The organism is Lysinibacillus sp. FSL K6-1151 (assembly GCF_038630755.1).
In the GTDB taxonomy this organism is placed as follows: Bacteria; Bacillota; Bacilli; order Bacillales_A; family Planococcaceae; genus Lysinibacillus; species Lysinibacillus fusiformis_D.
Genome location: NZ_CP152040.1, coordinates 235,343 through 350,685 on the forward strand (window position 1 = coordinate 235,343; position 115,343 = coordinate 350,685).

The 115,343-nt window shown below is 38.1% G+C and carries 94 protein-coding genes, 18 tRNA genes, 3 rRNA genes, 4 riboswitches and 1 other annotated feature (2 of these 120 running past the window's edge); of the genes, 86 read left to right on the plus strand and 29 right to left on the minus strand.

All coding sequences use genetic code 11. The features are described from left to right. Positions 1 to 530: the final stretch of an AraC family transcriptional regulator gene (locus tag MHI04_RS01100; protein ID WP_271912098.1), read on the plus strand. 1,381 nt of this gene lie to the left of the window's left edge; the window shows 530 of its 1,911 coding nt (coding positions 1,382–1,911); the start codon falls outside the window, past its left edge; its stop codon occupies positions 528 to 530. Positions 531 to 673: 143 nt separating this feature from the next. Next, positions 674 to 2,596, plus strand: a complete 1,923-nt coding sequence (locus tag MHI04_RS01105) for an AraC family transcriptional regulator (protein WP_271912099.1) — start codon at positions 674 to 676, stop codon at positions 2,594 to 2,596. Positions 2,597 to 2,702: 106 nt separating this feature from the next. Here the strand turns inward: MHI04_RS01105 and MHI04_RS01110 are convergent, their stop codons facing one another. Together MHI04_RS01110 and MHI04_RS01115 are read right to left on the minus strand one after the other, a co-directional pair. Continuing rightward, positions 2,703 to 4,001, minus strand: a complete 1,299-nt coding sequence (locus MHI04_RS01110) for a hypothetical protein (protein WP_089934009.1) — start codon at positions 3,999 to 4,001, stop codon at positions 2,703 to 2,705. 758 nt (positions 4,002 to 4,759) lie between these two features. Next, positions 4,760 to 7,729, minus strand: a complete 2,970-nt coding sequence (locus tag MHI04_RS01115; protein ID WP_170829880.1) for an ATP-binding protein — start codon at positions 7,727 to 7,729, stop codon at positions 4,760 to 4,762. Positions 7,730 to 7,940: 211 nt separating this feature from the next. Between MHI04_RS01115 and MHI04_RS01120 the strand changes: the two genes are divergently transcribed. The 4 genes from MHI04_RS01120 (at position 7,941) to thiC (ending at position 14,573) form a co-directional block, all read left to right on the plus strand. Then, on the plus strand, positions 7,941 to 9,101 hold the full coding sequence (locus MHI04_RS01120) for a response regulator (protein WP_058845294.1): 1,161 nt from the start codon (positions 7,941 to 7,943) through the stop codon (positions 9,099 to 9,101). 211 nt (positions 9,102 to 9,312) lie between these two features. Beyond that, entirely contained in the window at positions 9,313 to 11,415 is a 2,103-nt protein-coding gene (locus tag MHI04_RS01125; protein ID WP_089934016.1) for a methyl-accepting chemotaxis protein, read from the plus strand. A gap of 111 nt (positions 11,416 to 11,526) precedes the next feature. Then, a complete protein-coding gene (locus MHI04_RS01130; RefSeq protein ID WP_089934019.1) occupies positions 11,527 to 12,456 on the plus strand; it encodes an AEC family transporter in 930 nt (309 codons plus the stop codon). A 78-nt stretch (positions 12,457 to 12,534) separates the two neighbouring features. After that, positions 12,535 to 12,649: riboswitch (TPP riboswitch) on the plus strand. 145 nt (positions 12,650 to 12,794) lie between these two features. Next, positions 12,795 to 14,573 (plus strand): phosphomethylpyrimidine synthase ThiC, encoded by a 1,779-nt coding sequence (thiC, locus tag MHI04_RS01135; RefSeq protein WP_036125643.1) that lies wholly within the window; start codon positions 12,795 to 12,797, stop codon positions 14,571 to 14,573. A 660-nt stretch (positions 14,574 to 15,233) separates the two neighbouring features. Here thiC and MHI04_RS01140 read toward each other — a convergent pair. Beyond that, positions 15,234 to 16,739 (minus strand): catalase, encoded by a 1,506-nt coding sequence (locus MHI04_RS01140; RefSeq protein WP_036125644.1) that lies wholly within the window; start codon positions 16,737 to 16,739, stop codon positions 15,234 to 15,236. Between the two features lie 310 nt (positions 16,740 to 17,049). Next, on the minus strand, positions 17,050 to 18,504 hold the full coding sequence (locus MHI04_RS01145) for a helix-turn-helix domain-containing protein (RefSeq protein ID WP_101967044.1): 1,455 nt from the start codon (positions 18,502 to 18,504) through the stop codon (positions 17,050 to 17,052). 281 nt (positions 18,505 to 18,785) lie between these two features. Between MHI04_RS01145 and hutH the strand changes: the two genes are divergently transcribed. The 31 genes from hutH (at position 18,786) to MHI04_RS01300 (ending at position 38,003) form a co-directional block, all read left to right on the plus strand. After that, positions 18,786 to 20,300: a histidine ammonia-lyase gene (hutH, locus tag MHI04_RS01150; protein WP_036125650.1), complete on the plus strand. Its 1,515-nt coding sequence runs from the start codon at positions 18,786 to 18,788 to the stop codon at positions 20,298 to 20,300. Between the two features lie 161 nt (positions 20,301 to 20,461). After that, complete coding sequence (gene hutU / locus MHI04_RS01155; RefSeq protein ID WP_058844643.1) at positions 20,462 to 22,132, plus strand: urocanate hydratase; 1,671 nt, start codon at positions 20,462 to 20,464, stop codon at positions 22,130 to 22,132. After that, positions 22,129 to 23,403, plus strand: a complete 1,275-nt coding sequence (gene hutI, locus MHI04_RS01160) for an imidazolonepropionase (protein ID WP_342535284.1) — start codon at positions 22,129 to 22,131, stop codon at positions 23,401 to 23,403. Before hutU ends, hutI begins: the two co-directional genes overlap by 4 nt. A 153-nt stretch (positions 23,404 to 23,556) precedes the next feature. Beyond that, on the plus strand, positions 23,557 to 24,357 hold the full coding sequence (locus MHI04_RS01165; protein ID WP_058844641.1) for an NUDIX domain-containing protein: 801 nt from the start codon (positions 23,557 to 23,559) through the stop codon (positions 24,355 to 24,357). Positions 24,358 to 24,436: 79 nt separating this feature from the next. Continuing rightward, entirely contained in the window at positions 24,437 to 24,991 is a 555-nt protein-coding gene (locus MHI04_RS01170; RefSeq protein WP_101967045.1) for a cysteine hydrolase family protein, read from the plus strand. Between the two features lie 19 nt (positions 24,992 to 25,010). Next, a complete protein-coding gene (locus MHI04_RS01175) occupies positions 25,011 to 26,471 on the plus strand; it encodes a nicotinate phosphoribosyltransferase (protein ID WP_036125128.1) in 1,461 nt (486 codons plus the stop codon). Between the two features lie 5 nt (positions 26,472 to 26,476). Further along, positions 26,477 to 27,091 (plus strand): nicotinate-nucleotide adenylyltransferase, encoded by a 615-nt coding sequence (gene nadD / locus MHI04_RS01180; protein ID WP_101967047.1) that lies wholly within the window; start codon positions 26,477 to 26,479, stop codon positions 27,089 to 27,091. Between the two features lie 164 nt (positions 27,092 to 27,255). Continuing rightward, positions 27,256 to 29,109 (plus strand): SLC13 family permease, encoded by a 1,854-nt coding sequence (locus tag MHI04_RS01185; protein WP_058844639.1) that lies wholly within the window; start codon positions 27,256 to 27,258, stop codon positions 29,107 to 29,109. A 408-nt stretch (positions 29,110 to 29,517) separates the two neighbouring features. Beyond that, positions 29,518 to 31,069: ribosomal RNA gene (locus tag MHI04_RS01190) — 16S ribosomal RNA — on the plus strand. A 308-nt stretch (positions 31,070 to 31,377) separates the two neighbouring features. Further along, positions 31,378 to 34,305, plus strand: a 23S ribosomal RNA gene (locus MHI04_RS01195). Between the two features lie 66 nt (positions 34,306 to 34,371). After that, positions 34,372 to 34,487 (plus strand): 5S ribosomal RNA (gene rrf, locus MHI04_RS01200). Together the 16S, 23S and 5S rRNA genes with 18 tRNA genes alongside form the textbook arrangement of a ribosomal RNA operon. Before the next feature lie 11 nt (positions 34,488 to 34,498). After that, positions 34,499 to 34,574: transfer RNA gene (locus MHI04_RS01205), tRNA-Val, on the plus strand. A 26-nt stretch (positions 34,575 to 34,600) separates the two neighbouring features. Next, a tRNA-Met gene (locus tag MHI04_RS01210) sits at positions 34,601 to 34,675 on the plus strand. Between the two features lie 3 nt (positions 34,676 to 34,678). Next, positions 34,679 to 34,754 (plus strand) — tRNA-Asp (locus MHI04_RS01215). A 9-nt stretch (positions 34,755 to 34,763) separates the two neighbouring features. Then, positions 34,764 to 34,839 (plus strand) — tRNA-Thr (locus MHI04_RS01220). Positions 34,840 to 34,846: 7 nt separating this feature from the next. Then, a tRNA-Tyr gene (locus tag MHI04_RS01225) sits at positions 34,847 to 34,930 on the plus strand. A 4-nt stretch (positions 34,931 to 34,934) separates the two neighbouring features. Continuing rightward, positions 34,935 to 35,008: transfer RNA gene (locus MHI04_RS01230), tRNA-Trp, on the plus strand. 47 nt (positions 35,009 to 35,055) lie between these two features. Continuing rightward, positions 35,056 to 35,131: transfer RNA gene (locus MHI04_RS01235), tRNA-His, on the plus strand. 9 nt (positions 35,132 to 35,140) lie between these two features. Further along, positions 35,141 to 35,215, plus strand: a tRNA-Gln gene (locus tag MHI04_RS01240). A gap of 14 nt (positions 35,216 to 35,229) precedes the next feature. After that, positions 35,230 to 35,302: transfer RNA gene (locus MHI04_RS01245), tRNA-Lys, on the plus strand. A 19-nt stretch (positions 35,303 to 35,321) separates the two neighbouring features. Then, positions 35,322 to 35,398, plus strand: a tRNA-Arg gene (locus MHI04_RS01250). A gap of 15 nt (positions 35,399 to 35,413) precedes the next feature. Next, positions 35,414 to 35,490 (plus strand) — tRNA-Pro (locus tag MHI04_RS01255). Between the two features lie 15 nt (positions 35,491 to 35,505). Beyond that, positions 35,506 to 35,581, plus strand: a tRNA-Ala gene (locus MHI04_RS01260). A 13-nt stretch (positions 35,582 to 35,594) separates the two neighbouring features. After that, a tRNA-Ser gene (locus MHI04_RS01265) sits at positions 35,595 to 35,687 on the plus strand. Positions 35,688 to 35,691: 4 nt separating this feature from the next. Beyond that, positions 35,692 to 35,767, plus strand: a tRNA-Phe gene (locus MHI04_RS01270). Between the two features lie 6 nt (positions 35,768 to 35,773). Further along, positions 35,774 to 35,847, plus strand: a tRNA-Gly gene (locus tag MHI04_RS01275). A 4-nt stretch (positions 35,848 to 35,851) separates the two neighbouring features. Then, a tRNA-Ile gene (locus MHI04_RS01280) sits at positions 35,852 to 35,925 on the plus strand. Positions 35,926 to 35,932: 7 nt separating this feature from the next. After that, positions 35,933 to 36,009: transfer RNA gene (locus tag MHI04_RS01285), tRNA-Asn, on the plus strand. Position 36,010: 1 nt separating this feature from the next. Beyond that, positions 36,011 to 36,082: transfer RNA gene (locus MHI04_RS01290), tRNA-Glu, on the plus strand. Positions 36,083 to 36,400: 318 nt separating this feature from the next. Continuing rightward, on the plus strand, positions 36,401 to 37,447 hold the full coding sequence (locus MHI04_RS01295) for a nitric oxide synthase oxygenase (RefSeq protein ID WP_089934917.1): 1,047 nt from the start codon (positions 36,401 to 36,403) through the stop codon (positions 37,445 to 37,447). 25 nt (positions 37,448 to 37,472) lie between these two features. Then, positions 37,473 to 38,003, plus strand: a complete 531-nt coding sequence (locus MHI04_RS01300; protein ID WP_271912108.1) for a hypothetical protein — start codon at positions 37,473 to 37,475, stop codon at positions 38,001 to 38,003. A 66-nt stretch (positions 38,004 to 38,069) separates the two neighbouring features. On the opposite strand, the gene MHI04_RS01305 is transcribed toward MHI04_RS01300, so the two are convergent. Then, the gene (locus tag MHI04_RS01305) at positions 38,070 to 39,278 is read right to left on the minus strand and encodes an MFS transporter (protein ID WP_058845206.1); all 1,209 of its coding nucleotides are present in this window, start codon (positions 39,276 to 39,278) and stop codon (positions 38,070 to 38,072) included. Between the two features lie 176 nt (positions 39,279 to 39,454). Continuing rightward, positions 39,455 to 39,631, plus strand: a riboswitch (Lysine riboswitch). An 82-nt stretch (positions 39,632 to 39,713) separates the two neighbouring features. Between MHI04_RS01305 and MHI04_RS01310 the strand changes: the two genes are divergently transcribed. Beyond that, positions 39,714 to 41,177: an amino acid permease gene (locus tag MHI04_RS01310; RefSeq protein WP_036122023.1), complete on the plus strand. Its 1,464-nt coding sequence runs from the start codon at positions 39,714 to 39,716 to the stop codon at positions 41,175 to 41,177. Between the two features lie 243 nt (positions 41,178 to 41,420). On the opposite strand, the gene MHI04_RS01315 is transcribed toward MHI04_RS01310, so the two are convergent. Continuing rightward, the gene (locus tag MHI04_RS01315) at positions 41,421 to 42,686 is read right to left on the minus strand and encodes an Nramp family divalent metal transporter (RefSeq protein WP_036122019.1); all 1,266 of its coding nucleotides are present in this window, start codon (positions 42,684 to 42,686) and stop codon (positions 41,421 to 41,423) included. 208 nt (positions 42,687 to 42,894) lie between these two features. Between MHI04_RS01315 and MHI04_RS01320 the strand changes: the two genes are divergently transcribed. From MHI04_RS01320 to MHI04_RS01360, 9 genes are all read left to right on the plus strand, one after another. After that, positions 42,895 to 43,590 (plus strand): response regulator transcription factor, encoded by a 696-nt coding sequence (locus MHI04_RS01320; protein WP_271912110.1) that lies wholly within the window; start codon positions 42,895 to 42,897, stop codon positions 43,588 to 43,590. Beyond that, entirely contained in the window at positions 43,580 to 44,875 is a 1,296-nt protein-coding gene (locus MHI04_RS01325; protein ID WP_036122012.1) for a HAMP domain-containing sensor histidine kinase, read from the plus strand. The genes MHI04_RS01320 and MHI04_RS01325 overlap by 11 nt, the downstream gene beginning before the upstream one ends. After that, on the plus strand, positions 44,872 to 45,543 hold the full coding sequence (locus tag MHI04_RS01330) for a PepSY domain-containing protein (RefSeq protein WP_036122010.1): 672 nt from the start codon (positions 44,872 to 44,874) through the stop codon (positions 45,541 to 45,543). Before MHI04_RS01325 ends, MHI04_RS01330 begins: the two co-directional genes overlap by 4 nt. Positions 45,544 to 45,634: 91 nt before the next feature. Further along, a complete protein-coding gene (locus MHI04_RS01335; protein ID WP_249646142.1) occupies positions 45,635 to 46,159 on the plus strand; it encodes a PepSY domain-containing protein in 525 nt (174 codons plus the stop codon). A 192-nt stretch (positions 46,160 to 46,351) separates the two neighbouring features. Further along, a riboswitch (cyclic di-AMP (ydaO/yuaA leader) is annotated at positions 46,352 to 46,502 on the plus strand. A 118-nt stretch (positions 46,503 to 46,620) separates the two neighbouring features. After that, on the plus strand, positions 46,621 to 48,444 hold the full coding sequence (locus MHI04_RS01340) for an APC family permease (protein WP_058845211.1): 1,824 nt from the start codon (positions 46,621 to 46,623) through the stop codon (positions 48,442 to 48,444). 164 nt (positions 48,445 to 48,608) lie between these two features. Then, positions 48,609 to 48,710: riboswitch (purine riboswitch) on the plus strand. A gap of 134 nt (positions 48,711 to 48,844) precedes the next feature. Next, entirely contained in the window at positions 48,845 to 49,429 is a 585-nt protein-coding gene (locus MHI04_RS01345; protein WP_101966985.1) for a xanthine phosphoribosyltransferase, read from the plus strand. Next, positions 49,429 to 50,727: a nucleobase:cation symporter-2 family protein gene (locus MHI04_RS01350; protein WP_036121997.1), complete on the plus strand. Its 1,299-nt coding sequence runs from the start codon at positions 49,429 to 49,431 to the stop codon at positions 50,725 to 50,727. Before MHI04_RS01345 ends, MHI04_RS01350 begins: the two co-directional genes overlap by 1 nt. A 157-nt stretch (positions 50,728 to 50,884) precedes the next feature. After that, on the plus strand, positions 50,885 to 51,235 hold the full coding sequence (locus tag MHI04_RS01355) for a VOC family protein (RefSeq protein WP_342535285.1): 351 nt from the start codon (positions 50,885 to 50,887) through the stop codon (positions 51,233 to 51,235). 256 nt (positions 51,236 to 51,491) lie between these two features. Then, positions 51,492 to 52,013, plus strand: coding sequence for a DUF2179 domain-containing protein (locus MHI04_RS01360; protein ID WP_004227692.1), 522 nt, complete (start codon positions 51,492 to 51,494; stop codon positions 52,011 to 52,013). A 49-nt stretch (positions 52,014 to 52,062) separates the two neighbouring features. Here the strand turns inward: MHI04_RS01360 and MHI04_RS01365 are convergent, their stop codons facing one another. Then, positions 52,063 to 53,352, minus strand: a complete 1,290-nt coding sequence (locus MHI04_RS01365) for a DUF2252 family protein (protein WP_342535286.1) — start codon at positions 53,350 to 53,352, stop codon at positions 52,063 to 52,065. Positions 53,353 to 53,533: 181 nt separating this feature from the next. Between MHI04_RS01365 and MHI04_RS01370 the strand changes: the two genes are divergently transcribed. Continuing rightward, the gene (locus MHI04_RS01370; protein ID WP_340812426.1) at positions 53,534 to 54,118 is read left to right on the plus strand and encodes a YitT family protein; all 585 of its coding nucleotides are present in this window, start codon (positions 53,534 to 53,536) and stop codon (positions 54,116 to 54,118) included. A 25-nt stretch (positions 54,119 to 54,143) separates the two neighbouring features. Here the strand turns inward: MHI04_RS01370 and MHI04_RS01375 are convergent, their stop codons facing one another. The 4 genes from MHI04_RS01375 to MHI04_RS01390 all read right to left on the minus strand — a co-directional run bounded on the left by MHI04_RS01375 (position 54,144) and on the right by MHI04_RS01390 (position 58,058). Then, the gene (locus MHI04_RS01375; protein WP_036121988.1) at positions 54,144 to 55,040 is read right to left on the minus strand and encodes a DMT family transporter; all 897 of its coding nucleotides are present in this window, start codon (positions 55,038 to 55,040) and stop codon (positions 54,144 to 54,146) included. A 103-nt stretch (positions 55,041 to 55,143) separates the two neighbouring features. Beyond that, on the minus strand, positions 55,144 to 56,304 hold the full coding sequence (locus MHI04_RS01380; RefSeq protein WP_089934934.1) for a PucR family transcriptional regulator ligand-binding domain-containing protein: 1,161 nt from the start codon (positions 56,302 to 56,304) through the stop codon (positions 55,144 to 55,146). 160 nt (positions 56,305 to 56,464) lie between these two features. Beyond that, on the minus strand, positions 56,465 to 57,883 hold the full coding sequence (locus MHI04_RS01385) for an amidase (protein WP_036121982.1): 1,419 nt from the start codon (positions 57,881 to 57,883) through the stop codon (positions 56,465 to 56,467). After that, complete coding sequence (locus MHI04_RS01390) at positions 57,873 to 58,058, minus strand: hypothetical protein (RefSeq protein WP_342535287.1); 186 nt, start codon at positions 58,056 to 58,058, stop codon at positions 57,873 to 57,875. The genes MHI04_RS01385 and MHI04_RS01390 overlap by 11 nt, the downstream gene beginning before the upstream one ends. A gap of 297 nt (positions 58,059 to 58,355) precedes the next feature. On the opposite strand from MHI04_RS01390, the gene MHI04_RS01395 reads away from it, so the two are divergent. From MHI04_RS01395 to MHI04_RS01405, 3 genes are all read left to right on the plus strand, one after another. Next, positions 58,356 to 59,237 (plus strand): EAL domain-containing protein, encoded by an 882-nt coding sequence (locus MHI04_RS01395; protein WP_342535288.1) that lies wholly within the window; start codon positions 58,356 to 58,358, stop codon positions 59,235 to 59,237. Then, a complete protein-coding gene (locus MHI04_RS01400) occupies positions 59,215 to 60,165 on the plus strand; it encodes a GGDEF domain-containing protein (protein ID WP_058845218.1) in 951 nt (316 codons plus the stop codon). Before MHI04_RS01395 ends, MHI04_RS01400 begins: the two co-directional genes overlap by 23 nt. An 876-nt stretch (positions 60,166 to 61,041) precedes the next feature. After that, positions 61,042 to 62,436 carry an L-cystine transporter gene (locus tag MHI04_RS01405; protein ID WP_036118167.1) on the plus strand — a complete coding sequence of 465 codons (1,395 nt, stop codon included), beginning with the start codon at positions 61,042 to 61,044 and terminating at the stop codon, positions 62,434 to 62,436. Positions 62,437 to 62,483: 47 nt separating this feature from the next. Here the strand turns inward: MHI04_RS01405 and MHI04_RS01410 are convergent, their stop codons facing one another. The 3 genes from MHI04_RS01410 to MHI04_RS01420 form a co-directional block, all read right to left on the minus strand. After that, positions 62,484 to 62,798: a hypothetical protein gene (locus tag MHI04_RS01410; protein WP_036118164.1), complete on the minus strand. Its 315-nt coding sequence runs from the start codon at positions 62,796 to 62,798 to the stop codon at positions 62,484 to 62,486. Between the two features lie 111 nt (positions 62,799 to 62,909). Continuing rightward, entirely contained in the window at positions 62,910 to 63,464 is a 555-nt protein-coding gene (locus MHI04_RS01415; RefSeq protein WP_036118162.1) for a DUF1273 domain-containing protein, read from the minus strand. A gap of 216 nt (positions 63,465 to 63,680) precedes the next feature. After that, positions 63,681 to 64,820: a DUF418 domain-containing protein gene (locus MHI04_RS01420; protein ID WP_058844864.1), complete on the minus strand. Its 1,140-nt coding sequence runs from the start codon at positions 64,818 to 64,820 to the stop codon at positions 63,681 to 63,683. 103 nt (positions 64,821 to 64,923) lie between these two features. Here MHI04_RS01420 and MHI04_RS01425 point away from each other — a divergent pair, with 103 nt between their 5' ends. Both MHI04_RS01425 and MHI04_RS01430 read left to right on the plus strand, forming a co-directional pair. After that, positions 64,924 to 65,625, plus strand: a complete 702-nt coding sequence (locus tag MHI04_RS01425; RefSeq protein ID WP_101966981.1) for a response regulator transcription factor — start codon at positions 64,924 to 64,926, stop codon at positions 65,623 to 65,625. Continuing rightward, a complete protein-coding gene (locus MHI04_RS01430; RefSeq protein ID WP_089934951.1) occupies positions 65,622 to 67,265 on the plus strand; it encodes a HAMP domain-containing sensor histidine kinase in 1,644 nt (547 codons plus the stop codon). Before MHI04_RS01425 ends, MHI04_RS01430 begins: the two co-directional genes overlap by 4 nt. 100 nt (positions 67,266 to 67,365) lie before the next feature. Here MHI04_RS01430 and MHI04_RS01435 read toward each other — a convergent pair whose 3' ends face one another. Next, positions 67,366 to 68,277, minus strand: coding sequence for a TetR/AcrR family transcriptional regulator (locus MHI04_RS01435; RefSeq protein ID WP_036118149.1), 912 nt, complete (start codon positions 68,275 to 68,277; stop codon positions 67,366 to 67,368). 157 nt (positions 68,278 to 68,434) lie between these two features. Between MHI04_RS01435 and MHI04_RS01440 the strand changes: the two genes are divergently transcribed. From MHI04_RS01440 to MHI04_RS01475, 8 genes are all read left to right on the plus strand, one after another. Continuing rightward, positions 68,435 to 69,949 carry a DHA2 family efflux MFS transporter permease subunit gene (locus MHI04_RS01440; protein ID WP_036118147.1) on the plus strand — a complete coding sequence of 505 codons (1,515 nt, stop codon included), beginning with the start codon at positions 68,435 to 68,437 and terminating at the stop codon, positions 69,947 to 69,949. A 164-nt stretch (positions 69,950 to 70,113) separates the two neighbouring features. Continuing rightward, positions 70,114 to 71,133: a serine hydrolase domain-containing protein gene (locus MHI04_RS01445; protein ID WP_340812434.1), complete on the plus strand. Its 1,020-nt coding sequence runs from the start codon at positions 70,114 to 70,116 to the stop codon at positions 71,131 to 71,133. A 17-nt stretch (positions 71,134 to 71,150) separates the two neighbouring features. Then, complete coding sequence (locus MHI04_RS01450) at positions 71,151 to 72,443, plus strand: extracellular solute-binding protein (RefSeq protein ID WP_036118179.1); 1,293 nt, start codon at positions 71,151 to 71,153, stop codon at positions 72,441 to 72,443. Positions 72,444 to 72,529: 86 nt separating this feature from the next. Further along, positions 72,530 to 73,474, plus strand: coding sequence for a sugar ABC transporter permease (locus MHI04_RS01455; RefSeq protein ID WP_058844868.1), 945 nt, complete (start codon positions 72,530 to 72,532; stop codon positions 73,472 to 73,474). Between the two features lie 12 nt (positions 73,475 to 73,486). After that, positions 73,487 to 74,314 (plus strand): carbohydrate ABC transporter permease, encoded by an 828-nt coding sequence (locus MHI04_RS01460; RefSeq protein ID WP_101966979.1) that lies wholly within the window; start codon positions 73,487 to 73,489, stop codon positions 74,312 to 74,314. Then, the gene (locus MHI04_RS01465; RefSeq protein WP_058844869.1) at positions 74,301 to 75,314 is read left to right on the plus strand and encodes a BadF/BadG/BcrA/BcrD ATPase family protein; all 1,014 of its coding nucleotides are present in this window, start codon (positions 74,301 to 74,303) and stop codon (positions 75,312 to 75,314) included. The genes MHI04_RS01460 and MHI04_RS01465 overlap by 14 nt, the downstream gene beginning before the upstream one ends. A 5-nt stretch (positions 75,315 to 75,319) precedes the next feature. Further along, on the plus strand, positions 75,320 to 76,213 hold the full coding sequence (murQ, locus tag MHI04_RS01470) for an N-acetylmuramic acid 6-phosphate etherase (protein WP_036118138.1): 894 nt from the start codon (positions 75,320 to 75,322) through the stop codon (positions 76,211 to 76,213). 62 nt (positions 76,214 to 76,275) lie between these two features. Then, positions 76,276 to 77,157 (plus strand): MurR/RpiR family transcriptional regulator, encoded by an 882-nt coding sequence (locus MHI04_RS01475; protein ID WP_058844875.1) that lies wholly within the window; start codon positions 76,276 to 76,278, stop codon positions 77,155 to 77,157. Positions 77,158 to 77,233: 76 nt separating this feature from the next. Here MHI04_RS01475 and ugpC read toward each other — a convergent pair whose 3' ends face one another. The 3 genes from ugpC to MHI04_RS01490 all read right to left on the minus strand — a co-directional run bounded on the left by ugpC (position 77,234) and on the right by MHI04_RS01490 (position 81,609). Beyond that, positions 77,234 to 78,316 carry a sn-glycerol-3-phosphate ABC transporter ATP-binding protein UgpC gene (gene ugpC / locus MHI04_RS01480; RefSeq protein ID WP_089934958.1) on the minus strand — a complete coding sequence of 361 codons (1,083 nt, stop codon included), beginning with the start codon at positions 78,314 to 78,316 and terminating at the stop codon, positions 77,234 to 77,236. A 103-nt stretch (positions 78,317 to 78,419) separates the two neighbouring features. Continuing rightward, positions 78,420 to 79,280, minus strand: a complete 861-nt coding sequence (locus MHI04_RS01485) for a helix-turn-helix domain-containing protein (protein ID WP_089934960.1) — start codon at positions 79,278 to 79,280, stop codon at positions 78,420 to 78,422. A 142-nt stretch (positions 79,281 to 79,422) separates the two neighbouring features. Then, positions 79,423 to 81,609: an MMPL family transporter gene (locus MHI04_RS01490; protein WP_036118128.1), complete on the minus strand. Its 2,187-nt coding sequence runs from the start codon at positions 81,607 to 81,609 to the stop codon at positions 79,423 to 79,425. A gap of 125 nt (positions 81,610 to 81,734) precedes the next feature. On the opposite strand from MHI04_RS01490, the gene MHI04_RS01495 reads away from it, so the two are divergent. The 6 genes from MHI04_RS01495 to MHI04_RS01520 all read left to right on the plus strand — a co-directional run bounded on the left by MHI04_RS01495 (position 81,735) and on the right by MHI04_RS01520 (position 86,624). Further along, positions 81,735 to 82,355: a TetR/AcrR family transcriptional regulator gene (locus MHI04_RS01495; RefSeq protein WP_089934964.1), complete on the plus strand. Its 621-nt coding sequence runs from the start codon at positions 81,735 to 81,737 to the stop codon at positions 82,353 to 82,355. A 680-nt stretch (positions 82,356 to 83,035) separates the two neighbouring features. Next, the gene (locus MHI04_RS01500; RefSeq protein WP_342535289.1) at positions 83,036 to 83,818 is read left to right on the plus strand and encodes a methyltransferase domain-containing protein; all 783 of its coding nucleotides are present in this window, start codon (positions 83,036 to 83,038) and stop codon (positions 83,816 to 83,818) included. 3 nt (positions 83,819 to 83,821) lie between these two features. After that, the gene (locus MHI04_RS01505) at positions 83,822 to 84,508 is read left to right on the plus strand and encodes an ATP-binding cassette domain-containing protein (RefSeq protein ID WP_036118022.1); all 687 of its coding nucleotides are present in this window, start codon (positions 83,822 to 83,824) and stop codon (positions 84,506 to 84,508) included. Between the two features lie 19 nt (positions 84,509 to 84,527). Continuing rightward, positions 84,528 to 85,580 (plus strand): ABC transporter substrate-binding protein, encoded by a 1,053-nt coding sequence (locus MHI04_RS01510; protein ID WP_051891572.1) that lies wholly within the window; start codon positions 84,528 to 84,530, stop codon positions 85,578 to 85,580. Beyond that, complete coding sequence (locus MHI04_RS01515) at positions 85,555 to 86,325, plus strand: ABC transporter permease subunit (protein WP_036118019.1); 771 nt, start codon at positions 85,555 to 85,557, stop codon at positions 86,323 to 86,325. The genes MHI04_RS01510 and MHI04_RS01515 overlap by 26 nt, the downstream gene beginning before the upstream one ends. A 2-nt stretch (positions 86,326 to 86,327) precedes the next feature. Further along, entirely contained in the window at positions 86,328 to 86,624 is a 297-nt protein-coding gene (locus MHI04_RS01520; protein ID WP_036118016.1) for a cupin domain-containing protein, read from the plus strand. A gap of 64 nt (positions 86,625 to 86,688) precedes the next feature. Here the strand turns inward: MHI04_RS01520 and MHI04_RS01525 are convergent, their stop codons facing one another. Next, positions 86,689 to 87,468, minus strand: coding sequence for a class I SAM-dependent methyltransferase (locus MHI04_RS01525; RefSeq protein ID WP_340809704.1), 780 nt, complete (start codon positions 87,466 to 87,468; stop codon positions 86,689 to 86,691). A 101-nt stretch (positions 87,469 to 87,569) separates the two neighbouring features. Here MHI04_RS01525 and MHI04_RS01530 point away from each other — a divergent pair, with 101 nt between their 5' ends. The 4 genes from MHI04_RS01530 to MHI04_RS01545 all read left to right on the plus strand — a co-directional run bounded on the left by MHI04_RS01530 (position 87,570) and on the right by MHI04_RS01545 (position 91,305). Next, positions 87,570 to 88,238, plus strand: a complete 669-nt coding sequence (locus tag MHI04_RS01530; RefSeq protein WP_089933112.1) for a Crp/Fnr family transcriptional regulator — start codon at positions 87,570 to 87,572, stop codon at positions 88,236 to 88,238. A gap of 321 nt (positions 88,239 to 88,559) precedes the next feature. After that, on the plus strand, positions 88,560 to 88,988 hold the full coding sequence (locus MHI04_RS01535; RefSeq protein WP_036118008.1) for a DUF1641 domain-containing protein: 429 nt from the start codon (positions 88,560 to 88,562) through the stop codon (positions 88,986 to 88,988). 45 nt (positions 88,989 to 89,033) lie between these two features. Next, a complete protein-coding gene (locus tag MHI04_RS01540) occupies positions 89,034 to 90,218 on the plus strand; it encodes an NAD(P)/FAD-dependent oxidoreductase (protein WP_058843991.1) in 1,185 nt (394 codons plus the stop codon). A gap of 133 nt (positions 90,219 to 90,351) precedes the next feature. After that, positions 90,352 to 91,305: a methyl-accepting chemotaxis protein gene (locus tag MHI04_RS01545; RefSeq protein WP_036118002.1), complete on the plus strand. Its 954-nt coding sequence runs from the start codon at positions 90,352 to 90,354 to the stop codon at positions 91,303 to 91,305. A 55-nt stretch (positions 91,306 to 91,360) separates the two neighbouring features. On the opposite strand, the gene MHI04_RS01550 is transcribed toward MHI04_RS01545, so the two are convergent. Continuing rightward, entirely contained in the window at positions 91,361 to 93,022 is a 1,662-nt protein-coding gene (locus MHI04_RS01550) for a M20/M25/M40 family metallo-hydrolase (RefSeq protein ID WP_089933109.1), read from the minus strand. Between the two features lie 240 nt (positions 93,023 to 93,262). Here MHI04_RS01550 and MHI04_RS01555 point away from each other — a divergent pair, with 240 nt between their 5' ends. Then, the gene (locus MHI04_RS01555) at positions 93,263 to 93,976 is read left to right on the plus strand and encodes an IclR family transcriptional regulator (RefSeq protein WP_058843989.1); all 714 of its coding nucleotides are present in this window, start codon (positions 93,263 to 93,265) and stop codon (positions 93,974 to 93,976) included. A gap of 39 nt (positions 93,977 to 94,015) precedes the next feature. On the opposite strand, the gene MHI04_RS01560 is transcribed toward MHI04_RS01555, so the two are convergent. Beyond that, positions 94,016 to 95,248 carry an MFS transporter gene (locus MHI04_RS01560; protein ID WP_101966970.1) on the minus strand — a complete coding sequence of 411 codons (1,233 nt, stop codon included), beginning with the start codon at positions 95,246 to 95,248 and terminating at the stop codon, positions 94,016 to 94,018. A 66-nt stretch (positions 95,249 to 95,314) separates the two neighbouring features. After that, positions 95,315 to 95,579: a binding site (T-box leader), on the minus strand. 317 nt (positions 95,580 to 95,896) lie between these two features. Here MHI04_RS01560 and MHI04_RS01565 point away from each other — a divergent pair. After that, positions 95,897 to 96,865 carry a zinc-binding dehydrogenase gene (locus MHI04_RS01565; protein WP_101966969.1) on the plus strand — a complete coding sequence of 323 codons (969 nt, stop codon included), beginning with the start codon at positions 95,897 to 95,899 and terminating at the stop codon, positions 96,863 to 96,865. Positions 96,866 to 96,914: 49 nt separating this feature from the next. Here the strand turns inward: MHI04_RS01565 and MHI04_RS01570 are convergent, their stop codons facing one another. Both MHI04_RS01570 and MHI04_RS01575 read right to left on the minus strand, forming a co-directional pair. Next, on the minus strand, positions 96,915 to 97,721 hold the full coding sequence (locus tag MHI04_RS01570) for an EcsC family protein (protein WP_036117986.1): 807 nt from the start codon (positions 97,719 to 97,721) through the stop codon (positions 96,915 to 96,917). Between the two features lie 144 nt (positions 97,722 to 97,865). Next, a complete protein-coding gene (locus MHI04_RS01575; RefSeq protein WP_101966968.1) occupies positions 97,866 to 99,230 on the minus strand; it encodes a PLP-dependent aminotransferase family protein in 1,365 nt (454 codons plus the stop codon). A gap of 96 nt (positions 99,231 to 99,326) precedes the next feature. Between MHI04_RS01575 and MHI04_RS01580 the strand changes: the two genes are divergently transcribed. Next, positions 99,327 to 99,917, plus strand: a complete 591-nt coding sequence (locus MHI04_RS01580; protein ID WP_036117982.1) for a GNAT family protein — start codon at positions 99,327 to 99,329, stop codon at positions 99,915 to 99,917. 107 nt (positions 99,918 to 100,024) lie between these two features. Next, entirely contained in the window at positions 100,025 to 101,176 is a 1,152-nt protein-coding gene (locus MHI04_RS01585; protein ID WP_089933104.1) for an ATP-grasp domain-containing protein, read from the plus strand. Between the two features lie 16 nt (positions 101,177 to 101,192). Here the strand turns inward: MHI04_RS01585 and MHI04_RS01590 are convergent, their stop codons facing one another. The 4 genes from MHI04_RS01590 to MHI04_RS01605 all read right to left on the minus strand — a co-directional run bounded on the left by MHI04_RS01590 (position 101,193) and on the right by MHI04_RS01605 (position 104,438). Beyond that, positions 101,193 to 101,900, minus strand: coding sequence for an ABC transporter permease (locus MHI04_RS01590; protein ID WP_036117973.1), 708 nt, complete (start codon positions 101,898 to 101,900; stop codon positions 101,193 to 101,195). Beyond that, positions 101,897 to 102,745, minus strand: coding sequence for an ABC transporter ATP-binding protein (locus MHI04_RS01595; protein WP_036117970.1), 849 nt, complete (start codon positions 102,743 to 102,745; stop codon positions 101,897 to 101,899). Before MHI04_RS01595 ends, MHI04_RS01590 begins: the two co-directional genes overlap by 4 nt. 146 nt (positions 102,746 to 102,891) lie before the next feature. After that, the gene (locus MHI04_RS01600; RefSeq protein WP_036117963.1) at positions 102,892 to 103,848 is read right to left on the minus strand and encodes a LytTR family transcriptional regulator DNA-binding domain-containing protein; all 957 of its coding nucleotides are present in this window, start codon (positions 103,846 to 103,848) and stop codon (positions 102,892 to 102,894) included. A gap of 2 nt (positions 103,849 to 103,850) precedes the next feature. After that, positions 103,851 to 104,438 (minus strand): dienelactone hydrolase family protein, encoded by a 588-nt coding sequence (locus MHI04_RS01605; RefSeq protein WP_340812446.1) that lies wholly within the window; start codon positions 104,436 to 104,438, stop codon positions 103,851 to 103,853. A 243-nt stretch (positions 104,439 to 104,681) separates the two neighbouring features. Between MHI04_RS01605 and MHI04_RS01610 the strand changes: the two genes are divergently transcribed. From MHI04_RS01610 to MHI04_RS01630, 5 genes are all read left to right on the plus strand, one after another. Further along, the gene (locus MHI04_RS01610; protein WP_058843979.1) at positions 104,682 to 105,683 is read left to right on the plus strand and encodes an iron-siderophore ABC transporter substrate-binding protein; all 1,002 of its coding nucleotides are present in this window, start codon (positions 104,682 to 104,684) and stop codon (positions 105,681 to 105,683) included. A 251-nt stretch (positions 105,684 to 105,934) separates the two neighbouring features. Next, positions 105,935 to 106,984, plus strand: coding sequence for an NAD(P)/FAD-dependent oxidoreductase (locus MHI04_RS01615; RefSeq protein WP_036117955.1), 1,050 nt, complete (start codon positions 105,935 to 105,937; stop codon positions 106,982 to 106,984). An 80-nt stretch (positions 106,985 to 107,064) separates the two neighbouring features. Next, entirely contained in the window at positions 107,065 to 107,877 is an 813-nt protein-coding gene (locus MHI04_RS01620) for an AraC family transcriptional regulator (RefSeq protein WP_036117951.1), read from the plus strand. Positions 107,878 to 107,981: 104 nt separating this feature from the next. Then, on the plus strand, positions 107,982 to 109,496 hold the full coding sequence (locus MHI04_RS01625; protein WP_330493646.1) for an SNF2-related protein: 1,515 nt from the start codon (positions 107,982 to 107,984) through the stop codon (positions 109,494 to 109,496). Between the two features lie 17 nt (positions 109,497 to 109,513). Continuing rightward, positions 109,514 to 110,293: a YqhG family protein gene (locus MHI04_RS01630; protein ID WP_141905196.1), complete on the plus strand. Its 780-nt coding sequence runs from the start codon at positions 109,514 to 109,516 to the stop codon at positions 110,291 to 110,293. Between the two features lie 40 nt (positions 110,294 to 110,333). Here MHI04_RS01630 and MHI04_RS01635 read toward each other — a convergent pair whose 3' ends face one another. Both MHI04_RS01635 and MHI04_RS01640 read right to left on the minus strand, forming a co-directional pair. Then, positions 110,334 to 110,654: a metalloregulator ArsR/SmtB family transcription factor gene (locus tag MHI04_RS01635; RefSeq protein ID WP_036117943.1), complete on the minus strand. Its 321-nt coding sequence runs from the start codon at positions 110,652 to 110,654 to the stop codon at positions 110,334 to 110,336. Beyond that, positions 110,654 to 111,076, minus strand: a complete 423-nt coding sequence (locus tag MHI04_RS01640; RefSeq protein WP_342535290.1) for an SRPBCC domain-containing protein — start codon at positions 111,074 to 111,076, stop codon at positions 110,654 to 110,656. Before MHI04_RS01640 ends, MHI04_RS01635 begins: the two co-directional genes overlap by 1 nt. Before the next feature lie 228 nt (positions 111,077 to 111,304). Here MHI04_RS01640 and MHI04_RS01645 point away from each other — a divergent pair, with 228 nt between their 5' ends. The 6 genes from MHI04_RS01645 to ytxJ all read left to right on the plus strand — a co-directional run. Further along, the gene (locus MHI04_RS01645) at positions 111,305 to 111,943 is read left to right on the plus strand and encodes a LysE family translocator (RefSeq protein ID WP_340812448.1); all 639 of its coding nucleotides are present in this window, start codon (positions 111,305 to 111,307) and stop codon (positions 111,941 to 111,943) included. Positions 111,944 to 112,341: 398 nt separating this feature from the next. After that, positions 112,342 to 113,250 (plus strand): LysR family transcriptional regulator, encoded by a 909-nt coding sequence (locus tag MHI04_RS01650; protein ID WP_058843973.1) that lies wholly within the window; start codon positions 112,342 to 112,344, stop codon positions 113,248 to 113,250. A gap of 83 nt (positions 113,251 to 113,333) precedes the next feature. Beyond that, on the plus strand, positions 113,334 to 114,041 hold the full coding sequence (locus MHI04_RS01655; RefSeq protein WP_058843972.1) for a CoA transferase subunit A: 708 nt from the start codon (positions 113,334 to 113,336) through the stop codon (positions 114,039 to 114,041). Then, positions 114,041 to 114,676, plus strand: a complete 636-nt coding sequence (locus MHI04_RS01660) for a 3-oxoacid CoA-transferase subunit B (RefSeq protein ID WP_036117929.1) — start codon at positions 114,041 to 114,043, stop codon at positions 114,674 to 114,676. Before MHI04_RS01655 ends, MHI04_RS01660 begins: the two co-directional genes overlap by 1 nt. Before the next feature lie 72 nt (positions 114,677 to 114,748). Next, positions 114,749 to 115,162, plus strand: coding sequence for a VOC family protein (locus MHI04_RS01665; protein ID WP_058843970.1), 414 nt, complete (start codon positions 114,749 to 114,751; stop codon positions 115,160 to 115,162). Between the two features lie 100 nt (positions 115,163 to 115,262). Beyond that, positions 115,263 to 115,343, plus strand: partial view of a bacillithiol system redox-active protein YtxJ gene (gene ytxJ / locus MHI04_RS01670; RefSeq protein ID WP_036117923.1) — the start only. 258 nt of this gene lie beyond the right edge of the window; only the first 81 of its 339 coding nucleotides appear in the window; its start codon is at positions 115,263 to 115,265; its stop codon lies off the right edge, out of view.

Consider the following 115,343-nt stretch of genomic DNA (forward strand, 5'->3'; position numbering starts at 1 on the left):
CCTTTAATTTAGAAATGGATGCAACATTGGAGGAGTTTAGTAAAATTTTAGATAAAGAAGAAGAAGTGAAGGCTTGGTTAGATGACTATAGTCAAAGGGTAGCAAAAGCGAGACAAACGGTTCAAGATATCATTGGTAAGGATCAAACCGTGACGATTTTTGCTGGTGGAGCAAAAAATAACATAACATTATATGGTAATGGTTATACAGGGCGATCATTTTATGATGGGCTTGGGCTAACTCCACCCGCAAAAGTAGTAGAGGAAATTGATCCTGAAAAGCCGTGGCTGGAATTATCACCTGAATTACTTCCAGATTATGCGGGTGATTATATTTTTGTGGCTGTTGATAAAGCGACAGAAACATATGATTATAAAAACGAACCAGTTTGGAAAACGCTAGATGCTGTGCAAGATGATCAAATTTTTGAAATTGATGGCTGGAGTTTCTGGTTTTCAGATCCTATTTCAATCCTAGGACAAATTGAAGAAGTGACAGAAATGCTAGTACAGCATGCAAAAGCAAAATAAATGGGATTCCATAAAATCACTCAAGCATTGGATGTTTGAGTGATTTTTCTATGTTTCATGCATGATTGTAGAAAAATGTATTGAGAACGATTATCAATTATAATAAACTGGGAGATAGTGATAATTGGAAGGAATGATGTAGGATGCTGCCAAAAGAGGAGTTTTTTTTTCTTTGGAATCATGCAACGATTAAAGTACTCGATATACGATATGAACTATTTAAACCTGAAGAGATTGGGAAATTATATAAATTGCCTGCTAATATGTTTCTTTTTGCCACAGGTGGAGGTGCAGAAATCCAGATCGATTTAACAAACTATACACTAGAGGGCTTTCATCTTATTCACGGTGGAAAAGGCTCCACTTTGCAAATCGTGGCAACAGACAAAGGGTTTGAATACTACATGGTATTTTATCGAGCTTCCATTCCTTTAACCCTTAATAAAATGATAGCAAGAGCCATGCAAAGCAATAATCCTTTCAACTATCAATACAGTCTTATACCTAACTCACCTATTACTATGTTTAAAAAAATACATTATATGTATATAGAATGGGGAAATGCTAATAATCTCAGCAAATTTACCATTAAATCGCTATTCTATCAATTATTAAATGAGATTTTCAAGCAGTTAGAACAAGACAGTATCGACATTCAAAAGCTGAATGTCTCTAGTCAAATTAAAGCCTATCTAGAAGAAAATTATGCACAGCCATTGACTTTAGAATCAATTGCGAAGGCATTACGCTATAGTCCATCCCATTTATCCATTCAATTCAAGCAACAAATAGGTTGTAGTCCGATTGAGTATTTAATTCAGCTCCGTATTGAAAAAGCTTCTATTTTGCTTGAGCAGACAAATGCTAGCTTGCGCGATATCGCAATGGGTGTCGGCTATAACGATGTTTATTATTTTAGTAGACTATTCAAAAAGAGAGTAGGCGTTTCCCCCACAAAATTTCGTCAAAGGGAACAGTTGAATCGTCTAGTAAAAGATAGTCCTTCAATGTCTGAAAGATACTCTATTGTCGATTGGAGCTTCCAAGATTATATTGAGAATGGTTATCAATATAATGAAAGGAAGTATGAACCAATGAATAAAAGAGGATTATCAGCTATTGCAACACTCTTTCTATGTCTGACACTTTTATTAAATGCTTGCAGTAGTGGAGCAACAACAAATACTGGAAGCGGGGAAAAACAGGCCTCTACGGCACAAGCAGTCAGCGAATCACAAACAAAAATTGTATCCACTATGAAAGGAGATGTAGAAATACCTGTAAATCCTGAGCGAGTAGTGGTGATGTATTATACAGGTGATGTACTAGCTTTTGATGTGACACCAGTGGGCTCCTCTAAAATACAAGAGGGAGCAGCATTTGAGGAAGAATTAAAAACAGTTGAAAGTTTAGGTGAGTGGTTCGAACCAAATGTGGAGGCAGTAATCCAATTAAAACCTGACGTCATCATTATCCCAAGTAAGGATGAGCTGTATGAGCAAATGCAAAAAATTGCACCTACTGTCATGATCGATTTCTCTACATCACTGGATGACCGTTTAACGAAGATTGGTGAAGTATTAGGGAAAGAGAAAGAAGCAAAAGAGCTTTTAGCTAATTTCTATACAAAAGTAGAGAACAGTCAAGAGAAGTTGAAAGAGGCAGGTATTTTAGATAAAACAGTTAGTATTATGGAAGGCGGCAAAGGACAAATGTCCGTAGTGACAAGCTATACCTATGGACGTGGTTCCCAAGCTATTTATGAGTATTTAGGTTTGAAAGCACCTGATATTATTCAAAAGAAAATTGATGACAAAAACAACACGGATGAGGCAATCAATGTTTCTTTAGAAGTACTAACAGATTATGCAGGTGATTTTGTGTTCCGTTCATCCTACGAAGGAATGGTGGATTTAACAGATCACCCAGTTTGGTCTAATATCCCAGCCGTTAAAGAAGGAAGGCTGATTGAAATGGATTTTGGTTTTTGTTACTATAACGACATTTATTCATTAACAAAGCAGCTAGATTTCATCGTGGACAACCTAGTAGCTACGACAAAATAGTATAAACATTAGAGAGTGCCCCATAAATATCGTTTATGGGGCTTTTGTCTACAGTCTGGAACAACTAACTTGAATTTAGTTGTTTCTTCTTTCAGAAGCGTCATGCTTATTTTCTTATAATTTGGAATGTGCCAGACGTAGTTGCTTGAACAATATGGCGATTTCCATCAACATAGAAGTTAGTATGCAACTTCTCACCTAAATCGTTCCTTTGAATAATGGAAGCATTTTTAGGCAAATTGTTAATAATTAATTCGATGTTTTCCTCGAATTCTATAGGTTTATTATTGAGTGTCATCTTGAATGTAATGTTATTTAATTTTCTTTTAAGCTGAATTTCTATGACACCAGTAGTATCCTTATCCACTAAAGTTGAGAGAGAAGGAATAATTAATGTCATATTAGATTTGGTAGTTAAGATAAATCTTTCTGTGTGAACTCCTGGGTCAGTGACATTTATTTTTGCACTATAATCATTTCTATTTCTAGACATAGCCGTTGTTTTACCAGGCAATGCGGCAATATTGGAAAAATTAGGTTTTGTATTTTCAACTGATTGTGTTGGAAGTTTATATTTACCATTCACAAAATCAATTAAAATAGACACATTTGGAACTATTTGTTGCTGCACGGGTGTTAGCGCCTCAAACGCAGTTTTAACCTTTTGTACATCCTTAATTGTAGATGTTTTAGGTGATAGAGCAGCAATGGCATTTTCTACATCTTTGGCAGCAGCTTTATCCTTTACGACAAGTCGTTCAGCCTCTAATAATAGTTGCTCTGTACCATACGGTAAATAAGCATTTGTAAATTTTCGTAATGCATTATATTCAGCACGTGCTGCCTCAACTTCTTGATGGAAGCTTAAGCGTGAAGAATTTAATAATTGTATTTTCGTTACTACTTTGTCAATTGTCGTATTTGGACTTATATATGATGATAGTATTCTCTGTGTTTCAGCATTAACAAATGTTTTCTGTGCAGCGTTTAAAGAATTGAACCACTCCCTTGTAGCCAAAACATTTTCATAATAATTTACTGCGGTAGGTTCTACAGAAGCTAGTTTTTCTTCAATTTGTGAAGCGAGTTTACGATATAAAATTCTAGTATGTTGATGATTGGAAAGTACGTCATAATTAGTAACATACTGTTTTTCTGTTTCAGTCAAGTTGTTATAAGCTTTGAGAGCCGATTCCAATCTTGTTTGGAATGAGGAATATCGATCATCAATGATTGATATGAGCTGAATAACATTCCAGACATTAGAATTGTAGTAGTAGTTATTATTGTATGTGTAGGCTATTTTTGATGGCTCTGTAACTTCAGCTGCTGATGCTGGTGCACTGTAAAGAAGTGAAGGGATAGCAACTAAAGACAGCAAAGCCAATCTTTTTTTGTTTTTCATACTAAGAGAAGCCTCCTATTTTATTTTTCATGGTAGATGCAGTGGGAATCTATCCAAGATTTGGTGTTAAATCAATTTTATCATAGCCTAGGATCTTTTTATGCATTTTTTAGATGATTAGGTAGATTGGTTATAAAATTTATGTGAGCATCATATAACTTCAGTACCTATAGAGGAAGTTATATTTGTAAAGATAATAGAAATTTAATGGGAAAAACAGGAGATGTTGAGTAGAGAGCATGGTGAGTCAATTGGTTACAATTGATCCCGAAGGTTAAAAATGCATCACTAGGTACTGTTCAAAAGAAGAAAATGAACAATTCATCAAAGTATTATGTTGTAACAGGTACATAAGAAAATCGACAAATCGCTGAAAATATTCATGATGTGATGAAGTATTAATTTGGGTGGTATGTAGACATTGAACAGATTAACAGTAGATAGAGAGCCAAGAAGGGAACGGTTACAAGCAAACTAAGCAGAAAAGAAAATTAAGCAGCTGAACAGTCAAAAGTTACGAATGTGATACATGAAAAATACAAGGATGTTCAGGATTTGTTCAGTACCATGTAGTAAGCTATTTTATGTAATCTTGTCAATGTCTTAAACTGTAAGCAAACCAAGAAAGACTAGGCTTCTTTTGTAAGCCTAGTCTTTTTTGTTCGTGCAATGGATAGGATTTCTGGAAGAGATGAATAGAGCTCATAAAGTGACGGATTCAGCTTCCAAACTGGCGGTTAGAACGACATCATTCGCCTTTAAGTTTTTGGAATGGAGAAGGCGATGGTTGTGCCTTGATCAATGACACTGTTTATCGTTAATTCCACGCCAAATAATTGCTTTAGACGTTGTTCCGTATTGACAAGACCTACGCTTGTTTTCTTTTCAGGTATCCTATGTTCAAAGCCAACACCGTTATCAGAAATGGCTATTGTAAAAAGCTTCTCCATCTCTTTGATGCAGATGGTCACAGTACCCCCCTCTCGACGAGGTAAAATACCATGCTGGATAGCATTTTCGACCAAGGTTTGTAACGACAGTGGAGGAACAAACAGACTCATCTGATTAGGAATATTCCACACAACTCGTATCCTGTCACCAAAGCGAATTTGTTCAATTGCAATATAGGCGCGTACAAGCTTTAATTCATAGTCGATAGGCACGACTAAATCGACATTTTGGAAATCGAAACTCATTTGTAGGTAATCACTAAAGGCCAGTAGTAATTCCTCCATTTTTTCATCATCTACTCCATTTAAAGAAATAATAGAATTCAGTGTATTGAAGAAAAAGTGAGGTTGAATTTGTGCTTGGAGCCATGCAGCTTCAATGCGAAGACGTTCCTCACTAGATTGCTTCATCTGAATGAGTGCTTGAACACGTGATTTAAGCTCCATGTATTCCATTGGTTTCCTAATGTAGTCATTTGCTCCACTTAAAAAGGCGAGTCGAATATCTTCACTTTGCTGTCGAGCTGTTAAAAATAATATGGGCAGCTCTGAAATTGAGAATTTTTCACGAATGTACTTTGCCAATTCATAGCCAGACATATGCGGCATCATAATGTCGGAAATAACTAAATCAAAGCTACTCTCTTGTAGTTTTCTAAGAGCTTCGGTCCCACTTAAAGCTGTTTCAATTTCAAAGGGTTCAGTCGAAAATGCATTCACGAGAACTTGTAAGTTTACAGCATCATCATCCACGACAAGAATTCTTGCCTGACTGGTCACCAAAGTAGTTTCTTCAGTGGAAGCGGCAAAGCTTTCTTTCATTTGCGATAAATCATTTAACAATGACGTAAATTTTAATAATGTTGTATCCATTTCAGTAGTGGAGTCACTGTATTCCACTGTTTGTGTCTTTGCTATGGGTAAGGAGAACGTAAAGGATGAGCCTTCCCCAAGAGTGGAAGTCAACGATATTGTCCCACCGTGCAAAGATATAAGCTCTTGGCAAATACTTAAGCCTAATCCGAGGCCCCCACTTACCGACGTCATTGTTGAATCAACTTGCTCATAAGGGTCGAATATTCTTTCTTGCATATCCTTTTCAATGCCAATCCCTGTATCTGTAACGGAAATATATAATTTTTTACCAACCACTTCGGCATCAATCGTAATGGAGCCCTGCTCTGTAAATTTAATGGCATTATGAATTAGGTTGGAAAAAATTTGAATTAATCGTGTCTCATCTGCTAACACAAAAGGTGAATTAGTAGGTATCCGTATGATAAGCTCAATTGGTTTTCCTTTCAGCATAAAACGAAACATATTGCTAACCCCACTTGCGAGATTATAAGCATTCAAAGGTTTGGGCTGCAGTCGAAGCGTTTTTTCTTTTAGCTTTACTAGATCTAATAAATCATCTAGCATATGGGTCATGTGATTGCCGATTCTTACCAATAGTTTTAAATCACTTTGATCTTCTTTAGTTTCCTGTTTTGCTAACAAAGTTTGGGCGATGCTCATCATGCCGTGCAAAGGGTTTCGCAGCTCATGAGAGGTATTTGCTAGAAAATCATCCTTTGTACTTATTTCTTTTTGTAATTTCACAGAAAGCTTTTCAGTTTGTAAGGTTGATTGAAAATAGCGTGTAAACCAAAATGCGGATAATGCCGTTATACCAATTAATAAATCAAAAGGATAATGACTATAAGGTAGAGTAGCATTTTGTCTTATAGAGAAAAATAATGAATTAGTGACTACTGCTGTCCCTGTTAATAATAAAAATATTACGCCTTTTTGACCTTTTATCACGATAGACAATGTGAAAATCGTTATAATAATAGGCGAGACGATGAAAAGTATTATGAATATCATTTTTGTTTTAAAAATGTATTCTATCGGGGTTACTACAATAAATAATAAATAGGTAGCACATAGCAAAGGAACAATCGTTAATATTTTAGGCTTAGCGTATTCCTTCATCAATTCACGTAGGAACAAAACGAAAAACATCATATTGTTAATATAAGAAAAATAAAATAATTTGTTTGCCCAAATCCAATTGATAGGTATGTAGCTAAATAAAATTTTATTGCTAGAAACGAGTACGGTTACACAGGTTGAAACAATAATCAAGGCAAAATAAAGAAGAGATTTATCCCGAATACCGATAATCCAAAGTAGAATCGTAAATAATAGATAAAAAATAAAGACTAAGCAAACCGCCATTTGAGTTGTAATGGAAAAGGTTTTTGATTGTTCCATAGAGTGCAAATCGCCAAAAATAATTTCTTTTTGAAACCCGCCTTGTACATATGGGTTTGTTTGAACACCTTGGATAATAATTTCGCTTTCATTAGTATTAAGCGTAAAATAATGGGTTACAGGTCTGCCAATAGGAGCCGTTTGAGTATAATCCGCTGTAAGATTCCCTAGTCCACCAATGAATTGACCATCTATGTAAAGCTCATAGGGAGCTAAACCTTCAGGAATCGTAATGCCATACATCTGAGGTGCAGTGTGTTCTTTGAGAATTTTTAAACGATAAGAACCATAATGAACCTCATCATTATGTTGAAAATACTGATCCCAAGATTCTGGTTGATTTGTATAAACTTTATGTTGTTCCACTGATTGGGTATTTTCTGAAGCAAGAAGGATATTAGGGTAGAATTCCCATTCCTTTTGTAGCTTAATTATAAAATTATGGCTTGTATCAATATTTCTTAAATTAACAGTCCCTTGGATAGCATCGATCCCTGTTGAAATATTTGTGAAATTCATCCAAGTGAAGCGTATCAAAGTTAGAAAACAAAAGAATAACCCGGCAATTAGAAAAATAGTAAAATTTTTGGAAAGTATTTTCTTTTTCATCATAAATAATAGATTTCGACAAATAGAGTTATTTCTCCTTCAAAAGTAATGGTTATTCTATCAATTCTTTTAATAATTATACGATAATAAGTAAAGGAATAGTTTTTTAGGAGGGGTCAATGTGAGAATCGTGCTAGTAGATGATGAAATTTTACCATTAACGAGACTAAAAACCTTACTTGAAAAAAGTAATGTCCCGGAAATTGAAATAGTAGGAGAATACACCGATTCTCTAAAAGCAATTGAAGAGATCCAAACGCTACAGCCAAATGCTGTATTTTTAGATATCGTGATGCCTGATTTGGATGGTTTAGCATTAGGGGAAAAAATTCAAGAGTTATTGCCCGATGTAGAAATCGTTTTTACAACAGGGTTTGATCAATACGCAATAGATGCATTTAATCTACATGCTATTGATTACTTATTAAAGCCTGTACAAAATGTTCGTTTAGAAAAGACCTTAGAACGTCTAGAACACATAAATAATAAACATAAAAAAGTTCCGCCTAAACATACAATTATTAAGCTTTTTGGCGGTCTTAATGTTGTTACACCAGATGGTCATACACAGCTCATGAAATGGCGTACATCTAAAGCCAAAGAGCTATTTGCCTTCATGCTAAATCACCGTGATGAAATGATTTATCGTGATACGATTTTAGAATTATTTTGGCCGGAGTCTGATATCGATAAAGCATCTAAACAGCTTTATACAGCTATCTATACAATCCGTCAAACATTAAAAAATTATGGAATGGATGGTGTGCAAATTTCAAGTCCTTTGCTGAATTCTGGCTATAAGCTCTTAGTTGAAAATGTTGTAGTGGATGTAGAACAGTGGCTGTCCTGTTTAAAATCATTACCCCCATTGCAAGAGACATCAGTTGATGAACATGAAAAAGTATTCCAAATGTATGCAGGAGATTATTTAGGAGATTGCGATTATCTATGGGCGGAAAGTGAGCGAGAGCGCTTAAGGAGATTGTGGTTACACCATGCTCATCAGCTAAGCGAGTTTTACATAAAAAATGAGAACTACATGGCTGCAGTAAAGGTACAGGAAAAAGTCCAGGCACTTTTTTCTGATGCAGAGGAAAACTACTTCACTTTAATGAAGCTATACGATCTTCTAAATAATACAGCTGCTGTTGAGGAGCAATACTGGTTATTAAAAAAAATGCTTCAGGAGCATTTGGCAGTGGAACCAAGCGAGGAAATTGAGAGTTGGTATGAAAGCTGGAAACAAGCAAATGCTATGCCTCATGCTCAAACCTTTAGTTAAACTACATGATTTTGTTATGAGAGGCTCTGTCATAGACAGAGCTTTTTGTTTTTAATAGTTCATAAGACCCTTATTAAAAAATGTATATTGGTTGTAGATTTGTCCATATTTCTCTCTATAACTCTGTAAAATTCTACTTTATTCGCTAAATATTTTATTGTGATACAACCTTTCATCCTTTATCATTATTATAAAAGTGGGGGTGTTAGTTATGAAAAAATCTAAAGGTATTGCATTAAAACTATCTTCCCTAATTATAGGATTATTTCTAGTCTTATTTTTATCCTATACAGTGACAACGGGAATTATTATAAAAAATCAAAGTGTGGAAGACTCAGAATATGCAACTGTGCAGGCTGCTGAATCTTCGGCTGCTATTATGAGTGAGCGTTTCAAGAAAGCAAATACGGCATTGCAAACAACAAAGCAAATCATTGAAAGCATGCAGAAGAATAATGCTTTATCTTCCAAGGGTGTCTTAGACATTATGGAAAATAATCTAGCTAACAATGATGATTTACTTGGTGTTGGAGCAATCTTTGAGCAGGGTTCTATTATGTTAGATGCAAATGCAGAGGCTACTTTAGTCGATTCCAAAAAACGTTTTGGACCATACCTAAGCAAAGATGATAATAAGATCAGCACCACTTTAATTGAAGGGGTCGATGATAAAAGTGTTTCTGAATGGTACTGGGTGCCAAAAGAAGACGGACGCGCAGTTTTAACGGAGCCGTATGATTACAATGTAAATGGAAAGAACGTATTAATGACAACCATTTCAGTGCCGTTAGTCAATGCTTCTGGATCGTTTTTTGGTGTATTGACGGCGGATGTATCGATAGATTTTTTAAATGGATTAACAGAATCTGTTGCACCAGAGGGTGGTTATGCGGGCATTATTACGAATAAGGGTGTACTGACAGCCAACAGTTTTGGTGAAGAGCTAGATGGGCGCAATATGCAAGAGGACCCAGCTTGGACAAGTATTAGTAAGACCATGGAAAATGATGAGCTTACAAGTATGTACGTTGATTCTAACCAGTTTAAGGAAAAGGCATTTAATGTATTTGCCCCAATGATTTTAGAGGATATTGACGAGACGTGGACTGTTCAAATTGTATTGCCTGAATCAAAAATTCTAGAGACATACAACCACGTCTTTGTATTTACAATTATTTCTTCTATTATTATGGTTGTTTTGATGACAGTTGCAAGTGTGCTATTCATTTACAAACAGTTAAAGCCACTCCAATTTTTGCGTGCATCCATTGAAACAGCTGCAGAAGGGGATTTAACACAAAGAGTAGAGGAGAAATATATTAAGTCTGATGAGATTGGTGCAGTTGCACTGGCTTATAATAATATGCTGGATAAAACCAATAGTGCAATACAAACAGTGCTAAATTCTACGACATTATTGAACCAATCTTCTAATCAAGTGCATGAGGTCTTTAATGAAATAGTAGCTTCAAGTCAAGAGGTTTCAGTAGCAATCAATGAAATTGCACAAGGTGCATCGAAGCAATCAGAGGATACTGAAGAAACCAATTATCGAATGATGGATCTATCTGATCAGATTGATGCCATTACGTCACTATCCAATGAGATGGATGAGCTATCTCATAAAACAAGTGCAACGACAGAAAAGGGATTGCATGAGGTTAATAGTTTACGTGAACATAATATAGAAACAAATGAGATGAATGGGCGTATTCAACAGCAAATGGAATCATTAGCTTCTAACATTGCCAATATTAATCAAATCATCGCTTCTATTCAAAGCATTACAGAGCAAACGAATCTGTTAGCTTTAAATGCAAGTATTGAGGCAGCTCGTGCTGGCGAACATGGAAAAGGGTTTGCGGTAGTAGCAGAGGAAGTAAGAAAGCTAGCAGAGCAATCTAAAAATGAAACAGAAATTATTAAGAGTACGGTAGAAAGTATTCTCGAAAATTCCCAACAGACAGTAGCTGTTATTGCTTCGAATGCAGATTTAATGCATTCTCAAAATGAGTCCGTACAAAGCACACAAATGGCCTTTAAAGATAGCAGTGACTTGTCACGTTCAATTGCAGCTTCCATTAGTGAACTAATGAGTAAGTTATCTAGTATGTTAGAGCATAAAAATCAAGCAATTATGGCTATTCAAAGTATATCTGCTATTTCAGAGGAAACAGCTGCCTCTGCTGAACAAGTAAGTGCTTCTGCAATGGATCAACAAGCAGAGTTACAAAAAGTAGCAGAGTCTATTCAAAATATGAATGATATATCAAATGAACTGCAAGAAGTCGTAAATCGATTTAAGCTAGCGTAAAGAAAAAGGCTGCCTAAAATATATAGGCAGTCTTTCTTAATGGTGAAGGGAAGAGACATTGACCTGTTAGCCATTCAGCACTACTATAATGAAGGGAAGGGGGTCATCAATATGATGTATCTCGGAATGATTTTCTTTCAAATTGTTGCACCTATTTTAGTGTTGCTTGTACTTGGCGCTATACTACAAAAGAAATTTCGTTTTAACTTAAAAGCATTGTCTCAGCTTATTACATATTGCTTTATGCCAGCCGCTGTTTTTGTGAATTTATATGAAACACGTGTAGAGCTGTCTGTTCTGGGAGAAGTCGGGTTATTTATTGTGCTTTTTATTGGGAGTCAAATGATACTCAGTCATTTTTTAGCGAAAGGGCTTGGTTTGGCCAAAACGGAGGCAGCCGTCTTTAAAAATAGTGTTGTGCTCATTAACTCTGGAAATTATGGTATTCCAGTGGCCCAAATGATTTTTGTAACACAACCTATTGGTGTAGCCATTCAGGTCATGCTCGTTATATTTCAAAATATGACAACTTATACATATGGTTTGTACAATTTAATTTCCTCTACGAAATCGGGTATGACAATCATCAAAGATTTCTTTAAAATGCCCATTATTCATGCGCTAATTATTGGTGTCGCTATGAACTATTTTAATATTGGTATACCGCAGTTTATCAAAATACCTGTAGAGCATGTCGCAGATGGATTTATTGCTGTAGCCTTAATTACATTAGGCGCACAATTATCACAGCTTGAAATCAAATCTATGTTTAATAAAACTGTTTTTGTTAGCTGTTTTACAAGATTAGTTATCGGACCAGCTGTAGCATTGGTCATTATTTATGTATTGGGGTTAGATGGAGTTGTCGCACAATCTCTGTTTATAGCCAGTGCCTTCCCAACATCTCGCAATAGCTCTAGTCTAGCATTAGAATACGATGTGGAATCAGCTACAGCTGCGCAAACTGTTTTATTTTCAACCATTGTGAGCTGTCTAACAGTAACGATCGTGATTTATTTTGCGGAAGTATTATTTACTTAGTTGGATGAAAATTTTAAAATATTGAATGGAAAACTTCCATCTCTTAGAAATATCTGCTACACTAGCATCAAACTAAATAGTATTAACTAGGGGAGTCTGATGAGTCAGGCTGAGAGGGAGACGCTTAGAAGTTTCTTGACCCTTTGGACCTGATCTGGCTCATACCAGCGTGGGAAAGTTAAGAAGCTATTGCATCGTATGTCGTGTGCAATTACTAGACCTTTACATTCATGGCCGGATCCAAAAAAATATTTTGGATTCGGCCTTTCTTTATTTGTTGGAGTGAGCTAGATTTTCGGTCCTTTTATCAAATTACATTTAAGGGAGAGAAGTAGCTCATGTCAGTAGTTAGTGAAAAGAACATTACGATTATGTCTAGCTTTGAAGGAAGCAAAAAAGTGTATGTGGAAGGATCACGTCCAGATATTTTAGTACCTATGCGTGAAATCGCATTAAGCCCAACGACTGGTAGCTTTGGGGATGAAAAAAATGCCCCTATTCGAGTATATGATACGAGTGGTCCATACACAGATCCGAATTATCACGTTGATATTACAAAGGGTCTGCCTGCTTTGCGACGTGCATGGATAGAAGAAAGAGGAGATGTTGAGGAATATGAGGGGCGTACGATTAAACCTGAGGATAACGGTTTTCGTCGTGTTGATGATCCGCGCATTCAAGAAAATGTTTTCCCTGAATTGGAGCGGAAGCCTTTACGTGCAAAAAGGGGTAAAAATGTAACACAGCTTCACTATGCACGAAATGGAATGATAACGCCGGAAATGGAGTTTGTGGCGATACGTGAAAACATGGATCCTGAATTTGTTCGTTCAGAAATTGCAGCAGGTCGGGCTATTATGCCTTCTAATATTAATCACCCTGAGGCAGAGCCGATGATTATTGGTCGTAACTTCCATGTGAAAATCAATGCAAACATTGGAAATTCCGCGGTGTCGTCGTCAATAGCAGAAGAAGTTGAGAAAATGACATGGGCTACACGCTGGGGTGCCGATAATATTATGGATCTCTCGACTGGTAAACATATTCATACAACGAGAGAATGGATTATTCGAAATGCTGCAGTGCCAGTGGGAACGGTGCCCATTTATCAGGCTTTAGAAAAAGTAAATGGCATAGCCGAGGATTTAACGTGGGAAGTTTATCGTGATACGCTCATTGAGCAAGCAGAGCAGGGGGTTGATTATTTCACGATACATGCGGGTGTTCTTTTACGCTATGTACCTCTTACAGCAAATCGTGTAACAGGCATTGTGTCACGTGGTGGTTCAATTATGGCACAGTGGTGTTTATTTCATCATCAAGAGAATTTCCTTTATACACATTTTGAGGAAATCTGTGAAATTATGAAGACATATGATGTTGCTTTTTCTTTAGGAGATGGCTTACGCCCAGGTTCCATTGCAGATGCCAATGATGAGGCCCAATTTGCAGAGCTTGAAACGCTGGGTGAATTAACACAAATCGCTTGGAAGCATGATGTTCAGGTGATGGTAGAGGGGCCAGGTCATGTACCGATGCATTTGATAAAGGAGAATATGGACAAGCAATTAGAAGTTTGTAAGGAAGCGCCTTTCTATACATTGGGCCCATTAACAACAGATATTGCGCCAGGATATGACCATATTACCTCAGCTATTGGTGCAGCGATGATTGGCTGGTTTGGTACAGCGATGCTCTGCTATGTGACACCGAAGGAGCATCTTGGCTTACCTAATCGTGAGGATGTTCGAGTAGGAGTTATTACTTATAAGATTGCTGCCCATGCAGCTGATTTAGCGAAAGGACACCCAGGTGCACAACAACGGGATGATGCATTGTCAAAAGCACGCTTTGAATTCCGCTGGCGTGATCAATTCAATCTATCATTAGATCCAGAACGTGCGGTTGAATATCATGACGAAACGCTTCCAGCAGAGGGGGCGAAAACAGCGCACTTTTGCTCAATGTGTGGCCCTAAATTCTGTAGTATGAGAATCTCACAGGATATTCGTAATTATGCTAAAGAAAAAGATTTAAATACGACTGAAGCTATTCATCAAGGTATGCAGGAAAAGGCAGAGGAGTTTAAAAAAGCGGGGAGTCAGATTTATCAATAATGAAGGAAGGCTTATATCAAAGTATAGACATAAGCCTTTCATGTTGTTGAAAAAAGATGATGTCAACGGCAGAAAAAGCAAATTTGCAAGGTGAGAGGTTGATTTCCGTTCCGCCAGCGCCCTTTCCAGGGGGCGTCCGATGAGCCACTTCACTCACTTACGCTCGCTCCACTCCAATCAACCATTCTGCAAAGTGTCTTTACTTTTTTTCATAGTAGTATAGCGATCAAATAGCCCATTATCTGTATTCTTAGAGGGGATAGGCTCTTATTTTCAATATGGAGAAGTGATGAATGACAATCATCCTCCATAAAATAAGTAGCAAAAACCTTCACTTTATTTGAAAACCTTTGCTAAAAAGGTACCATTTTTGTGGGTTGGAGTGGAAGACTACTTGACTCCCGTGGGAGAGCGAGACAGGCGAGCCCCTGCACGGAGCGGTAGCGGAGGAAGCGGCTCGGCGCTCGCCCACAGGAAAGCAAGTAGCCTGCAACGGAAATCCATTTCTCCCTTTCAATTGACTGTTTTGTTTTTCAACACTAAGGAAGGCTTATGTCAAAGTATAGACATAAGCCTTTTCTAATCATAAAAAAGCTCCATGTGAATGACAGATTCACATGGAGTAAAAGTTGAATTTGGATATCAATAATAAGTGGACTATTAAACGTTAGTTGGTTGTTTTACATATGGGTTTGTAAGGTCCATACCTTCTAACGAAAGACCCATCGCTTTTGCGACACCCTCACCATATGCTGGGTCAGCTAAATAGCAGTGAAGGATGTGACGGCGTTTGATGAATTCTTCAACAGAAGCCATATCATTCGCTGTATTTTCAAATAGACGTTGTTGCTCTTCTGTAGTCATTAAACGGAACAGTTTACCTGGTTGCTCAAAGTAATTGTTATCATCTTCACGGAAGTCGTGAATACCTGCATGACCATCAATGCGTAATTCAGGCTCTTTATGGTCTAGGTTATGCTCCCATTCACCATAGCTATTTGGTTCATAGCCTAATGTAGAACCGAGGTTGCCGTCAAAGCGCATTGCACCATCACGATGGAAGGTACGGAATGGACATTTCGGTGCGTTAACTGGCAGCATATAGTGGTTTACACCTAGGCGATAGCGTTGTGCATCTGCGTATGCAAAGATACGACCTTGTAACATTTTATCTGGTGAGAAGCTAATACCAGGAATAATGTTAGATGGTGCGAATGCAGCTTGTTCAACTTCTGCAAAGTAGTTATCCGGATTTTTATTTAACTCGAACTCACCGACAGGAATTAATGGGAAGTCTTTTTTATACCATACTTTTGTTAAGTCAAATGGGTTGTATGGAAGCTCACGAGCTTGCTCCTCTGTCATAACCTGAATATACATTTTCCATTTAGGGAAATCGCCTTTTTCAATAGCTTCATATAGATCACGTTGTGAAGATTCACGATCTTGACCGATAACTTCAGTAGCTTCAGCACCTGTTAAGTTTTTAATACCTTGCTCTGTACGGAAATGGAATTTAACCCATACACGCTCATTTTCAGCATTGATAAAGCTATACGTATGAGAACCAAATCCATGCATATTGCGGTAACCAGCTGGAATACCACGGTCAGACATTACAATTGTCACTTGGTGAAGCGCTTCAGGTAATAGAGTCCAGAAATCCCAGTTGGAGTTAGCGTTTTTCATATTTGTACGTGGATCACGTTTAACGACATGGTTTAAATCTGTAAAGTGTAATGGGTCGCGGAAGAAGAATACAGGTGTATTGTTCCCTACTAGATCCCAGTTTCCTTCTTCTGTATAGAATTTAAGGGCAAAGCCACGAATATCGCGCTCAGCATCTGCAGCACCACGCTCACCAGCAACTGTTGAGAAACGTGCGAACATTTCTGTTTTCTTGCCAATCTCTGAGAAAATTTTCGCTTTTGTATATTGAGTAATATCATGCGTTACAGTAAAAGTACCAAATGCACCTGAGCCTTTAGCGTGCATACGACGTTCAGGAATTACTTCACGGTTAAAATTTGCTAATTTTTCAACTAACCATACATCTTGAAGTAAAAGAGGACCACGTGGACCTGCTGACATAGAGTCATGGTTACTTACTACTGGAGCGCCACCTGCTGTTGTAAAACGACGGCTACGATCATTTGCGTTTGTCATATTAGTTTACCTCCTGAAAAAAATATAAGTCAAACTCTTCATCTATAACTATAACAAATATAAAATAGAATTGCTAGTACATTATAATTATTATCGTTAAAGAATTTTTATATTTAAAGATAAACTATAAATATATGCGAAGGAAAGGCGTTTTATACATAGTTTTCACCAGAAATTTCACTTTTCTAATCTCGTTTTTAAAAAATATTAGGTATGAAAATGACATGAATTTTAAGATAATGACTACATTGTAAAAACCTTTATTGAAAATAAAATGGACTAATTGAAAATTATTTCAATCAATTATCTTTTAGTTTTTTCGATATCGATTAGGCGTTATGCCGATTTGTTGTTTAAATATTTTAATGAAATAATTAGGATCATCAAAACCGTTTAAATGGGCAATTTCACTAATGGAAAAATCCGTTTCTAGCAGCATGTTAGTAGCATGATGAATTCTTATTTGCTGTAAATAGCGTTTAAATGGTAAGCCTTGCTTCTTTGAGAAAATGGTACTTAAATAATTTGGGCTGATTCCGAGCTTATGGGCGACGAAGGGCAGGGACAAGGAGCTATCATTAAATTGTTGATCAATTATTTCTAAAGCTAGTTCAACATAATCGGCTCGTTTCTCCATTCGAGCTTCCCGCGCTAATTCAATTAATGTTTGTGTGAAAGAAATAATGCCATTGAGAATTGTATAAAATATAGGATGTTCAATGATTAAGTGAAATAGCTGACGATAGCTTTGCTCGATAACTGCTTTTTCGTGTAATTTATATTTCAACATAAAGCGTCGAATTTGTGCTAGAACACTTGTTAAATGAATACGTAGATCATCTTGCTCATAATATATTCCCTCATTAGATAGCTGGTATAAAAATGTTTTAACGGCTTCAAGGTTTCCGTCTTCCAAACTACTGATTAACAATTGTTGCTCTTCTGGTGTTAATAAGGGATCAAAGGGCTGTGTTTCAATTTGTTTGCTTGCATAAAAAATATGACCAAAGCCTTCGTAAAAGCTTTGATGTAGTGCGCGCTTTGTTAATGTATACATGTTTTTGATGGTTGTCGGTGGCCCATCATAAATGCCAATATTTAAAGAACTATTACTAATTAACCGCCATTCCATCATAAGTGCACGGACATCCTTTTCTACCATCTTTATGTCACTTGTTTGAAAAAGGCATACAATTGTATTGGACAGAGGGTAGGTTTTCATATGGAAGTGGATAGGTGTTTGTTGTAGCCAATTGTAAAGCTTATTAAAAGTTTCGATATGTTCTGGCTCCATCATTGTGAAATGTATGGTCGTCTCAATTGAACTAGATTTGTTATCTAAAAATAATTGATAATAAAAGGAATCATTTGTAGTCTCCTGTGCATATTCCGTGACCTGTGGTGTGCGAAGAGAAATGGTTGTGAGCTTTTGTTTTAATAATTCTAAATCAATGGGTTTTACAAAGAGATGGGCCACTTGTAAATCTATTGCCTTCAATGCATTTTTAAATAAAGGTTCTGTCGTCATTGCAAGAATGGCACCAGATAGCTTTTGTAAATCCCGATAAAGAGCCGTTAAGCGATTATTAGGAAATAGATCGATATTTAACAGAATGGCGTCCGGTTCAAATAATCGAATTCTTTGGGGCACCTCTGAAATACTTGTGCACATTTCAATGAAGACGTCTCCAGGGAAATAGGTATGTAAAAACCACTTTATGCCTGCCAAGTCGGTAGGATCACGATCAATTAATAATAGCTTCATTACATCAACTCCTATAAAATATTCCAGTTTCATATAAAAATACGATTATATTATTAAAAATAACATAGGAATCTGAAAAAAATCTTCTTTTCTCTTTTAAAATTCTCTATATTCTGAAAAAAGTAGTGAGTACAATGTAAATAGAGTAATAAATCATCAGCAGAAACCACTTGTACAATGAAAACGCTTAAATGGAATTTAATGCTGAAGTTTTTAATATTACGACCAATAAATGAGGAGTTTTTATTTACATAGTTAGATAGGGAATAGGAGGATGTCATGTGAAATCGATCATCGAGCTTGATGGCAATACATTAACAAGACAACAAATTGAGGAAATCGTTAAGGGGCAAGCAACAGTTGCACTTTCTGTCGATAGTTTACAACGTATTCGTTTAAGTAGAGAGCGTATCGAGAAACGTTTAGCTGAAGGACAAACGATTTATGGAGTGAATACAGGCTTTGGGCAACTCAGCAATATAAAAATTGAGCAAGAGGATATTGAGCTATTGCAGCTGAATTTATTAAGATCTGATGCAACGGGTGTTGGTGAACCGTTCCCTACTGATGTTGTACGTGCAATGATGGTGTTACGTGCCAATGCTTTAGCTAGAGGATTTTCTGGCATTCGTGAGGAAACCGTACAGCTGTTATTGGAGTTTATTAATAAAGGGGTGCATCCGATTGTTCCGTCACAAGGTTCGGTGGGAGCAAGCGGCGATTTAGCGCCATTATCGCATTTGGCATTAGTGCTAGTGGGAGAAGGTAAGGCGGAGTTTAACGGAGAAGTTATGAGTGGAAGCGAGGCGCTACAACGAGCGGAGTTAACACCAGTTCGACTTCAAGCTAAAGAGGGGCTGGCACTTGTTAATGGTACGCAAGCTATGACAGGAATTGGTGTATTAACAGTCAATGAAGCTGAACGAATTGGACTTGCGGCGGATATGGCGGCAAGCTTGACGCTAGAAGCTTTAAAGGGCATTACGTCAGCATTTGATCCAGCGCTATTAGCAGTAAGGCCACATCCAGAATTAGAACTGGTGGGGGGACGTATTCGTAAGTGGCTTGATGGTAGTAAACGTGTCACAAAGCAAGGCGAAATTCGCATGCAGGATGCTTACTCGCTACGCTGTATTCCGCAAGTACACGGTGCTTCTTGGCAGTCCTTTTTCTACGCGGAGAATCGTGTTCAAACTGAAATGAACGCGACTACAGATAATCCGATTGTTTTAGAAAGTGGTGAGGTACTATCGGGTGGTCATTTCCATGGTCAGCCAATTGCCTTGGCAATGGACTTTTTGAAGATTGGTGTAAGTGAATGGGCTAATATTTCAGAACGTCGTACAGAACGTATGGTAAATCCACATCTTAACGAAGGATTGCCGCCGTTCTTGGCAACAAACCCTGGGATTGAATGTGGACTAATGATTGCACAATATACAGCAGCTTCTATTGTCTCAGAAAATAAAGTATTAGCTCATCCTTCTAGTGTGGATTCTATTCCTACATCAGGTAACCAAGAGGACCATGTAAGTATGGGAACAACATCGGCCCGTCAAGTACGTCAGATTGTTCACAATGCGGCTCGCGTTATCGCAATAGAATTAATTTGTGCTTCTCAGGCAATCCATTTAGATAAGGCGGAAGAGCAATTATCTCCAACAACACGTAAATTCTTAGAGAAAGTGCGTGAATTCTGTCCACCTTTATTAGCGGATCAACCAATTGGTGACGAAATTGAAGCATTGGCGAAATACTTACTAGCAAGTAATGATCTAGTAAATGAGTATGTGTAAATAGGGTTGAATGAAATAGCAAAGGCTGAGGCAAGACTCGTTAATCCGAGTCACCTCTGCTTTGGATATAATTATATGCTTTTGAGTCTGAATATTCAGTCTTTATTTTAGTGTCTACACTTTCAAACTAATAGTATTTTTATGAAAAGGAGCGTGTTTTTATGGTATTCAAAACAGATATTCGTGCACCACGTGGAAGTGAACTAACATGTAAGGGATGGACACAGGAAGCGGCAATGCGTATGTTAATGAACAATCTAGACCCAGAGGTGGCTGAGAACCCAGATGAGCTGATTGTGTACGGTGGTATTGGAAAGGCTGCTCGTAACTGGGAAAGCTATGAACAAATTATTGCTTCTTTAAAAGAATTAGAGAATGATGAAACACTGCTGATTCAATCAGGGAAGCCAGTAGCTGTATTCCGTACGCATGAGCATTCTCCCCGTGTATTAATTGCCAATTCAAACCTAGTACCTGCATGGGCAAATTGGGATCATTTCTATGAATTAGAGGACAGAGATTTAATGATGTATGGGCAAATGACTGCGGGTAGCTGGATTTATATTGGTGCTCAAGGCATTTTACAGGGAACTTATTTATCATTCGTAGAAGCAGGGAAGAAGGTATTTGGCACTGCGGATTTACGTGGTAAATTCATCCTAACAGGTGGTATGGGCGGTATGAGTGGTGCACAGCCGTTAGCTGGGAAAATGGCAGGCGCTGTAATCTTAGTCGTTGAAGTGGATCGTGCCCGCATTGAACGTAAAATAAAAGAAGGATACTGTGATTACATCGTGGAGACTGTGGATGAAGCCATTGCATTAGTCGATAAATTACGTAATCAGAAAGAGCCAGCTTCTATTGGTCTTGTAGGGAATTGTGCAGATGTCAATCGTGAGCTGTTAAATCGAGGGATTATTCCGGATTTTGTGACGGATCAAACATCTGCACATGACCCGATTAATGGCTATGTACCAAATGGCATGACATTTGAAGAAGCATTAGCACTTCGGAAATCGGACGTTAAAACGTATGAGCACAAAGCGAAAGAAACAATGGCAGAGCATGTTCGTACAATGCTAGCGTTTCAAGATGCAGGTGCAGAAGTATTTGATTATGGAAATAATATTCGTGCCTATGCCAAAGAGATGGGTGTAACGAATGCCTTCGATTTCCCGGGCTTTGTACCAGCCTATATTCGTCCACTATTCTGTGAAGGAAAGGGACCATTCCGTTGGGCGGCTCTTTCAGGAAACCCTGAGGATATTTATAAAACAGATGCACTTGCGAAAGAGATGTTCGCTGAAGACGAAGGTCTAGTCAATTGGATTGATATGGCGCAAAAAATGGTTAAATGGCAGGGGTTACCAGCTCGTATTTGCTGGTTAGGCTATGGTGATCGTCATCGCTTTGCATTAAAGGTAAACGAAATGGTTGCGAATGGTGAATTGTCAGCACCGATTGTCTTTGGGCGTGATCATTTAGATTCAGGTTCAGTCGCATCACCAAATCGTGAAACAGAAGGGATGATGGATGGTTCGGATGCAGTATCGGATTGGCCAATTTTAAATGCGCTTGTAAATACTGCTAGTGGTGCGAGCTGGGTGAGTGTGCATCATGGCGGTGGTGTAGGAATGGGATATTCACAGCATGCAGGTCAAGTACTAGTTGCGGATGGATCGGCGCTTGCTGCTGAAAAAATCGCACGAGTATTGATTTCGGACCCTGGCATGGGTGTTGCCCGTCATGCTGATGCAGGCTATGAGATTGCGATTAATACGGCAAAAAACAAAGGTGTCCATATACCAATGTTAAAGGGTGATGTGAAGTGACCATTCTAATTAGAAATGCCAATGAAGTAATTACTTTGAGAAGTAATGCACAAGGACCGCGTACGAAAGAACAAATGCAGGAAATTGCGGTAGTAGAAAATGGCTGTGTACTAATTGAAGAAGATCGTATTGTAGCTGTTGGAGCTTTTGAACAACTGGAAGTAGATTTCCCTGATTTAGTAAGGAAAGCAGACATTATTGATGCTACTGGTAAGATTGTGATGCCAGGTTTAGTGGATTGTCATACCCATTTAGTGCATGGTGGAACACGTGAACAAGAATTTAATATGAGACTTAATGGTTCTACCTATATGGAAATTATGAACGCAGGTGGCGGTATTCATGCTACAACAAAGCGTACACGAGAAACCAGCTTTGAAGAATTATATGAAAAGACGATGCAGCATTTAGATGTATTTTTAAAGCATGGTGTGACAACTGTTGAAGCAAAATCAGGTTATGGATTGGATTGGGATACGGAAAAGAAGCAGCTAGAGGTAGCGAAACAATTACAAGCTACACATGACGTTGATATTGTTAGTACGTTTATGGGTGCGCATGCAGTACCACGCGACTATAAGGAACGTGAGGATGAATTTGTTGATGTTGTAATCCATGACATGTTGCCCAAGGTGGCAGAGCTAAAACTGGCAGAATTTAATGATGTATTTTGTGAAAAGGGTGTCTTTACACCAGAGCAATCTCAGCGCATTTTAGAGGCTGGCAAAGCTCTTGGCTTAACACCGAAAATACATGCTGATGAAATCGAGCCTTATCAAGGAGCGGAGCTTGCTGCCGAGGTGGGAGCTATTTCGGCAGAGCATTTGCTGGTTGCTTCTGATAAAGGAATTCTAAAAATGGCTGAAGCGGGCACAATTGCTGTATTACTGCCAGGAACTGCATTCTTTTTACGTGCACCATATGCAAGAGGACGTCTAATGATTGATGAAGGGGTGCCTGTAGCAATATCAACAGATTTTAACCCGGGATCATCACCGACAATGAGTTTACCATTTATTATGAATTTAGCCTGTATGCATATGGGCATGACATTGGAGGAAGTGTTAACTGCGACAACGATTAATGCAGCTTATGCATTAAATCGAGGCAAACAAATAGGTTCCTTGGAAGCGAATAAAAAAGCGGATGTACTTATTTTAGATGTTGCCAACTATAAGCAGTTACAATATTTCTATGGTATGAACCATACACATACAGTTATCAAAAATGGGCAAGTTGTTGTACAAAACGGCATTCTGTTGAATAATTGATAAAAAATGGGCATAAATAAGGCTGAGGAAGCTTTATTTATGCTTTTTTAAAATTGAGTTGCAATTACCTTGAAGGAAGATTATAATACAATTAAATAGTAATTATTGAATTACAAATTACTTAACCTTGTAATCAATTAAAGGGGTTATACAATGACAAAATTCCGTACTGAGGAAGAAGTGCTTGAGCATTATGATTCTTCAAAATATCAAACACCTGATGGATATACCGCAGATATTGCCATTTTTACAATTACGTCAGAGAAAACAGAAGAAAAGGCGCCGCCCAACATGACGCTTAAGATTATGCTAATTAAGCGTGCGGCTAAGGATGCTGATGGAAATCCGAATATTGAAGGAGGGAAATGGGCACTCCCAGGAGGATTTGTAGATGCCGATCAAAAAGAAACAGCCTATATCGCAGCTAAACGAGAATTAAAAGAAGAAACCAATGTTGAAGGTTTGCATGTTCAACACTTTGGTGTTTATGATCAAATCGATCGAGATCCTCGTGGTTGGATGATCTCAAATGCATTTTACGCAATTGTTCCTGAGACATATATTGAACAACGTCAAGCAAATGATGATGCGGCTGAGGTAGAACTGTTTGATATAGAAAGTGTATTTACACTTCAACTAGCCTTCGATCATAGAAAAATTATTACAGATGCGTTGAATTTTATTAAAAGAGATATGATTCAAACAACCGTTGCTAAAAATTTTTTACCACAAGCATTCACTTTGTCAGAATTACAGCGAGTACTTTTAACAGTTGGGGAAGATCCTCGAATTTCTAATGATTCGGTGTTCTTTACAAAAGCACCCAAATTACCTTTTATCGAAAAAATATTAGATGAGGAAGGCAAACCGAAGAAAACCAAACGAAATTCATTCAGACCTTCGCAACTATATAGATTTAATAATTTTGAAATGGTGGAGTCCATTTATCATTAGGAAAGATCCGTCTTTCCTGATTGTTTTAAATGTAGTAATTTGTAATTTAGCTATTACTAATTAAAAACGGAGTGATGAGATGATGAAAAAGCGAGCATTAATTAATATTGATTATACAGTTGATTTTGTTGCATCTGATGGAGCCTTAACTTGTGGAGAGCCTGGCCAGCTGCTTGAGCAAGCAAATGTAGGCTTAACGAAGGAATTTATATTGAATGGTGAGTTTACGGTGTTTGCCATCGATGTTCATGAACGAGGAGATGTTTATCATCCAGAAACAAAGCTATTTCCACCACATAATATTCGAAATACAAAAGGCAGAGATTTATTTGGCGCTTTAAAACCGTTGTACGAAGCACATAAAGAGCAGGATCATGTCTATTACATTGATAAAACGCGCTACTCAGCTTTTGCAGGGACAGATTTAGAGCTGAAACTACGTGAAAGAGGCATTACTGAGCTTCACTTAATCGGCGTTTGTACAGATATCTGTGTTCTTCATACAGCTGTCGATGCTTATAATAAAGGGTTCGAAGTCGTCATTCATAAGAATGCTGTCGCCTCCTTTAATCAAACAGGCCATGAGTGGGCGTTAGGACATTTCGAGCATACACTTGGCGCCACTGTGATTTGACATGAATGGAGGGAAAAACATGAAATATGCTGACGATAGTTTTATGTTACACACAGATCTATATCAAATTAATATGGTTCAAACTTACTGGCAAGATGGGGCTCATCAACGCAAAGCTGTTTTTGAGCTATATTTTAGAAACCTTCCATTTGGCAATGGGTATGCGGTATTTGCAGGCTTAAAAAAAGCTATCGAGTTTATTAATAACTTCGGTTTCTCTCAAAGTGATATTCAATATTTACGAGAAGAAGGAAAATATCCAGAGGAATTTCTTCAATATTTACAGGAGCTTAAGTTTACTGGATCGATTAAGGCGATGAGGGAAGGAGAACTAGTCTTTGCGAATGAGCCTATCCTACGAATTGAAGCCCCATTGGCAGAAGCCCAATTAATTGAAACCCCTTTGTTAAATATTGTGAACTATCAAACGTTGATTGCGACAAAGGCTTCACGCATTAAACAAGTGACAGGTGAGGATGTCGTGATGGAGTTTGGTACTCGACGTGCACATGAATTTGATGCAGCTATTTGGGGAACTCGTGCTGCCTATATAGGTGGATTCTCTTCAACAAGTAATGTAAGAGCAGGAAAATTATTCGGTATCCCCGTGTCAGGAACGCATGCCCATGCAATGATTCAAACCTATCGGGATGAGTACACTGCATTTAAAAAATATGCAGCGGCACATAAAGATTGTGTATTTTTAGTAGATACCTATGATACGTTACGTTCGGGCGTTCCTAATGCGATTCGTGTAGCAAAGGAGCTAGGAGATCACATTAATTTTATTGGTATTCGTTTAGACAGTGGTGATCTAGCATATCTTTCAAAACAGGCAAGAAAAATGCTAGATGCTGCAGGATTTACAGAAGCAAAAATTATGGCTTCGAATGATTTGGACGAATATACAATTATGCATTTAAAGTCGCAAGGTGCACAAATTGACGCTTGGGGAATCGGAACGAAGCTTATTACAGCCTATGATCAGGCAGCTCTTGGCGGGGTATATAAATTAGTTTCAATTGAAAACGAAAGTGGAGATATGGTAGATACCATTAAAATTTCAGCAAATCCTGAAAAAGTGACTACACCAGGGCGTAAACGTGTTTACCGTATTATTAATATGGATAATGGTCATGCTGAAGGAGACTATATTGCATTAGAGGGAGAAAACATAGAGCAAGAAGAAAGATTGAAAATGTTCCACCCTGTTCATACGTATATTAGTAAATTTGTAACGAATTTTTTTGCAAAAGATTTACATGAAAGCATCGTAGAAAACGGAAAAGTAGTTTATGAGGAACCTACAATTCAAGAAACACAAGCATATGTGAAAGAAAATTTACATTTACTGTGGTGTGAATATAAACGAACAATGAATCCCGAAGAGTATCCTGTCGATTTAAGTCAAGCATGTTGGGACAATAAAATGGCAAGCATACAGGACATAAAAGAAAAAATTTCACAAGATAGGAGGTAGCTACAATGGCGAGAATAGGTATTTATGGTTCATCCTTTGATCCTATTACCAATGTTCATCTTTGGACAGCAAGCACAGTCGCGCACCGTTGTAAATTAGATAGAGTCATTTTTTTACCTTGTTCAAACAAACGTAAAGATAAAACGATAAAAACAGCAGATACTCATCGTTGGAATATGCTACAGCTGGCCATTGCTAAGGATGATCGTTTTATTGCAGATTCCTATGAGATGGACCAAGAAGGCTGGAACATCTATACTTATGACACGATGAAATACTTTAGAGAAAAACATCCAGAGGATGAATTGCATTTTATCATGGGCGCTGATTTATTAGTGGATATCGGCGCGGGATTGTGGAAAAAAGGTGACGCATTAGTTGCGGAGAATAAATTTATTGTAATGGCTAGACATGGCATCGATATGCTATCAACGATTAGTCGTTCTCCCATTTTAAGAAATAATGATGATGGTAGATTCCATCTGATAGATAAAGGGCTAGCGATGGAAATTAGCTCTACTTATATTCGTGAGGAATTTGCGATGGGGGGAGAGCCGAGATACCTCTTGCCTACTGCTTGTTACGACTATATTAAAGAGCATCATCTTTATCAAAAATAGTGGAATTATTTTTTTAAGTGTGGTTGGACGCCGCACTTTTTTTAATTTTGAAAAGATGGTGAATTTCATCATATGTAGCTCTAGGTAAGCTATAATAAAAATAGCAATGGAATACACCCTTTTTGCTGACGATAATTACAATGATTAATGTTAGAAAGGAATTCATGGATGTGCAGCTTACATTAACATTTCTTATTTTAGGAGCAACAATTTTTGCATTTGTGACCAATAAAATACGAGCAGATCTTGTAGCGATTGTGTCACTTCTAGCATTTGTCATTGCGGATATTCTAACGCCAACGGAGGCATTAGCTGGTTTTTCAAACTCTGTCGTTTTAATGATTGCAGGGCTATTTGTCGTGGGCGCTGGAATATTACGCACGGGTCTAGCAGGAATGGCAGGGCAACTCTTACTTAAATGGTCGGGCAATAGTGAGCTGAAATTATTTGTGCTACTGCTTATTATTGTAGGATCTGTTGGTGCCTTTATGAGCAATACTGGTACCGTAGCATTAATGATGCCAATCGTTGTAAGTATAGCGATTAGTATGAAAGTTAGTCCGTCTAAGTTTCTACTCCCACTCTCATATGTAGCAAGTCTTTCTGGTCTGATGACACTGATTGCGTCACCAACCAATTTAATTGTCAGTCAGTTATTGGTTGATCGAGGCTATAATAAACTGGGCTTTTTTGAAGTGACCCCTATTGGTATTGTTGGGATGATTGCTGGAATTACTTATTTAGTGCTTGTACGTAATATTCTATTACCAAAGGATCAAAACCGTACACAAACAAATGAAGGCTATAAACTTTCACCAAAAAAAATTATTAAGCAATATGATTTAAATAATCGTCTATTTAAAATCGCTGTTCCTGAAGACTCACCAATTATTGAGACATCTTTAGCAGAGTTAAAACTGCCAGCTAAGTACACGCTCTGTATGATGAAAATTCATCGTAAATCACAGGAGGGTATCAATTTACTGCCGATGACATATCAGGAAATGGCAGGTCCAACTAGTGTCATTCATGCCAAGGACGAGCTGTATGTTCAAGGAGAAGTAGAGGATATTCGTCGTTTTGTTGAGGATTATCATCTTGAGATGCAAGGGTTAGTGGAAGGAGAAGCTGATGAATTGGTATCGAAACATCTCGGTATTGCAGAGGTGTTGCTGACACCTAATTCGAGCTTTATTAATGAAACCGTTAGCTCTCTTGGATTCAGGGAAAAATATAATTTAAATATCATTGGCATTAATCGCAGAGGTGGTTATAAGCTTCAGGATATGGTTTCTCATAAATTGAAATTTGGAGATGCCATATTAGTACAGGGAGCATGGGATGAAATTCTCTTGTTAGCAAGAGAGACCCAGGATGTCGTGGTTGTCGGTCAGCCTAAAGAACACGCGAGTGTGGCAGCCGCTACAGGTAAAGCTGGTATTGCCGGTTTAATTATGCTGTTGATGATTATTTTAATGGCATTCGAAGTTTTCCCAGCTGTAATCTCAGTAATGATTGGTGCTGTGTTGATGATTTTAACAGGCTGTTTACGAAACATGGAAGATGCCTATAGCAATATGAATTTTGAAAGTATTGTGCTAGTGGCTGCAATGTTGCCAATGGCAACGGCGTTAGAAAAAACTGGAGGCATGACCATTTTATCGGATGGTATTATTAATGCCTTGGGTGATTTTGGACCCTATGGCGTGCTCATTGGTGTTTATATTTTAACAGCTATATTTGGTCAATTTATAAGTAATACGGCAACTGCTGTATTGTTCGCGCCCATTGCAATGAGTGCAGCCATTGCTATGGAAGTTAGTCCTACAACATTTATGATTGCAGTAGCAGTTGCGGCAAGTATGGCATTTGCTACGCCGATTGCTTCCCCTACGAATGCGCTAGTAATGACGGCGGGGGGCTATAAATTTATGGATTTTGTAAGAATAGGGGTACCATTACAAATTGTTATGTTTATCGTTATGATGATTGCCATCCCATTCTTTTTCCCGTTTTAAAAACTCGGTTTCTATACCGAGTTTTTTATTTTATATAAAGATCTATTATTTTTTATCGAAAAGTATGATAAAATTCTTTTTTAGATAGCGGTATAACATGGCACTCACTTGTGAAAATTGAATTTTAGGTTGTCATTATTTTTACGAGTATATATAGGAAGTTTTTCATTACCAAGAAAAAAGTTAAATTTTTTTCATGAAAAGTGTTGACCTTTTAAAAATAAGAGTGTAGTATTATACAAGTCGCCACGGTGACACGCTAAAACAAAGCAAAACATGAACCTTGAAAACTGAACAAGCAAAACGTAATCAATAAAGTTTTCAGTAACTAACTTCGGTTAGTGAACAAAACAAAATTTTGGACATCAAAATGATGCCAGCAAAACAATTTGAGCTATTCAAATTTCTTTTATGGAGAGTTTGATCCTGGCTCAGGACGAACGCTGGCGGCGTGCCTAATACATGCAAGTCGAGCGAACAGAGAAGGAGCTTGCTCCTTCGACGTTAGCGGCGGACGGGTGAGTAACACGTGGGCAACCTACCTTATAGTTTGGGATAACTCCGGGAAACCGGGGCTAATACCGAATAATCTGTTTCACCTCATGGTGAAACACTGAAAGACGGTTTCGGCTGTCGCTATAGGATGGGCCCGCGGCGCATTAGCTAGTTGGTGAGGTAACGGCTCACCAAGGCGACGATGCGTAGCCGACCTGAGAGGGTGATCGGCCACACTGGGACTGAGACACGGCCCAGACTCCTACGGGAGGCAGCAGTAGGGAATCTTCCACAATGGGCGAAAGCCTGATGGAGCAACGCCGCGTGAGTGAAGAAGGATTTCGGTTCGTAAAACTCTGTTGTAAGGGAAGAACAAGTACAGTAGTAACTGGCTGTACCTTGACGGTACCTTATTAGAAAGCCACGGCTAACTACGTGCCAGCAGCCGCGGTAATACGTAGGTGGCAAGCGTTGTCCGGAATTATTGGGCGTAAAGCGCGCGCAGGTGGTTTCTTAAGTCTGATGTGAAAGCCCACGGCTCAACCGTGGAGGGTCATTGGAAACTGGGAGACTTGAGTGCAGAAGAGGATAGTGGAATTCCAAGTGTAGCGGTGAAATGCGTAGAGATTTGGAGGAACACCAGTGGCGAAGGCGACTATCTGGTCTGTAACTGACACTGAGGCGCGAAAGCGTGGGGAGCAAACAGGATTAGATACCCTGGTAGTCCACGCCGTAAACGATGAGTGCTAAGTGTTAGGGGGTTTCCGCCCCTTAGTGCTGCAGCTAACGCATTAAGCACTCCGCCTGGGGAGTACGGTCGCAAGACTGAAACTCAAAGGAATTGACGGGGGCCCGCACAAGCGGTGGAGCATGTGGTTTAATTCGAAGCAACGCGAAGAACCTTACCAGGTCTTGACATCCCGTTGACCACTGTAGAGATATAGTTTCCCCTTCGGGGGCAACGGTGACAGGTGGTGCATGGTTGTCGTCAGCTCGTGTCGTGAGATGTTGGGTTAAGTCCCGCAACGAGCGCAACCCTTGATCTTAGTTGCCATCATTTAGTTGGGCACTCTAAGGTGACTGCCGGTGACAAACCGGAGGAAGGTGGGGATGACGTCAAATCATCATGCCCCTTATGACCTGGGCTACACACGTGCTACAATGGACGATACAAACGGTTGCCAACTCGCGAGAGGGAGCTAATCCGATAAAGTCGTTCTCAGTTCGGATTGTAGGCTGCAACTCGCCTACATGAAGCCGGAATCGCTAGTAATCGCGGATCAGCATGCCGCGGTGAATACGTTCCCGGGCCTTGTACACACCGCCCGTCACACCACGAGAGTTTGTAACACCCGAAGTCGGTGAGGTAACCTTTTGGAGCCAGCCGCCGAAGGTGGGATAGATGATTGGGGTGAAGTCGTAACAAGGTAGCCGTATCGGAAGGTGCGGCTGGATCACCTCCTTTCTAAGGATTATTTCGGAATACAAACCTAGGGTTTGTAAGATTACGTTTTGCGTTCAGTTTTGAAGGTTCATTCTTCTTGAATGAAAAGCTTCAAAACTTGTTCTTTGAAAACTGGATAAAACGACATTGAAATTGTAACAAACACATTTATTTTTTAAGTTTTTTTATAGGCTTAATAACATTAAGAGGGTTTCAAGACACGAGCAGTTCTAGGAAGCAATCGAGTGAATGAAGGAGCGTACTTGAGTACGTGACTGATTGAACGAGTGAAGCTGACAACGAAATGTGATGTGTATTGAAAGCCGTTAGGTTAAGTTATTAAGGGCGCACGGCGAATGCCTTGGCACTAGGAGCCGAAGAAGGACGGCACTAACACCGATATGCTTCGGGGAGCTGTAAGTGAGCTTTGATCCGGAGATTTCCGAATGGGGGAACCCACTACGTTTAATCGCGTAGTATCTTGACGTGAATACATAGCGTCTTGAAGGCAGACCCAGGGAACTGAAACATCTAAGTACCTGGAGGAAGAGAAAGAAAAATCGATTCCCTGAGTAGCGGCGAGCGAAACGGGAAGAGCCCAAACCAAGAGGCTTGCCTCTTGGGGTTGTAGGACACTCAATACGGAGTTACAAAAGAGCGAGTTAGATGAAGCGACTTGGAAAGGTCCGCCAGAGCAGGTAAAAGCCCTGTAGTCGAAAGTTCGTTCTCTCCTGAGTGGATCCTGAGTACGGCGGAACACGTGAAATTCCGTCGGAATCCGGGAGGACCATCTCCCAAGGCTAAATACTACCTAGTGACCGATAGTGAACCAGTACCGTGAGGGAAAGGTGAAAAGCACCCCGGAAGGGGAGTGAAAGAGATCCTGAAACCGTGTGCCTACAAGTAGTTAGAGCCCGTTAATGGGTGATAGCGTGCCTTTTGTAGAATGAACCGGCGAGTTACGATTACGTGCGAGGTTAAGCTTTAGAAGGCGGAGCCGCAGCGAAAGCGAGTCTGAATAGGGCGAAATAGTACGTGGTCGTAGACCCGAAACCAGGTGATCTACCCATGTCCAGGGTGAAGGTAAGGTAACACTTACTGGAGGCCCGAACCCACGCACGTTGAAAAGTGCGGGGATGAGGTGTGGGTAGCGGAGAAATTCCAATCGAACTTGGAGATAGCTGGTTCTCTCCGAAATAGCTTTAGGGCTAGCCTCGTGATGAGAATACTGGAGGTAGAGCACTGTTTGGACTAGGGGGCCATCCCGGTTTACCGAATTCAGACAAACTCCGAATGCCAGATATTTATACACGGGAGTCAGACTGCGAGTGATAAGATCCGTAGTCAAAAGGGAAACAGCCCAGACCACCAGCTAAGGTCCCAAAGTAATCGTTAAGTGGAAAAGGATGTGGCGTTGCACAGACAACCAGGATGTTGGCTTAGAAGCAGCCATCATTTAAAGAGTGCGTAATAGCTCACTGGTCGAGTGACGCTGCGCCGAAAATGTATCGGGGCTAAACGATTCACCGAAGCTGTGGATTGACATCTACGATGTCAGTGGTAGGAGAGCGTTCTAAGTGCGTTGAAGTCAGACCGGAAGGACTGGTGGAGCGCTTAGAAGTGAGAATGCCGGTATGAGTAGCGAAAGACGGGTGAGAATCCCGTCCACCGTATGACTAAGGTTTCCTGAGGAAGGCTCGTCCGCTCAGGGTTAGTCGGGACCTAAGCCGAGGCCGATAGGCGTAGGCGATGGACAACAGGTTGATATTCCTGTACCACCTCCTCACCGTTTGAGAAATGGGGGGACGCAGTAGGATAGGGTAAGCGCGCTGTTGGTTATGCGCGTCCAAGCAGTAAGGCGTGTGTGTAGGCAAATCCGCACACTGTAACGTTGAGCTGTGATGGCGAGTCCGTATGGACGAAGTTCCTGATTTCACACTGCCAAGAAAAGCCTCTATCGAGGTGAGAGGTGCCCGTACCGCAAACCGACACAGGTAGTCGAGGAGAGAATCCTAAGGTGTGCGAGAGAACTCTCGTTAAGGAACTCGGCAAAATGACCCCGTAACTTCGGGAGAAGGGGTGCTCTTGAGCGTGCAAGCGCATGAGAGCCGCAGTGAATAGGCCCAGGCGACTGTTTAGCAAAAACACAGGTCTCTGCAAAACCGTAAGGTGACGTATAGGGGCTGACGCCTGCCCGGTGCTGGAAGGTTAAGAGGAGTGGTTAGCGCAAGCGAAGCTGCGAATTGAAGCCCCAGTAAACGGCGGCCGTAACTATAACGGTCCTAAGGTAGCGAAATTCCTTGTCGGGTAAGTTCCGACCCGCACGAAAGGCGTAACGATCTGGGCACTGTCTCAACGAGAGACTCGGTGAAATTATAGTACCTGTGAAGATGCAGGTTACCCGCGACAGGACGGAAAGACCCCGTGGAGCTTTACTGTAGCCTGATATTGAATTTTGGTACAACTTGTACAGGATAGGTAGGAGCCAGAGATCTCGGAGCGCCAGCTTCGAAGGAGGCGTCGGTGGGATACTACCCTGGTTGTATTGAAATTCTAACCCATGCCCCTTAGCGGGGCAGGAGACAGTGTCAGGCGGACAGTTTGACTGGGGCGGTCGCCTCCTAAAAGGTAACGGAGGCGCCCAAAGGTTCCCTCAGAATGGTTGGAAATCATTCGTAGAGTGTAAAGGCACAAGGGAGCTTGACTGCGAGACCTACAAGTCGAGCAGGGTCGAAAGACGGGCTTAGTGATCCGGTGGTTCCGCATGGAAGGGCCATCGCTCAACGGATAAAAGCTACCCCGGGGATAACAGGCTTATCTCCCCCAAGAGTCCACATCGACGGGGAGGTTTGGCACCTCGATGTCGGCTCATCGCATCCTGGGGCTGTAGTCGGTCCCAAGGGTTGGGCTGTTCGCCCATTAAAGCGGTACGCGAGCTGGGTTCAGAACGTCGTGAGACAGTTCGGTCCCTATCCGTCGTGGGCGTAGGAAATTTGAGAGGAGCTGTCCTTAGTACGAGAGGACCGGGATGGACACACCGCTGGTGTACCAGTTGTCTTGCCAAAGGCATCGCTGGGTAGCTATGTGTGGACGGGATAAGTGCTGAAAGCATCTAAGCATGAAGCCCCCCTCAAGATGAGATTTCCCATTACGCAAGTAAGTAAGATCCCTCAAAGACGATGAGGTAGATAGGTTCGAGGTGGAAGTGTGGTGACACATGGAGCTGACGAATACTAATCGATCGAGGACTTAACCAAAACGTTTGAAACATTCAATGAACCGTTTATCCAGTTTTGAAAGAACAACTCTTTCAACTGAATAAGTGAAGTGATGATGGCAAAGAGGCCACACCCGTTCCCATACCGAACACGGAAGTTAAGCTCTTTAGCGCCGATGGTAGTTGGGGGCTTCCCCCTGTGAGAGTAGGACATCGCTTCGCTTATTTTTCGTGGAGGATTAGCTCAGCTGGGAGAGCATCTGCCTTACAAGCAGAGGGTCGGCGGTTCGAGCCCGTCATCCTCCACCATTATTTTTAAAACAGTATAGTATTATCGCGGGGTGGAGCAGTGGTAGCTCGTCGGGCTCATAACCCGAAGGTCGTTGGTTCAAATCCAGCCCCCGCAACCAAATGGTCCCGTGGTGTAGCGGTTAACATGCCTGCCTGTCACGCAGGAGATCGCCGGTTCGATCCCGGTCGGGACCGCCATTTTTTTTTGCCGGTGTAGCTCAGTTGGTAGAGCAACTGACTTGTAATCAGTAGGTCGTGGGTTCGACTCCTATCGCCGGCACCATTCCCTTGGAGGGGTAGCGAAGTGGCTAAACGCGGCGGACTGTAAATCCGCTCCTTAGGGTTCGGCGGTTCGAATCCGTCCCCCTCCACCATTTTAGGGGCATAGTTCAACGGTAGAATAGAGGTCTCCAAAACCTTTGGTGTGGGTTCGATTCCTACTGCCCCTGCCAGGTATTGAGGTACTCGTTCATATACAGCTGTTATAATTTATATAGTGGCGATTGTGGCGAAGTGGTTAACGCATCGGATTGTGGTTCCGACATTCGTGGGTTCGATTCCCATCAGTCGCCCCATTTTCAAATTGGGGTATAGCCAAGCGGTAAGGCAACGGATTTTGATTCCGTCATGCCTAGGTTCGAATCCTAGTACCCCAGCCATTTTTCTTTTTTACGAGCCATTAGCTCAGTTGGTAGAGCATCTGACTTTTAATCAGAGGGTCGAAGGTTCGAGTCCTTCATGGCTCATCGTTTTTTAATGAATATTGCGCCCGTAGCTCAATTGGATAGAGCGTCTGACTACGGATCAGAAGGTTATGGGTTCGACTCCTGTCGGGCGCGCCAATAAATTTATGTTTTCGGAATGTAGCTCAGCTTGGTAGAGCACTTGGTTTGGGACCAAGGGGTCGTAGGTTCGAATCCTGTCATTCCGACCATTTTTTATGATAAATGGGGCCTTAGCTCAGCTGGGAGAGCGCCTGCCTTGCACGCAGGAGGTCAGCGGTTCGATCCCGCTAGGCTCCACCAGTTCAATATTTTTGGAGGTATACCCAAGTCTGGCTGAAGGGATCGGTCTTGAAAACCGACAGGCGGGTAACACCGCGCGGGGGTTCGAATCCCTCTACCTCCTCCATTTTGGGTCAGTAGCTCAGTTGGTAGAGCATTAGATTGAAGCTCTAAGTGTCGGCGGTTCGATTCCGTCCTGACCCACCATTATTTGCGGGTGTAGTTTAATGGTAAAACCTCAGCCTTCCAAGCTGATGTCGTGAGTTCGATTCTCATCACCCGCTCCAAAATGGGCCTATAGCTCAGCTGGTTAGAGCGCACGCCTGATAAGCGTGAGGTCGATGGTTCGAGTCCATTTAGGCCCATCATTATTCCGAAGTAGCTCAGTTGGTAGTAGCACCTGACTGTTAATCAGGTTGTCGCAGGTTCGAGTCCTGCCTTCGGAGCCACGGCCCGTTGGTCAAGTGGTTAAGACACCGCCCTTTCACGGCGGTAACACGGGTTCGAATCCCGTACGGGTCATCAAGCATGTAGCACAAATATTGTGTTACATGCTTTTTCTTTTATCAATAAATGATACATTAGTAAAGAGTGAAAGCTACGAATCCGCTATCAATGGTTCAGTAGCTTTTTTACATGACTAATATTTTGTTTCTCCTTTCTATAAGATGTCGCCCACCTCTTTTCCTTCTTCATTCACAATATCTTCTAATCATGATTCGATTCATTATAAATTTGAACAAACTATTTCATATATGCAATATGTATGTTTTTTTATAGCTATTTTCGTGGTGCTTGTCGTTTTGTTCCTCTAATATGAGGATAAGTGGAGGAATCGAAATGAATATACAGGAGATCCAGCAATTTTTAAGTTTATATCAGACAGAACAAGATGAATCAGAACGTTGGTTAGCGAATAGATTACAACAGATTAAGAATGCAGGTGAGTACGACCCAACAACAGAGGAGCTAGCTTTTGGTGCACGGGTGGCGTGGCGTAATAGTAACAAATGTATTGGTCGTCTGTTTTGGCAATCATTGCATGTAGTAGATGCACGTGCCGTTTTAGATGAACAGGATATTTTTCAAAAACTACTGGAGCATATCGATTATGCAACAAATAGTGGAAAAATCCGTCCAACAATAACAGTATTTGCTTCGAACAGAGTGCGTATATGGAATCATCAGCTAATTCGTTATGCAGGCTATGAAACGGAAGCTGGCGTTATTGGTGATGCACATTCTATTGTTTTTACTAAAGTATGTGAATCGTTAGGTTGGAAAAGTGAGAGGACACCATTCGATGTGTTACCTCTTGTTATACAAGTAGATGAGCGAGCTCCGCAGCTGTTTACAATTCCTGTAGAATATATTTTAGAGGTGCCAATTCGTCATCCAGAGTCAGTGGATGTAGAGAAATTAGGAATGAAATGGTATGCTGTACCCATTATTTCAAGTATGCGTTTTCAAATGGCAGGCATTGATTTTCAAGCCGCACCCTTTAATGGCTGGTATATGGGGACAGAAATCGGTGCACGTAATTTAGCAGATCATGACCGTTATAATATGCTACCAGCTATTGCGGAGGTTTTTAATCTTGATACAACCAAGCAAGCTTCACTTTGGCGTGATCGTGCATTAGTGGAACTTAATATTGCTGTCCTTCATTCTTTTAAAGAACAAGGCGTGAGCATTGTCGATCATCATACAGCTGCTCAGCAGTTTAAATTGTTTGAAGAAGCAGAGGAATCAGCAGGACGAGACGTTACAGGCAACTGGACATGGCTAATCCCACCACTTTCGCCCGCAACGACTCATATTTTCCATAAACCTTATGTCAATATTTATCATACACCCAATTATTTTTATCAAAAACCATGCTATTAACTGATTGTGGAGAGGACGAAACGCTATGTTGAATGAGCAAATTCCGAGTATCCCGTGGTTACAATTGACGACACCTTATGGAAGAGGAACGGCTATCCCTCAGCTGATTGAACAGGAGCAATATACAGAGCTAGCTGAGTTAGTGGAGCATCAAGGTACACTATGGCAGGTCACACCATGGGCTTTGCTTGTCCTTCTAAAAAAGCTTGCTAGCAAAAATACGGGGGATGTCTCTGTACAAGAAGTAGAGCTTTATTTAGCTGTGGCACATGCAATTTCTGAAGATTATCTAGACCCATCATATTCAGTTCAAACTATGCAGGAGCTGTTAGATGTCAAATATTTATGGATGGATCACGAAGAGAATGATGAGCTGGAATGGGAGGAGGAAACGCCAAAGGGTTATGAGCAGAAAGCTTTTGTAAGCTATTATTATTTTAGTTATATACTCTTACAAGAGGCTGTTCCTATTTTTGCAGCAGTTATAGCTCACAACAAAGAAACAGCAGACCGTCTTACTGAACTGCTAACCTTACTACAGCAATTGGACAAATAAAACGTCTATACCTATATAGAAGTAAAGCAGATGGGAAATATGAGCAGTTATCCCATCTGCTTTATTTTAATGGACATATTCGTCTTTAGAAGCTCTCATTGAGCAAAAGAAAAGAATGGTCGCCACAGCTACAAAGAGCCAACCAGCAATATTCCAGCCACCAAATAAATCATGTAAGTAGCCAAAAAGAATAGGGCCAATGGCGGCAAATAAATAACCTAATGATTGTGCAAAGCCTGATAAATCTGCTGCCTCAAATGCCGTGCGTGTACGAAGTGTAAAGAACATCATCGCTAAGGCAAATGAAGAACCTCCTGCTAAACCTAAAAGAATCATCCACAGTACCCCAAGACTTGTCCACTCCATGACAACTCCAGTAAAGCCTATTAAATAGAAGAATGTAAACATCACTACAAGAGGTCTTTGAGAAGCCATTTTACTTGCAATGATAGGCACAGCCAATGCCATTGGTACTTGTGAAAATTGCATGATAGAAAACATCCAACCAGCTTTGTCAGGAGCCAATCCCTGGGCGATGTAGATTTCGGGAATCCAAGCAGCAGTCGTATAAAATAATAAAGACTGTAATCCCATTGCACCTGTGACAGCCCAAGTAACAGGTGACTTCCATAAGGGTGTACTCGTCATTTTAGAGGTAGTGGCTGGCTCAGGTTTATTTGATTTCAATTGAGGTATCCAAATTAAAATCGTTACGACCACTAGTACAAGTGCAATGGACAGCGCTCCTTGCCAGCCAAATGATGAATTGGCTATAGGATAGCTAATACCTGCGCCAAGCCCAGCCGTTAAGTTCATCGACATAGTGAAAAATGCCATTAATAAACCAACATGGTATGGAAATTTTAATTTTAATAATCCTGGAATCAGCACATTTCCAAATGATATGGCTATGCCGATGAGTACAGTACCAAATACAAGTAACCCCGTTGTACCAAGGGAACGTAGAACAATCCCCAAGGCTAATAAAATAGTGGATAAAAATAGTGTTAGCTCAAGCCCTAGTTTGCGTGCTACAACGGGCGCAAATGGTGAGATGGTAGCAAAAGCGAGCAATGGAATCGTTGTTAGAAAGCCTGCAAGTACATTAGAAATACCAAGATCGTCACGGATAAATGATATAATAGGGCCAACAACAGTTAGTGGCATTCTTAATGTAGAGGCTATAAAGATAACTCCGAAGACTAAAAGTAAGGTTGTTCCCCTCCAGCTAATTTTTTTACTCGGAAAACTAGCGGAATGATCATTTGTAGTCAAAATAAATCCCCCTGTTCGTAACCGCTCTAATTGAACTACTATAACACTTTAACAAACTAATAAAAATAGTAGAAGATTCACAAAATACAGAACATTTATTGTTATATTGAAATGTCAAAGGTCTTATGCTAATATAATAAGCATCATAAATTTAATAATTATATGCCTCATGTTTGTATTGAGGTAGAGGTCGCGATATTTATAAGTATGCTAATGGAAATGACAAGCATTGATGAGATTAGCTGAAAGGGAATATTGCCGAAGTGTGAGGGGACTTGAAAACCTCATGCTGGGGCTGTCTCCGAAAGGAACAGAACTGTCACGTTTGCACAACGTGTTGAGCTATCATTTAGGAAAAACTGAGGATTAACTTAGCCATCACAGTGTATATGTGATGGCATTTTTTTGCCTCGTAAATAGGAAGGAAGCTATATCGTGAGTGAAATAAAAGTAAATCAGCTCGGACATAAAGCGCCAAAGCTGAAAAAAGAATTGAAAAGCCGTCATATCACAATGATTTCTTTAGGCGGTACAATTGGTACGGGACTATTTTTAGCCAGTGGTGGTGCCATTGCACAAGCTGGACCTGGTGGTGCATTGCTTGCCTACGCCCTAATCGGTATTATGGTGTACTTTTTAATGACAAGCTTAGGGGAAATGGCTGCCTATATGCCATCATCCGGTTCATTTAGTACGTATGCAACAAAATTTGTAGATCCAGCACTAGGCTTTGCATTAGGCTGGAACTATTGGTATAACTGGGCAATCACTATTGCAGCAGAAATTGCGGCAGTATCCTTAATTATGAAATATTGGTTCCCTGATAGTTCATCAGCCCTTTGGACAGTATTATTTATTGCTGTTGTACTGTCATTTAATTTACTTTCTGTAAAGAGCTATGGAGAAAGTGAATATTGGTTTGCGATGATTAAAGTAGTGACAGTCATTGTTTTTATTATTATCAGTTTATTAATGATTTTTGGTATTTTAGGTGGACAGGCACCTGTAGGCTTTACTAATTTCTTTATTAGTGATGGACCATTTCACGGTGGCTTCCTAGCTACATTTGGAATTTTCCTAGCAGCCGGATTTTCATTCCAAGGAACAGAGTTACTTGGGATTACAGCAGGTGAAACAGACGATCCAGGAAAAAATATTCCAAAGGCTGTTAAATCCGTATTCTGGCGTATTCTTTTGTTTTATATTTTAGCAATTGGTGCAATCGGAATGTTGATTCCATTTACAGATGAACGCTTATTATCAGAAGATATCGCAGTATCACCGTTTACATTAGTGTTTGACCGCTTAGGTATTGCCTTTGCAGCTTCGTTAATGAATGCCATTATTTTAACGGCTATGCTGTCAGCTGGAAATTCAGGGCTTTATGCATCATCACGTATGCTATGGCAATTAGCAGTGGATGGACATGCGCCTAAGTTCTTCACAAAGCTAAGTCGTCGAGGAATACCAATTTATGCATTGATGGCAACATTAGCTGTAGGTTGCTTAGCTTTTTTAGCGTCTTTCTTTGGTGATGGCGTTGTTTATATTTGGCTGTTAAACGCCTCTGGTATGTCTGGTTTTATTGCATGGCTCGGCATTGCCTTTAGTCATTATCGCTTCCGTCGTGCATTTGAGGCACAGGGCCTAGATCCAAAGCTATTACCTTATAGAGCAAAATTGTACCCGTTTGGACCACTATTTGCCTTTACTGTTTGTATGATTGTGGTCATTGGGCAAAATTACACGGCCTTTACGGGAGACCAAATTGATTGGTATGGGATATTAGTTTCTTATGTTGGAATCCCACTATTTTTACTGTTATGGTTTGGCTACAAAATCAAGCACAAAACAAAAATGCTTTCACTTCAAGAATGTGATTTAAAAGTGGAAGATTAAATAGTAGGGCTGTTCTGTAAACTAATGAATGATTGGTTTATGGGACAGCTTTTTATGTCTTAATCGTCGTTAAAAATATCAAAAAATAATATCATATATAGAGTAATATTAGTATTTACTAACTAGCCATTCGAAAGTCGATGTCTAATCAAATAAAAAACAGGTACCCATTCTTGAACTGCCCCGTAAAAGTTAGAAATCAAACTTTTACGGGGCAGTTCATCTCGAGTACCTGGCTTTTTATTATCCAAATATTGTTTCCCACAGTAAGTAAATATTTAATGTCACAACGATAACAACAACAAACCAACCTAAAAACGTTGTAATACGGTGATTGACTAAACTGCCCATGATGTTTCGTTTGCTTGTAAACATAACAAGAGGGACAAGAGCAAATGCAATACCGAAAGATAAAACGACCTGACTTAGAACGAGCGCATAGGTTGCATTCACGCCTGATGCAATAATGACTAGAGGCGGCACCATAGTAATCGCTCTACGTAAATAAAGTGGTATTTTTCTTTGAATGAATCCTTGCATGACTACATCACCTGCTAACGTCCCGACAGAGGAGCTAGCTAGCCCGGCAATAAGTAAACCAAGACCAAATGAAATAGCAGCCATGGGGCCGAGCGCATCTTTTAAGCCATTGTAGGCAACATCTAAATCTTCTACAACCACGCCTTGTGTGTGGAAGACTGCTGCAGCAATGATCAGCATGCTCATATTAATCGCTCCGGCAATAATCATAGCGATGATAATATCGATAAATTCAAAACGGAAAATACGTTTTTTTTCATTTTCATTCCGACCAACAATACGATTTTGCGTTAACGATGAATGTAAGTAAATAGCATGAGGCATGACAGTTGCTCCTAAAATACCTGTTGCTAATAATAGTGAATCTACACCTTCAAACTGTGGCGTGAACATGCCAATCGCTACATCGCCCCATTCTGGCTGTGCTAAAAATGTTTGGAAGGCAAATGCTAAGACAACAATTAACACCATGCCCGAAATACCGGCTTCAAAGGCTCTAAATCCTCTTCTTTGAAGTTCTAAAATAGCAAATGAACCAACTGCCGTAATTAATGCTGCGGGCAGCATAGGGATATTGAAGAGCAAGTAAAGCCCTAATGCTGCACCAATAAATTCAGCGAGATCTGTAGCAATGATGACCAATTCAGCCTGTATCCATAAAAAGATGGATGTTTTTTTAGAAAAATGCTCGCGTGCTACTTCAGGCAAGTTTTTACCTGTCGCAATTCCAAGCTTGGCAGATAAGGATTGAATTAACACGGCCATTAAATTAGAAAAGGCTATAACCCAAAGTAGCAGGTAGCCATATTGAGAGCCTGCTGTAATATTTGTAGCAAAATTACCAGGATCGATATAGGCGACGGCTGCAATAAATGCAGGTCCTAAAAATGGTAAAAAGCGTCGCCAACCTTTTATATCTCCATCTAAAACCGCCTCGGCAGACGATTTTGTGACTCGTTTGTAAACCATATTGTTCCCTCGTTTCAAAAAGTATCATTAACGAAATAAAGTTTCCTATAGGAAAATAAGATATTAGTATTCTAACGCTAGGAATCAAAAAAGTGAAGTGGTTTGCTTTAAGTTTCTATAAGTATGTGCCATTCTCATCATTTTCTAATTAGACTTTCACCACCAGCATCGTTTACGATGAAAAGAAAAGATGAAGGACGGATTCGACATGACCAATCGAATTTTAATTATAGAAGATGAAGAAAATATTGCGAGAGTGCTACAGCTTGAGCTTCAATTTGAAGGCTTTGAGGCGGAAATGGCTCATACAGGGACAGATGGTTTGCTTCGTTACCGTGAACAGCCATGGGATTTGATCCTACTTGATGTCATGCTGCCAGAGATGAGTGGCATTGATGTGCTAAAGCGGATTCGTGCAACGGAATCCCAGACACCTGTTATTATGCTTACTGCCAAAAGTGAGGTGGAGGATAAAGTAAAAGGATTGGATTTAGGAGCCAATGATTATGTGACAAAGCCGTTTGAAATTGAAGAATTGCTGGCGCGTATTCGCAATGCTTTACGATTTTCACAAAAAGCTAGTCCAAAGCAAGTTGCCCTTGCATTTGGACACTTATCGATAAACGAGCAAACAAGAGAGGTCGTATATTTTAATAAAGATATTCAACTGACACCTCGTGAATATGATTTATTGTTCTATTTACTAAAGCATCCTAAACAAGTACTGACTAGGGAACAGCTACTAGAGGCTGTATGGGGCTATGACTATTATGGGGATACAAATGTTGTGGATGTCTATATTCGCTATGTACGACAAAAGCTTGAAGCTGCTAATGCAACGCCTATTATCCAAACAGTTCGTGGAGTTGGCTATGTGTTGAAGGAACATCGTGATGAGACTTAAAACAAAAATTCATCTACTTACAACATTGCTGATGCTAGTAATATTAGTGGCCACAAACAGTGGAATTTATTTATTGTATGAGAAATCTGCCTATGATACGGAATATCATCAGCTTCAAACACGTGCCAATGATTTAAGCTCCACATTCAGTCAGTTAAATGCTCAAACTAACCTACAGCAAGTATTAAGAGCCTATATGCCGACAGATGGTGCCGTCTACATTTATGATGGAGAGCGTTTAAAAACAAAGGTTCAGGCTACCCTTGACATGCCAGAAGGCCCTTCCATTACCTATACAATGCCTGCTATTTGGATAGACGGAACGGTTGTGGATATCACATTACAGCAATCCATGGAAGAAGTAGAACGGACATTAAGTTTGCTAAAGGTTATATTGATTATTGTATCTGTTATTGCAACGATTCCTATTTTCTTAGCAAGCCTAGTACTTGGGCGACTTATTTTATTACCGCTAGAACGTTTAAATGAGACTATGCGAAAAAGTGCATCGACAGGAAAATATGAAAAAATGGATATACCAGTAAAAGGTGGGGATGAGTTAACAAACATTAACCGTACTTTTAATATGATGATGGAAAAGCTTGAACAGCATTATCGAAAGCAAGAAGAATTTGTATCGAATGCTTCCCATGAATTGAAGACACCCATTACGGTTATTGAAAGCTATGCAAAATTACTGCTCAGAAGAGGTTTTGACAATCGGGAAGTTGCACAGGAATCATTACTAGCTATTGCCAATGAATCATCACGCATGCATGAAATGGTGCTGCAATTGCTAGAACTAGCTAAAAATAATGAGCATCTGGACATTCATTTTGAACAGCTAGAGCTTGCGCCGTTCTTGAATAAAGTGGCTTTCCAAATGCAGCATGCGTATCATCGAGCATTTATAGTTGATGTGAAGAAGCCAAGTTTTGTTTATAGTGATGAAAAAATATTAAAGCAACTACTCTTTATTTTGCTGGATAACGCTAGGAAATATAGTGAGGAGGAAGTGCATATTCTCGCAACAGAAACAGCTAATCATGTATGCATTACCATCCAAGATTTTGGTATTGGTATTCCAGCGGAGCATATTCCACATTTGTTTGAGCGATTTTATCGTGTAACAGGAGATCGTAACCGTAAGACAGGTGGTTCTGGGCTAGGACTTGCCATAGCGCATGGGCTTGCAGAACAATTGGGGATAATGATGGATGTAAAAAGTACAATTGGAGAAGGGTCAAGCTTTACCTTATGTATACCAAAGGAGGGACAACAATGAGAAAGTGGCTGTTGATGATTGTTGTGATTGTCCTTCTCGGTAGCGGAACGTTTTGGTTTATTCAAACGCGTTATTTTCAAGTCGAGCCTCTTAGCGAAGCGGAGGCCATTCGCCATGTTGAAACAATCTATAAAGGTCATGTTACTCAGGTGAAGAAACAAGGAAAAACCTATGAAATGCTCTTTACGCGAGATCATATCAAGTATGGAGCTGTGCTCGATGCTACGACACAACAGGTGACTGATTTAAAAATAAAAGAAGGACAAAGTAAATTACTGTTAACAGAAAAGCAAATCAGGCAGATGGTTAAACAGGAATATGGAGATGTAGAAAGTGTTATGTTAACAGATTCCATTTATACAGTGCGAGTTGAAAAAGATAGCAAGCAAAAAGAAATCACACTTGATGGCTATTCCGGTGAAGTATTATCGGAGAAAATGGTGGAGCCACAAGAACAATCTGTAGAAGGGCCTATTATTACTGAGCAGCAAGCTGTTCAAATAGCACTGGAGCAATTGAAGGGAGAGGTGGATTCAGTCGATTTTGAAGAAACCTCAGAGGGTGGTTACTATTTAGTTGAAATTGAAACACAGGATGACGAAGCCACTTTTCAAATTCATGCCGTTTCAGGAAAGGTTCTGTCTGTTACATGGGATGACGAACAATAAATCACTTCTCATGAAATTCTAATGTTCCTCTTATAGTTCTATCATCTTCGCTTGCTAAGCTAAGAATAGATAAAACAAAGGAGAGATGAATATGAAAAAAATAATTATGATTCCAGCATTGGTAGTTACTCTTGGGGTTGGAGCAGCAATTGGCTCGACAACTTTATTATCAGGAAATGCGCAAGAAAATAAGGTATTAACAATACAGCAGATTGAGAAGAAAGCATTAGCAATAGTTGATGGGACTGTTGCGGATATCGAATTTGATCAAAATCAATTCCGCTCTATTTACGAAGTAGAGGTGCATACCGAGACAGCGGAATATGATTTAAAATTTGATGCTTATACGGGAAAATTACTGAAGCAGAAAAAAGAGCGTCGAGATGACGATGATTGGGATAATTACATTTCTGTTAGCACGCCAACAGCGAAAATTATTACAAAAGAACAGGCTATCGAAACAGCCTTAACGAAAGCAAAAGGTACCGTGACAAAAATTAAGCTGGATGATGGCTTATATGAAATAGAATTGAAAGATGGTCAGTATGAATATGAAGTAGATGTGGATGCAATGACAGGGAACATTGTTGATTTTGAACAAGATATGGAAGACTAAAAGAGCGAGCTGTCTTAAAAGTAGAGCATACTTTTAAGACAGTTTTTTGTTGTAGCGAGAGTATTGGCAGCAATGACGAGTATTAACATATGCTCGAAAAAAGTCTATGTTTTTCACTCGTGAAAATGAAAAATTTTCTTCTTTACTTTTTCAATCAGCAGGCGTAATATGACATCATTATAAAAGTTTCAAATTTCTAAATCGCTGAAGCAACTAAACGCGGGGGAACCAATTTTGATGTATGGCATAAGCCATTCTTGGGGTGAATCTCTTCCATTTGGAGGGGTAGGGCTACTCAGGCCCGAATCCGACAGCTAACCTCGTAAGCGTTAAGAGCAGAAAAGTGGAGCTTGGCAGACGGATGAACGTCTACAAGTCTTATTTAGTGATGACTTGTAGACGTTTTTTGATGTTATTTAGAGAGGCGAAACACATTCTATGAAACTAGAAGGTGTTTATCAATGAAATCCTCATTCAAACGTTATGTAATCGGCAAACCATTAAGATCCGATGAGTTAGGGGAACAAAAGCTTAGTAAAGCAAAGGCATTGGCAATCTTATCGTCCGATGCTTTGTCTTCAGTAGCCTATGGACCAGAACAAATTTTAATTGTTCTTATGACAGTGGGCACACTTGCCCTTTGGTATTCTTTACCGATTGCCGTTGGAGTGGTCGTTCTGCTTGTGGCACTGATTTTATCTTATCGTCAGGTTATTTTTGCTTATCCACATGGTGGTGGCGCTTATGTAGTATCGCGAGAAAATTTAGGAGTGAATGCAGGTCTTGTAGCTGGAGGCTCTTTGCTTGTTGATTATATTTTAACAGTAGCAGTTAGTGTTTCAGCAGGTACAGATGCTATTACATCGGCATTTCCAAGCCTTCATCCATACAATGTACCCATTGCTATCGTTTTTGTGATTTTCTTAACAATTTTAAACCTACGAGGTGTAACAGAGTCAGCCTCTATCTTGGCATACCCAGTCTATCTATTTGTAGGCGTTATGCTCTTGTTAATTGGGATTGGGCTCTATCAGGTTACAACTGGTCAGGTGCCAGCAGAGCTACATCCAAAGGTTGGTACACCAGTGGCAGGGATTAGCTTATTTATTTTATTAAAGGCATTTGCCTCAGGTAGCTCAGCGTTAACCGGGGTAGAAGCTATTTCTAATGCTATTCCTAATTTTAGAAATCCTGCTCCTAATAATGCAGCAAAAACACTTTTAGCGATGGGCGCCATTTTAGCTGTTTTATTTATTGGTATTGTAAGCCTAGCTTATTTTTATGGGATTGCCCCAACAGCAGAAGCAACAGTAGTTTCCCAACTAGCAGAAGCTAGTGTTGGTCGGAATTTCCTTTATTATATTGTACAGGGGACTACGGCAATGATTTTAGTACTTGCCGCAAACACAGGGTATTCAGCCTTTCCATTGCTTGCTGTGAATTTATCGAAAGATGGTTTTATTCCAAGAATATTCCAAATTCGTGGAGATCGTCTTGGTTATTCAAATGGCATCATGATGCTAGGTGTTGCGGCCATTGTCTTAATTATTCTTTTTGATGGAGCCACAGAGCATTTAATTCCGCTATATGCAGTTGGGGTATTTATTCCGTTTACATTAGCGCAAACGGGAATGATGCGAAAATGGTGGCGCGAAAAACCTAAAGGTTGGGTAGCAAAATTTTCTATCAATACAATTGGAGCAGCGATCTCTTTCATTGTAGCTATGATGTTCTTTGTGACAAAAATGCCCCAAGTATGGCCAGTGTTCGTCTTTTTACCAATCATTATTTTTGTATTTCATCGGATTAAGCACCATTATCAAGCCGTTGGAGAACAATTGAGATTGAATCAGGAGGAGCTGACTACTATTGAGGGAAATGTGTTCATTGTGCCAGTCGCTGGTATAACAAAGGTAGTTGAAAACTCTCTTCATTATGCTAAATCACTTAAGGTGGATAAAGTGATCGCCTTTTATGTAGCTTTCGATCAAGCAGAAGCAAAAGCTTTTGAAGAGAAGTGGAACGCATGGCAACCTGATGTACGGTTAGTGACTTACTATTCACCATATCGTAGCATTACACAGCCATTGATGAAATTTATTGATAAAGTAGAGCACCATTGTACTAAAACAAATCATAAAGTGACGGTTGTGATTCCTCAATTTCTACCGAAAAAAGGGTGGCATCATATGCTACACAACCAATCGAGTCTACTCATTCGTACGACACTGTTATTTCACAGAAATGTCGTCATTATGACAGTCCCTTTTCATTTATCAAAATAATGCTAGCAAGCTAGAAAATAGTCTGTTATAATCAGTACGTTGATTGAAAACACGAACGTTTGCAATTGAAAAGTTGCGAAATACCATTAAATTCCGAAAAATCAAACTTTATTTCGTAAAAGTTATAGGTTCTTGCCGAATAAAGTGATAAATTGGATATTCTGATAGTTTCATACAAATCCACTCATATAATAGCGAGAATAGGGCTCGCAAGTTTCTACCGATTTACCGTAAATAAATCGACTATGGGTAGCAATGCTTTTAGAGAACTTCAATTATAATGATGTTTTCTATTCGTTTCGACGTTTTTACGCTGAATGCTTTGCTCCACTCGTAGCTGAATGGAAACAAGGTATTTAGCGTTTTTTATTACTCTGAAAGAAAGAAGGATATAAAAGAAATGAAGTTATTACAAGACAAAATTATGCAAGAGGGTAAAGTATTATCTTCATCCGTATTAAAAGTTGATTCATTTTTAAACCATCAAATTGATCCAATGTTAATGAAGGAAATTGGTCATGAATTCGCAAACCGTTTCTCTGATCAAGTGATTACAAAGATTTTAACAATAGAATCTTCAGGTATTGCACCATCTGTTATGTTAGGGTTAGAAATTGGCGCGCCTGTCGTGTTTGCTCGTAAACGCAAATCGTTAACACTTTCAGATAACCTTTATTCATCAAAGGTACATTCGTTTACAAAAAATGAAACAAATGAGATCTCTGTATCACGTAATTTCTTAAATGAGGACGATAATATTTTAATTGTTGATGATTTCTTAGCAAATGGTGAAGCTGTCAAAGGCTTACTAGATATTGCTGCACAAGCTGGTGCGCATGTTGTGGGTGTGGGCATCGTTATTGAAAAGGGCTTCCAAGATGGTGGAAAATTATTGCGTGAGCAGGGAGTTCGCGTTGAGTCATTAGCGATTGTAGACTCTCTTGAAGATGGCAATGTAACATTTGCTACGGAGGCTCGCTCGTAATGAATACCTTTAAATCAACTGCGCTAGCGATTCAACATTTACTTGCGATGTATGCTGGAGCCATTTTAGTGCCACTGATTATTGGTGGAGCAATTGGCTTTGATTCAACACAAATGACGTATTTAGTAGCAATTGATATTATGATGTGCGGGATTGCAACACTTTTACAGGTATATTCAGGTAAATTCATCGGGATTGGCTTACCTGTAGTACTTGGCTGTACATTCACAGCAGTAAGTCCAATTATTGCGATCGGCACAAATCCAGAGCAAGGTATTACAGATATTTATGGTTCTATTATTGCCTCTGGTGTAATTGTAATGATTATTGCGGGCTTCTTCGGCAAGCTTGTGAAATTCTTCCCTCCAGTAGTAACTGGATCCGTTGTTTCGATTATCGGTATTTCCTTATTACCAGTAGCTTTAAACAATATGGCAGGTGGACAAGGTGCTGAGGATTTTGCTTCTGCTTCTAATGTGGCATTAGCGTTTATTACATTAATTATTATTTTAATCGTGTATCGTTTTTCTACAGGTTTTGTTCGTGCGATTTCTATTCTGATTGGATTAGTAGTAGGTACCGTTTTAGGTGCATTCATGGACAAAGTGGATTTCACGCCAGTAGCGGATGCTAATGTATTTCACATGGTACAACCTTTCTACTTTGGCATGCCAACATTTGATGTAACGGCAATTATCACCATGACACTTGTAGCAATGGTATCTTTAGTAGAGTCATCTGGTGTCTATTTTGCATTAAGTGATATTTGTAATAAAAAATTAGATTCAAAGGATTTAGCTCGCGGCTATCGTTCAGAAGGTCTAGCTTCAGTAATCGGTGGTATTTTCAATGCCTTCCCTTACACAACATTCTCACAAAACGTGGGACTAACACGTATGTCAGGCGTTAAGGACCGTAAAGTCATTTATATCACAGGTGGTTTACTAGTAGCACTTGGCTTCCTACCAAAAATCGCAGCATTAACAACGATTATTCCAACATCCGTACTAGGTGCGGCAATGTTAGCGATGTTCGGTATGGTCATTACACAAGGTATGGGGATGCTTGTACCAGTTATGAACGAATCAGCAGAAAATGCGATGATTGCTGCGATTGCAGTAAGCTTAGGGGTTGGTGTATCAGTGGTTCCTGGTATTTTTGATGCACTACCAGAAAAAGTCTCTATTTTAACATCTAACGGTATCGTCTGTGGTTCTGTCACAGCGATTATCCTTAATATTTTATTCAATATGATTGGGCCGAAGCATAAGCAAGACCCGATGCATGGTGAAGTATAAAATCCTAAAAGTTATCTATTTTTGACTAGTCGTTTAGTTGAAAGTAGGTGACTTTTTCTGTGTAAAAAGTAGATATGAACAGAGAAATAGAAGGAATTCACTCTCAAAACTAGAATTTAGAATGAATGACTAATAATAGGATAGGAAGGGATTATTTATGAGTATAAAGGGCTTTGGAGGGATCTTTTGGAGAACTAAAAATCTTGAGGAAATCAAAAAATGGTACAGTAAAGTCTTGAACATTGAAATTGAAAATTGGAATGGTACTATTATTACGCCACAATCAGACAATGAAACGGTCTTCTCTTTCTTTTCTGAAAGTGATAGCTATTTTCCAACAGAACAACAAGTAATGTTAAACTTTCAAGTGGAAAATCTAGATGATAGCATCAAGCATTTAGAAAAAATGGGTATTCCCTTTGTAATGGACAAGACGATGAATGAATTTGGACAATTCATTTGGATTGAAGATCCTGAAGGAAGACGTATAGAGCTTTGGGAAAAGTAATATAACATTGATCAATGAAAAACCAATTTCCATGCCTAAGCTTACGATTAATAGCAGCATCATTATGTTATTCCTCAACTCTTTTAGATAATATCATATAACAGTGTAGGTGTAAAATTACACTTTTTTTGTTATGTTCGATGTTTAATATCGGGTTATAAGGGGAATTTAAAAATGAGGATGGTTTTTAATAGAATGTAATTCTCTCTTTCAACATACACTTATATATAACTACTCTGAGAAAGGGCTAGTACAAATGCAAAGTATCGTTTTAATATTAATTCTTCAATTAGTTTATGTACCTTTTTTAACATTGCGAACAATATTTTTGGTAAAGAATATCACGTTCCTTGCTGCGATATTTGGTATGCTGGAAATGCTAGTGTATGTATTTGGCCTTTCACTCGTTTTTAGTGGGAAGCAAAGCATGTTATCTATGGTTGTCTATGCAGTTGGATTTGGATTAGGTATATTTTTAGGAGCAAAAATAGAACGTAAGCTAGCAATAGGCTATGTTTATACAACCATTAATACGCAAAATAAGAATGAAGAGCTTGTAAAATTTCTTCGTAACGAAGGGTTTGCAGTCACGATTTATATTGGAGAAGGGCGAGATAGTAATCGCTATAAATATGAAATCTTAACGAAGAGAAATCGTGAAGGGGAGCTCTTTCAAATTGTAGAGCAGTTCGAGCCGAATGCCTTTATTATCTCATATGAGCCTAAATCATTTAAGGGCGGCTTTTTGCTTGCTCGTATGAAGGCTAAGCAAAAATAATTTAATAAGGAAGGACCTCTGCTAAATGCCGAGGTCCTTTTTTAGGATGTTAATTAAATTTTGTTTCTACCCAGTCTTTAAATAAACTAAAGTCTGTGTAGACAATTTCCTTGTAGCTCATGGCTTGTAAAATTGTATGCTCTATAAATACATCACGCTCTTTGCCGATCGCTTTTAAAATCTCCTCCTCACTGTGATAGGTAAAAACATGAGAATAATCGATATCAGCTCGTGCATGTATTTTAGCCGCAATTTTTCCCATAAGTGATGTTGTAGTAAAGTAATCCTCTACATCCTTATAGTTTTTAGGCTTAATCTTCTTTTTATAAGGAGAACGTTCACGAATATAAAATTCCTGTCCATTCATCGTGATAAAGGCTAAATGTGGGTCCTCTAAATGGTGCATAGCTTTTTGAGTTCCGACTACACGTGCTCCCTGATGCTCATAATGAGCCCAAAATAGTTCCTGATAAGGGAGGAAGTAGGCAGGAATTGCTGTGCGTACCTCTTTCATTTCTAACACTAAATCCTCGACTCCTGACGCACCTTTTTCGTCTTCCACTAAAATATAGTAACGTTTTAAACCGATGGAAGCTGTACCAGAGCCATACTTATAAGCTATGTCCCTAATTTTATATGTAGAAAGTGCGTTTGAAATGGCGCTGTATTCTTCACTAGTAACCGGTTGAATTTCTTCATTCCATAAGAAGGCACGCTGACCATCCTCATTTACATACGAAATATCCTGTAAAAAATGAGATCGCTGGCGTTTATCAAGCTTTTTCAATAATCTCTTTGCTGGTCCCTTTGTATTGTCCTTTGTGAACATCAGTGTTAAAGGATCATCCTGTTTACGCTGGAATCGTTTTAGCTGATCTATGTAGCTACGGAGAAAATACTGAATAGCCGTTTCCTGAGTTGTCTTATATAAGCCTTGTTCTTCTAAATAGAGCGCAATACTGACGCTCATGCGAATAATATCGTATAAATAAGAGCCGACATAGCCCTCATCGAAATCATTAACATCAAAAACAATCTCGCCTGCCTCATTTTGAAAAGCACCGAAGTTATCCATATGCATATCACCTTGAATCCAAGTTGGTTTTCTATCAGGAGTATGGAAGATTGAGACGGATTTTGCCATATCAAAATAAAATAGATAGGCACTTCCACGGAAAAAGCGAAATGGGCTTTCAAGCATTTTACGGTATTTTTCCAAGCGCTGTCCCTCTGTTAAACTCATTCGTTGAACATCAAATTCTTCAAAGATTGTTTCTAATTGTTCTTGTCTTAAAAAAGTTCTAGTATGTTTAACTTGTTCCAATAAAGCATGCTCCATACAATAATCCCCTTTGTTAAATCAAAATTTACCTGTATATACGAAAAATAATTGAATAGGTTTCGAAGAAATTTAGCAAATGTTCTCGATAAAAATGGTTATACATCTAAGGGTATTTCATAACATGTTCAATAACCTATTTTCATACTATAAGACATGCTTAATCACGGAGGGGGGTTATATGTACTTCTTTACAAAAGGTCTTGTCATTATAGTAGGAAGTATTTCATTGTCGTTAGGAATTAATTTATTTTTAACGCCATATGAAATTTTAGATGGGGGAGTAGTAGGGTTAGCGCTTATATTACATTATCTATATAAGCTCAAAATCGGTTTAATGATTATTATTATTAGTATTCCCATTTTTATTATTGCTTGGTTTAAATATAGAGCCTATTTTTACAATAGTATACATGGCTTAATAGCATCTTCCGTAATTATTGATTTGCTAAAGCCTGTGCGAAATCTTGTCCAAATGGATGCGCTTTACAGTGCCATTTTTGGAGGTATACTTGTCGGCTTCGGCATTGGTCTGATGCTGCGTTTTCAGACAAGCACAGGGGGGACAGACTTAATCGCTCAATTTATCTGTGACAAGACAGGTATTAATGTTGGAATATTAATATTTTTTATTGATTCCATTGTTATTGTTATAGGAGGCTTCCTACTATCCACATCGACCTTCCTATTATCCATTATTACCGTATTGGTAGTAGGCATTACGACAAGTGTTATTACTAGTCGAAGTCGAGTATCAGGAACGTAAAAATAGTCCCAGTATAAAACTGAAACTATTTTGGCGTCTGATTATCAAGTGTTTTCATTAGCTTCTTTTTAGGATGTGCTGGTTTGATCTCTGCAATGAGTATAGCCAGTAAAATAAGTATTGCACCTACGACCATGCGACTTGTTAAGATTTCATGTAAAAAGATGACGGATAACACCATACCGAAAAAGGATTCAGTCGATAGGATAATCGCAGCTTTAGTAGCAGTTGTATATTGATTGGCTACATTTTGGAAGAGGTAAGCAATTGTCGTAGAAAAAATACCTAGGTAAATAATCGAATAGATTGCTTCTTTTTCGAGTGATGTCGGGATATCCCCTTGGCTAATGACGACTAGAACACCTATAAAGGATGCCGTCAGAAATTGAATAATGGTAAGAGCAATGGCATCTTCTTTTTGAACAAAAAGATTAGTATAAAAGATATCAAAGGCAAAAGCAACGGCACATGCTAGAGAAAGTGCATCCCCAACATTCATTGTTAATGAGCCTTGTAGTGATAAAAAGCCGATTCCTGCGATCGCAATTAGAGAACCAATGATTTCATAGCCGTCAATGCGGCGTTTATAAACCGCATAGGCTATTAAAGGAACAATAATAACATTCACTGCGGTTAAAAAGGCATTTTTAGACGGTGTTGTATATTGGAGTCCAACGGTTTGAAGGGCGAATGCTATATACAGAATTGTACCTAATAAAGCTCCCTTCCAAATAACAGATTTCGAAGCTTTTTTTAATCGAGAACCAAATAAAACCAATAATATAATGGAAGCTAATAAAAATCTACCAGCCATCACTTGATAAGCTGTTAAATATTCTAAGGCAATAGCCGTTATAACAAATCCACTACCCCACACGATTGCAGTAATCAATAGCATGCCATCAGCTATGTAAGTTTTCATGTTTTCTTCCTCCTGACTTCAATAGAATAGCATAGGAGTGAGGAAAAGAATTTGATTTTATTTCTAAATATTCAGGCGTTTTTTTGTACTTATTCCAAAGCGATTACTCAAAACCTACCTTGCTATGTAATAAGTACAATTTAACGGCTGCAGCTAAGTGTTCATAAAAAACATAATCATTATCTGTCGGTGCTACTAAATGACGTATTTTAGCCATACGATAGCGAATTGTATTTGGATGACAAAATTGTGCTACGGCAACTTCCTTAATATTTCCTTTTTTTACGATATAGGTTATGGCAGTTTCCATTAAATCGGGATCAGCCTTATCATCAAGTAAAGGAGCTAAAAAAGAAGTAACATAATCCATTGCAAATATAGGATCTTTACGATACAACTCAATTAATAAACGATCCGATGCGAGATGCTTATAATGAAGGCTAGGCAGCATGTCAATCTCAGCTAATATACTAGCAAAGAAGGCTTCGCGTAAAGCAGTAGGAAAGCCAGTTTGAGTATCGTAGCTACTGCTATAGCCAAAAGTGATCTTTTCCGTTGGGATGGCATATAATGCTAACCATTCATGTAACACCTTGTCAAATTGAAACAGCTGGGATGGATGTGTCATGATGATAAAAAGGCTCTGCTTATAGGAACAAATCAGACCTGATTTAAGTAGTGGCTCTAACGAAAAAATAGCATGCATCCAGTTATGGTGAGATGTGTCACTTGCTCGTAAAGTTGCTACAAAAACATATTTTTCAAAGGGTCTATTGAGCTGCTGTAAAATGGATTTGATTTGCTCTTGTGTAATATCTTCCTCCATTAATCTCCGTAAGATCGTTTCTAAAAAGAATGAATAATCCTGTGTTTTAGCGTAGGCCATTGTTTCTAAAATAATCTTCTCAAAAAACTCATCTCCACCAAATCTTAAAATAGGAAAATCTTGTTCCTCTGCATAAGTCAAAACCTCTTCAGGTAAATCTCTGAAAATAACAGGCTTATAAGCTAAGGCACTCGCCCCGAGCTCCACTAGATTTTTTACTGCATTTAATAAATACTCAGGCTTTTGTTTGGCAAATAATAAACTACTTAATACAACGCTGTTGGGTGTGAAAATTGTATCTCGCACATGGGGTATGTCTGGTGAAAATTCAAAGTCTAAAATCTCTACATTTTGAACAGCTTTATGCAAACCGTTGTGGCCAGCGACAACAGTGAAATTCTTTGTAATGGGTAATTGTAAAAAATTTTCTACATTCATAAACGGACCATTGCCTTTCTTGTAGTAAGGTACTAACTTCTATTATAAATTTACTTGTTCATAAAAAACCATTTGTATTCATGCAAATGGATATCCACCACAAAAAAATCTGCTCATTCAGCGGTAAACCGTGAAGTGAGCAGATTTCAGTACTTATCGTTTAAATGTTAGCAAAAATATTTGGCTTTCTATTTCTCAGTGGATTCGTTTGCTCAACGGCATACCCTACATTTAAAATGCGTCCTTCTTTAAAGGCAGGGCCAATAATTTGTAGCCCTATTGGTAAATTCCCTTTAAAGCCACAAGGAACGGAAAGGGCAGGTAAGCCTGTTAAGTTGCTAGGGCCTGTAAAGCGAATAATATTATCAATTAAATCCACTTTTTGACCATTTAACTCTGCGAAATCATCACCAATTGTATTAGCCACAACAGGTAGAGTAGGGGTAATAAGCACATCTACCTTATTAAAAATCTCTGTAAACTCCTGTTTGATTTGACGACGTACCTGTTGTGCCTGTAAGTAATCGACTGCAGAAGGCAATTCACCGAGCTCAAAGAGTAGGCGTATATCGTCACCAAAATCTTGTGGTCTCTCTTGTAAATCGGAATGGTGTATAGCTGCCGCCTCCGAAAGGGACGTCACAAGCTCTGCCCATTCTGCATATTGTAATGAAGGAATTCGCACTACTTCCACTTTCGCACCTTGATCTACTAAGTTTTGAATACTTGCTCGAACAGCTTTTTCTATATCAGCATCCACATTTTTAAAGAAGTATTCTTCATTGATACCAATCACTAAATCCTTGATATTGCCAGAAAGCTGCTGCACGTAGTTGTCTGTTGGAACGTCAATGCAAGTAGGGTCTCGATGATCAAAGCCAGAAATGACTTCAAGCAAGCCTGCTGCATCCTTTACTGTCTTTGTCATTGGGCCAATATGGTCTAAACTCCAAGCGAGTGGGTAACAGCCATATTTACTTACACGACCGTGTGTAGGTTTTAAACCAACAATGCCACAAGCAGAGGATGGAATTCGAATGGAACCAGCTGTATCCGTTCCTAATGAAGCAACACTGGCCCCTGCTGCAACAGCCGCCCCAGAGCCGCCGCTAGAACCGCCAGGGATTTTATCTAAATCCCATGGGTTGCGAACAGGTCCGTAATGAGGATTGTTATTGGTAATTCCCCAAGCATATTCATGCATGCTTAGTTTTCCAGTGAAAATTACACCAGCGTCACGAAGTTTTTCAACCACTGTCGCATCATAATCAGAAACGAAGTCCTTATGAATTTTTGAGGACATCGTTGTTATCTTATCTTTGAAATACAAGTTATCTTTTAAGGCCATCGGAATCCCGTGATACATGCCTTTATAGTGGCCTTGGAGAATTTCCTGTTCCACTTCTTTTGCCTTTGCTAAAGCTTCTTCCCTGTAAAAGGCCATATAGGAATTAATTTTAGGCTGACTTTCCTCAGCAAAATCTAAAATCGCCTTCGTTAATTCCACGGGAGATAGTGTCTTCGATGCAAGTAAGGGTGCCAACTCTTCAACGGATTTTAAATGTAAATCAGTTGTCAATATGATCACCTCCAGGAATACTACGTACCGCGATATCTGCATCATCAATCGTAATACCTTCTAAATTGCTACGAAGTGACTGCATGCCCTCCCAGCGTGTTTTTAATAGTTCAAGGTGTTCAGGTTTCGGTGTAATTCCTTTGTTCTCCAATAATTGTTGAATAGACAAGCTCATTAACAGGATCCTCCCTTGAATAATTTTTATATCTAAATAGGTTTCCCTATTAAGATCGATAGGGTAAAAACGCAAAATATTATAATAGGTAATATAAACCTATTATTACAATCATACACTAACAATAATTTATATCAAATAAATTATTTGTAATATATTTAATATTATGAAATATTTACTACGCTAATAAACGTTCAAAGTCTAGTGTGTGTGCTTGCTCTTTTTACATACGATTCACAGTCTATTTACAATCAAAGCGTACAATGAACCATAATAACCAATTGAAGAGGTGCAAGAATGGAGTCTGCTGTGGGGCAAAATATAAAAACTAGTAATATATTTTCTTTTTTTAAATATTTATATGGGCAACATCAAAGCAATACGTTATATATGAAACGTTTAAAAGCATTGAAACAAATTATTCAGCATAACGATTTACATACATATTTTCAACCTATTGTAGATTTACAGTCAAAACAAACGATGGGATTTGAAGCATTAAACCGTCCAGGTTCCTCAGCATTATTTAATAGTGTCGACCAGTTTTATGAGTTTGTTGGACAAACAGATTGTGTATTTTTATTTGAATGTTTTTGTCGAAATCTTTCCTTACAACGATTTAAGGAACGTATGCCTAACGATTTGGCGGATAAAAGCTTCTTAGTCTTTCTTAATATACATCCAAATGTATTAGTAGATAAAAATTACCATTGTGGAGAAACACTGCAATTGCTAAAGGAACTTGGCATTAAACCGCAGCAAGTCGTGTTTGAATTAACTGAGCGTAGTGCCGTGATAGATTTTGTAGAGTTTGAGCGTGTATTATCACATTATCGATCACAGGGCTATCGCATAGCAGTGGACGATGTAGGCTCAGGCTATAATAGTTTAAAAACGCTCATTTATTTAAAGCCAGAATTCATTAAATTAGACCGTTCCTTAATTCAATTTATCGATCAAAACAGCGAACAGCAACAACTCGTTACCTTATTAATGAAGTATGCCGAGCAAGCTAACACTAAAATGATTGCTGAAGGGATTGAGCGACAAGAAGAGCTGGCGTATCTGCATCATATTGGCATTCACTATGCACAAGGTTATGCAATAGGAAAGCCCGCAAAGGAAATACAATTGGGGAAAATAAGGGTGGGTGACAATGAAGATAGGGGAAGTCATTGAAAAGGTTCCATGTATTGATGAATTTGTGAAAAATAAAGAAGTAGATGTACTTTTTACAAGTAATCCTTCATTGCGTAGTATTGTTGTCGTTCGGGATGAAAAACCAATTGGACATATTACACGCACACATTTCTATCAAAAAATAGGTACTCAATATGGCTATCATTTATTTATGGGACGGCAAAATCAACTTATCATTAAAGAAAATCCTTTAATAGTAGATCGCTATACTCCAATCACTGAGGTTAGTACACTAGCGATGTCTAGACCTCCTGAAGACTTATATGATGATATCATTGTGACGAAAAATGACTTATATGACGGAATGGTTAGCATTCGTGAGTTACTGTTAAAGCTTGTTGATACACAAGTAGCTATCGCCAGTTTTTTAAATCCGTTAAGTAGTCTTCCAGGCAATACATTAATCGATGAAAAGCTAGAGGAAGCATTACAGCTAGCACACTATAGTTTGATCTATTTTGATTTAGATCATTTTAAATCCTACAATGACACATATGGCTTTAATAAAGGGGATAAAATTTTACGTTATTTAACAGATATACTAAAAAGATATATCTGTGGGGCGGAAGATTTTTTAGGGCATATTGGTGGCGACGATTTTGTTGCCATCCTTCCGCATTATGAAATAGAAAAGATTTGTCAGAAGATCATAGATGACTTTGATGCCAATATTTTAAGCTTTTATGAGCTAGAGGATTTAGTGTATGTGCAGGTAGCTAATAGAGCGGGTGAGCTAGGTACTCTAACATGTACATCCTTATCCATTGCCGTTATTACGAATGAATATCAGTATTTTAACTCCGTCGAACAATTATCCAATGCGGTCACACACGTGAAAAAGCAGTGTAAAAAAATTGCAGGCAGCTGTTACCTTATCAACGAACAAAAAACCTACTTCGTTCATTAAACGATGTAGGTTTTTCATGTTGTTGAAAAAAGACCATGTCAACGGCAGAAAAAGCAAATTTGTAAGGTGAGAGGTTGATTTCCGTTCCGCCAGCGCCCTTTCCAGGGGGCGTCCGATGAGCCGCTTCACTCACTTACGCTCGCTCCAGGGTCTCATCTGTGACGCTAAATCCCCTCCAATCAACCATTCTGCAAAGAGTCTTTACTTTTTTTCATAGTAATATAGCGATTAAATAGCCCATTATTTTTAGAGGGAATAAGCTCTTATTTTCAATGTGGGGAAGTGATGTGTGACAACACCTCTCCATAAAGAGTAGTGAAGACCTTCGCCTTATTTGAAAACCTTTGCTAAAAAGGTAATACTTTTGTAGGTTGGAGTCAAGTAGCCTGCAACGGTAATCCATTTCTACCTTTCAATTGACTGTTTTGTTTTTCAACACTAAGAGAAACCTACTTCGTTCATTAAACGATGTAGGTTTTTTGTTCGTCAGTAAGGCATTTTGGGTATAGATTTTGTAGTTAATATGAACAATTTTAAAATTCCGGTAACCATTTTGTCACCAACTTCTATGTTTTTGACTAGAATATTAATACAACTGAAATGAGCAATTCTATCAAGCCTTATAGTTTAGCTGTCTATACGTTAAAAGTTAGCCTCATGAACGTTTTCGATAACTATCTACTATTCCCTTTTATAATGGCTCCTTTTACTTATTGCTAATAAATATTATTGATTTTAATTTTAAGGGCATAATCAAAGGAAGAAATCGTTTTTATTTTAGGAATTTATTAATCTTAATAAAACATACTTGAATTATAGGGATTATGGGTATATAATTCGATTACATTATTATAAAACATCTTAGGAGGCATTCCATTGTCGAATTTACAAATCATTCTTAACGTAGCAGTGTTACTTGTGTTCGTTGGAATTTTATATGTTATGAATAAAAAACACGTCAAGTTTTCAAATCGTGTTTTTGCAGGTTTAGGTTTAGGGATTGTACTTGGTCTTGGACTTCATTTTATCTATGGTATAGATTCTGAAGTGTTAGCCAAAACAACATCTTGGTACAACATTATAGGTACAGGATATGTAAAATTGCTACAAATGGTAGCAATGCCATTAGTCTTTATTTCTATTTTAATTGCCTTTACGAAGATGAAGATTGGCAAAAACTTTGGGAAAATGGCAGCTCTTATTTTAGCCATTTTAATTGGTACAACAGCGGTTTCAGCGGCTGTCGGTATTTTTTCTGCAACCGTATTTGATTTAGATGCAACACAAATTTTACAAGGTGATGCAGAAACGGCACGCGGTCAATATCTTGAAGAAAAAACAACGGGCTTAGCAGCTCCAGATCTACCAACACAAATTATCGAGCTATTCCCTGCAAATCCATTCCTTGATTTAACAGGTGCTCGTTCTACTTCAACAATTGCGGTTGTTATTTTCTCAGCATTCCTTGGTTTTGCTTATTTACGTGTGGCACGTAAGGATGAGGGGACAGCAGCTACAATTAAAAAAGGCTTAGATGCAATCTATGCCCTTGTAATGGGTGTCGTAACGATTGTCTTACGATTAACACCATACGGCATTTTGGCTATTATGGCTCGTACTGTTGCAACATCAGATTTCGGTGCGATTTACAATTTAGGTAAGTTTGTTATTGCTTCTTATGTGGCGTTATTTATTGTTTTACTAGTACACTTATTAATTCTGACATTAAGCGGATTAAATCCATTCACGTATTTGAAAAAATCTGCAGAGACATTATTATTCGCCTTTACATCTCGTTCTAGTGCGGGTACTTTACCGATGAATATTAAAACGCAAACAGGTCGTCTTGGGGTATCTGAGGGTATTGCAAACTTCTCAGGCTCATTCGGATTATCAATCGGTCAAAATGGCTGTGCTGGTGTATATCCTGCTATGTTAGCAATTATGATCGCACCAACAGTTGGCATTAATCCACTCGATCCTATCTTCATTATTACAGTTATCGCGGTAGTAGCGGTTAGCTCATTTGGTGTAGCAGGTGTTGGTGGTGGTGCAACATTTGCAGCTATTCTTGTGTTATCAGCACTTGATTTACCAATTGCACTTGCAGGTGTATTAATTTCTGTAGAGCCTTTAATTGATATGGGACGTACAGCATTAAATGTAAGTGGGTCAATGACAGCGGGTGTTACAACAGCACGTATTACAAAAGAATTGGATACAGAAATGTACAATGATAAAGAATTAGGTGCTCAAGTAGCAGATCTATAAAATCAAAGAGGCCCCTTTAAAGGTAAAACTTTAAAGGGGCTTACATTTTATATTATTTTTACATAAAAATCTTTACCATTAATTAATTCGGAAACTTCAATTTTATAATTTTGTTTATAGTAATCATAAATATTGTAGGCTAGACCAGAGTGTCCATTTAAATAGGTTCCCTTTTTAATCTCTTTCCGAGGATTATGGAAATCGAAATAGAGGCGTGCATCATTGCTCATTGTATTTAAAATAGCTAGAAATTCTTGTTCTTCAATATGAATTCCTCGTGTATAGCGGCATTCTCTGCGGTAGGTATCGTGAGCAACATTTACGGGAGAAGCTTCAAGAATCATTTCAATCTGTTTATTCAAATGATGATAGCTCCTTTCAAATTATTAGTAACGTCCGTATGTGAACTAGTTACAAATAAGGGTTTTATTAATTTTAGTATATAATTATCAGAAAATTATATCAATATTTTTCTACCAATCTTGTTGCTGTATGTCCTCTGCTATTACTTGTAAATCATAGGCATTTACGATTAAAAGAGTGTAGTCATGAGATTCCATATATTTTTCAGCAAGTCGCTTAATATATTTCGGAGAACCTTCATTTTCTTCATCGTAAATTAATAAAAGCCCATCTGTATTTTGAATAATAAATTTATCCTTCTCAACAAATTGCCAGGGTGCTTCGTATGGTTTTTTGGTCACGCTTGTAACAAAATCGGCTTGGGCAATTAATGTTTGATATTTTTCCTTTTTTAGGTCCTGCCAATTTTTTTCTTGCTCTAAAAATGGTGTAATAACGGCATATTTTAAATGTGGAAATTCTTTTTTAAGCATTAAAACAACTTCAGCACTCCAAGATTCTACACCCTGCTGACCACTGATAATAACCCATTCCAGTCCTTCATCAAGTAGTGTGCGTAGACGGGCTTCCAGTGCTTTTTTTATGATGGCAATGCCAGGATGTTTATCATTAAAAATACCAAGTTCATGTGGCTTATAGCCAGTAATCATAATACGCTGTAACAACAAAATGCCCCCTAAGCTGTATAGTTGTAGTTCTAGTATACAGTAGGGGGCAAATGAAAACGAATTCCATGCAATTGTCTATGAAAATGCAAGTAGTGTTAGAATCACTGCTACAGCCGCACAAATACCTAAAAACCACCATGAGTCTGTAAAGTCTTCTTTAGTGTCACTATTCATATAAAATAATTCCTTTCTTATTTGCCTACCTGTTGAGTTTTATTTTACCTGCCCAGTCCAAGACCAATTCGTCCATATCCGTAAGATTGTCTCAAATGGGCCACGTTTAAATTTCTTTAAATAGGCAAGGCTGAAAACACATTGCAAGCCATATACAACGATTCCGAATAGGATACCACCAAAGACGCCTAGTTTACCGTATAATCCGAGACCATAGCCATAAAAAACAGTTGTACAAATAATGGTTTGTAGTAAATAATTGGTTAATGACAGTTTTCCAACGCTCTCAAATGCTGGTGCAAGTAGTTGTACAGGACGTGTTTTATAAATGAGTGCTGCAAGGCAAACATAGCCAACCGCTAGTAACTGAGCGCCACCCATTAATAAGATGGAAGAAAAGGCACTTTCTATAAAACTTAGACTTTTACATACGAGCCCAATAGGAACGAGGAGAGTACCTAGCTTATACCATTTCATTTCCTTATCCATCTCCATGAAGGCTTGCTTTTTAGCAAGTGCCATACCGAAAAGGAATAGAGGTGCGTAGAACAACGGTGTAAAAATTAATAAAATGAAGAGGAAGGCTGGCTCTTCCATTCCCGGTACTTCAGCATTAGCTCGAAAATCAAAAATTTCTGAGTAGCTTCCGTTAGCGTAAACGTTATCTGCTTTTTCAATATAGGTATCTAGCTCTTTTTGTTCCTTTTTTGAAGCTTCCATAGAGCCGTATGTTAATGCCGTTGTTAGGACGAAAAGGATACTGGCCCATATAAATAGCGTTTTCGGCTTCCGATTAATAAAGGGAATCAAAAATAAAGTCATACAGCCATAAGAAAATAGAATATCGCCTTCCCATAATAAAGTGGAATGAAGTAAGCCGAGAGCAATCAAACCAGTTGCACGGCGTAAAATAGACCAGCGGCTTTTATTCTTTTTCTTGCGAATGGATTCAATCAATTTAATAAGCGAGAAGCCGAATAATATAGTGAAGATAGGCATAAATGAGCCTTCAATCACAATTTTCACAAAATATAAAGCTCCATTATCTAAGGTAGAAAGATTTTTTAATTCATCTTTGCCATACATCCCGTACTGGAAAATCAGTAAATTCGCCATTAAGATGCCAAATAAACTAAATCCACGCATCGTATCAATGAAAGTAACACGTTTAGTTGTCATTGCGTTTTATCTCCTTAATTGGTTATCTTATACATAGAATAGTGAAGGAAGCTTATGGTGAAATAATGACTACCTTAAATTAATCTTAAAAGTAGGTGAGGAAATGCAGGACGCATCAATTTTAGTGTTAGAGGATGAACGTGCCATTGCTGAAATGATTGAAATCATTTTAAGAAAAGAAGGAATTACCAATATTACATTATGTAACACAATTGAAGAAGCAAAAGATGAAATGAATACTAAAACATTTGACTTTTATCTATTAGATATCATGCTGCCAGATGGAAGTGGGCTGGATATCGCGAATAGGATTCGGGAAAAAAGTGATGCCCCTATTTTTTATTTAACTGCAAAAAGCAGTGATGCAGATAAACTTCGCGGTTTTATGAATGGCGCAGATGATTATATTACAAAACCATTTAACCCATTAGAGCTTGTAGCACGAGTAAAGGTACAGTTAGTCCGTTACATGAAGAAAAAGAGTGTACCAGAAAATCATGTATTTACTTGCAGCCGTTTTACATTTGACATTGACGCAGCAGAAATCGAGGTAGACGGGGTGAAGGAAATAATCAGTGGTCGCTTGTTTCATTTATTAAAATATTTATGTGACAATGTAGGGCAAGTGTTATCAAAAGAGCAAATATACGAGCGCGTATGGGGTGATTGCTTATTTGATGATAATACAGTGATGGTACATATAAGAAAGCTGCGAGAAAAAATAGAAAAAAATCCTGGAAAGCCGACCTGCATTATCACTGTCAGAGGTATTGGCTATAAGCTTGTTGGAGACATCTCTTCATGAAGTCTGCTGGAAAATTAACACTCCGTTTTGTGTCGTATTTCATCATATTCTATCTATTGATCATTTCAGGTTTTATTATAAGTCTGGTGTTTTTCGCTATCTTTATCAATGAACGTGTCGGTGACAACATTCATGTAATGAGCTCCTTTGAAATTGAAGATGATGCCGTTGTAGAGAAAGGGAAGACGGTTAAAATTGCTGATTATTTAGTGAAGAGAGCTGAGGAAAATGTAGGACAGCTCTATTTATTTGATTCATCCATGACAATTGTTGATTATACGGGAGATACATGTGGATTATGTGGAAAGTCAGATAATGAACTATTGGCATTGAAACAACCGGGTATGCATACGTGGGAACTGCCAAATTACTATTTATTATTTCTTCCGACTACTCCTGTCCAACCACTTTTTGAGGAGGCACTTGAAAACTGGACAGCAACAGGGAATATTTCTGCTGTAACACGGCAACGTCTAAAAGAAAATAAAGCCAGTGTTGAAATCTATGACGAGCAATGGAATCGGATTGAAGTCATTGGCGAACGCTATGAGAAGCTAAATAAGCCACAATTACTAGAGGAAAAATACGATATTTTCGAGCATGCGGAGCTGAAGCAAAGCACAGCCTTAGCCAACGATATGACATTTGTTGTGCGAATGCCTAACCCATCTTATAAGCCTTTTGAAGAGCCTTTTAATAAGGCGATGGTATTGTTCGTTTCTATCTTCTTTGGAGGGCATATTATATTGCTGTTGGGCGTTATCTTTTTATCCATCAGTATTTCACGACAATTTGTACGACCATTAGTCTATGTTATATCACGCATTGAACGACTAACTCAATTTGATTACAGTGAAATTAGTGATAAAAAAATCCATCATCAAAAAACAGGGAAGTTAAAACGGAAATTTAAACTGTTTCAACCTGTAGAGGAGTCACTCAATCATCTATCTGAACGACTTGATTCAAATGAAAGACAAATCAAGCATGCAGAGCATTTACGTGAGGAGTGGATAACAGGCTTATCGCACGATCTAAAGACCCCGTTAAGCTCCATTTATGGCTATTCCACTATGCTTGCATCTGAGGAATATGAGTGGACAAAGGATGAGATGCGTATTTTTGCACAAACCATGCAAGAAAAGGCGACATACATGGATGCACTCATTCAGGATTTAACCTATACGTACCAATTAAAAAATAAAGCGATACAGCTGGATAAAGTGTTATTACCGCTAGCCATATGGTTACCACAATTTGCAGATGAACAGGTATGTGTAAAGGTATATGGTGATGTGTTGCTGCAAGCAGATGAGCTTTTACTTAAGCGGATTATGGATAATTTAATAACTAATGCGAAAAAGTATACGCCTGAAGGCACGAAGGTCGTTGTGGAGGCACAACATACTGGTAAAGAAGTAATGCTAACCATTGCTGACCAAGGCCCTGGTATTCCGCAGGAGGAGCTCGATAATCTATTCGAACGCTATTATCGAGGAACGAATACGACAGATGATACAACAGGAACAGGGCTAGGACTAGCCATTACGAAACAGCTCATTGATTTACACAATGGCACAATTAGTGTTCGTTCAGGCCAAGATGGAACCATCTTCGTTCTAAAATTCCAATGTCACTAGTGTTAGATTCGATTTCTAGAGAGGAATGCTCTTGAAGGACGAGGCTTATTAAACAGAGTAAAGAGGTATCAAAGTGTTTTATTTGATACCTCTTTTTGTTTTATTTATTTTTCGTACAACGCTCGGCTGGCTGTTCAATTTTAACATAGCGCCATAAGTTATTAGCGATATCGCGCGCTTCTGCGATATGTTCTGTGCCAACGAATGCCTTACGGAAAGGAGTAAGAAGTGATTCGATGATAAAAAGCTTTGGTTTTTCGCGCTGTAGCTCTTCTAATAAGAATTGAGCATATTCCAAACCTTCCATTGTTTCGTTGTTCGACAAACCCTTTGTAAAGCCTTGTAATTGTTCGATAACCATTTCTTTTGTAACGGTTTTATAGTTCACCACATTTTGAATGGTATTGATCATTTCAACACTCACGATGATTTCTTTCGACTCAAGCATCGTGGGTATAATTACGCTAATATTACGCAATGCTACACGTACAATAGCTTCTCGATTGATATATTTATAATCGGCAATAAAGACAGCACGTAGAGTGAGGTTAATCATCCCAAGTGTTTGGACAGCACATTCATAGCTAATTGGGCTAATCTCTTCGCCAAAAACTTGTACTAGTCGGCTGGCTAGCCATTCTAATTCTTGTAAATGGTAGTTAATAATGATTTTCTTTAGTTCTTTATCTCTTGATTGGAAGACGGATTCGAAAATCTGTATTAAATTATGTTCACGATTGACATACATGAGAACAGCGACTTGCTGTGTCAATACTTCTAAATCTGTAGGGTCTTTACCATAGATAAGCTCATGACGACGATTACTAGCTTCTTCACGCCCTTCATCCAAAATGGCGATTAAGCATTCGTTTTTCGAAGTAAAGTGATTATAAAATGTACCTTTTGAGATTTTAGCTGCATTGATGATGTCATTAATCGATGTATCTAGAAAACCCTTTTCAATAAAAAGTTCACGTGCTGCTGTAATAATCTGTCTTTTTCTTTTGTTCATAACCTCACCTTTTTTATATTATTATACTCTTATTCTACACTTAAAACCCTTGCATATCAACGTTTATAAAAAATATAAACTTATTTGTTGAAAAAAGTAGACTACGAGTATAAAATAAGTTTTATCGCAAAACACAAGAAAGAATTGAGGGATATAAATGAATAGTGAGCAAACAATGAAAAAGCCCCCTTACGGCATGATAGCTATTCTATTTGTGGGTGCTTTTGTTGCTTTTCTAAACAACACATTGTTGAATGTGGCATTACCAACAATCATGAAGGATTTTGGGATTACCTATTCAAAGGTACAATGGTTAGCAACAGGGTATATGCTCGTGAGCGGTATTTTAGTGCCCGCTTCAGCATTCTTTGTGACACGCTTTAAAAATAGACATCTATTTATAACAGCGATGTCCATCTTTACAATCGGTACAATTATGGCAGGCTTTGCGCCAAACTTTGGTGTGCTGCTAGCAGGTCGTATGGTGCAAGCAGCTGGGGCTTCTAGTATGTCACCACTTTTAATGAATGTTATGCTAACAAGCTTCCCGAAAGAGAAGCGTGGAGCAGCGATGGGGATCTTTGGTTTAGTAATGATCATGGCGCCAGCAATTGGTCCTACATTATCAGGCTACATTGTGGAGCATCATGATTGGCGTATGCTCTTCCAAATGATTATTCCATTTGCAATAATTAGTTTATTATTTGGTGTGTGGAAACTAAGAAACGTGATGGAGACACGTGAAGTTCACTTAGATTTCCCTTCAGTCCTTTTATCAACAGTTGCATTCGGTGGTATTTTATACGGCTTTAGTACAGCGGGGGATAAAGGCTGGTCAAGTCCATGGGTATATGGAACAATTACAGTTGGCTTCATCGCTTTAATAATTTTTATCATTAAGCAGTTGAAAATGGATGAGCCACTTCTGGAATTACGTATTTATAAATACCCAATGTTTGCTTTAGGGTCTGTCATCTCAGTTATTATCTCTATGGCGATGTTCTCAGGGATGATTTTAACACCAGCATATGTACAGTCTATTCGTGGTATTGAACCATTTGAGGCGGGCTTAATGATGCTTCCAGGGGCACTTGTTATGGGGATTATGTCACCAATCACTGGTAAGCTTTTCGATAAATTTGGTCCTCGAGTGTTGGCCATTATTGGCTTAACAATCACAACAATTGCAACATTTGGTTTAACAAAATTAGAAATTGATTCAAGCTACACATATATCGTATCAATGTATACAATTCGTATGTTTGGTATGTCGATGGTCATGATGCCAATTATGACAAACGGTTTAAATCAACTACCACAAATTATGAATCCTCATGGTACAGCTATTAACAATACATTACAGCAGGTATCAGGAGCAATCGGTAGTGCGATTTTAGTTACATTTATGAATAATCGTACAAAAGCAAAAGCAGAAGAATTAATTGTAGAAGCCAAAGCGAATGCTGCACAATCAGGAGCGGCACCTACAGCAGAGCAAATGCAACAAATGCAAGATCAGATTATGCAAACTGCCTTATTAGATGGTATTACACACTCCTTCTTAATTGCAGCGGGTATAACAGTGATTGCAGTAGTACTTGCCTTCTTCTTAAAACGTGTAAAAGTTGAAAGCACAGCAGCTTCAATGGATTTAAAAAAACCAACTAAATAATGAACAGAACCCCCTTTATAGGTAAAACATTTACCAACGAAGGGGGTTTTTTATATGTTTATTTGAAAAAAAATTTTAGGATTGTTGTTATTTTTCATCATTTTATTTTATATGATAATAATAATTTACAGAAAATTTAGATTTTTATATAATGAGGTGCTTTCGTGGTAGATGCATATATCAATGACTTAGTGAACGAAAAGGAACTGCCAGGAGCTGTATTAATTGTTCAACAGCAACAAAACAGGCTATTAACAGGCAGTTATGGAGCCTATACAGCTGAGGATGGTAGCAAGCAAGCTATTGTAAATCATACGCTGTTTGATTTAGCTTCCTTAACGAAGGTTGTAGCTACAGTACCAGCTATTTTACTGCTGATAAGTCGAAATCAATTAACATTAAGAGAGCCTGTTCAAACATTTTTGCCTACATTTCATTACCCAGATATGACGATTCAACAGTTATTACAGCATTGCTCAGGGCTACCGGCAGATTTAACACCAGTGGTAGAGCGGAATCACAGACGTGACATCATGCAGGAGATAATGGCAAGTGAAGTAGTGTGTCAGCCAAATAAACAGGTGGTATATAGTGATTTAGGCATGATTCTACTAGGAAAGGTGATTGAACAGGTTACTGGGTGTTCATTCAACAGTTTTGTAGAGCAAGAGATTTTTAAGTCATGGGGCATGCACCATACTCGTTTTCGATTGCAGGAGCAACAAAGAAGGCATGCGGCATCAACTGAAATGTTTGCAGGGAAATTTGTTCAGGGGATTGTTCATGATGAAAAAGCTCTATTACTCGATGGGGTTGCTGGGAGTGCAGGCTTGTTTTCGTGCGCAGAGGATTTAGCAAAGTATGCGGAAATTTTTTTAGGGATCAGGCAACAAACGGTTATTCCATATGAATGGATGGAGCTTACCTATACAAAAACATTCAAAAATAGGGGACTTGGTTTTGAAGTATGGAGAGGGGACGATACATCACTTTGTTTTGGTAGGAGGTGGAGCAAGAACTCATTTGGTCATACAGGATTTACAGGCACGAGTATTTGGATGGACCCTATTCAAAAAGCATTTGTTATTTTCTTAACGAATGCGGTGCATTATGGGAGAAATACAAAGCTGCGAAGGATTCGGGAGAAGCTTCATACGATGATTTATGAAAAATTACTGATATGAAGGGTGGATCTGTTGGTATGAGACAAAAGAGTAAATGGTTATTGCCGTTTCTTTTATTACTCGTTGTAGCTTTAGTAGGCTGTAACACCGATAAGAAATCAACGAACGCAACAACACCTGGTAAAGAAGACGGGCCGAAAACAGAAGAGGTTTCCCTAACAATAGGGAGTTGGCGGACAGAAGATGTTGCCAAATATGAAAAAGTAATTGCTTTATTTAATGAACAACATCCTGATATACACATTTCCTTTAACCCAACTAAAAATACAGAATATAACACAGTCCTCAATACAGCATTACAAGCGGGGGAAGGACCAGATATTTTCCACTTGCGTCCATATGCAGCTGGGTTGAAGCTTGCAGAGGCGGGTTATGTTGAGAAAATAAATGACTTAAGCGGTTTGCGTGCATATCCTGAAGAGGCATTAATGGCTTCACGTGATGAGCAAGGGAATCAGTATGGTGTACCAATTAATTTAAGCTCAACGCAATTTTTCTACAATAAAAAGATTTTTAAAGATAATAATCTCGAAGTTCCTACTACATGGGATGAATTTATAGCCTTAAATGATCAATTATTAGAAAAGGGCATTACACCCATTGCAATGGGTACAAAAGAAGGCTGGTTATTATCGTTGCTACACGGTATTGTGGGCCCCGCTATTTATGAAGGAAATGATTTCTATCAAGCAGTGCTTACGGGAGAAAAGGATTTCTCAGACGCTCAGTTTATCGAATCTATACAAGTGATGAACGACTTGAAAAAGTATTTTCCAGCTAATTCAGAAGGCTTGGGAATGGATGATATTCGTACATTGTTCGCTTTAGAGGATGCAGCGATGTTCCCGCTCGGTAGCTGGGAAATTCCTGTTGTCTTAGAAATGAATCCAGATTTAGATTTAGGGTATTTCCCGATTCCTTCAAAAGAAGGTCATAAAACAGTGACAACTTGGGTAGATGGTTCATTTGCGATCAATGCAAATTCAAAAAATAAAGAAGCAGCTAAAGAATTTTTAGCGTTTTTAACAACAAAGGAATTTGGTGAACTGTTTGTGAGGGAATTTTCTATGATCAGTGCTATTCCTGGCATTACTTCTGATGACGCCTTGCTAAATGACATTAGTAACTCGACTGCTAATGAAGCAACACCATATATGTGGGTGACTAATTTTACTGGTGGGGACCCGACAACAAAGAGCTTGCTTGAGAGTGAGCTACAGGGCATGTACTTAGATCAGGTAACGCCTGAAGAGGTAGCCAAAAAAGTACAGGAAAACGCTAAAGCTTGGTTTACGCCCTTTCAGCAATAAGTAATGTATTAAGATAGACCCCTGAAACTCCACTAAGGTGTATAGGGGTCTTGTTGTCTCATTATGATTAAAGGGGGCTGTTCAGCATGAAAGAATCTACAGCTTCATCGTCAAGAAAGAGGAAATCGTGGGCAAAATGGACAATACATCTTTTCCCAATTCCTGCACTAATAGTATACGGAATGTTTGTACTTTATCCGATAGTAGCAGCTTTATCCTATAGTTTTTTTGAATGGAAAGGGATGGCTCGTGGCGGTTTCATTGGCTTCCAAAATTTTGTGACGCTTTTTACGACAGAACCTTATAGCTCCATGTTTTGGAACGCCTTCAAACATAATGTCCTGTATTTTGTTTTGCAAATGGTAGTGATGAATGGATTAGCATTCTTTCTTGCATTTATTATCTACCAAAAAGTTAAGGGAGCGGCGTTTTTTAAGGCGGCTTTCTTTCTACCACGATTATTATCAGTAATCGTAGTAGGTTTCTTATGGAAGCTCATCTTAAATCCTAATTTTGGTACCTTAAATGTTATTTTAGAGAAATTGGGTCTTGAAACCTTACAAAAGGCTTGGCTTGGAGATCCTGGAACAGCTTTAATAGCGATTATTTTAGTGAATTGTTGGTTTGGGCTTGGTTTTGGCGTTTTAATATTTTTAGCTGGCTTTCAAGGAATTCCAAGTGAGTTAGTTGAAGCAGCAAAATTGGATGGTGCCAAAGGCTTTACATTATTACGCACTATTTATTTGCCATTAATGGTGCCATCTATTATGATCATGGGAATTTTAACGTTTATCCAGTCCTTTGAGGCATTTGAGCTTGTATATGCGATGCAGGGCTCCATGGGAGAGCCATATTATTCTACAGATACTTTAGCTGTATTTTTCTATCGCTTGGCATTTGGTAGCTCTACAGCTTCTGGAGCGACAGCTATTGGGCTAGGTTCTGCGCTAGCAACGGTACTATTCCTATTTATTTTAGTTTGTACCACGGTATTTTTACGCCTGGCCAATAAAAGGGATGTCCAAATGTAGGGGGTGAATATAGTGAAGCAAGGTGCAATATGGGTTCGACCTTTTTATTATCTTGTGGTATTTATGGTGGCGACCATTAGTTTATATCCCGTTTTGTTAATGATTTTATCTTCATTTAAAAAAAGCGTGGACATTTACAAAAATCCATTAGGCTTACCAACTAGCTTTAGCTTAGAGACTTACCGTACATTATTATCTAAAATCCCATTTACAACGTATTTTTTAAACAGTCTGTTTGTCAGCGTTGTATCTGTTGTATTGATTGTTGTTGTTTGTTCATTGGCTTCATTTTATATTGCTCGCTTTCAATTTTCTTGGAATCATGCATTGTTTTTTATTTTTTTATTAGGCATGATGATCCCTATAAAGCTAGGTATTGTACCGCTCTTTATTTTAATGCGTGATTTAGGATTAATTAATTCCTTATGGTCTTTAATTTTGATGAATATGGCGACAGGCATACCATTATCCATGCTGATCTTAACAGGCTTTTTTAAAACGATGCCCTATGAGCTGGAAGAGGCTGCCCGTATAGATGGGGCAGGAAACTTAAGAGTCCTTTGGCATGTGGTATTACCGTTAATGAGACCGGCACTTGGAACAGTCGTCATTATTAACTTTATCGCTGCATGGAATGATTTTTTCTTCCCGCTTATTTTTATTACAGAGAAAATGAAACGGACGATACCTGTTGGAATGATGTCACTCTTTGGGGAACATTCCGCAGATTGGGGCTCGCTGTTTGCAGGCCTAACATTAGCATCATTACCAATGATCCTATTATTCTTCATTGCTTCAAAGCAATTTATGGAAGGGCTGACGGCTGGTGCTATTAAATAGACAATACATTATTGCGGTAGATGGAGGCGGAACGAGAACTCGCGCAGTAGTCGGAACGAAAGAAGGAGAAGTGCTGGCAGTTGTTGAAGGAGCCGGAACAAATATGAAGGCGACACCACCAAACGTGGTAAGGATACAGATTGAGCATCTACTAGCCCAGTTATTACAAAAGATAGCTGCGACAAAGAGTGATGTTTCGACTGTGTTCTTATGTGTGGCAGGAGGAGATCGACAAGTAGATAAAGTCCGCTGGGAGCAATGGATTGGTTTCATTTTCCCTGCTAGCTCCTGTAAGGTAACGATCACCAATGATGCAGTAGCGGCTCTTACTAGCGGTACATTTACCCAGCAAGGGCTCGTTGTAATAGCAGGCACAGGCTCCATTGTATACGCTGTCAGGAAAGATCATCAAGTTAGTCGTGTTGGAGGATGGGGTTATTTATTTGGAGATGAAGGCAGTGGCTACTATATTGGGCAAGAGGCATTGCGTGTAATTGCTCAGCATTATGATGTTTTTGGCATGAATGGAGATGTCTTTACTGCGGCCATTTTAGAGCAGCTAACATTAACAAATCCTACTGACATCATTACCCATGTTTATGAGCATCCACAACCACGTGTCCTCATAGCCTCTATAGCTCGGACGGTGTTAAGTTTAGCTGAACAACAGAATGATAAAGCAAAGAATATTATCGAACAGGCTATTCATCATTTAGTGCAATTCCTCCAAACGATGCTGAAAAAAGAACCACAAGTGAAAAATTGGCCTATTGTCATATGTGGAGGTTTATTTGAAAATCTTTATTTTAAGCAATGTTTTCAAGAGACATTACGGCTAGCAACTAGGCATAATCGGCTCATACAACCTGAAGTGCCACCTGTTATTGGGGCTTTCATTAATGGGCTTTTGAGTGAGGGGATTCAAATGACAGAAGCTTTACAGCAAACGGTAAAGGGAACTTGGATGAGCATCCATGAAAAGAGCGCGGGAGGGATTTAAATTCAATGGAACGCATGACAAAACTGACGACTGAAGGCTACCATCCAGATACGACAAATCTAGATTTAATGTCCACTGCTGAAATTGTAAAGCTGATGAATGAAGAGGATAAAAAAATACCGTTAGCCATAGCCAAAGTTTTACCTGAGATTGAACAAGCTATTACAGCTACTGTTCATGCACTGAAGAATGGTGGCCGTTTATTTTATGTAGGTGCAGGGACGAGTGGGCGAATTGGTTTGCTTGATGCAGTGGAATGTCCGCCCACATTTAGTACCTTACCAGCGCTTGTACAGGCAATATTGGCTGGTGGGGAAGAGGCAGTCATGATTGCCGTAGAAGGAGCGGAGGATGATCTGTCATTAGGCGAAGCAGAATTAAAGAAACGACAGCTAACAAACCGCGATGTAGTGATTGGAATTGCGGCAAGTGGTAGAACACCTTTTGTGAAGGGGGCATTAATATACGCGCAGCAAATAGGAGCGAAAACCATCAGCTTAGTTAGTAATTCTCATTCTGCCATTAGTCAGTATACGGACATTGCGATAGAGGTGATTACTGGTCCGGAAATTTTGACAGGGTCTACAAGATTAAAGGCTGCCACTGCCCATAAACAAATACTGAATATGATTACAACAGCCACAATGATCAAGCTTGGCAAAGTCTATAAAAATTTAATGGTGGATGTCCATGCTAGTAACTTTAAATTGCGAGAGCGAGCCAAACAAATAGTTTGTGATGTGACAGGTGTTGCTTATAGTCAGGCTGAAAGTGTTTTGGAGCAAACTAATTTTCAAGTGAAGCTATCGATTGTGATGCTACTGACGAATACAACAATAGAAGAAGCAACGGAATTACTAGCCCAATCCGAAGGGCATGTACGTAGAGCAGTGGAATGAAGAAAGTTTTGATGCGAGATGTGAATTGAAACCTCCATTCAACAAGAGATGAGGATGGAAGAATGGACAAAATAAATGCTGGCTTAATTATGCTTGCAGAAATGCGAGAGAAGCTACCTCCTTCAGAAAAAAAGGTAGCGAGCTTTATTTTAGACTACCCAACACAGGCAATTAAAATGACTGCGGTTGAATTGGGAGAAGCAAGTCATACAAGTAGTGCGGCTGTCATTCGTCTGTGTAAATCGTTAAATATAAGTGGTGTTCAAGAGCTGAAATTACGTATCGCTGGTGATTTACAACATACGAAAACAGTAGATCGGGATATTGAGGCAAATGAAGCATTGCCATCGATTGTAGAAAAGGTGACGATGCAAAGTAGTGAAATTTTGGCACAAACAGCTAATTTAATAGATATAGTTGAATTAGAGCGTGCCGTCACTGCTTTATCACAAGCTCGTAAAATTATATTTTTTGGAGTGGGTGCTTCAGGTATAGCAGCAATGGATGCAGATCAAAAATTTTTAAGAATCAATAAAAATAGTAGAGCTTTTATGGACCTACATTTAGGAGCTACAGCGGTAGTCAATGCACAGGAGGGAGATGTCGTAGTGGGCATTTCCTTTTCTGGAGAAACACATGAAGTGGCTAAAATTCTTGAGATAGCTAGGGAAACACCGGCAACTACAATTAGTTTAACGCGCTATGGTAGTTCTTTAGCAGCTAGTTTAGCGGACATTTGCTTATATGTATCTCCAAATGTTGAAGCTACTTTTAGAAGTGGTGCAACCTCCTCACGCCTTGCCCAACTACTCGTCATTGATATTTTATTTATGGGAGTCGTGACGAGTGCCTATGAGCAGACAGTTGACTATTTAGACGAAACACGTTCAGTCATTCAAGGGCTGCATAAAAAAGTGGCGAAACGAAAAAATAAAATAAAGTAAACGAAGGCGATCTATTATCCCATAGTATCGTCTTCGTTTTTGGTTTCGATTCAGCTGTAGTCGCTAGAGTGTATGCTTAAAGGCGCTCTTCTGTTTCAGGGTCAAAGAAGTGGATTTTTTCCTCCCTCATGACAAAGGAAACCCTATCGGATGGGTGTAAATTATTGTCAGCCTGTACGCGTGCAATGAAATTTTGATTGTTTAAAGAACAATAAAGATAAGTTTCTGCACCTAGTAATTCAGTAACATCAATAGTTGCCTTAAAAGCAAAAGGAGAAACGACATCCGTAATTTGTAAATCCTCAGGACGTATACCCATAACAATCTCTTTCCCTAAATAATTTTTTTCCTTTAACAATGGTACGTACATGGATGGGATAGGGAAGCTCTGCTCTCCTAAAAGGATCTCTGTTTCTGTAAGGTGGCAATGGAATAAGTTCATGGATGGTGAACCAATAAAGCCTGCCACAAACATGTTATGAGGTGTATTATATACTTCCTTTGGCGTCCCGATTTGTTGAATAAGACCATCCTTCATCACGACGAGGCGAGTAGCCATTGTCATAGCCTCTGTTTGGTCATGCGTAACATAGATTGTAGTTGTTTGAATTCGTTGATGGAGTTTCTGGATTTCAGCACGCATTTGCACACGTAATTTGGCATCCAAATTAGAAAGAGGTTCATCCATTAAAAATACTTTAGCGTCTCTAACAATAGCTCGACCAAGAGCCACACGCTGACGTTGTCCACCTGATAAAGCTTTTGGCTTTCTTTTTAAATAATCCTCTAAACCTAATATTTTAGCAGCCTCTTTGACGCGGTGATCTATTTCCTTTTTATCGACCTTTCGGAGCTTTAAGCTAAACGCCATATTATCATAGACTGTCATATGTGGATATAAAGCATAGCTTTGAAATACCATGGCAATACTACGATCTTTTGACTCCACATCATTCATTAGGACATCATCAATATAGAGTTCTCCTTTTGATATGTCCTCTAAGCCAGCAATCATACGCAAAGTTGTGGTTTTTCCACAGCCAGATGGACCTACAAACACAATGAATTCTTTATTATGAATATGCAGATTGAAATCAGTTACAGCCTGAATATTTTTATCGTAAATTTTATAGATATGCTCTAACCGTAATTCCGCCATAATATACACCCCTTTGTAAGACATAATTTTATTGTAAATAACTTCAGCACAGAGTGATAGAGAAACAGTGCACAGTGTTGAGGTCATTAATTGTGCAGTTAACCTAAAGTGATTCTAAGAAAATAATTGCGAAATAAACATCTAGTCGATGAGAAAAATGCCGAATGTCCTTTTGCGTCAATAGCTGAAATTTTTCTAAGCGATTTTGTAGTGTATTGCGATGCATATACATTTTTTTAGAAGCTAATGTGATATTCCCTTCATATTCAATCAATTGCTTTATCGTATGGAGTAATTCAGGCTGAGAGGTGGCACTTTTTAAGACAGAGGAAATAAAAATCTCCTTTTCATGTGACTCTATATGCTGCATGACATATGGCACTAAAATCTCCTGCTGTGTGAGTACATGCTTTGGTGTATAGGTCCAAATAAATTGTTGAAGGTGGACATACCAGCTAAATCGCTCCTTAGTCGTCGTTACGTCTGGTATAACATCAGATACGAAAATCTTAAAATGAGCCTGTAAATCCTCGATTAATGGATCAAGATAATGAGCAAAATTTAATATTTCATCACCCTTAATACATTCGATTATGACAAATAATTGTGGATGTATGGATAGCATGAAAATATCTTTTCCTAGTAAAGCTTCAAAGATTGTGCGGAGTAATGCAGGTGCTGTAAAATCTTTGTCGAAGTGAAGAAATAACAAACGATGTAGAGGAAGGATAGATGGAGCAATATCCGTTAGGTCTGTTAAATAATCTAGCCAAATCCTATCGTAGTCATGTGGCAAGGCAATGGGATCTGAGAAAATTTGCAACAGCTCAAATTCACTTTGTGTCACGGTATGTGCTGGAATTTCATAAAGATGGTTGTCAAAATTAAATACATAGTTTCCGTCTGTTTTACCTGAAAAGGGGGTTAATAATGGGAAGCGTTGCTGTAGTTTTTGAAGGTTCATTTATGCCACTCCTTTATTTGAATGGAGAGTAATAAAGTTAAATTAGTATAATTATATGATGAAATGTTTATAGTATTAATAGAAAAAACACGGATGTTAGCAAGTATGATAGTCATACTTATCTAATGTCCGTGTTATCTGTTTATGCCTCTTTTTTAAATAACTTCCCTGGCCAAAATGCATATTTACCTAGTACTGTTGTGATTGCTGGTACAAGCAATGGACGTACAATAAATGTATCGAGAAGCACACCGATGGCTGTAACGACACCAAATTGAACAAGCACCTGAATCGGTAAAGTTGCCAACACAGCAAACGTACCTGCCAAGATGAGTCCAGCGGATGTAATAACACTTCCTGTTCGGACGACACCTTCTTCTACAGCTGTTAAATGATCAGCAGTTTTACGCTTTTTCCAAATTTCTGAGATCATAAAGATATTATAATCTTCTCCGAGTGCTACTAGGAACACGAAGGAATACAGTGGTATAGCTCCAGAAATGGCTTCTGCACCCATGATATGATGCAAAATTAGCCATCCAGCACCTAATGCTCCAAAGTAGGAAATAATAACGGTTGCTAATAAATAAACCGTAGCAGTAATAGAGCGTAAATAAACAAACAATAATAATGCGATTAAAGCAATCATGGTTGGCATGATCACGGTCTCATCACGCTTAGTTATTTGTTGTGTATCGTATTGGCTGGCTGTTTCTCCACCAATCCAAACATGCTTCTCAGCACTAGTGAGCCCTTGTACCTCCAACATTTTAATTACCTCAGCTTGAAGCTCAGGAATATGGGCTAATGATTCCTTTGCATAGGGGTTGACATTGAAAGTTAATTCGTACAATTGAATAGCCTTATTTTTATTGCCAGTTTGTACATCTGCAACACTATCAATATAAGAGATGTCAGCAAGTTGTTGCTGTAAATTAATATCGGTACCTTCAGTATCAATAACCAATTGAACAGGAGCTAGCTCTCCAGGAGAAAAATTCTCTTCTATTAAAGTAAAGCCTTCTCGGGACGGCATATCTTTTGGGAAGGATGAAAGCAGATCAAACGTGTATTGAATACGTGGAACGAATGCTGCCAATCCCCCGAGTAAAATGACTGTTACAGCAATAACAATCCATGGTTTATGTGTAACAAAACGTCCGATTTTATGACTAACCTTATGTGAAGGTTTATGCTGCTTTTTACCTTTTTTATTTGCCATTTCCTCAGTACGAGGGATGAAGGGAAAGAAAGCTACACGTCCTATTATGACAAGAATAGCTGGTAGGACAACAAGTGCTGCAATTCCCATTACAAGCACGCCAAAGCTAAATGGCACAGCAAAGCGTTGGAATGCACCATAATGAGCAAGACTAAGAGTAGCTAGACCAATGACAACCGTCAAAGCACTCATTAAAATGGCACCACCTGATTCTTTGACAGTCAGCTTCATAGCAGCAGTCTTATCCTCAACATCTAAGAGAATTTCTCTATATTTAGAAATTAAAAATAAACAATAGTCAGTACCTGCACCAAAGAGTAAAACAGTCATAATGGATACTGCTTGCGAATCCTTATCTATCCATCCTTGGTCAGCAAAGAAACCAAGTGTCGGACTAATAACACCATAGGCAAGACCTACAACAATTAAAGGAATAATAGCCAGTAATGGTGAACGATAAATGATAATAAGTAATACTAAAACGAGCAATACGGTTGCTATTAATAATTTCACGTCTGCCTGTGAAAATAAACTGACAGCATCAGTGGCAATCCCAACTGGTCCAGAATAGCGGACATGGAGTGCATCACTGGATAATTTCTCATCTAATTGAACTTGATAGCGTTCCATTACCTTTGTCAGATGATCTAAACTATCCTGTAGCATATCTGTAGCGACATCTTTTTCAAAAAACACTGGTGTCACAATCGTTGTGCCATTTTCGGAAGCGGAAGTCATTAAAGCCTGTGGTGGCATTTGATCAAATGGTGGGATCATTGTTTGATGGGCTAAGGGCTTTGCCTGAAGCTCGCTATAAACACCTTGGATAGCCGTAAAATCCTCAATGCTAAGACCACTGTCACGATGCCAAACTAGTAATAAAGGTGTTCCAGCATCGTTAGGGAATTGCTCGGCAATAATCGCCGCTGCTTGCTCAGACATTTCAGTATCAGGTAAATTTTTACCGGATTCACTTTCTATACTATTGATTTGTGGCCATGCAAACGACAGCACCACTACTAATAACACCCAAAAAGCTAATGCTAATAAGCGACCCTTTTTACTTGCAACCATTGAGCCCCATTGCTCAAGTGGATGTTTTTTCATGAGAAGACCTCCATTTCATGTAAGTGATTTAATTATATATACTAGAAGGTTAATTAATCAACCTAGAAATATTCATATGTTATACTATGTGTAAAAAGTATGCTTAATTTAAGGAGGCGAACTTGTTGAAACAATCACCGCGTGTTCTCGGGAGACCTCGCCATGATGGAAATGCGAAACCAACAAAAGATCTTGTCCTTGAAACGGCCACAAGACTTTTTATTAAAGAAGGCTACAAAAATATTTCGATGGATGATGTAGCTAAAGCTTGTAACGTAACAAAGGCGACTATCTATTACTACTACCCAACTAAAGGTGAATTATATACATCTGCATTAATTGCTATGATGGATCGAATCAAGCTATCTATCCTAGAAATTTTAGAGCAGCCTATACCATTTAAAGAGCGATTAGAGCAGCTTGTGGCAGTTCATTTATCAGCGACTATCGATATTGATATGAAAAATTTTATGAAAGAGGCAACCATCAATTTATCGGAACCACAGCTGAAACAAGTACAGGCATCTGAAAATGATATGTATCAAACAATAGAGCAGACCATGCAAGTGGAGATGGATAATGGCACGATTCGAAAAGGAAATGCTAAATTTTTCGCTCATAACTTTATGGCATTAATGACAGTAGGATATTTTAAAGATGGCGACGGTAAAACTTTGCTAGGCTCAGTAGATGTGACGGCAAAGGAAGTAACAAATTTCTTTTGGCTGTCTGTTGAAAATAAATAAAACTTAATGATTATGTAATTTTTTATAAAAGGAGTTATCTCATTATTTGAGGTAACTCCTTTTATGTTGTTGAAAAAAGATCATGTCACTAGCAGAAAACGACCTTTTAGCAAGGTGGGGGTTGATTTCCGTTCCGCCAGCGTCCTTTCCAGGGGGCGTCCGATGAGCCGCTTCACTCACTTCCGTTCGCTCCAGGGTCTCCTCTGTGACGCTAAATCCCCTAGGAGTGACGCTGGCTCCACTCCAATCAACCATTCTGCAAAGTGTCTTAACTTTTTTCATAGTAGCATAGCGATCAAATCGCCCATTATCTGTATTCTTAATGAGTGACAACACCTCTTCATAAAGAGTAGTGAACACCTTCATTTATTTGAAAACCTCTGCTAAAAAGGTAACATTTTGTAGGTTGGAGTGGAAGGCTACTTGACTCCCGTGGGATAGTGAGACAGGCAAGCCTCTAAACGGAGCGGCTATGCGCTCGCCCACAGGCAAGCAAGTAGCCTGCAACGGAAATCCATTTTCACCTGTCACCAAAACTCTATGGATTGTTTTATTTTTCAACACAACTAAAGGAGTTATCTCATTATTTGAGGTAACTCCTTTAATTGTGATATGGGTCACATACATTGATAATTATTCTCATTTATAGTGTAGCTATAGATGACAGAGGAGGAGAAAAAATGAATTCGACAGAACAGCGTTTACCTACACATCTCTTTTTAGCGAAGTTAGGAAAGACAATTTTACGTCCAGGTGGAAAGGAGGCTACGAACCGAATATTAGAGGCTTGTCAGCTACATGAAGATAGCAATGTCCTAGAGGTGGCTACGAATACAGGAGCGACAGCAATACATATTGCCAAAGCATACAATGCTAAAGTAAGTGGAATTGATATTAATAAAGAGGCAGTTCAAAAAGCAAATGAGATTATTATTCGTGAAAATGTACAGCATCTCGTTCAAATTCAACAAGGAAATGCTACACAATTACCATTTGATGATGCAACCTTCGATGTGGTTATAAATGAAGCGATGCTCACAATGCTACCACAGGAATTAAAAGAACAGGCTTTAGCTGAATATAGGAGGGTTTTGAAGCCAGGCGGTATTTTAGCAACACATGATTTAGTTGTTAAAGCATCAAGTGAAGAAAGTGTTACTGATGAAATTGAGGCACTGCGTAATGTCATTGTTGTGAAGGCACAGCCACTATCAAAGCATCATTGGCAAACTTTAGTTGAAAATACAGGATTCAAACCTGTAGATGTGCATACTGGAGAACTCCACTTAGTATCTTTGGTAGGGCTTATACGAGATGAGGGCTTAGATGGTTTAATACGTATCATTGAAAATGCACGGAAAAATTCGGATGATGAGCAATATTTCCTTGAAATAATTGAGCATTTTGATCATGCTCGCCATCATTTTGGTCACATTACCATCATTGCAAAAAAGCAAGGATAGCCAATGAAAACAGCAATTCAATTTGAACACGTATCTAAATTTTTTGGAACGAAGCAAATTATTAAAGATTGTCATTTAAGTTTGCAAGAAGGCGAAGTGGTGGCTATTGTTGGACCTTCAGGATGTGGAAAGACTACCTTTTTACATCTTGCAACGAATGTACTACAGCCAACATCTGGTCATATTACATGCATCACAGATAAATTGGGTTATGTATTTCAAGAACCAAGGTTATTACCATGGTGTACATTATATGAAAATGTCACATTTAGCTGTAATGGTGTAGTAGATAGATCTCAAATTATGAATCTATTAGCTCGCGTTAAGCTTGACAATGAAATGGATGCGTTTCCTAAGCAATTATCTGGTGGCATGAAACAGCGAGTTTCAATTGTTAGAGCATTTGCATGCAAGCCTAAGCTTATTATGATGGATGAACCTTTTTCAGCATTAGATTATTGGATAAAAAAAGAACTTGTGCAGGACCTTATTGATTTAATAGAAAATGAGCAAGTAGGTATGTTTTATGTAACTCATGACTATGAAGAAGCTGCAACGGTAGCAGACCGCATTATTAATATTGCGTATGCAAATGAAGGAATCTACAAGGAAATAGTTTTAGATACACCAAGAAAACATCGTAACTTTGATTATATAAAAAATATTGAATATCAATTATTACAACTTTAAATAAGGGAGAAAGTATGCTATGAAAAAATGGCCTATAGTATGTCTTTTAATAGTATGTCTTACAGTTGTCTTAACGGCTTGTGGCAATACAGAAAAAGCAAAGCAAGATCAAGAACCAGAGAAAAGTGTACAAGCTACTGCTGAACAACCAAGTGTATCAAAGGTTGAAAAAATGACTATTCAGGCACCGGCAGGTATTTCGATTGCTGCACCACTCTATAAAATAATTGATGATAAATCGTTACTAGAAGGTGCAGAGGATGTTGAGTTTCTAACTTGGAATACTCCTGACGAATTACGTGCACGTATCAGTGGAGGTCAAGTGCAAGTGTCTGCTGTGCCAACATATGTAGGTGCCAACCTTTACAATAAAGGTGTAGACATTCAATTGGTAAATACATTAATTTGGGGTATTTTATATTTTATTGGACCAGAGGGTGAAGCAATATCATGGGAGGATTTAAAAGGTAAAACGGTCCATGTACCATTTAAGGGAGATATGCCAGCATTAGTATTTCAGTATTTATTACAGAAAAACGGGCTAGATATAGAGAAAGATTTAACGGTGGAATATACAGCAACTCCTCAGGAGGTTGTCCAATTATTAGCGGCTGGCAAAGCACAATATGCTGTATTACCAGAGCATACTGCTTCCCTTGTTATTGCGAAGGCGAAAAAAGAGGGAATTGCCCTACAAAAATCAATGAGTCTACAAGAGGAATGGGCAGCAGCAACAGGAAAGGCACCGCGTATTCCTCAAGCTGGACTTGTTGTGGATAAGGCATTAATTCAAGAGCACCCAGAAACTGTAGCATTGCTACAAGCAAAAATAGAGAAATCTATTCAATTTTTAAAAGATAATCCTGAAGCTGCTGGCGAGCTATTGGCATCGTATCAAGAAGGGCTTGATCCAACCTTTATTGCAGGATTATTACCTTATTTAAATATCGAATTTGTCACGGCGCAAGAAGCCAAGGAAGAGCTTGAGTTTTTCTTTGAACAACTAGCTTCACTATCGCCAGATATTATTGGTGGGCAATTACCGGATGATGATTTCTATTATGAACCGTAAAAAAAGCTTGATTATTCAAATGAGCACTTGCAGTGGCATCGTGCTCATTTGGACACTATTATCTTTAAATTTCCCGAGCATTTTAATACCCTCTCCATATGAAACACTAACAGCACTATGGCAACTTATAGTAAGTGGTGAGTTGCTTCATCAACTTTATTTAACAATGGTTCGTATGGTAGTAGGTTTATCAATCGGTATGTTTTTGGCAATTTTATCGGGTTTATTGGCGGGTAGATTTGCAGTTATTTATGAAATGTTCCGCCCAGTTATTGCATTTTTATTAGGTATTCCACCTATTATTTTAGTCGTAGTTGCAATGGTATGGTTTGGTACTAATTCAATCATACCAATATTTGTCGTAAGTATTTTAGTGTTTCCAACATTTTATATTAATATTGCTAATGGTTATCGACAAATAGATAATCAACTCTTACAAATGGCGACCGTCTATCAAAAATCAACATGGCAAAAGTTACGTTTCATCATATTACCAAGTCTGATGGTGCCATTTTTTACAGCCTGTTCGCTGGCGGCAGGAGGTGCAGTAAGAATGACCATTATGGCTGAACTATTAGGAACGAATAGTGGTATTGGAGCGGCTTTAACAATGGCACGCATCAATATTAATACGGATAAAGTATTCGCTTGGACGTTGATAAGTGTACTAATAATTTTAGCAATCGATAGTTTTATTTTAAACCCATTAAAAGCAAAAATGATGACATGGAATAGGGAGGAATGACAATGACAATTATACAAGTTCAAGCAATGCTAAAAGAGAAGAAAAAGCATATTGGTAAATTGGGCAGTATTGAGGGTGCAGATGTTTTAAACATTCAATTGCGAGCAGGTGAAAAAATTCCTGAGCATCATACAGACAATGAAGTTTTAATTATTGTTCAATTTGGGGAAGTTCGCTTTATTATTGAAGGGGTGGAAGAAATTTTAACACAGGATACCATCTTAGCCTTAAACCCATCTGAGAAGCACAGCTTAGAAGCTATTACAGATGTTCGCTTGATTGTGATTAAATTGAAATAAAAAAGCTCCTAGAGAATGGAGCTTTTTCTATGCTTCATTTTTAGCTGAACTTTAAGTGATGTTATTAAGGCAGACGCGCAATGATAGAGATGCCTTGTAGGTTTTGATTATGCTTCATAAACGTTTTACGCATAAAAAGTACGCGCTTACGAGCTTTCGAATTTATTACTACATTTTTGATGATTTTTAGAACGCCGAATAAGCCTTCATCTTCAATTAAGCGTCTCGGGTAAAGGAGATGCATAGGTGCCGTTTCTACATGTTCTATAGTAAAACCATGTTGCTTTAAAGCATCTTCCCATTCCTCTACTGTTAATGGTAGAGCATTGACCTTTATAGCTTGGACTAAATCTTTACGAATCTCTTCACGTTGAGTGCTAGTAATAGTAGATGGTGTTAAGCACATCTCATGTATGGCATAGATACCACCAGGCTTTAATAGTCTTTTTGCCTCGCTAATAATGGCATTTTTCTGTTTAGTTGATTGCATGGTCAACATGGCTTCACCGTAGACAACAGTAGCCCATGCATCTGGTAAACCAGTTTGCTCAGCACTACCAATGATACAGCGTTGATTATCCCCATTTAAATATTCTCTTACCTTTTTTGCAGCTTCCTCATCACGTTCAACGGCTATGTAGGTTGGATTTTTTGCTAATGTCATTTTTGCAGTAGTGCCAAGTCCAGGTGCAAATTCTACTACATAGTCCTGTTCTTTAATGGCTAAATGTTGAAGCATTTGACATGTCATTTGAATGCCACCAGGGCGAAGTACCGTTTTTCCTAAGCTCGCTAAGAGCCAATGACCAGGCATTTTTTCGTAGTTTAAGGTTTGTTTAGTCATTTATGTATCCTCCTTTTATTGAAAATGATTATTATTCTCACTATTATAAAGGTAATATAACATTAATTACTGTGATATATGTCAAATTTGGAGGTAGATAAATGAACTGTCAAAAACAATACTGTTTTTCAAAGGTACCAATATTTCAACATCTAAAAGCACATGAAATGGAAGAAATCTCACACATTATTACACATCATCATTTTGATAAGGGAGACATTATTTTACTCGCAGGTGACCGGAAGAAAAAATTATTTATCGTAAGGTATGGCCGTGCAAAAGTATCTCATATTTCTACAGACGGTCGGGAGTACGTTATGAGAGTTTTGGAAGCAGGAGAATTTTTTGGGGATGTTACATTGTTTAATAATGAGCCGCAAAAATCGACAGTAGAGGCACTAGAAAAAACTGAAATTTGCTCACTTGATGGTGAGGAACTGATGAAGATCTTAGCAGGTACGCCTGTTACGCTGTTTCATATGCTTGCCCAGCTTTCCTCACGATTAGAGGAGACAGAAAATCAATTGAGTGAAGCTGTTTCTAAAGAGGTAAGTGAAAGACTGGCTGCCTTTGTTTTAAAATCTGCTGCTACAGCAGGAAGCGATACATTTTTATTGACACTTACAAAAAAAGATTTAGCCTCTTTATTGAATACTACAAGAGAGACATTAAGCCGTCGTTTATCTGCATTTCAAAAGGAAGGTTATATAGAGATGACAGGAAAAAGAATTATCATAAAAAATTATGATGCTTTGGAAAATTTATTATAGTAAGACAGTTAATAGTTGATAAAATCAATGAGTTTTGAAAATATTGTCGAAATTGTGATATAGCTCATTGAAATAATGTACAAACAGTCTTATAATGAAGGTTGTAATGTCACCAAGACAAGATAAGGATGGTATTATGATGCGCTTTTTGCGATTTAAAGTAAACATTGTAATAACAAGTCATACGAATCGCTATCCAGCCCTTGTGACTGGTGATTGTGTAAGATATACGCTGTAACGACTGTTAAGTTTTACCTTAATGGTCTTTTTTACATGTAAGCAATAAAAAATAGTACTAGTGATGGCAAAGGAGAGTTCAAAATGTCAGAAACGAATAACCAAACACAGGCTGAACAAGTAACTGTGAGTAAAGAGCAATTAGATGTACTAGATCAATTATTAAAGCCTGAAGTTCAAGAATCACTTACAACTTTAGTTGAGCAATTACCAAAGTTAACTGAAATGATGACATTATTAACGAAATCATACGAGTTTGCTCAAGCTGTTGCAACAGACGAAGTGCTTAAAAATGATACTGTTGGAGCAGTAACAGAAATGGCTGGTCCTGTAGTAGGCTCTGCGAAAAACCTTGCAGCAACTGCAATTGAAGCGAAAGACCGTGCATCTGAAAGCCAAGAAGTAATTGGTTTATTCGGTCTTGTGAAAATGTTAAAAGACCCTCAAGTTCAAAATGTTTTCCGTTTTGTTAATGCTTTCTTACAAGTAAGCTCAGAACGCAAAGCTAAATAAGACTCAAGGTAAATTCAATTCGTAAGGACGGAGGATTAATTAATCATGTCAAAAGAAATCGTCATCTTAGGTGCAGGTTACGCTGGCGTTTTAACTGCATTAACAGCACGTAAGTATCTATCAGCTGATGAAGCTAAAATTACTGTAGTAAACCAATTCCCAACACACCAAATTATCACTGAGCTTCACCGTTTAGCAGGTGGTACAATTGCAGAAGGTGCTGTTGCATTACCACTTAAAAAAATCTTTAAAGGTTTAGATATCGACTTACACATTGCAAAAGTATCAAAATTCAATGTAGATAATAAAAAAGTTGATTTAGATAATGGCTATACATTAACTTACGATACGCTTGTAGTATCTTTAGGTAGCCAAACTGGATTCTTCGGTATCCCAGGATTAGAAGAAAACTCTATGGTCCTTAAATCAGTAAATGATGCTAACAAAATTAACAAGCATATCGAAGACCGCATTAAAGCATACGCACAATCTAAAGATGAAGCAGATGCAACAATCGTTATTGGCGGTGGCGGTTTAACAGGCGTTGAGCTTGTTGGTGAAATTGTGGACAACTTCCCGAAAATCGCTGCAAAACACGGTGTTAACTTTGCTGACCTTAAAATTAAACTTGTTGAAGCTGGTCCAAAAATCTTACCAGTACTTCCAGATACACTGATCCAACGCGCTACAGAAAGCTTAACAAAACGCGGCGTAGAATTTATTACAGGTACGCCTGTAACGGGTGTTGACGGCAATGTTATTTCATTAAAAGATCGTGAACCAATCGTTGCAAACACATTTGTATGGACAGGTGGGGTAGCTCCACTACCAATCGTAGGTGAATCAGGTTTAGCAGCTGATCGTGGTAAAGCAACAATTAATGAATTCTTACAATCTACTTCTCACGAAGATGTATTTGTTATTGGTGATGCATCAGTAGCTCTACCTGCTGATGGAGGTCGTCCATTATACGCTCCAACTGCACAAGTTGCATGGCAAATGGGTGAATGCGCTGGTTATAATGTATTTGCACAATACAGAAACCAAGAGATGAAATCATTCTCAGCAGTAAACTCAGGTACACTTGCAAGCTTAGGTCGTAAAGATGCTGTCGCTACAATTGGCGCAAGCAACACAGAGCTTAAAGGTCTTCCTGCAACATTAATGAAAGAAGCTTCAAATATTCGTTATTTAACACATATTAAAGCTTTATTCGGTTTAGCTTATTAATAAATAAAACACTCACTTTTATCGGGATTACGCTGATAGGAGTGAGTGTTTTTTTCTAAAAATGTATATTAATCACTTTAAATCCAGTAAACTAAATACATATTCAATAATCTACTTTCTGGGGTGATAGGCTATGTTAACAATGTTTCAATCAAAAAAAGAAGATATAGAGCAATTTAAGGCTAAAATTGATGAACTGAATGCAAAGCTAGATAAGAAGGATCATGAATTTCAGATTTTCCTCAATGAACTACATAAAGAACTAATTTCAACGATTGGACAACATGATATAGTCAATAACCAGCATATCATTTTAGGAGAGATGGTTACTGAAATATTAAAAGAATTTAATAGAGTAGAAGATAGTACAATACAATCAAATACCATATCTGGACATGCACTTGAAAAAGGGAGTTCTTTAATTGTCTCATCAGATAAAATGGTTTCTTTATCGATTGATAGCAAACAAGCGGTTAAGGAAGTGCAGCATGTTATTGATGAGCTAGGTGAACAATCAAGAAAAACAACAAATAGCATGAATCATTTAAGTGAACGATCAAAGCAAATAACGGATATTGTCAAAGTGATTAGTGAGATTTCCAACCAAACTAATTTACTTGCTTTGAATGCCTCAATTGAAGCAGCACGAGCTGGCGAACATGGCAAAGGATTTTCAGTTGTTGCAGAAGAAGTACGTAAATTAGCAGAAAATACAAAGTCAAGCACAGAAGATATTGTAAACCTTACGAAAAAAATAGAGGAACAAATCTCTGAAGCCTATGAAGATAATAAAAATAATATGCAGCTAGTAACAGAGGGCCTACAAAAAAGTACAGATACTTCTGAGCAAATCAATGCTTTACTCCAAATCATTATGAATGTGCAGGGTGAAGTGAAGGAATTGCTACAATATATTGATAGTCAAAAAATATCGACTGAGGATGTTATGAGTAAATTCCAAACAACAACAGCGCTATTTGATGAAACGAATAAAGTTTTAACAGAACATATTGATGAATCGGAAATAGTAACCAAAAAATTACTAGAAGCTGTAGATAAAGTGAAATGCTTCCCGAATAAAATGTAGATACATAAAAAAACACCATTCGATTCTTAATGAATCGAATGGTGTTTTGATTAGATTAATGGTTTGATTGGAATATTGCTTTAGTTGTTTTCTGTATGAGTTTTGGTAAAACGCCAAAGGAGTAAGGTTTGTAAACTCTCTCAGTCCATTTGTGGCCGTCTTTCCCATATACACCCATTGTAACGGAAGGGATATTTAGTGCTTTTATTTTGTCAAAGGGTAGGGGATAAAGGGTATTCCATTCTGGAAAATTATGAAGCAATTCTTGTAGTTCTTCCTCTGTCGCATGAATAGATAAGAAACTACCATCAGCTAAGTAAGGGAAGAAGCGTTTAACTTGGAATAGCTCACCTGTTTCCATAGCAACCTCTTTGACAATATGCTCAATAGTTTGTTTCAATGCTTGATCTCTTACCACATTTTCCTTTAAATAATTATGTGGTAAGAATGGTGGTGCAAAAAATAAGACAACACGAGGTTGATGTTCTGGATCGGCCTTTTGTAGGGCATCCACAAGAGCAAATGACTGTTGGCGTAATTCCTTTCCTTCATTCTTTTTCATTACCTCTGCAAGAATAGCCTCAGTTTGAACACCTTTTTCATTCAAGTATGAAATCAGTTCATCATACGTCACCACCTCAATATGCCAGGACAAAGAGCGTTTTGGGACATTGGACCATTCACTATATTTTTCATATTGAAGTTGTAAGTATTGCTCTGCTTCAGTACATGCCTGCTGTGTAACAGCTTTTAGTTTACTGACGACATGGGCTGGAGATTCTTCATATAAAAAATAGTTAAAATAAATTTGGCTTGTAGATGCTGTTTGAACTGTGTAGGATTCCTTTGTGTCACGCTGATATAAGCAAGTAGGTGGGAGTATCGTTTCACCTGTAATTTGCTCAGTCAATGCTAAGTTATTATGAATGCGTTCAGTAATTTTAGCTGCTATATAATTCGGGTCGATACCACTTAATGTATCACCCACATGTACCTCACGTCCGTAGATATAGAATGCGGGAAGAAGCTTACCAGCAACGCCTGTATAAATATAACGATGTGGATCATCCCCGTATAATGGTGTTGTAAAATCGGTATTGATTGCCATTAGAAAATCCAACCCATGTGCTATTTTTAAATGACTAAGTTCATCTAATGCATCAATAATCCCATTATGCTCTGACTCTTCACCACCATTTAAAATTAGAAGTAGGTTTCCATCTAATTCTTCAAGATGCTGTGTGAAATACTGAATATTCGCCACATGGACAGCGGCACCACTTTTCATATCTACAGCCCCACGTCCAAACATCCAATCGCCACTTTGAGCATCCTTTTGTACTTCAGCGTTTCCTTCATATTTTCCAAAGAACTCCTCAAGCTTGTAAGGGGAAAAAGCAAACTCCTTTAGATGACCATAATCCTCTATATCGACCGTATCCAAATGGGCATGATAAATAATTGTTTTCTTTGTTTCATTAGGACCTTTTACGAATGCAAAGAGATTTTTGCGTCCGATCGGATCATGCTTCACATCTGTCGTCCAAAGAAATGTAGGGTTTTCTTGGTAATAAGGGAATGCTTGCATTTTTTCATAGATGAACTCAATGATTTTCCCTTCACCATTTGTACCATTAATGCTATTAATATGGACTAATTCTTTTGTAAGCTCTTCGATATGTGTTGCAAGTGGTAATTGACTTAGTTGTTGACACATGTATATTGCTCCTTTTTTGTTCGACTACATATCATTCAAATTAGCAACCATTTCAGTTCAATTGTTTTCATTATATGAAAATTAATCCGTATAGTGGAATATGAAAATATCATATAAGAAAAACGTGTAATAGTCAATTTTAATTTTTATAAAATTCTGTTATTTATTATTAATTTATTCGCTAGGAAGTCTATTTAAATGAGTAAAAATTCGTTAAAATGAATAAAAGGAGGAGTAGTGATGATTCAATCTATTGAAAGAGCAATGTTGATTATTAATGTACTAGCTAAACAACCGAAGAAATTCTATTCTGTGCAAGATATCTACAATGAAACAGATTTACCGAGCAGTACGATTTATCGTCTATTGTATACATTAGAAACTTTCGATTTAGTAGAAAGAAATGAGGAAAAAAAGGAATTTCGTTTAGGGTATACTTGGTTACAACTAGGAATGAAAATGTACCATCATACAAATATTCGAGAAAAAGCACATCCATTATTAGAAGAGCTTGCAAATAATGTTCGTGAAACTACATATTTAAATATTCCCAAACAATTTAGCTCAATCATTATTGATAGAGTAGACAGCCCAAAAAACGTCCGAATCATAGATATGATTGGTGAAAAAATTCCTTATCCAATCGGGGCTGCCAATAAAGTGCTACTAGCCTTTTCAAGCAAAGAAATCCAAGCTACTTTTTCAGAGAATTATGAAGTGATGGAGCAACTTCAACAAATTAAAGAGATGGGCTACTCTATTAGCTACGGTGAAAAAACAAAGGGAACCGTTTCTGTTGCAGCGCCTGTTTTTGATTTGGATGAGAAACCAATTGCAGCTATCAGTGCAGAATGCTTTGAATATGATACAGATGATGAAAAATTAGAGGGTATTGTGAAAGAAGTAACCAAAACAGCCTACCTTCTCTCACAAGAACTCGGGCATATAAAATAGGTCTTTCCTATTTAAGGAAAAGACCTATTTTTATGTTCTTTAGTCATATTCATAGTAATGGGACTTAGAGGATTGTATATTTAAAAACAATAAAATAATAGCGACGATGATCATAACAAGGGAGGCACTCACGACGACAAATCGTATTGTGATTAGTTCAGCAGTAATGCCAAAAATGGCTGTTAAGAGAATGATGAAAAATGCGTCCAAGAATCCATAAATACTGCCTATTCGCCCCATGCTCTCAGATGGGATATTATTTTGATAAAAGGTATAGAATCCTGTATTTGCAAAGGCAGTCGCAAATGATAATAGAAAGCAGCCTAGAGCAGCAATAAGAAAAGTGAAGGATGAAGTAAACACCAAATAGCCTAATGCTGTTAGAAGAGACCCCAGACCAATCAACCAGGCAGTGGACACTTTTTCAACTACCGCTGAATTGGTGAATGAGCCAATTAATACACCTATTCCAGCAATACTAACTAAAATTCCATATTGTTCCTCTGATAAAGCAAGTATTTGAGTTGCAAAGGCAGCCTCTAAAGAATCAGTCGCTGTCATTAAGACGATGGTAGCACTAAACAATAAATAGACGCTCATTACATATATATTTTTTAAGCTAAAGCGTATGACCATTTGCCAATCATGAAATAGTACTTGGTAAAGGGATTTTTTTTCTATAGCATTATCAAACTTTAGCCGTTTAAAGGCTTCAACACTCGGCATGTTAAACGTTATACAGGCTGATAAAAATAAAGCAAAGGCATTTAAGTATATAGCCATATTGGGTGTTCCTAGTGTAAATAGAAAGCCGGCAATTGCTGGTCCAGTTAGAAAAGCCCCTGAGTCCAGCAAGCTACGTAATGAGTTAAAACGTTTCCTTTGTGCTATAGGAATTAATTTAGTGATGTAGGTCATCGAGGTTGGATGATACATAGAGCTAGCTACTGTAATGATAAAAACTAGCGTATACATCCATGCTAAGCTATAGAAGAGGGGAAGTATAACAATTAGTATAGATTGCACAAGATTTAAAGTAATCATTAAATGTTTCTTATTATAGCGATCGATAAGGCTTCCTGCCCAAAAATTAGTGAGCAAAGATGAGATTGCTCTTACAATATACAAGCCAGAGACAGCAAGAGCTGATTCTGTAACATTTAATACAATAAGATTTAAGGCGATAAAATAAATCCATTCGCCAATACTGGAAACACCAATACTACATAATAGGATGGCAGGATAACGCCAGTTCTCTAAAGATTTCTTCATATCAATTCCTCCTTAAGCAAAGTCAAGATCTGCAAAATAAAAAATCCCACCCCCAAGACGATTAGTCTTAGGGACGAGATTGTGGAATTTATACTCACGTGGTGCCACCCTAGTTCACTACTATGTCACCATAATAGCCTTTTCAGTACGACATAATTACTTATGTTTATACTGTAACTCTATAACGGGAGTTCCCGTCGCACCATCATTCAAATAGAAGTCCAATGCGCTACTCCGAGACTTGTTTCAATCATTCGTTCTTGCTCGTTTTCAGCGACCCGAGCTCTCTGGGAAGAACAGCCTTATTTACTCTTCTCTTCAATGTATTTTTGCTAGTGTATCATATGTACATAATTTTGGTAAAGTGTGATCTGAAAATTTCGTCAATTCCTTTACTGATAATTTGTATGGTCAAGCAACAGTTGACGCAACTTTAAGTAAGTGATCGAGATTCTTCAAAATGGTAAGATCCAATGTCGTTAGTTGTACTATTTTTTTCTGTGAATAGTGAGCCTTTGTTAATCGTCCTAATTGGCAAAACCACTTGTTGTTTTAGACTAGCATTATTGCTCCAGTCCATTGTCAGGAAGATTATCCATCCATTCTAAATTTAGTATATAATTTTTCTTAACAAGGAGGGAGAAATGAATGAAAGCTATTGTGATCCATGAGTTTGGTGAGGCAGAAGTTTTAAACTATATAGACTGTTCAGAGCCTACTTTGACTAAAGGCGAAGTCCTAATACGCACAACTTATACGAGTGTGAACTATGCAGATATTAAAAACCGCACAGGCAATAAAGCTAAAGCCAATTTCCCAATGATTCTTGGCTTAGATGTTGCAGGTGTTGTAGAAGAGGTCTTCGATGATAACAGTAACTTTCAAAAGGGCGACCAAGTCATCGCATTCCCTAAAAATGGAGCTTATGCAGAATTTGTTGTAGCTAAGGAACAGCTGGTTTTTAAAATTCCTAGTGATGTACCAATTGACAAGGTAGCAGCTGTACCGACGGTTTCATTTTTGGCGTATATGCTAACACATCAAATAGCAGCTATTGGTCAGCATGATGTCGTCTTGATACATGCTGCTTCCGGTGGAGTAGGGACAATGCTCATCCAAATGGCAAAAAAGCTAGGGGCAAAGCAGATTATTGGGACTGTGAGTAATTTAGAGAAAGCTCCAATCGTGTATCAGCTTGGTGCAAATCATGTTCTCACATATGATCAATTCAGTACACAAGTGCATGAACTAACGGAGGGACGTGGTGTTGATATTGTGTTTGATTCGATAGCAGGTGCTATAACAGAGGAAAGTTTGAATTGTTTAGCGCCTTATGGCACTCTTGTACAATTCGGCAATAGTGGAGGTAGAGCTGGTAATATTAAAACATCAGATTTACATAGCAGCTGCCGTACTATAAAAGGCTTCAGCTTAGGCACGACTAGAGCTTCAAAGCCAGAAATGTTGCAGCAGGTTGCGCAGGCTATTTTTTCTTTAATAAAAGAAGATAGCTTTCAGGTCCCCATTGCTAAAATTTTTGCCTTAGAAGAAATGAAAAAGGCACATGAATTGATGGAAAGCCGCCAGCATCAAGGGAAAATTCTTATTAAAATATAAAAATACAAAAAGATGACACGTCAATAATAGTGCCATCTTTCCATTTCTATTAATGTTCTAATTCATTTAGTTTTTCATATATACGTCTTTTTCGGTAAAGCATCATGCCCGTTTCAGCGACATCCTGAATCATTCCTTTATTGGCATAGGCTCCAAAGACCATTCCAGCAATAGGAATCATTTGAAACAGCTTTTTCCAGCCAAGCTGATCTCGATAGGTGTAAAATACTTCCTGCCATCCTTGGAGCTGTGAAATCATATTATCAGAAGCCTTTTTCGAGCTATTCATAGTTGAAAGTTCCTGCAAAATGGCTTCTTTACCGACAATATCAGCAGAAGTAAATTGTAGACATTTCACTATGAAAACACGCTCCATCTTATCATTCGGATCATAGCCATGAATCATCGCTATTTCCTGTAATGTTTTTAAAGCAGTTCCTAAAATAACTGGAATATCAATAGCTAAAGTAAAAATGCCTCCGAAGCCAGTAGAGGCCCCTTGTACCGTAGCAAATTTTACACGTTCATTTTGTAATTTATCACTGAGAGCAATCATGTCCTCTAAAGGAATTTGCCCAATATCAGCAATCGTCAAAATATGCTGTGTAGAAGAATGGTTGCGGATTTTTTGAAGTATGGCTTGTTCATTAATTAAATATTTCCCGCCCGATTGAATATAATTGCCTAATTCATCAACTAATAAAGCAATTTTATTTTGAATAAAGGCAGGCGTCATTTTATCTAATATCTTAAAAGGTATTCTCCCTAATTTCTCCCAAAACCATAAATCCTTTTGATCCTTCTCCCACAATTGAATCTCTTGCAAATACTGTTCTAATTGCTCGCGTTTCTCCATTATTATCTAATCCCCTTATTTGTCCATATCATTTGAACTTGATTCAGCCAATGTTTATTTTCAGCGTGTCGTAATTGATATACGAAAAAATTTTTATAAGGTTTCGCTCTATTCAATGAAGATTTAGACAAACTAATGAATTCATCATGATTGCCAAACAGAAGCAAGGAGTGCAATGCCGTCATTAATTTGCTGAAGTGTCAGTCCACCATAGCCAATAATGACCTTCGCGTCAATCGTACCATTTTGATAGGAGGTAGAGCATGGATAGACTTGAATTCCTACCTCTTGAGCTAGCTGGATTGCTCTATTTTCGGCAAGATATGGAGGTAGCTTTATGACAAGATGGAGCCCAGATTTTTCACCGATCACTTGAAATTCATTTGAAAAATGTGTAGAGATGGCAGCCAGTAATGCCTGCTGTTTTTTACGATAAATCGTCCGCATTTTTGCCAAATGCTTATCGAATTGCCCTTGTGCAAGAAAATCTGCTAAAACAAGCTGGTCTACTTTGGAGACAACTGATTTTTGATCTTGATGAAAAGTCATAAACGGTATGACTAGGGATTTTGGTAGAATCATATAACTAATACGTAATGATGGAAGCAATGTTTTCGAGAATGTTCCGAAATAGATGACTCGTTGAAGCTGATCCATTTTTGCTAAAGAAGGGATTGGTAGCCCTTTATAACGATATTCAGAATCATAATCATCTTCTATAATAAGAGCCTCGTTCGAGTTAGCCCATTGTAACAATGCCGCTCTTCTTTCCATCGTCATAATCATGCCTAAAGGAAATTGATGAGCTGGTGTTGTGTATAACATGTGAATTGTTGTTGGAGGAAGTGTAACCCCTGAATTATCCACAGGAATCGCTTCTGTAGATAATCCACATTGCTGTAAAACGGCACGTACTCGTTTAAACCCTGGTTCCTCTAAGCCAACGCGAGTCGTGCCACCAAGAAAATGACAGAGAGCTTGAAGCTGGCTTTGTGTACCACTATAGACAAACACTTGTGATGCAGCACAAACAACCCCACGCGAACGTTCTACATAGCGAGCAATCTCTGTGCGTAAAGTTGCCTCTCCTTCCCAGGGGCTTGTTGATAAGTTGTTGCTATTAAAATGCTTTTTAATTAGCTTGTGCCAAACAGCATAAGGAAAAGCTTCGTTATCCACATGTCCATTCGTAAAGTCGAATTGAATGTCATTTGCGTTACTGATACTAGGAGTAAAAGCAGGTGGCTGTTCTTGCTGTAGCCAATCAAATTCAAAGGGAGCGATATAATAACCAGATCTTTCTTTGCTATAAATATAGCCTTCCGCAAGTAATTGTTCGTATGCTTCCTTGATGGTGTGCACGCTCACATCCAATGTTTGAGCAAGAGCTCGTTTAGAAGGCAGTTGCGTATGTGCGTGTATTTTTTTCGTTATAATAGCGTGTTTTATTTCTTCGTAGATGTGTATATATTTCGCTGAATCCCCTGTAAATGAAATGGAAAGCTCCACAAAAATGCCTCCTTTGGTATGGTCGGTTTTTTAGTAATTGGTTATATCTATCATATCAATTTTATCGTTAAATAAGTAAAAAAGGAGTGAGCTGTAATGGAATTTATTGCATTAGAAAATAATGTGGTTAAACTAAAGCCTTTAGAGTTAAACGATTTACCGGGAATAATAGAGGCTGGGCGTTATCCAGAAATTTGGTCACATATGTCCACAACGATCAAGAAAAAGGAGGATGTGAATAACTTTGTGGAAAACGCATTAATAACAAGAAGCGGAAAAACAGAATTCCCGTTTGTAATTGTGGATAAAAAATCAGGAGATATTATAGGTTCAACTAGGTTTATGGATATTGATGATAAGCATCAGCGACTAGAAATAGGCAATACATGGCTGACTCCTGCATACTGGCGTACAGCTATAAATACGAATTGTAAATATTTATTACTGCAATATTGTTTTGAACAGCTTCATTTAAAGCGAGTTCAAATAAAAACGGATCATGAAAATATTCGTTCTCAAAAGGCCATTGAGCGTATAGGTGCCACAAAGGAAGGAATATTGCGTAATCATATGATTCGCAAGGATGGAACAACGCGGCATACTGTGATGTATAGTATCACGATTGAAGAATGGTCAAAGGTAAAAAAACATTTAGAAGAGCTATTAGTGCAATTTGGTTATAATTAGGAATAAAATGGATTTTTTTTAATCTAGAAAACCACTTTTTCTTATAAAAAGTGTCAAAAAGTAATGGGAAGGGTAGAGTACTTAAAACTTGAAAGAGGGTAATCTACTTGAAACCAAAATATACTTTAAGACAAATTTATGGTGATAATGCTGTATATACGCCAAGAACGCCGTATAGTGATAATCCGTGGATGATGGACGAACCTCATAAGCTGGATGCTTTAACCTCTAGAGAAGTAGCTATTGCTGATATCCCCGTATTAGTACACCGAGCCACACAAACAGAAAAAGCCCAGGAGCTTCATCAATTAGCAGGGTTACCTTGGATGGAACAGCCGTATAGCTATGACACACAGGAAGAATATCTGGCACAGATCCAATCTTGGTGTGAGGAAGGGAAGACAATTGTTTGTCAGTATATACATGACTTAGAGCATATGGATCGTCAATGCTATTGGATGGATGCCGAAAAGTTTAATGAGCTGAATACAAAAGCATATATCGATCATTTAATTGATAGTAAATTCATTCCAAGTCGTTTAAATGTAGAAACCTATAGACTCTCTGATGCCATAAAAAATTGGCAGCCACCTGTTGTACTAAAGCCTGGAGATGATTCCCCAACATCGGGAGGATATGGTGTCATCATTTGCCATAATAAAGAAGAGCTGACAGAAGGTATACGCCAATTTCGAATGACTGGCACTGACAGTATCATTATTGAAGAACTTTTACAAACAAAGCACAATTATAGCTGTCAATTTATTTACTGTGAGGAGCTAGGGATTCAATACTTAGGAGCTTCACAGCAAATAACAGATGACAACGGCATTTATGAAGGAAATATCATAGTAGATAAAGTACCTGAAAAAGTAATTGAGGCAGGAAAACATATAATGAAGCGTGGTGTGGAGGAAGGTTTTGTTGGTGTGGCAGGCTTTGATTTAATTGTGACAGAGGCTGGTGATGTTCAAGCCATTGACTTAAATTTCCGTCAGAATGGTTCTACCTCTATGCTGATGTTTCATGATGCTTTAGGAAAGCCCATTAATAAATTTGCTTCCTATGCTGCACAAGATCCGCAACAGAATGATCACTTCTTTCAAACAATTAAGCAATGTATAGAACAGGAAGCATTATTTCCGTTATCTTTCTATGATGGGGATTACTTTGATGAGCCCGTTGCCTCTAGATTTGTCGGCATATGGTACGCTGAAACGCTAGATGAGATTGAAAAGCTAGAGAAGGAATTATTATAGTTAAAAAGAATGGTCATTAATCGACCATTCTTTTTTTATAGATAACTGCTGCGAAAAACCAAGAAACAAGTGTCCATACAATGATTGTCAACAGAGGAATGACCACATCTGGCATGGAATACGAACCTTCTAATGCCTCTGCTAAAAGTAATAATTGTGAGCTAGGCAACCATTCTGCTATTTTTAAGATTGGGTTGACAGAAGATAAAGCTAGAGCAAAAGGACCGAAAGAGAATATTAACATTACAGGCAACACAATGATGGATGCCTCCATAATGGATTTAGCAAATAAACCACATATTGTACCTAATGCAATATAAAACAAAGCTGAAAGTAATAATGCTATTACTATGATGAAAAGATTAGCAGGCTCATAGCCAACTAGAAAAATAGTCACAGCTTCAGCTAGAATTGTAATTATTAAAACAAACAAGCTTTTACCAATTAAAATATCACCAAGTGATGCTGGGGATAGCATGAGACTGCGAAGAGTGTTTTTTTCTTTTTCCTCTGCAATTAAGCAACATTGGACATATGTTGTTACTACAGCAAAGGCCATGTTGATTGGTAGAAAATATATACTAATACTATTGGAGCCTGATTGATTATATAAATAAGCCATTATTAGCGGCAGAAGCACCATCGTCGATACAGCATAGTTACGTGAAAATTCCTTATAATCCTTCACCAATATAGCTTGAATACGTGTCATTGAAAAATTCATACTAAATCACTCCCTGTTATTTGCATAAAAATATCACCCAATGTCGGCTCATTTGTATTAATTCTTGTAACTTCGTTGGAATGCATCCATTGATAAAGCTTCTCTGCATCTTGTGCACCGTTTTGTATAATCTCTTGCATGCCATTTTTGAGTTCAACTGTAATAGAATCAGAGCCAAATTCCTGTTTTAAATCCTTTGGTGCACCTATTGCTCGAATTTTTCCCTTATGAAGGAAGGCTACACGGTCACAAAGTATCTCTGCTTCGCTCATATCATGAGTGGTTAAAAAAATAGTTGTCCCCATATCATTTAATTTTCGTAAGCCATTATAAATATGCTGTGTATTGACAGGGTCTAAAGCAGAAGTAGGCTCATCTAAAAATAATAATTCAGGCTTATGCATAATAGCACGAGCAAGGGTAACACGTTGAATCATTCCTTTTGAAAGCTGACTGATCTTCTTTTTACGTTCCGCATATAAGTTTACAAAATCTAAAGCCTCTTTTACGGCAGAGTGGGATAGCTGATATAAGTTACTATAAAATAATAAATTTTCTTCAATAGATAGTCTTGTATACAAACCACTATTATCTGTTAAAATACCAAAACGTTTACGATTTTGACTTTGCTTCATTTCAGATGCTGGTTGCCCAAATAATAGGACATTACCAGCCGACTTATCTGTTTGTGCGGTTAATATTTTAATAGTAGTTGTTTTACCAGAACCACTTGGACCAAGAAAGCCGAATATTTCCCCCTTCTGAATTGTAAAAGAAACATCTTGCAATGCTGTTTCTTTATTAAATGTTTTTTTCAAGTGCTGCACATCAATCACTGTGTTCATGTGTAAACCTCCTGTTTGTTGTTGATGTCTACACTATAAGCAACAAACATAAGGTACACAGTATAAATCGGGTGAAAGGCGGAAAAATGATCCTCAGTGAAACAATATTAAAGGTGACAGGAGTCGTTTATTTCCTGGGAAATCTACTATATTCCGAGTATTTCCTTTAAATCTGCTAATTTATTTTTCGACAGTGGGACAACAGCCTTTTCAGTGCTATTGAGTGCCAGACTATAGCTGTTACGTGTCCATGTAATGATTTCACGAACCTTTTGCAGATTCACAATATAAGAACGATGGCTTCTAAAAAAGCCGAATGGTGTCAATTTTTGCTCTAGCTCATTGAGCGATAAAGTACATGGATATGCTTCTCCAGCCACATAGATAGAAACATCACCTTCAACACTTTCAATATAATCAATTTCGGGTGGATTAAATAAAATAATCTTATCATTTTTCTTTGTTGGGATTTTATCAATGCGAATTGGTGCAGATTCAATTTGCTGAGGTGATTGTTCTATTTCATCCTCCTTTACATCTAACGCATGCAAACCAGCTCCGTCTAATCTATGTATAGCTGTACTCATAATCATTAAATCTTCTAGATTGGTCGATAATAAAATGATGGTTTTTTGCTGTTTTATTTGACTATTTAATAATTGTTGGATATTTTGTTTTGAAAATTCATCTATATTTTGAAAGGGCTCTTCTAAAATTTGAATAGGTGCTTGATGGAGATACGTATTCAATAACTTTAATCGCTGTTTTTCACTATGAGAAAGCCGACTAATTCTAGTGTTTTTTTGTTCAGTAAGGCTAAAGAGCTTTAATAGATTCTCCGTTTCGTTCGTTGGACGGTTAAAAAGTCTCAATAAAAACTGGATATATTCACGAGCAGTAAGTCGCTCATATAACGCACTTTCACGAAAATGAGTATATGTATCATGTCGGTTCATAAACCATCGCATTAATGTATGTATTTTTGAAATATCTGTATAGATGCCGATAATAGTGCCAGGTTGTAAAGAAAGCTGAAAGCTCGGATAAATAACATTGCCTGCTTCAATATAGGGTTCAACCTGAATATCAATATTTTGTTCCATGTTTATTCCTCCTGAAATTTTCTAGCTTGTAAAAAGCTTCGGATGTCATTGTGTGCCTGCAAGTAGCTCCTTTGGCAATAATTAGAGTTAGAGGCGTCCATAAAACCATGTAAACCCTGATATTGTTTGGTCTGAACATTCGGTATGCGACCAAGTGCATTCTTTAATATTTGCACATCAAAACTACTTTCATAGCTAGGTAAAACGACTAAAGTTGGACATGCAGGTAGGATATCGAAGTATTGGCGGATACGTGAACCATACACACAAATGACGCGGTGTAGGGGGAGTGTGGCTAATCGCCAAGCCAAAGTTGCACCTACGCTATAACCAATTAATACCACTTCATTATAATTCTGAGATGCCTCCAGTATTTTTTGAGAAAGTAGCTCTAGAGGGGCATCGAAGCCAACTGTCTGCATGTAAAATTCATATGCTTGCTTTTCTTGCTCATATGAAAAGGATAAACCATCTGAATAGAGCGAAATACAGGAAACGGAAGTGTTTTCATCACTATATGTTTGGACTTGTTCTTTTATAAAATGATTAACTCCATATATTTCATGTAATATAAAAATTTTTCTCCTCATTATTGCCCTCTATTATCTTTTTTCCAATAGTGTATCAAAAAGTAAGTATAACGTATATTTAACGTTAAAATGAACAGTGATAACCTCCTTCAAAAAGTACAATGCTGGACATTTTTACGTTTATGGATAAAAAAACACAAATTTGTTCATCGAGTATTATATGTACTCAAAAAATTGAATTTGCTATCATCTTTTTGATAATGATTCTCATTATTTTGCTAGAAAATTAAAGGAGGACATACAATGAAGAAGCCGTGGATAATGGTGCTGTTCACTTTGTTACTATCAGTCTTGCTAGTAGCATGTAATAATGCCGAAGAGAAGGTAGCGAATCAAACCCAAAAAGAAAAAGAGGAAATAAAGGAAGAACCGTCCATTTATCCTCTAACATATACAGACGCTTTAGGGAAGGAAGTAATAATTGAGAAAGAGCCGAAACGTGTTATTTCTTTGATGCATGTATTATACCCAGATGTTCTATTAGCATTAGATACCAAGCCAATAGGTATAGCAAATGCTGATACTATGTTTAATTTATGGGAAGCCTATCAATCTTTTGTGGAAGAACAAACATTTACTGATATTGGGGATGTTAGAAGCCCAAGTCTTGAAAAAATACTAGAACTAAAACCAGATTTAATTTTGGCTGCTTCAGGTGTTCATGATCAGCTATATGACCAATTGTCAGCCATAGCACCTGTTGTGTATTTAAATCAAAGAGCGATGTCTACTGATCAAGAGTTAGCTGTAACGGAAATTTCAAAGGTATTGGGGAAAGAGCAACAAGGAAAGGCACTGCTAGAAGAAGTAAGCAAAAAAATCACAGATGGCCGAGAAGCTTTGAAGAATTTTACAGCCAAAGGAGAAACTGTAGTCTTTACATCCGTAAATACGAAAGAAGAGTTTTGGATATATGGGAAAAATATTGCGCCAACGAATCCTGAACATGGTTTAGGAATTAAAGTTCCACAAAATTACCCAGAAGATATGACAAAGGAAGTAAGTATGGAGGGGATGTCAGTCTTAAACCCAGATCATCTATTTATTTTCCTTGATAAAAGTGGAATTACCATGAGTGAAGAGGAATTTTTAAAATCCTATGAAGAAAGCGCGGTATGGAAGAACATCAATGCAGTTAAAAATAAAAATATTTATATAGTCGATCGTTCTTTATTTGCACAGGATGCACCAATTGCAACTATGTATGGAATTGATATAGTAGTAGATTTGTTAAAAGATAAATAAATATGATTAAAATGAAATAGTATGCTTAGTGCATACTATTTCTTTAAGAATATTAAAAAATGGTGACAGGATATGTATTATTATTATGTTTTGTAATAATTTTATTTGATAATGATTATCATTATCGTATAATGGAATTAAGGAGGAAGTTCAAAGTAGTTTAGACAATTAGAAATACACAGTAGGGCTGTCATGCAATGTTAGTCCAATTGTTGAGATAGGTAATGACAAATTGAAAGGTGTGTTAAGTATTGTTAGAACAAGAATTGTATGATGTAACAATCATTGGTGGTGGGCCCGCAGGTCTATATTCTAGTTTTTACTGTGGTTTACGAGAAATGAAAACGAAGCTAATTGAATCACAACCACAGCTAGGCGGTAAAATTCATGTTTACCCAGAGAAAATGATTTGGGATGTTGGGGGTGTAACGCCTATTTCAGGGGGACAACTAATTAAGCAATTAGTTGAGCAAGCCTTAACGTTTAACCCTTCTATTTATACAGATGAAAAAGTGCTGTCCATTGCCAAAAATGAAGATGGCATTTTTATGATCACTGCGGAGTCAGGAAACATTCATTATTCCAAAACGGTTATTGTCGCTATTGGCGGAGGTATCCTGAATCCTCAAAAAATTGAAATTGAAGGCGCTGAACGCTTTGAAGTTTCTAATTTAAATTACACAATTAAATCCTATGAAAAATTTAAGAATAAGGCAGTTATTATTTCCGGTGGTGGTAACACTGCTGTAGACTGGGCATTAGAGTTAATGGAAGTAGCTTCCAAAGTCTATTTAACATATCGAAAAGATACATTGTCTGCACATGAGGCTCAAATTACAGAGCTTACAAATAGTTCTATTGAATGCCATTTCAATTCTGAAATTACGAAACTGATTGCAGACGATCAAGCAGGAATGATTAAAGCGATTTCTTTAACTAATCATGAAACAGGCACTGTAACAGAGATTCCTATTGACGAAGTGGTCATCAGTCATGGATATGTACGTGATAAGGAGCTACTAGATAATAGTCCGTTAGCCATTGACCGTAAAAATGATTATTTTATAGCTGGTTCGATTAATAGTGAATCGTCCATTCCGGGCCTTTATGCAGCAGGTGATATTCTTCACCATGATGGTAAAATCCATTTAATTGCAGCTGCCTTCCACGATGCACTCCATGCAGTAAATAGTGCGAAGAAATATATTCAACCTGATGCTTCTGAGGGCGGTATCGTTTCCTCACATAATGATATTTTCAAACAACGTAATCGCAAGCTACTACAGGAAAGTTTAAAATAATCGATTTTAGGAGCACTGATGCATTGTTGGTGTTCCTTTCTTTTTGTCTTAATACTATGAAGTGAAGGAGAGCATTCAAAATGGATATACAAGAAATCATAGAATTCTACACAACTGCTCCATTAACATTTTTGGATGTGATTACGGAGAAGATTTCCTCCGAAACGGTCGTTACGAATTACAAGACGATGACGAATGCAGCTGGTTTAATATTTCCTATCAATGGAGTAGCAGATGTTAAAATTGAAGGCAAAAATTACCGATTAGAAAAAGGACAGATTATCCATGCGGGTCCAAACTTATCTATCCAACGAACAATTACAAGCGATACTAAATTCGAGTATGCTGTCATTCATTTTCAACTATCAGACGGAGAAAATTCAAAGTTTCCACTCTACAATCGTCATTTTGCCTTGCAGGTAGGAGAGCAGCTAAAATTAATGAATTTGTTGCAGCAATTAATACAAAATTATGTCATGGGTAGTCATTTATCATTTCTTCAATCGAAAGCTCTTTTTTTTAATATTTTAGAAGAAATCATTTTAGTCATTAAAATGAGGGATTATCAATATAAAAAAGAAAATATAACGTTAATTACGGAGTATATGCAAGAAAACTATACAAAGAATATGACTGTTATGGATATCGCGAATCATTTTAAAATGGAAAGAAGGAAACTGTCCTATCTATTTGAGAAAAAAATGGGTGTTAGCCCGAATGTTTATCTTACTGTTTTGCGTATTCAAAAATCTAAAGTATTATTGAGAACTTCTCATTTATCTGTTAAAGATATTGCGGAAAAAGTGGGTTACACAGATTACTTTTATTTTAGCCGTGTATTTAAAAAAATAACAGGTTTATCGCCTAGCCAATTTCGTAAACATATAAACTAACAAACACCTAGTGAAAAATAACTTTCATTAGGTGTTTTTCATCTAAAAAGAACATATCTTTCCCTTTTTTGGACAACCTAAGCTAGAAAAAATAACATGAGGTGATGATCATGAAAATAGAAAGGTCGTCCGAGTGGGAAGAAGGCTTTAGCAATCGATTAAATCATCTTGAACAATGGCAGAGCTGGACATTATATAAGATGAACTATGATATTGTGAAAAGGAAATTAATCCCTGATTTTACGGGATTACAAGCAACTAAGTATTTACCGCACTTAAAACCATTAGTACACCAGTTAGAAGCGGCTGAAACAGTTATTGAGCGCATGAATGGAAAAGCGATTTTAGCCGATGAAGTAGGTCTTGGTAAAACGATTGAAGCGGGCTTAATTTTAAAGGAATACCTTATTCGAGGCCTTGTTAAAAGGGCATTAATTTTAGCACCTGCTTCTCTCATTAATCAGTGGATTGAAGAGTTAAATTTAAAATTTCATATACCGGCCATCGCCTATAAGAAAAATTGTCCAATAGAGCGCTACGATGTCCTCATTATGAGTATGGATACGGCTAAAAAAAGTCCCCATAAAGAGCGCATTTATGAGCAGGATTACGACATGATTATTATTGATGAGGCACATAAATTAAAGAATAATAAAACACAAATTTATGAGTTCGTACAAGGGTTAAAGAAAAAGTTTTGCTTATTATTAACAGCCACACCTATTCAGAACGATGTGTTCGAACTGTATTATTTAATTTCCTTATTAAAGCCAGGGCATTTAGGGAATTACGATACATTCCAGTCAGCCTTCTCTGCTAGTAAGCATCATTTAGAACATGATGATTATTTAAAAGAATTGGTCAATCAGGTAATGGTGAGAAATCGGCGAGAAGATACAGGGATTGAATGGACAAATCGCTGTGTTCAAATTGTACCGATTACATTTACGGAGGCAGAGAGGGAAGTTTACGATTTGCTTGGAGCCCTTGAAAATACAGGTTCCTTTTCATTAATTACTTTACAAAAGGAAATGTGTAGTAGCAAGGAAGCCACAGCATTAACACTAACGAATATGCTAGATGATCATGTGCAGCCACAAGAACTTGAAGCGATTTTAGCAAAGCTTATGGCCTTAGAAGTAAATTCAAAGGCGGAGAAAACGCTAGAAATCGTAAAACAAGCAGATGACAAGGTTATTATTTTTACAGAGTATCGGGCTACTCAAATTTATTTACAATGGTATTTGCATACTAATGGCATAACGAGTGTCTTGTTTAATGGGAAGTTCAATAAAAGCAAACGAGATTATATGAAGCATCTCTTTAAAGAGAGAGCACAGGTACTCATCGCAACTGAGGCAGGAGGCGAAGGAATCAACCTTCAATTTTGTCATCATGTCATCAACTATGATCTACCATGGAATCCAATGAAGCTAGAGCAACGTATTGGTCGTGTCCATCGTTTGGGACAGGAGCATGACGTCCATATTTATAATCTTGCGATTGAAAATACCATTGAAGAAAAAATATTGGAGTTACTTCATACAAAAATTGATGTGTTCGAGAAAGTGGTTGGTGATTTAGATGCCATTTTAACAAACTTTAAAGAATCTGTATGAGGTAAGGAGGGGCAACCATGTATCCGCAACAAGTCCATCACTATTTAAAAGAATTTTTTAACGAGAATAACTGCGCTATTTTAGGTGAAGAGGATCATTATTTAACAGTTCAACTAACGGTGGATATTGATAAAAGGATTATGAATAGGCCATTTTATTGGCAGTATATTGAAGCGACTAATAGTGAGCCAAACCCAGCTCAAGTAACCTTCATAACAAATCAAACGTCAATAGCTGGTAACTTATTTGGAGAGGCCATTCATTACGGCTCACCACGTTTAAATCAGCTATTTGTAGCAACAAAAGAATTAGGAGCCTATGTTCAACTGTTTGAAAAGGTGGATAGTGCAATGGGTCAGGTCATCCTAACACCTTGGTTAGGTGTTAACTTTAAAGTTTCTTATTGCTGTGATCGTACAAAAGAAATGCTTTATTCATTTGGTATCAATTTATTGACAGGTGTGGTAAAGGAAGATTTTCATGAAACGATTTGTACCTCAGAATTCGACATGGAGCCCGCAGATAATGTATTTCATGTGCAATATATTATTAAGCCACTTCGAGCACTGGAACGACTACATGCAGCAGTTGAAGCCATCATTGAACAAGATGATCATTCATGGGCAATTGAAGCACAGAAACGTTGGCAACGAGATCAACGAGTCTTAGATTATTTTTATGAGGATGTGGAGGATAAACCTGAATGCTATGAAATTGAACGCAAAGCATTAGAGGAGCAATACGAATCTAAAATTAAAATTGAAATCATTAATGGGGGGGTATTTTATCTCTTTTAAATGTGGAGCTGTCCAGTATAAAGACAGCTCCTTTTTTGCTTTAATCCTCTTCAACCATTCTTTGAAGCTGCACCAATTTATTGTCCCAAAATAAATGGAAGTACTGAAGCCAATCTTCAATTTCCTGCAAACGCTCACTATGCAAAGTATAGATTTTTTCTCGACCCTTTTTTTCAGCAGAAATGAGCTCAGCCTGCTCTAATATTTTTAAATGCTTTACGACAGCAGTTCGACTAATAGCAAAGTGCTCAGAAATATTGGAAATAGGTCTATCACTTGCGGCAAGTAACTGTAAAATATTCCTTCTTGTGGGATCAGCAATGGCTTGAAAAACATCATATTTTACGGCTGATTGAGTCATTAGGATTCGGCAATCTCTTTTAATTTATGCTGAATAAGTATTGTCCAGCCGTCATCCATTTTTGTCCGAATAGCTTCAGCAGCAGTATTCACTTTAGGAATAATATGAGAAGCTTCCTTCCAGCCACCATGCGTTAACGTAAATTCTGTTTGATCGCCAACCTCTTTTAGCTCAAAAGTGACGAACCAGCCATCTTGATCCCAGGCAAAACGTAAATAATATGGTGCTTCGACACGTTCTACTTTACAGGGTGAAGGACCAAACGGTGATTGAATAGTGAATTCATGTCCTTCGATTGGTTGAAAATCATTTGGCATAAACCATGAAGCAATTTTTTCAGCGGTTGCGACTGTCTCCCACACTTTTTCAATAGGGGCATTCAAAGTAATCGTTTTGACAATATCCTGTAATTTTTCAGTCATGTATAGTTACTCCTTTATTGTTTGATGAAATGACACTGTTGGTACGAGCCTGCTCAAACCAAAAGCGTTTGCAGAGTTGAGTGACATATAACCATAAGGTGTTATGAATATATAACACCTTATGGTTATATGTCAATGGAAAAAGATGATATTATTTTCTATCTTTCAGTAGGTCATCGCTTATGTTAAAATTATTTATAATTTTCTGACATAGAAAGGAGATGTACTATGGTTAACATATCCGTGTTCTTAATTATGTGCATTTTGCTCATTATTTTACCTGGTCCTGATACAGCGATTGCAACTAAGAATACCTTGACTGTAAGTAGAAAGGGAGGATTACAGACGATCTTAGGATCTTGTTGTGGTTTATTAATTCACACATGTGCTGCTGTAATTGGTCTTTCTGCTATTATTGTGAAATCTGCCTATGTATTTGCTGCTTTAAAGTACATTGGTGCAGTTTATTTATGTTATTTAGGTATCAAAACATTATGGACACTACGGACAATTCGCACACAATCACCTGTAGTGCAGGACGATGCAAATATGGATCACAAATATTCGCAGCAGTCCTGCTTTAAACAAGGGTTTCTTACAAATGTGACAAATCCAAAGGTCGCTGTATTTTTCCTAACGTTTCTACCTCAATTTGTAGACGGTACGAGCGGGACATTTTTTCCATTTTTAATAATGGGTCTTATTTATACAGCATTAACAATGTTATGGTTTGTCTTCTATGTGTATCTATTAGATCGAATTAGCGCCTTTATGAAAAAACCATCGACGAAGGCAATAATTGAAGGCGTAACGGGTGCTGTATTAATTGGATTCGGTATTAAACTGGCATTAGAAAAAGCCCATTAAATGGGTAGTGACTCCTTAAAAATAGAGTTTTAGTTATGTAGCTAATCGGCTGGCATAAGTTCGGTATTTTACCAGGCTCATGTCTGCCTATTTTTGCTTAATTCGATCGTTATTATAGTAATCGATATATTCCTCTATTTTCTTCTTTAACGCTTCATAGGAAATTAATTCTTCTCCTTATTACATTTCTTGTTTGAGTAAGCCAAAAAAGTTCTTCATGTGATAGTGATACGTTGCTTCTGGAATATCGACTTGTTTAAAGATGTCTTTTAATCGGAACCCTTCTTCTTTGGGTTCTTTATCCAGTAAAGGATTAAACGAATTGAAGGAGAATTTATTACTAAAAGGAATTCTACATATCATTTCATAATAAATATGAATAAATGAGGAAGATGTTTATGGAATTACGGGATTTAAAAGCATTTATGGCTGTGGTTGAACAGGGAAGTTTTACAAAGGCTGCAAATGTGTCCTTTGTATCTCAGCCATCACTAAGCAAAAGTATCAAGAAATTAGAAGAAACATTACAAGTTGAATTGTTGAACAGGTCTACTCGCAAAGTAGAGCTAACAGACGCAGGGAGTATTGTCTTTCAACAGGGACAAAAAATATTGCACGGTGTTCAAGAGTTGCATATTTTATTGGATGATTTATTGAATATTAAAACAGGCGCTATCAAATTAGGGATTCCACCTCTAATTGGCACATTATTTTTTCCTGACATCGCCAGGAAATTTCATCAACTATACCCAGAGGTGCATTTAGAGCTTGTCGAACGAGGCGCTAAAATGGTAGAAATGCTAGTTGAAAATGGCGATGTTGATATGGGCATTGTTGTATTACCAGCAGATGAAAGGAAATTTTTCGTTCAGCCATTTGTAGAGGATCAATTTTTTGTATTTATGAATGAATCCCATCCATTGGCAAAAGAGGATTCTATAGCTTTGAAGGATTTAAAAAACGAAACGTTTATTATCTTTGCAGAGGAGTTCACGCTCCATGACTATATTATTAAATCATGTAAAAGCGTAGGCTTTACACCGATAGTCGGCTATAAAAGTTCACAATGGGATTTGATTTTGGAATTAGTATCCTCCAATCTGGGCGTTACACTATTACCCTTCTCGATTGCCGCGAAGCAAACAAATGCCAATGTGAGAACAATCCCATTACATCAATTTCATATGCCATGGCGTTTAGGGATTATTACGAAGAAAAACACGTATCAATCTTATGCATTAAAGCAGTTACTCAAAACGATTGGTAGAAATACTGAAAATGGATTTATTCCAATAAGGAATAAATAGTATTCAAATTAATTCCTTTACTTGTAAAATAGCAATGATGTAGAATTTTTCTTAATAAGCGAGCAATTATAGGGGGTTTCGAGATGGGGAATGGGAAAGTATGGAGTTCGTTTGAGGAAGCTGTTGCGGATATTAGAGATGGAGACACATTAGCTGTAGGAGGCTTTGGGCTCTGTGGTATACCAGAAAAATCGATTGCAGCGTTAGTACAGCAGGGCACAAAGGATTTAACGGTTGTCAGTAATAACTGCGGTGTAGATGATTGGGGTTTAGGTCTACTCTTAGCGAATAAGCAGATAAAAAAAATGGTGGCTTCCTATGTAGGAGAAAATAAAATTTTTGAACAACAATTTTTAAGTGGCGAGCTAGAAGTGGAATTATCGCCTCAGGGAACACTTGCGGAGCGACTACGTGCAGGTGGCGCAGGAATTCCAGGATTTTATACTGCGACAGGTGTTGGAACGCCAATTGCGGAAGGAAAAGAAGTAAAGGTTTTTGATGGGAAGGAATTTATTCTGGAAGAAGGCATTGTGGCTGATTTTGCCCTTGTCAAAGCATGGAAAGCAGATAAGCAAGGAAATTTAGTCTACAGAAAAACATCACGTAATTTTAATCCATTGGCTGCTATGGCAGGGAAAATTACGATTGCTGAGGTTGAAGAAATTGTGGAAGTGGGCGAGCTAGATCCAGATCACATTCACACACCAGGTGTTTTTGTACAACGTGTATTGGTAGGTGAAAATTATGAGAAGCGTATCGAGCGTTTAACGGTGAAAAAGGGGGAAGCGTAATGGATACAAGACAAAAAATGGTTAACAGAGCAGTAAAGGAAATAGCAAATGGGATGAATGTTAATCTAGGTATAGGCATCCCAACACTTGTTGCCAATGTGATTCCAGCCGATTATGACGTGCTGTTACAATCTGAAAATGGCCTTCTCGGTATTGGACCTTACCCAGTAGAGGAAGCCGTTGACCCTGATTTAATTAATGCGGGTAAGGAAACGGTCACTGCAGTTCCAGGAGCATCCTTCTTTGACAGTGCAGAATCATTTGCAATGATTCGAGGCGGTCATATTGACCTTGCCATTTTAGGTGGCATGGAGGTATCTGAAACAGGAGACCTTGCAAACTGGATGATTCCAGGGAAAATGGTAAAGGGAATGGGTGGCGCTATGGACCTTGTTGTAGGAGCTAAAAGAGTGATCGTCGTAATGGAGCATGTAAATAAAAACGGTGAATCTAAAATTAAAAAGCAATGTGAGCTCCCCTTAACAGGTAAAGGAGTAGTACATCGCTTAATTACAGACTTAGCTGTTTTTGATTTTACTAAAGATGGCATGCAACTAATAGAGTTAGCAGAAGGTGTTACTTTAGAGGAAGTAAAAGAGAAGACTGCTGCTTCGTTTAGCGTTGCTTTAGCATAATAACTTCAGACCTAGGACTGTTTCCAGCATTATTGTCTCATTCTACAATAGTTTAAAAAGGGAGGCATAACGATGGAACAACAATGGACAAATGAATTAGCAGTTGCACAGGTTAGAGTAGCAAGACCAACAGATCAATTACAAGAAATAGAGCGTTTTTACTGTGAAGGAGTCGGCTTAAAGAAAATAGGCTCTTTTACGGCACACCGTGGCTATGATGGAATTATGATTGGTCTCCCGAATGTAGGCTATCACCTAGAATTTACAGCGCATGTTGATGGAAGTCCTTGTCCAGCACCAACTAGGGACAACCTTTTAGTACTTTATATTCCAAATAGTGAAACCATTCGTCATATTACCGAACGTCTCGAACTTATGGGATATCCCGAAGTGGAGCCTGAAAATCCTTATTGGGCAGAGCAAGGGATAACTATTGAAGACCCAGACGGCTGGCGTCTTGTATTAATGAATACAGCGGGCATCTAACTAAAGAATCCAAAGCACGAGCTATACATATAGTCTCGTGTTTTTTTATGATGATAAATACCCATTGTGGTATATAATGATTTATAAAGGAGGTTATGCTATGCAACGAATAAAGACATTGGATAATTGGAGCGAGGTGTTAGAGCAATCAAAGCACATGCCATGTCTTGTATTAAAAATT

Coding starts and splice junctions, on each gene's coding strand:
- MHI04_RS01105 (WP_271912099.1), top strand. CDS start 674: ATGCTGCCAAAAGAGGAGTTTTTTTTTCTTTGGAATCATGCAACGATT.
- MHI04_RS01110 (WP_089934009.1), bottom strand. CDS start 4,001: ATGAAAAACAAAAAAAGATTGGCTTTGCTGTCTTTAGTTGCTATCCCT.
- MHI04_RS01115 (WP_170829880.1), bottom strand. CDS start 7,729: ATGAATTTCACAAATATTTCAACAGGGATCGATGCTATCCAAGGGACT.
- MHI04_RS01125 (WP_089934016.1), top strand. CDS start 9,313: ATGAAAAAATCTAAAGGTATTGCATTAAAACTATCTTCCCTAATTATA.
- MHI04_RS01130 (WP_089934019.1), top strand. CDS start 11,527: ATGATGTATCTCGGAATGATTTTCTTTCAAATTGTTGCACCTATTTTA.
- thiC (WP_036125643.1), top strand. CDS start 12,795: ATGTCAGTAGTTAGTGAAAAGAACATTACGATTATGTCTAGCTTTGAA.
- MHI04_RS01140 (WP_036125644.1), bottom strand. CDS start 16,739: ATGACAAACGCAAATGATCGTAGCCGTCGTTTTACAACAGCAGGTGGC.
- MHI04_RS01145 (WP_101967044.1), bottom strand. CDS start 18,504: ATGAAGCTATTATTAATTGATCGTGATCCTACCGACTTGGCAGGCATA.
- hutU (WP_058844643.1), top strand. CDS start 20,462: ATGGTATTCAAAACAGATATTCGTGCACCACGTGGAAGTGAACTAACA.
- MHI04_RS01165 (WP_058844641.1), top strand. CDS start 23,557: ATGACAAAATTCCGTACTGAGGAAGAAGTGCTTGAGCATTATGATTCT.
- MHI04_RS01170 (WP_101967045.1), top strand. CDS start 24,437: ATGATGAAAAAGCGAGCATTAATTAATATTGATTATACAGTTGATTTT.
- MHI04_RS01175 (WP_036125128.1), top strand. CDS start 25,011: ATGAAATATGCTGACGATAGTTTTATGTTACACACAGATCTATATCAA.
- nadD (WP_101967047.1), top strand. CDS start 26,477: ATGGCGAGAATAGGTATTTATGGTTCATCCTTTGATCCTATTACCAAT.
- MHI04_RS01185 (WP_058844639.1), top strand. CDS start 27,256: ATGGATGTGCAGCTTACATTAACATTTCTTATTTTAGGAGCAACAATT.
- MHI04_RS01295 (WP_089934917.1), top strand. CDS start 36,401: ATGAATATACAGGAGATCCAGCAATTTTTAAGTTTATATCAGACAGAA.
- MHI04_RS01300 (WP_271912108.1), top strand. CDS start 37,473: ATGTTGAATGAGCAAATTCCGAGTATCCCGTGGTTACAATTGACGACA.
- MHI04_RS01315 (WP_036122019.1), bottom strand. CDS start 42,686: ATGGTTTACAAACGAGTCACAAAATCGTCTGCCGAGGCGGTTTTAGAT.
- MHI04_RS01320 (WP_271912110.1), top strand. CDS start 42,895: ATGACCAATCGAATTTTAATTATAGAAGATGAAGAAAATATTGCGAGA.
- MHI04_RS01325 (WP_036122012.1), top strand. CDS start 43,580: ATGAGACTTAAAACAAAAATTCATCTACTTACAACATTGCTGATGCTA.
- MHI04_RS01330 (WP_036122010.1), top strand. CDS start 44,872: ATGAGAAAGTGGCTGTTGATGATTGTTGTGATTGTCCTTCTCGGTAGC.
- MHI04_RS01335 (WP_249646142.1), top strand. CDS start 45,635: ATGAAAAAAATAATTATGATTCCAGCATTGGTAGTTACTCTTGGGGTT.
- MHI04_RS01340 (WP_058845211.1), top strand. CDS start 46,621: ATGAAATCCTCATTCAAACGTTATGTAATCGGCAAACCATTAAGATCC.
- MHI04_RS01345 (WP_101966985.1), top strand. CDS start 48,845: ATGAAGTTATTACAAGACAAAATTATGCAAGAGGGTAAAGTATTATCT.
- MHI04_RS01350 (WP_036121997.1), top strand. CDS start 49,429: ATGAATACCTTTAAATCAACTGCGCTAGCGATTCAACATTTACTTGCG.
- MHI04_RS01355 (WP_342535285.1), top strand. CDS start 50,885: ATGAGTATAAAGGGCTTTGGAGGGATCTTTTGGAGAACTAAAAATCTT.
- MHI04_RS01360 (WP_004227692.1), top strand. CDS start 51,492: ATGCAAAGTATCGTTTTAATATTAATTCTTCAATTAGTTTATGTACCT.
- MHI04_RS01365 (WP_342535286.1), bottom strand. CDS start 53,352: ATGGAGCATGCTTTATTGGAACAAGTTAAACATACTAGAACTTTTTTA.
- MHI04_RS01370 (WP_340812426.1), top strand. CDS start 53,534: ATGTACTTCTTTACAAAAGGTCTTGTCATTATAGTAGGAAGTATTTCA.
- MHI04_RS01375 (WP_036121988.1), bottom strand. CDS start 55,040: ATGAAAACTTACATAGCTGATGGCATGCTATTGATTACTGCAATCGTG.
- MHI04_RS01380 (WP_089934934.1), bottom strand. CDS start 56,304: ATGAATGTAGAAAATTTTTTACAATTACCCATTACAAAGAATTTCACT.
- MHI04_RS01390 (WP_342535287.1), bottom strand. CDS start 58,058: ATGAGCTTGTCTATTCAACAATTATTGGAGAACAAAGGAATTACACCG.
- MHI04_RS01395 (WP_342535288.1), top strand. CDS start 58,356: ATGGAGTCTGCTGTGGGGCAAAATATAAAAACTAGTAATATATTTTCT.
- MHI04_RS01400 (WP_058845218.1), top strand. CDS start 59,215: ATGAAGATAGGGGAAGTCATTGAAAAGGTTCCATGTATTGATGAATTT.
- MHI04_RS01420 (WP_058844864.1), bottom strand. CDS start 64,820: ATGACAACTAAACGTGTTACTTTCATTGATACGATGCGTGGATTTAGT.
- MHI04_RS01425 (WP_101966981.1), top strand. CDS start 64,924: ATGCAGGACGCATCAATTTTAGTGTTAGAGGATGAACGTGCCATTGCT.
- MHI04_RS01430 (WP_089934951.1), top strand. CDS start 65,622: ATGAAGTCTGCTGGAAAATTAACACTCCGTTTTGTGTCGTATTTCATC.
- MHI04_RS01435 (WP_036118149.1), bottom strand. CDS start 68,277: ATGAACAAAAGAAAAAGACAGATTATTACAGCAGCACGTGAACTTTTT.
- MHI04_RS01440 (WP_036118147.1), top strand. CDS start 68,435: ATGAATAGTGAGCAAACAATGAAAAAGCCCCCTTACGGCATGATAGCT.
- MHI04_RS01450 (WP_036118179.1), top strand. CDS start 71,151: ATGAGACAAAAGAGTAAATGGTTATTGCCGTTTCTTTTATTACTCGTT.
- MHI04_RS01455 (WP_058844868.1), top strand. CDS start 72,530: ATGAAAGAATCTACAGCTTCATCGTCAAGAAAGAGGAAATCGTGGGCA.
- murQ (WP_036118138.1), top strand. CDS start 75,320: ATGGAACGCATGACAAAACTGACGACTGAAGGCTACCATCCAGATACG.
- MHI04_RS01475 (WP_058844875.1), top strand. CDS start 76,276: ATGGACAAAATAAATGCTGGCTTAATTATGCTTGCAGAAATGCGAGAG.
- ugpC (WP_089934958.1), bottom strand. CDS start 78,316: ATGGCGGAATTACGGTTAGAGCATATCTATAAAATTTACGATAAAAAT.
- MHI04_RS01485 (WP_089934960.1), bottom strand. CDS start 79,280: ATGAACCTTCAAAAACTACAGCAACGCTTCCCATTATTAACCCCCTTT.
- MHI04_RS01490 (WP_036118128.1), bottom strand. CDS start 81,609: ATGAAAAAACATCCACTTGAGCAATGGGGCTCAATGGTTGCAAGTAAA.
- MHI04_RS01500 (WP_342535289.1), top strand. CDS start 83,036: ATGAATTCGACAGAACAGCGTTTACCTACACATCTCTTTTTAGCGAAG.
- MHI04_RS01505 (WP_036118022.1), top strand. CDS start 83,822: ATGAAAACAGCAATTCAATTTGAACACGTATCTAAATTTTTTGGAACG.
- MHI04_RS01510 (WP_051891572.1), top strand. CDS start 84,528: ATGAAAAAATGGCCTATAGTATGTCTTTTAATAGTATGTCTTACAGTT.
- MHI04_RS01515 (WP_036118019.1), top strand. CDS start 85,555: ATGATGATTTCTATTATGAACCGTAAAAAAAGCTTGATTATTCAAATG.
- MHI04_RS01520 (WP_036118016.1), top strand. CDS start 86,328: ATGACAATTATACAAGTTCAAGCAATGCTAAAAGAGAAGAAAAAGCAT.
- MHI04_RS01525 (WP_340809704.1), bottom strand. CDS start 87,468: ATGACTAAACAAACCTTAAACTACGAAAAAATGCCTGGTCATTGGCTC.
- MHI04_RS01530 (WP_089933112.1), top strand. CDS start 87,570: ATGAACTGTCAAAAACAATACTGTTTTTCAAAGGTACCAATATTTCAA.
- MHI04_RS01535 (WP_036118008.1), top strand. CDS start 88,560: ATGTCAGAAACGAATAACCAAACACAGGCTGAACAAGTAACTGTGAGT.
- MHI04_RS01540 (WP_058843991.1), top strand. CDS start 89,034: ATGTCAAAAGAAATCGTCATCTTAGGTGCAGGTTACGCTGGCGTTTTA.
- MHI04_RS01545 (WP_036118002.1), top strand. CDS start 90,352: ATGTTAACAATGTTTCAATCAAAAAAAGAAGATATAGAGCAATTTAAG.
- MHI04_RS01550 (WP_089933109.1), bottom strand. CDS start 93,022: ATGTGTCAACAACTAAGTCAATTACCACTTGCAACACATATCGAAGAG.
- MHI04_RS01555 (WP_058843989.1), top strand. CDS start 93,263: ATGATTCAATCTATTGAAAGAGCAATGTTGATTATTAATGTACTAGCT.
- MHI04_RS01560 (WP_101966970.1), bottom strand. CDS start 95,248: ATGAAGAAATCTTTAGAGAACTGGCGTTATCCTGCCATCCTATTATGT.
- MHI04_RS01565 (WP_101966969.1), top strand. CDS start 95,897: ATGAAAGCTATTGTGATCCATGAGTTTGGTGAGGCAGAAGTTTTAAAC.
- MHI04_RS01570 (WP_036117986.1), bottom strand. CDS start 97,721: ATGGAGAAACGCGAGCAATTAGAACAGTATTTGCAAGAGATTCAATTG.
- MHI04_RS01580 (WP_036117982.1), top strand. CDS start 99,327: ATGGAATTTATTGCATTAGAAAATAATGTGGTTAAACTAAAGCCTTTA.
- MHI04_RS01590 (WP_036117973.1), bottom strand. CDS start 101,900: ATGAATTTTTCAATGACACGTATTCAAGCTATATTGGTGAAGGATTAT.
- MHI04_RS01595 (WP_036117970.1), bottom strand. CDS start 102,745: ATGAACACAGTGATTGATGTGCAGCACTTGAAAAAAACATTTAATAAA.
- MHI04_RS01600 (WP_036117963.1), bottom strand. CDS start 103,848: ATGGAACAAAATATTGATATTCAGGTTGAACCCTATATTGAAGCAGGC.
- MHI04_RS01605 (WP_340812446.1), bottom strand. CDS start 104,438: ATGAGGAGAAAAATTTTTATATTACATGAAATATATGGAGTTAATCAT.
- MHI04_RS01610 (WP_058843979.1), top strand. CDS start 104,682: ATGAAGAAGCCGTGGATAATGGTGCTGTTCACTTTGTTACTATCAGTC.
- MHI04_RS01620 (WP_036117951.1), top strand. CDS start 107,065: ATGGATATACAAGAAATCATAGAATTCTACACAACTGCTCCATTAACA.
- MHI04_RS01625 (WP_330493646.1), top strand. CDS start 107,982: ATGATCATGAAAATAGAAAGGTCGTCCGAGTGGGAAGAAGGCTTTAGC.
- MHI04_RS01630 (WP_141905196.1), top strand. CDS start 109,514: ATGTATCCGCAACAAGTCCATCACTATTTAAAAGAATTTTTTAACGAG.
- MHI04_RS01635 (WP_036117943.1), bottom strand. CDS start 110,654: ATGACTCAATCAGCCGTAAAATATGATGTTTTTCAAGCCATTGCTGAT.
- MHI04_RS01640 (WP_342535290.1), bottom strand. CDS start 111,076: ATGACTGAAAAATTACAGGATATTGTCAAAACGATTACTTTGAATGCC.
- MHI04_RS01645 (WP_340812448.1), top strand. CDS start 111,305: ATGGTTAACATATCCGTGTTCTTAATTATGTGCATTTTGCTCATTATT.
- MHI04_RS01650 (WP_058843973.1), top strand. CDS start 112,342: ATGGAATTACGGGATTTAAAAGCATTTATGGCTGTGGTTGAACAGGGA.
- MHI04_RS01655 (WP_058843972.1), top strand. CDS start 113,334: ATGGGGAATGGGAAAGTATGGAGTTCGTTTGAGGAAGCTGTTGCGGAT.
- MHI04_RS01660 (WP_036117929.1), top strand. CDS start 114,041: ATGGATACAAGACAAAAAATGGTTAACAGAGCAGTAAAGGAAATAGCA.
- MHI04_RS01665 (WP_058843970.1), top strand. CDS start 114,749: ATGGAACAACAATGGACAAATGAATTAGCAGTTGCACAGGTTAGAGTA.